113 protein-coding genes, 5 tRNA genes, 1 pseudogene and 1 riboswitch (2 of these 120 cut by a window edge) are annotated in these 115,343 nt (G+C 44.5%); of the genes and pseudogenes, 22 read left to right on the top strand and 97 right to left on the bottom strand.

Going from position 1 to position 115,343, the window contains the following annotated elements:
• The 6 genes from MHB64_RS06155 to MHB64_RS06130 form a co-directional block, all read right to left on the bottom strand.
• On the bottom strand, positions 1-594 hold the 5' portion of the coding sequence (locus tag MHB64_RS06155) for an SDR family NAD(P)-dependent oxidoreductase (RefSeq protein ID WP_341133958.1). It extends 228 nt beyond the left edge of the window; 594 of the gene's 822 nt are visible here — the first part of the coding sequence; the start codon lies at positions 592-594; the stop codon falls past the left edge of the window.
• 2 nt (positions 595-596) lie between these two features.
• Positions 597-935 (bottom strand): MaoC family dehydratase, encoded by a 339-nt coding sequence (locus MHB64_RS06150; RefSeq protein ID WP_341133957.1) that lies wholly within the window; start codon positions 933-935, stop codon positions 597-599.
• A complete protein-coding gene (locus tag MHB64_RS06145) occupies positions 913-1,317 on the bottom strand; it encodes an FAS1-like dehydratase domain-containing protein (protein ID WP_341133956.1) in 405 nt (134 codons plus the stop codon). The genes MHB64_RS06150 and MHB64_RS06145 overlap by 23 nt, the downstream gene beginning before the upstream one ends.
• Positions 1,314-2,465, bottom strand: a complete 1,152-nt coding sequence (locus MHB64_RS06140; RefSeq protein ID WP_094870623.1) for a thiolase family protein — start codon at positions 2,463-2,465, stop codon at positions 1,314-1,316. Before MHB64_RS06140 ends, MHB64_RS06145 begins: the two co-directional genes overlap by 4 nt.
• Entirely contained in the window at positions 2,462-3,943 is a 1,482-nt protein-coding gene (locus MHB64_RS06135) for an AMP-binding protein (RefSeq protein ID WP_341133955.1), read from the bottom strand. Before MHB64_RS06135 ends, MHB64_RS06140 begins: the two co-directional genes overlap by 4 nt.
• 210 nt (positions 3,944-4,153) lie before the next feature.
• Positions 4,154-4,867 (bottom strand): queuosine precursor transporter, encoded by a 714-nt coding sequence (locus MHB64_RS06130; protein WP_094870625.1) that lies wholly within the window; start codon positions 4,865-4,867, stop codon positions 4,154-4,156.
• 10 nt (positions 4,868-4,877) lie between these two features.
• Positions 4,878-4,923, bottom strand: a riboswitch (PreQ1 riboswitch).
• Positions 4,924-5,266: 343 nt separating this feature from the next.
• On the opposite strand from MHB64_RS06130, the gene MHB64_RS06125 reads away from it, so the two are divergent.
• A complete protein-coding gene (locus MHB64_RS06125) occupies positions 5,267-6,955 on the top strand; it encodes a methyl-accepting chemotaxis protein (protein WP_094876746.1) in 1,689 nt (562 codons plus the stop codon).
• A 56-nt stretch (positions 6,956-7,011) separates the two neighbouring features.
• On the opposite strand, the gene MHB64_RS06120 is transcribed toward MHB64_RS06125, so the two are convergent.
• The 7 genes from MHB64_RS06120 to pdxR form a co-directional block, all read right to left on the bottom strand.
• Positions 7,012-7,338, bottom strand: coding sequence for a YnfA family protein (locus MHB64_RS06120; RefSeq protein WP_042185628.1), 327 nt, complete (start codon positions 7,336-7,338; stop codon positions 7,012-7,014).
• Positions 7,339-7,416: 78 nt separating this feature from the next.
• Positions 7,417-8,232, bottom strand: a complete 816-nt coding sequence (cobS, locus tag MHB64_RS06115) for an adenosylcobinamide-GDP ribazoletransferase (protein ID WP_341133954.1) — start codon at positions 8,230-8,232, stop codon at positions 7,417-7,419.
• Positions 8,229-8,777, bottom strand: a complete 549-nt coding sequence (gene cobU, locus MHB64_RS06110) for a bifunctional adenosylcobinamide kinase/adenosylcobinamide-phosphate guanylyltransferase (protein ID WP_094876991.1) — start codon at positions 8,775-8,777, stop codon at positions 8,229-8,231. Before cobU ends, cobS begins: the two co-directional genes overlap by 4 nt.
• Entirely contained in the window at positions 8,774-9,835 is a 1,062-nt protein-coding gene (gene cobT, locus MHB64_RS06105) for a nicotinate-nucleotide--dimethylbenzimidazole phosphoribosyltransferase (RefSeq protein ID WP_280788754.1), read from the bottom strand. Before cobT ends, cobU begins: the two co-directional genes overlap by 4 nt.
• A 91-nt stretch (positions 9,836-9,926) precedes the next feature.
• Complete coding sequence (locus tag MHB64_RS06100; RefSeq protein WP_094870630.1) at positions 9,927-11,090, bottom strand: aminotransferase class I/II-fold pyridoxal phosphate-dependent enzyme; 1,164 nt, start codon at positions 11,088-11,090, stop codon at positions 9,927-9,929.
• On the bottom strand, positions 11,083-12,015 hold the full coding sequence (locus MHB64_RS06095; protein WP_280788768.1) for a D-alanine--D-alanine ligase: 933 nt from the start codon (positions 12,013-12,015) through the stop codon (positions 11,083-11,085). The genes MHB64_RS06100 and MHB64_RS06095 overlap by 8 nt, the downstream gene beginning before the upstream one ends.
• A gap of 19 nt (positions 12,016-12,034) precedes the next feature.
• Positions 12,035-13,486 (bottom strand): MocR-like pyridoxine biosynthesis transcription factor PdxR, encoded by a 1,452-nt coding sequence (gene pdxR / locus MHB64_RS06090; protein ID WP_094870631.1) that lies wholly within the window; start codon positions 13,484-13,486, stop codon positions 12,035-12,037.
• Between the two features lie 362 nt (positions 13,487-13,848).
• On the opposite strand from pdxR, the gene catA reads away from it, so the two are divergent.
• The gene (gene catA / locus MHB64_RS06085) at positions 13,849-14,541 is read left to right on the top strand and encodes a type A chloramphenicol O-acetyltransferase (RefSeq protein ID WP_094870632.1); all 693 of its coding nucleotides are present in this window, start codon (positions 13,849-13,851) and stop codon (positions 14,539-14,541) included.
• A 69-nt stretch (positions 14,542-14,610) separates the two neighbouring features.
• On the opposite strand, the gene MHB64_RS06080 is transcribed toward catA, so the two are convergent.
• From MHB64_RS06080 to MHB64_RS06055, 6 genes are all read right to left on the bottom strand, one after another.
• Positions 14,611-15,291, bottom strand: a complete 681-nt coding sequence (locus tag MHB64_RS06080; RefSeq protein ID WP_341133953.1) for a histidine phosphatase family protein — start codon at positions 15,289-15,291, stop codon at positions 14,611-14,613.
• Positions 15,292-15,299: 8 nt separating this feature from the next.
• Entirely contained in the window at positions 15,300-16,259 is a 960-nt protein-coding gene (gene cbiB, locus MHB64_RS06075) for an adenosylcobinamide-phosphate synthase CbiB (protein ID WP_094870634.1), read from the bottom strand.
• A gap of 49 nt (positions 16,260-16,308) precedes the next feature.
• Entirely contained in the window at positions 16,309-17,046 is a 738-nt protein-coding gene (locus MHB64_RS06070; protein WP_094876985.1) for an adenosylcobinamide amidohydrolase, read from the bottom strand.
• A 583-nt stretch (positions 17,047-17,629) separates the two neighbouring features.
• A complete protein-coding gene (locus MHB64_RS06065) occupies positions 17,630-18,718 on the bottom strand; it encodes a pyridoxal phosphate-dependent aminotransferase (protein ID WP_341133952.1) in 1,089 nt (362 codons plus the stop codon).
• 336 nt (positions 18,719-19,054) lie between these two features.
• Positions 19,055-19,801 (bottom strand): type I methionyl aminopeptidase, encoded by a 747-nt coding sequence (gene map, locus MHB64_RS06060; protein WP_341133951.1) that lies wholly within the window; start codon positions 19,799-19,801, stop codon positions 19,055-19,057.
• A 7-nt stretch (positions 19,802-19,808) separates the two neighbouring features.
• Positions 19,809-20,393: a TetR/AcrR family transcriptional regulator gene (locus tag MHB64_RS06055; RefSeq protein ID WP_341133950.1), complete on the bottom strand. Its 585-nt coding sequence runs from the start codon at positions 20,391-20,393 to the stop codon at positions 19,809-19,811.
• Positions 20,394-20,674: 281 nt separating this feature from the next.
• On the opposite strand from MHB64_RS06055, the gene MHB64_RS06050 reads away from it, so the two are divergent.
• Positions 20,675-21,676 carry a lipoate--protein ligase gene (locus MHB64_RS06050; RefSeq protein ID WP_094870639.1) on the top strand — a complete coding sequence of 334 codons (1,002 nt, stop codon included), beginning with the start codon at positions 20,675-20,677 and terminating at the stop codon, positions 21,674-21,676.
• A gap of 84 nt (positions 21,677-21,760) precedes the next feature.
• Here the strand turns inward: MHB64_RS06050 and MHB64_RS06045 are convergent, their stop codons facing one another.
• A complete protein-coding gene (locus MHB64_RS06045; RefSeq protein WP_094870640.1) occupies positions 21,761-22,474 on the bottom strand; it encodes a metal-dependent hydrolase in 714 nt (237 codons plus the stop codon).
• Between the two features lie 229 nt (positions 22,475-22,703).
• Here MHB64_RS06045 and MHB64_RS06040 point away from each other — a divergent pair, with 229 nt between their 5' ends.
• Together MHB64_RS06040 and MHB64_RS06035 are read left to right on the top strand one after the other, a co-directional pair.
• On the top strand, positions 22,704-23,651 hold the full coding sequence (locus tag MHB64_RS06040; protein ID WP_341133949.1) for a DMT family transporter: 948 nt from the start codon (positions 22,704-22,706) through the stop codon (positions 23,649-23,651).
• Between the two features lie 12 nt (positions 23,652-23,663).
• Positions 23,664-24,467 carry a Cof-type HAD-IIB family hydrolase gene (locus MHB64_RS06035; RefSeq protein ID WP_060624902.1) on the top strand — a complete coding sequence of 268 codons (804 nt, stop codon included), beginning with the start codon at positions 23,664-23,666 and terminating at the stop codon, positions 24,465-24,467.
• Between the two features lie 249 nt (positions 24,468-24,716).
• Here the strand turns inward: MHB64_RS06035 and MHB64_RS06030 are convergent, their stop codons facing one another.
• Positions 24,717-26,477 (bottom strand): ABC transporter ATP-binding protein, encoded by a 1,761-nt coding sequence (locus MHB64_RS06030; protein WP_341133948.1) that lies wholly within the window; start codon positions 26,475-26,477, stop codon positions 24,717-24,719.
• A 73-nt stretch (positions 26,478-26,550) separates the two neighbouring features.
• On the bottom strand, positions 26,551-26,700 hold the full coding sequence (locus MHB64_RS06025) for a hypothetical protein (RefSeq protein ID WP_341133947.1): 150 nt from the start codon (positions 26,698-26,700) through the stop codon (positions 26,551-26,553).
• Between the two features lie 300 nt (positions 26,701-27,000).
• On the opposite strand from MHB64_RS06025, the gene MHB64_RS06020 reads away from it, so the two are divergent.
• Positions 27,001-28,212 carry a sugar efflux transporter gene (locus MHB64_RS06020; RefSeq protein ID WP_094870643.1) on the top strand — a complete coding sequence of 404 codons (1,212 nt, stop codon included), beginning with the start codon at positions 27,001-27,003 and terminating at the stop codon, positions 28,210-28,212.
• Positions 28,213-28,241: 29 nt separating this feature from the next.
• Here MHB64_RS06020 and MHB64_RS06015 read toward each other — a convergent pair whose 3' ends face one another.
• The 5 genes from MHB64_RS06015 to cysT form a co-directional block, all read right to left on the bottom strand.
• Positions 28,242-29,033, bottom strand: coding sequence for an MBL fold metallo-hydrolase (locus MHB64_RS06015; RefSeq protein ID WP_341133946.1), 792 nt, complete (start codon positions 29,031-29,033; stop codon positions 28,242-28,244).
• A gap of 209 nt (positions 29,034-29,242) precedes the next feature.
• The gene (locus tag MHB64_RS06010; RefSeq protein ID WP_341133945.1) at positions 29,243-30,310 is read right to left on the bottom strand and encodes a sulfate ABC transporter substrate-binding protein; all 1,068 of its coding nucleotides are present in this window, start codon (positions 30,308-30,310) and stop codon (positions 29,243-29,245) included.
• A 190-nt stretch (positions 30,311-30,500) separates the two neighbouring features.
• Entirely contained in the window at positions 30,501-31,565 is a 1,065-nt protein-coding gene (locus tag MHB64_RS06005) for a sulfate/molybdate ABC transporter ATP-binding protein (protein ID WP_042124940.1), read from the bottom strand.
• 1 nt (position 31,566) lies between these two features.
• Positions 31,567-32,364 (bottom strand): sulfate ABC transporter permease subunit, encoded by a 798-nt coding sequence (locus MHB64_RS06000; protein ID WP_094870645.1) that lies wholly within the window; start codon positions 32,362-32,364, stop codon positions 31,567-31,569.
• Positions 32,361-33,176 (bottom strand): sulfate ABC transporter permease subunit CysT, encoded by an 816-nt coding sequence (gene cysT / locus MHB64_RS05995; protein WP_042185592.1) that lies wholly within the window; start codon positions 33,174-33,176, stop codon positions 32,361-32,363. The genes MHB64_RS06000 and cysT overlap by 4 nt, the downstream gene beginning before the upstream one ends.
• 206 nt (positions 33,177-33,382) lie before the next feature.
• Between cysT and MHB64_RS05990 the strand changes: the two genes are divergently transcribed.
• Positions 33,383-33,784 carry a secondary thiamine-phosphate synthase enzyme YjbQ gene (locus MHB64_RS05990; protein ID WP_094870646.1) on the top strand — a complete coding sequence of 134 codons (402 nt, stop codon included), beginning with the start codon at positions 33,383-33,385 and terminating at the stop codon, positions 33,782-33,784.
• Positions 33,785-33,924: 140 nt separating this feature from the next.
• Here the strand turns inward: MHB64_RS05990 and MHB64_RS05985 are convergent, their stop codons facing one another.
• The 3 genes from MHB64_RS05985 to MHB64_RS05975 all read right to left on the bottom strand — a co-directional run bounded on the left by MHB64_RS05985 (position 33,925) and on the right by MHB64_RS05975 (position 36,631).
• A complete protein-coding gene (locus MHB64_RS05985; protein ID WP_094870647.1) occupies positions 33,925-34,506 on the bottom strand; it encodes a TetR/AcrR family transcriptional regulator in 582 nt (193 codons plus the stop codon).
• A gap of 4 nt (positions 34,507-34,510) precedes the next feature.
• Complete coding sequence (locus tag MHB64_RS05980; RefSeq protein WP_076284084.1) at positions 34,511-35,143, bottom strand: YigZ family protein; 633 nt, start codon at positions 35,141-35,143, stop codon at positions 34,511-34,513.
• A gap of 132 nt (positions 35,144-35,275) precedes the next feature.
• Positions 35,276-36,631, bottom strand: coding sequence for a glucose-6-phosphate isomerase (locus MHB64_RS05975; RefSeq protein WP_341133944.1), 1,356 nt, complete (start codon positions 36,629-36,631; stop codon positions 35,276-35,278).
• Between the two features lie 234 nt (positions 36,632-36,865).
• Here MHB64_RS05975 and MHB64_RS05970 point away from each other — a divergent pair, with 234 nt between their 5' ends.
• A complete protein-coding gene (locus MHB64_RS05970) occupies positions 36,866-37,768 on the top strand; it encodes an NAD(P)-dependent oxidoreductase (RefSeq protein WP_094870649.1) in 903 nt (300 codons plus the stop codon).
• Between the two features lie 257 nt (positions 37,769-38,025).
• On the opposite strand, the gene ppnP is transcribed toward MHB64_RS05970, so the two are convergent.
• Positions 38,026-38,343 (bottom strand): pyrimidine/purine nucleoside phosphorylase, encoded by a 318-nt coding sequence (gene ppnP / locus MHB64_RS05965; protein ID WP_094870650.1) that lies wholly within the window; start codon positions 38,341-38,343, stop codon positions 38,026-38,028.
• Between the two features lie 33 nt (positions 38,344-38,376).
• A complete protein-coding gene (tkt, locus tag MHB64_RS05960) occupies positions 38,377-40,419 on the bottom strand; it encodes a transketolase (RefSeq protein WP_094870651.1) in 2,043 nt (680 codons plus the stop codon).
• A gap of 302 nt (positions 40,420-40,721) precedes the next feature.
• Between tkt and MHB64_RS05955 the strand changes: the two genes are divergently transcribed.
• Positions 40,722-41,354, top strand: coding sequence for a hypothetical protein (locus MHB64_RS05955; RefSeq protein ID WP_179281616.1), 633 nt, complete (start codon positions 40,722-40,724; stop codon positions 41,352-41,354).
• Positions 41,355-41,417: 63 nt separating this feature from the next.
• Here the strand turns inward: MHB64_RS05955 and MHB64_RS05950 are convergent, their stop codons facing one another.
• The 15 genes from MHB64_RS05950 to MHB64_RS05880 form a co-directional block, all read right to left on the bottom strand.
• Positions 41,418-41,957: a GNAT family N-acetyltransferase gene (locus MHB64_RS05950; protein WP_341133943.1), complete on the bottom strand. Its 540-nt coding sequence runs from the start codon at positions 41,955-41,957 to the stop codon at positions 41,418-41,420.
• 340 nt (positions 41,958-42,297) lie between these two features.
• Positions 42,298-46,128, bottom strand: coding sequence for a hypothetical protein (locus MHB64_RS05945; RefSeq protein ID WP_341133942.1), 3,831 nt, complete (start codon positions 46,126-46,128; stop codon positions 42,298-42,300).
• A 13-nt stretch (positions 46,129-46,141) separates the two neighbouring features.
• Positions 46,142-48,406, bottom strand: coding sequence for a hypothetical protein (locus tag MHB64_RS05940; RefSeq protein ID WP_341133941.1), 2,265 nt, complete (start codon positions 48,404-48,406; stop codon positions 46,142-46,144).
• A 5-nt stretch (positions 48,407-48,411) separates the two neighbouring features.
• Positions 48,412-49,077, bottom strand: a complete 666-nt coding sequence (locus MHB64_RS05935; protein ID WP_341133940.1) for a hypothetical protein — start codon at positions 49,075-49,077, stop codon at positions 48,412-48,414.
• 35 nt (positions 49,078-49,112) lie between these two features.
• A complete protein-coding gene (locus MHB64_RS05930; protein ID WP_094876971.1) occupies positions 49,113-49,610 on the bottom strand; it encodes a hypothetical protein in 498 nt (165 codons plus the stop codon).
• A 20-nt stretch (positions 49,611-49,630) separates the two neighbouring features.
• Positions 49,631-50,011: a hypothetical protein gene (locus MHB64_RS05925; protein ID WP_341133939.1), complete on the bottom strand. Its 381-nt coding sequence runs from the start codon at positions 50,009-50,011 to the stop codon at positions 49,631-49,633.
• Positions 50,012-50,026: 15 nt separating this feature from the next.
• Positions 50,027-50,170 carry a hypothetical protein gene (locus MHB64_RS05920; protein WP_341133938.1) on the bottom strand — a complete coding sequence of 48 codons (144 nt, stop codon included), beginning with the start codon at positions 50,168-50,170 and terminating at the stop codon, positions 50,027-50,029.
• A 7-nt stretch (positions 50,171-50,177) separates the two neighbouring features.
• Positions 50,178-50,369, bottom strand: coding sequence for a hypothetical protein (locus MHB64_RS05915; RefSeq protein WP_341133937.1), 192 nt, complete (start codon positions 50,367-50,369; stop codon positions 50,178-50,180).
• Positions 50,370-50,425: 56 nt separating this feature from the next.
• The gene (locus tag MHB64_RS05910) at positions 50,426-51,295 is read right to left on the bottom strand and encodes a hypothetical protein (protein WP_094870658.1); all 870 of its coding nucleotides are present in this window, start codon (positions 51,293-51,295) and stop codon (positions 50,426-50,428) included.
• Between the two features lie 11 nt (positions 51,296-51,306).
• Positions 51,307-52,356 carry a hypothetical protein gene (locus MHB64_RS05905; protein WP_341133936.1) on the bottom strand — a complete coding sequence of 350 codons (1,050 nt, stop codon included), beginning with the start codon at positions 52,354-52,356 and terminating at the stop codon, positions 51,307-51,309.
• 12 nt (positions 52,357-52,368) lie between these two features.
• Positions 52,369-53,814 carry an ATPase, T2SS/T4P/T4SS family gene (locus tag MHB64_RS05900; RefSeq protein ID WP_341133935.1) on the bottom strand — a complete coding sequence of 482 codons (1,446 nt, stop codon included), beginning with the start codon at positions 53,812-53,814 and terminating at the stop codon, positions 52,369-52,371.
• Complete coding sequence (locus tag MHB64_RS05895; RefSeq protein ID WP_341133934.1) at positions 53,811-54,875, bottom strand: hypothetical protein; 1,065 nt, start codon at positions 54,873-54,875, stop codon at positions 53,811-53,813. The genes MHB64_RS05900 and MHB64_RS05895 overlap by 4 nt, the downstream gene beginning before the upstream one ends.
• Positions 54,876-54,887: 12 nt before the next feature.
• Entirely contained in the window at positions 54,888-55,628 is a 741-nt protein-coding gene (locus tag MHB64_RS05890) for an SAF domain-containing protein (protein WP_341133933.1), read from the bottom strand.
• Positions 55,629-55,807: 179 nt separating this feature from the next.
• Positions 55,808-56,707, bottom strand: a complete 900-nt coding sequence (purU, locus tag MHB64_RS05885; RefSeq protein ID WP_094870663.1) for a formyltetrahydrofolate deformylase — start codon at positions 56,705-56,707, stop codon at positions 55,808-55,810.
• A gap of 65 nt (positions 56,708-56,772) precedes the next feature.
• Positions 56,773-57,882, bottom strand: coding sequence for a deoxyribonuclease IV (locus MHB64_RS05880; protein WP_076284067.1), 1,110 nt, complete (start codon positions 57,880-57,882; stop codon positions 56,773-56,775).
• 172 nt (positions 57,883-58,054) lie between these two features.
• Here MHB64_RS05880 and MHB64_RS05875 point away from each other — a divergent pair, with 172 nt between their 5' ends.
• Entirely contained in the window at positions 58,055-58,519 is a 465-nt protein-coding gene (locus MHB64_RS05875; RefSeq protein WP_094870664.1) for a DUF2621 domain-containing protein, read from the top strand.
• Between the two features lie 40 nt (positions 58,520-58,559).
• Complete coding sequence (locus MHB64_RS05870) at positions 58,560-59,465, top strand: TIGR01777 family oxidoreductase (protein WP_341133932.1); 906 nt, start codon at positions 58,560-58,562, stop codon at positions 59,463-59,465.
• A 28-nt stretch (positions 59,466-59,493) separates the two neighbouring features.
• Here MHB64_RS05870 and MHB64_RS05865 read toward each other — a convergent pair whose 3' ends face one another.
• The 14 genes from MHB64_RS05865 to MHB64_RS05800 all read right to left on the bottom strand — a co-directional run bounded on the left by MHB64_RS05865 (position 59,494) and on the right by MHB64_RS05800 (position 72,445).
• Entirely contained in the window at positions 59,494-61,149 is a 1,656-nt protein-coding gene (locus MHB64_RS05865) for a DUF6382 domain-containing protein (protein ID WP_094876963.1), read from the bottom strand.
• An 18-nt stretch (positions 61,150-61,167) separates the two neighbouring features.
• Positions 61,168-61,677: an A24 family peptidase gene (locus MHB64_RS05860; protein ID WP_341133931.1), complete on the bottom strand. Its 510-nt coding sequence runs from the start codon at positions 61,675-61,677 to the stop codon at positions 61,168-61,170.
• A gap of 23 nt (positions 61,678-61,700) precedes the next feature.
• Positions 61,701-62,693: a TadE/TadG family type IV pilus assembly protein gene (locus MHB64_RS05855; RefSeq protein WP_341133930.1), complete on the bottom strand. Its 993-nt coding sequence runs from the start codon at positions 62,691-62,693 to the stop codon at positions 61,701-61,703.
• An 18-nt stretch (positions 62,694-62,711) separates the two neighbouring features.
• A complete protein-coding gene (locus tag MHB64_RS05850) occupies positions 62,712-64,970 on the bottom strand; it encodes a hypothetical protein (RefSeq protein WP_341133929.1) in 2,259 nt (752 codons plus the stop codon).
• A gap of 60 nt (positions 64,971-65,030) precedes the next feature.
• Positions 65,031-65,705 (bottom strand): TadE family protein, encoded by a 675-nt coding sequence (locus MHB64_RS05845; protein ID WP_341133928.1) that lies wholly within the window; start codon positions 65,703-65,705, stop codon positions 65,031-65,033.
• A complete protein-coding gene (locus MHB64_RS05840; protein WP_094870671.1) occupies positions 65,702-65,890 on the bottom strand; it encodes a Flp1 family type IVb pilin in 189 nt (62 codons plus the stop codon). Before MHB64_RS05840 ends, MHB64_RS05845 begins: the two co-directional genes overlap by 4 nt.
• Positions 65,891-65,902: 12 nt before the next feature.
• Complete coding sequence (locus tag MHB64_RS05835) at positions 65,903-66,778, bottom strand: type II secretion system F family protein (protein WP_373455828.1); 876 nt, start codon at positions 66,776-66,778, stop codon at positions 65,903-65,905.
• Between the two features lie 10 nt (positions 66,779-66,788).
• On the bottom strand, positions 66,789-67,583 hold the full coding sequence (locus MHB64_RS05830) for a type II secretion system F family protein (protein ID WP_256989837.1): 795 nt from the start codon (positions 67,581-67,583) through the stop codon (positions 66,789-66,791).
• Positions 67,584-67,614: 31 nt separating this feature from the next.
• Entirely contained in the window at positions 67,615-68,856 is a 1,242-nt protein-coding gene (locus MHB64_RS05825; protein WP_341133927.1) for a CpaF family protein, read from the bottom strand.
• The gene (locus MHB64_RS05820) at positions 68,849-70,012 is read right to left on the bottom strand and encodes a hypothetical protein (RefSeq protein WP_341133926.1); all 1,164 of its coding nucleotides are present in this window, start codon (positions 70,010-70,012) and stop codon (positions 68,849-68,851) included. The genes MHB64_RS05825 and MHB64_RS05820 overlap by 8 nt, the downstream gene beginning before the upstream one ends.
• Positions 70,013-70,199: 187 nt before the next feature.
• The gene (locus tag MHB64_RS05815) at positions 70,200-70,634 is read right to left on the bottom strand and encodes a DUF6526 family protein (RefSeq protein ID WP_094876957.1); all 435 of its coding nucleotides are present in this window, start codon (positions 70,632-70,634) and stop codon (positions 70,200-70,202) included.
• 36 nt (positions 70,635-70,670) lie between these two features.
• Positions 70,671-71,579 (bottom strand): copper amine oxidase N-terminal domain-containing protein, encoded by a 909-nt coding sequence (locus MHB64_RS05810; protein ID WP_094870677.1) that lies wholly within the window; start codon positions 71,577-71,579, stop codon positions 70,671-70,673.
• A 74-nt stretch (positions 71,580-71,653) separates the two neighbouring features.
• A complete protein-coding gene (locus tag MHB64_RS05805) occupies positions 71,654-72,073 on the bottom strand; it encodes a thiol-disulfide oxidoreductase DCC family protein (protein WP_094870678.1) in 420 nt (139 codons plus the stop codon).
• 93 nt (positions 72,074-72,166) lie between these two features.
• Positions 72,167-72,445, bottom strand: coding sequence for a hypothetical protein (locus MHB64_RS05800; protein WP_042124803.1), 279 nt, complete (start codon positions 72,443-72,445; stop codon positions 72,167-72,169).
• A 339-nt stretch (positions 72,446-72,784) separates the two neighbouring features.
• On the opposite strand from MHB64_RS05800, the gene MHB64_RS05795 reads away from it, so the two are divergent.
• Positions 72,785-73,264, top strand: a complete 480-nt coding sequence (locus MHB64_RS05795; protein ID WP_341133925.1) for a glutathione peroxidase — start codon at positions 72,785-72,787, stop codon at positions 73,262-73,264.
• Between the two features lie 176 nt (positions 73,265-73,440).
• Here the strand turns inward: MHB64_RS05795 and MHB64_RS05790 are convergent.
• Positions 73,441-73,523, bottom strand: a tRNA-Leu gene (locus tag MHB64_RS05790).
• Positions 73,524-73,606: 83 nt separating this feature from the next.
• Positions 73,607-73,972 (bottom strand): helix-turn-helix domain-containing protein, encoded by a 366-nt coding sequence (locus MHB64_RS05785; protein ID WP_094874825.1) that lies wholly within the window; start codon positions 73,970-73,972, stop codon positions 73,607-73,609.
• A gap of 231 nt (positions 73,973-74,203) precedes the next feature.
• Between MHB64_RS05785 and MHB64_RS05780 the strand changes: the two genes are divergently transcribed.
• Complete coding sequence (locus MHB64_RS05780) at positions 74,204-74,827, top strand: hypothetical protein (protein ID WP_341133924.1); 624 nt, start codon at positions 74,204-74,206, stop codon at positions 74,825-74,827.
• Between the two features lie 81 nt (positions 74,828-74,908).
• On the opposite strand, the gene MHB64_RS05775 is transcribed toward MHB64_RS05780, so the two are convergent.
• The 23 genes and pseudogenes from MHB64_RS05775 to MHB64_RS05665 form a co-directional block, all read right to left on the bottom strand.
• A tRNA-Leu gene (locus MHB64_RS05775) sits at positions 74,909-74,991 on the bottom strand.
• A gap of 6 nt (positions 74,992-74,997) precedes the next feature.
• Positions 74,998-75,069: transfer RNA gene (locus MHB64_RS05770), tRNA-Glu, on the bottom strand.
• An 82-nt stretch (positions 75,070-75,151) separates the two neighbouring features.
• Positions 75,152-75,325 carry a hypothetical protein gene (locus tag MHB64_RS05765; protein ID WP_280788724.1) on the bottom strand — a complete coding sequence of 58 codons (174 nt, stop codon included), beginning with the start codon at positions 75,323-75,325 and terminating at the stop codon, positions 75,152-75,154.
• A gap of 248 nt (positions 75,326-75,573) precedes the next feature.
• Complete coding sequence (locus tag MHB64_RS05760; protein ID WP_341133923.1) at positions 75,574-76,443, bottom strand: PhnE/PtxC family ABC transporter permease; 870 nt, start codon at positions 76,441-76,443, stop codon at positions 75,574-75,576.
• Between the two features lies 1 nt (position 76,444).
• Positions 76,445-77,230 (bottom strand): ABC transporter permease subunit, encoded by a 786-nt coding sequence (locus MHB64_RS05755; RefSeq protein WP_341133922.1) that lies wholly within the window; start codon positions 77,228-77,230, stop codon positions 76,445-76,447.
• Complete coding sequence (gene phnC, locus MHB64_RS05750; protein ID WP_094874579.1) at positions 77,220-78,008, bottom strand: phosphonate ABC transporter ATP-binding protein; 789 nt, start codon at positions 78,006-78,008, stop codon at positions 77,220-77,222. The genes MHB64_RS05755 and phnC overlap by 11 nt, the downstream gene beginning before the upstream one ends.
• 41 nt (positions 78,009-78,049) lie before the next feature.
• The gene (locus tag MHB64_RS05745; RefSeq protein WP_256990054.1) at positions 78,050-79,111 is read right to left on the bottom strand and encodes a phosphate/phosphite/phosphonate ABC transporter substrate-binding protein; all 1,062 of its coding nucleotides are present in this window, start codon (positions 79,109-79,111) and stop codon (positions 78,050-78,052) included.
• A 97-nt stretch (positions 79,112-79,208) separates the two neighbouring features.
• Positions 79,209-79,934, bottom strand: coding sequence for a phosphonate C-P lyase system protein PhnL (locus MHB64_RS05740; protein WP_341133921.1), 726 nt, complete (start codon positions 79,932-79,934; stop codon positions 79,209-79,211).
• A gap of 17 nt (positions 79,935-79,951) precedes the next feature.
• Positions 79,952-81,133 (bottom strand): phosphonate metabolism protein PhnM, encoded by a 1,182-nt coding sequence (gene phnM / locus MHB64_RS05735; RefSeq protein ID WP_341133920.1) that lies wholly within the window; start codon positions 81,131-81,133, stop codon positions 79,952-79,954.
• A gap of 25 nt (positions 81,134-81,158) precedes the next feature.
• Positions 81,159-82,013, bottom strand: a complete 855-nt coding sequence (locus tag MHB64_RS05730; RefSeq protein WP_341133919.1) for an ATP-binding cassette domain-containing protein — start codon at positions 82,011-82,013, stop codon at positions 81,159-81,161.
• On the bottom strand, positions 82,010-82,879 hold the full coding sequence (locus tag MHB64_RS05725; RefSeq protein ID WP_341133918.1) for an alpha-D-ribose 1-methylphosphonate 5-phosphate C-P-lyase PhnJ: 870 nt from the start codon (positions 82,877-82,879) through the stop codon (positions 82,010-82,012). The genes MHB64_RS05730 and MHB64_RS05725 overlap by 4 nt, the downstream gene beginning before the upstream one ends.
• 3 nt (positions 82,880-82,882) lie before the next feature.
• Complete coding sequence (locus tag MHB64_RS05720; protein WP_341133917.1) at positions 82,883-83,992, bottom strand: carbon-phosphorus lyase complex subunit PhnI; 1,110 nt, start codon at positions 83,990-83,992, stop codon at positions 82,883-82,885.
• A 4-nt stretch (positions 83,993-83,996) separates the two neighbouring features.
• Positions 83,997-84,587: a phosphonate C-P lyase system protein PhnH gene (gene phnH, locus MHB64_RS05715; protein WP_341133916.1), complete on the bottom strand. Its 591-nt coding sequence runs from the start codon at positions 84,585-84,587 to the stop codon at positions 83,997-83,999.
• 20 nt (positions 84,588-84,607) lie between these two features.
• A complete protein-coding gene (gene phnG, locus MHB64_RS05710) occupies positions 84,608-85,039 on the bottom strand; it encodes a phosphonate C-P lyase system protein PhnG (RefSeq protein WP_094878695.1) in 432 nt (143 codons plus the stop codon).
• A 19-nt stretch (positions 85,040-85,058) separates the two neighbouring features.
• On the bottom strand, positions 85,059-85,760 hold the full coding sequence (locus tag MHB64_RS05705) for a GntR family transcriptional regulator (protein WP_094874587.1): 702 nt from the start codon (positions 85,758-85,760) through the stop codon (positions 85,059-85,061).
• Positions 85,761-85,765: 5 nt separating this feature from the next.
• Complete coding sequence (locus MHB64_RS05700; protein WP_341133915.1) at positions 85,766-86,626, bottom strand: PHP domain-containing protein; 861 nt, start codon at positions 86,624-86,626, stop codon at positions 85,766-85,768.
• Positions 86,627-86,799: 173 nt separating this feature from the next.
• Positions 86,800-87,405, bottom strand: coding sequence for a class I SAM-dependent methyltransferase (locus MHB64_RS05695; protein ID WP_341133914.1), 606 nt, complete (start codon positions 87,403-87,405; stop codon positions 86,800-86,802).
• 52 nt (positions 87,406-87,457) lie between these two features.
• Positions 87,458-87,592, bottom strand: a pseudogene (locus MHB64_RS05690) (GNAT family N-acetyltransferase); the annotation flags it as partial.
• A 41-nt stretch (positions 87,593-87,633) separates the two neighbouring features.
• Complete coding sequence (locus tag MHB64_RS05685) at positions 87,634-87,825, bottom strand: hypothetical protein (protein ID WP_341133913.1); 192 nt, start codon at positions 87,823-87,825, stop codon at positions 87,634-87,636.
• Positions 87,826-88,010: 185 nt separating this feature from the next.
• Entirely contained in the window at positions 88,011-88,412 is a 402-nt protein-coding gene (locus MHB64_RS05680) for a CDI toxin immunity protein (protein ID WP_341133912.1), read from the bottom strand.
• Positions 88,413-88,654: 242 nt separating this feature from the next.
• Positions 88,655-88,743 (bottom strand) — tRNA-Ser (locus MHB64_RS05675).
• Between the two features lie 7 nt (positions 88,744-88,750).
• A tRNA-Asn gene (locus tag MHB64_RS05670) sits at positions 88,751-88,826 on the bottom strand.
• 151 nt (positions 88,827-88,977) lie between these two features.
• Entirely contained in the window at positions 88,978-89,730 is a 753-nt protein-coding gene (locus tag MHB64_RS05665) for an MBL fold metallo-hydrolase (RefSeq protein WP_341133911.1), read from the bottom strand.
• A gap of 126 nt (positions 89,731-89,856) precedes the next feature.
• On the opposite strand from MHB64_RS05665, the gene MHB64_RS05660 reads away from it, so the two are divergent.
• The gene (locus MHB64_RS05660) at positions 89,857-90,288 is read left to right on the top strand and encodes an Lrp/AsnC family transcriptional regulator (RefSeq protein ID WP_341133910.1); all 432 of its coding nucleotides are present in this window, start codon (positions 89,857-89,859) and stop codon (positions 90,286-90,288) included.
• Between the two features lie 208 nt (positions 90,289-90,496).
• Here MHB64_RS05660 and MHB64_RS05655 read toward each other — a convergent pair whose 3' ends face one another.
• Complete coding sequence (locus MHB64_RS05655) at positions 90,497-97,318, bottom strand: S-layer homology domain-containing protein (protein WP_341133909.1); 6,822 nt, start codon at positions 97,316-97,318, stop codon at positions 90,497-90,499.
• A gap of 204 nt (positions 97,319-97,522) precedes the next feature.
• Here MHB64_RS05655 and MHB64_RS05650 point away from each other — a divergent pair, with 204 nt between their 5' ends.
• Positions 97,523-98,161 carry a pentapeptide repeat-containing protein gene (locus MHB64_RS05650; RefSeq protein ID WP_094874034.1) on the top strand — a complete coding sequence of 213 codons (639 nt, stop codon included), beginning with the start codon at positions 97,523-97,525 and terminating at the stop codon, positions 98,159-98,161.
• A 13-nt stretch (positions 98,162-98,174) separates the two neighbouring features.
• On the opposite strand, the gene MHB64_RS05645 is transcribed toward MHB64_RS05650, so the two are convergent.
• Entirely contained in the window at positions 98,175-98,645 is a 471-nt protein-coding gene (locus MHB64_RS05645) for a SprT family protein (protein WP_081382729.1), read from the bottom strand.
• Between the two features lie 120 nt (positions 98,646-98,765).
• Between MHB64_RS05645 and MHB64_RS05640 the strand changes: the two genes are divergently transcribed.
• Complete coding sequence (locus MHB64_RS05640; RefSeq protein ID WP_094874035.1) at positions 98,766-99,128, top strand: hydrolase/acyltransferase; 363 nt, start codon at positions 98,766-98,768, stop codon at positions 99,126-99,128.
• Between the two features lie 65 nt (positions 99,129-99,193).
• Entirely contained in the window at positions 99,194-99,331 is a 138-nt protein-coding gene (cmpA, locus tag MHB64_RS05635) for a cortex morphogenetic protein CmpA (protein WP_094874036.1), read from the top strand.
• A gap of 75 nt (positions 99,332-99,406) precedes the next feature.
• Here cmpA and MHB64_RS05630 read toward each other — a convergent pair whose 3' ends face one another.
• Both MHB64_RS05630 and MHB64_RS05625 read right to left on the bottom strand, forming a co-directional pair.
• The gene (locus tag MHB64_RS05630; RefSeq protein ID WP_223178934.1) at positions 99,407-99,574 is read right to left on the bottom strand and encodes a hypothetical protein; all 168 of its coding nucleotides are present in this window, start codon (positions 99,572-99,574) and stop codon (positions 99,407-99,409) included.
• 125 nt (positions 99,575-99,699) lie between these two features.
• Positions 99,700-103,062 (bottom strand): DUF5107 domain-containing protein, encoded by a 3,363-nt coding sequence (locus MHB64_RS05625; protein WP_341133908.1) that lies wholly within the window; start codon positions 103,060-103,062, stop codon positions 99,700-99,702.
• A gap of 174 nt (positions 103,063-103,236) precedes the next feature.
• Between MHB64_RS05625 and MHB64_RS05620 the strand changes: the two genes are divergently transcribed.
• Positions 103,237-104,130, top strand: a complete 894-nt coding sequence (locus MHB64_RS05620; protein WP_341133907.1) for an AraC family transcriptional regulator — start codon at positions 103,237-103,239, stop codon at positions 104,128-104,130.
• Between the two features lie 79 nt (positions 104,131-104,209).
• Here MHB64_RS05620 and MHB64_RS05615 read toward each other — a convergent pair whose 3' ends face one another.
• Positions 104,210-104,704, bottom strand: coding sequence for a DinB family protein (locus MHB64_RS05615; protein ID WP_179281735.1), 495 nt, complete (start codon positions 104,702-104,704; stop codon positions 104,210-104,212).
• 168 nt (positions 104,705-104,872) lie between these two features.
• Here MHB64_RS05615 and MHB64_RS05610 point away from each other — a divergent pair, with 168 nt between their 5' ends.
• The gene (locus MHB64_RS05610) at positions 104,873-105,436 is read left to right on the top strand and encodes a CGNR zinc finger domain-containing protein (RefSeq protein ID WP_341133906.1); all 564 of its coding nucleotides are present in this window, start codon (positions 104,873-104,875) and stop codon (positions 105,434-105,436) included.
• A gap of 463 nt (positions 105,437-105,899) precedes the next feature.
• On the opposite strand, the gene MHB64_RS05605 is transcribed toward MHB64_RS05610, so the two are convergent.
• Positions 105,900-106,418, bottom strand: a complete 519-nt coding sequence (locus tag MHB64_RS05605; protein WP_341133905.1) for a GNAT family N-acetyltransferase — start codon at positions 106,416-106,418, stop codon at positions 105,900-105,902.
• Between the two features lie 111 nt (positions 106,419-106,529).
• Positions 106,530-108,509 (bottom strand): translation factor GTPase family protein, encoded by a 1,980-nt coding sequence (locus MHB64_RS05600; RefSeq protein WP_341133904.1) that lies wholly within the window; start codon positions 108,507-108,509, stop codon positions 106,530-106,532.
• 175 nt (positions 108,510-108,684) lie between these two features.
• On the opposite strand from MHB64_RS05600, the gene MHB64_RS05595 reads away from it, so the two are divergent.
• Together MHB64_RS05595 and MHB64_RS05590 are read left to right on the top strand one after the other, a co-directional pair.
• Complete coding sequence (locus MHB64_RS05595; protein WP_341133903.1) at positions 108,685-109,476, top strand: SDR family oxidoreductase; 792 nt, start codon at positions 108,685-108,687, stop codon at positions 109,474-109,476.
• Positions 109,477-109,562: 86 nt separating this feature from the next.
• Positions 109,563-110,531 carry an S-layer homology domain-containing protein gene (locus MHB64_RS05590; protein WP_341133902.1) on the top strand — a complete coding sequence of 323 codons (969 nt, stop codon included), beginning with the start codon at positions 109,563-109,565 and terminating at the stop codon, positions 110,529-110,531.
• A gap of 386 nt (positions 110,532-110,917) precedes the next feature.
• On the opposite strand, the gene MHB64_RS05585 is transcribed toward MHB64_RS05590, so the two are convergent.
• On the bottom strand, positions 110,918-111,664 hold the full coding sequence (locus MHB64_RS05585; protein WP_341133901.1) for a hypothetical protein: 747 nt from the start codon (positions 111,662-111,664) through the stop codon (positions 110,918-110,920).
• A gap of 165 nt (positions 111,665-111,829) precedes the next feature.
• Between MHB64_RS05585 and MHB64_RS05580 the strand changes: the two genes are divergently transcribed.
• A complete protein-coding gene (locus tag MHB64_RS05580; RefSeq protein ID WP_341133900.1) occupies positions 111,830-112,888 on the top strand; it encodes a UvrB/UvrC motif-containing protein in 1,059 nt (352 codons plus the stop codon).
• 116 nt (positions 112,889-113,004) lie between these two features.
• On the opposite strand, the gene pbfA is transcribed toward MHB64_RS05580, so the two are convergent.
• The 3 genes in view from pbfA to phnW are tightly spaced (each overlapping or abutting the next) and all read right to left on the bottom strand, a layout consistent with a single transcriptional unit that may run on beyond the window.
• Complete coding sequence (gene pbfA, locus MHB64_RS05575) at positions 113,005-114,360, bottom strand: (R)-1-hydroxy-2-aminoethylphosphonate ammonia-lyase (RefSeq protein WP_341133899.1); 1,356 nt, start codon at positions 114,358-114,360, stop codon at positions 113,005-113,007.
• Complete coding sequence (gene phnX / locus MHB64_RS05570) at positions 114,350-115,165, bottom strand: phosphonoacetaldehyde hydrolase (RefSeq protein ID WP_094874047.1); 816 nt, start codon at positions 115,163-115,165, stop codon at positions 114,350-114,352. Before phnX ends, pbfA begins: the two co-directional genes overlap by 11 nt.
• Positions 115,162-115,343: the 3' portion of a 2-aminoethylphosphonate--pyruvate transaminase gene (gene phnW / locus MHB64_RS05565; protein WP_094874048.1), read on the bottom strand. It continues 913 nt past the right edge of the window; 182 of the gene's 1,095 nt are visible here — the last part of the coding sequence; the start codon falls outside the window, past its right edge — the gene reads right to left on this strand; the stop codon is at positions 115,162-115,164. Before phnW ends, phnX begins: the two co-directional genes overlap by 4 nt.

Here is a 115,343-nt window from a genome sequence, read left to right as displayed (position 1 = left end):
ATGTTTCACTTTCAAGTGATCAATGACAGGTCTGGTCATATCCGTTAACGCGGCTGGTGAAATCGCATTGACCCTAATTCCATCACATTTCAGCTCCGCTGCGAGCGTCCACATCATTCCGAGTATTCCAGCTTTGGCTGCACTATAATTCACCTGACCCACAGAACCTGTTAGTCCAGCCGTAGAGGTCATCAACAGGATATCGCCACCTGTCTGGCGCATATATGGGAGTACGCGTTGAATGCTGTAGTAGGTGCCATTTAGATGCACATCCAGCACAGCCTTCCACTCTTCATCCGTCATCCATAGACATTTCTGATCCTGCAAATTCCCAGCGTTAGCTATCAATACCTCAATACGGCCATATCGTATAATAACCTCATCCACCATTGCAGTGACCGCAACTGGATCTGATACATTAGCAGAGTATCCTGACGCCTCACCACCCGCCTGACGAATCTCGTGGACAACCTTATCGATTAAGATTTGTTTTGTACCATTTACAACCACTATATAACCGGACTTGCCGAGCTGCACGGCAATACTACGCCCGATCCCTCTGGTTGCTCCAGTAATTAAGGCTACTTTATTCATCACTACACCTCTTTCACTGAAAAAGCTCCCGTAGCAATAACATCGCCAGCTTCTGTTGTAAGGGTCACTTTCACAAGAGCATCATCATCTGCATAATCAAACATCACGACATTATCGACCTCTATAGGCTTATGAAATTTCATATCATATTGAGTGATCCACTGTGCCTGATGCTCCTCGATATATAAGGATTGGGCTAATCCCATTAGATACATCCCCTGCGCAATGGGCCGCTTAAATCCAGCCTCAGCTGCAGCATCCTCATCTAGATGAATAGCGGCCAGATCTTGGGAAGCTGCTGCATATTGCCGGATGGCCTCAGCCGTTATGCATTTTCTCATCATCATGATTATCACCTACCCGAATTAACACCGTTTCTGCGGTGACTATAAGCTCGCCTTCACATTTACAAACCAGCGTATGTGTGTAAAAGGTCAGTTGGCCCTGCCGGCCATCTTTTTGCACCTTGCTCGTTAATGCTAATTCACAATCTAACGTTATCCCTGCCGTAATCGGAGCTTGATATGAGAATTTCTGAGTACCGTGAAGCAAAGGCTCTCCCTTGCTAAGCCAAGGAATATCGAAGGCCTGCCAAAAAATAATAGGCATCGTAGAAGGAGCAATCAGATTGCCCTTATACGTCTGCACGGGTGCCTCAATACTATGTGCATAATCCGATATCCACTCCGCAGTCACATAAATCTGATGATGAATGCTGTTCATTCTACCGCCTCCACAAGAGTAGCCAAACCGATACCTCCGCCAATGCCCAAAGTGGCAAGTCCCCTTTTATAAGCCGTACGCTGCATTTCAGCACATAAGCGAGTCATTAAAATAGCTCCGGACGCCCCATATGGATGACCGATAGCTAATGCGCCTCCTCCACGATTGACCTTTTCCTGTGGGATCTGAAGCTCATTCAGTGAGGCAAGAACTTGCGAAGCAAAGGCTTCATTAAACTCTACGATATCTAAATCGGCTATGGTCAGCTGTTGACGATGTAATACCTTTTGTACAGCTGGAACGGGCCCCATACCTAAATAATTCGGATCTACACCTGCCGCTTGCGCATCCACGATACGCAGAATCGGTTTAAGCTTGAGTTCCCTACATTTCTCACGGGACATCATTAATACAAGCGCCGCACCATCATTAATTGGACAGGCATTTCCAGCGGTGACAGTGCCTTTTTCTTCAAAAATTGAAGGGAGCATTCGCAGCTTATCCAAGCTCGTATTGGCCCTTGGACATTCGTCGGTGTTCACCCACTCCCCCTCAACCAGAAGAGGTACAATCTCCTGCTGAAACCGGCCGCTTTGCTGAGCATGAACAGCCTTTTGGTGGCTTTTTAAGGCATATTGATCCTGCTCTTCTCGTGAAATCCCGTACTTCCGCGCTACATTTTCCGCAGCAATCCCCATATCCGGATCACCGTAAGCGCTTGGTGTAAAATGAGCACGGGTATATAGCTGTGGAACCCCCATCAAGGTTTGGGGCTTATTCATTTTCCAAGGGGCACGACTCGTGCTCTCAACGCCGCCAGCTAAATAAATCTCACCTGCACCGCTTTGAATAAGCCTTGCTGCTATATTAATAGCCTCTAGCCCAGAACCGCACTGCCGATCCACAGTAACGCCCGGAACCGAAACAGGAAGCCCAGCTTCAAGCGCAGCGACCCGGGCAATATTTCCACCCGGACCAACCACATTTCCAATAATGACATCATCGATCATCTCTTTAGCTAGGCTCGTCTCTGCCACAATATGCTGAATAAGCGGCGCCAGTAATGCTTCCGGCTCAAATGTACTTAATAAGCCGCCCATCCTGCCAATCGGTGTACGTTTTGCCATAACAATTACTGCTTCTATCATACCATCGCTCTTTTCACATAGTCTTTCATCGCTTGCCGGGCAATTTTGCCACTGCTTGTATAAATAAACTCTTCAACTGTCAGCAGCTGCTTCGGCGATTTGTAGCTTGCTAAATACTGGCGACAATAATTCTTTATTTCGTCTATAGATAAGTGCTTTTCACCATTCCATTTCACGAGCACGGCCAACTGTTCTCCCCAATAATCGTCAGGGACGCCAAGCACCATTACTTCTTCTATTTCGGGAAGATGCTCTAACACTCGCTCTATTTCCTCTGGATAAACGTTCAGCCCACCGGTGATAATTCTATTTTTCAAACGACCTGCCAGATATAAGTACCCCGCTTCATCCTGATAAACATTATCTTCCAAAATAAGCCATCCGTCTCGAAAAGCTGCTGCAGTCTCGTTCGGCAATTGATGATAGCCTAGAAATATCATATCACTTCGCACATATAACTGCCCAATCTCCCCCGCAGGGACTTCATGGAACTCTTCATCACGAATGGAAATTTGTACTCCGGGATAGGGCTTGCCTACAGAGCTCGGATTATGCTCTTCCAGAACATCCAAATAACTAATATAACTCGCTTCTGAGGAACCATAGGATTCATAGAGACGCGCTCCAGCGAACACTTCTATGCCCCTTTTTTTGGACAACTCCGACCACTTTGCACCTGAGCTAATAATCGCATCAATCTGCGTCTGCCCAGGAACAGCCTGCCGCATCATGGATTCAAGCATTGTCGGTACAACAAACAACACCACACCCGGAATCTGCTTGCACAGCTCTAACACCTGTGTGGCGCTAAATTTTTGCGTAATATGAAAGTTTGCTCCGCCATACAGACTCTGCATTACAGCGAACAAGGACAGCGAATGCACAAACGGACCCGGTGCTAAAACATCCTTCATAGCGTCCAATTCAAAGGCAGCACTCGATACCTCAAAGCTCTTTAACCACGATAAATGGGTACGCATATATCCTTTGGGCAGTCCAGTTGTGCCTGAAGTGAAGCCGATAAATAATAATTCATTCGTCTCATCCAATTCAGCTTCTGGCTTCAGCGCATCCAGCCACTGATCATAGGAGCCAGTCCGATCTTTTGAGAAAATCATTGTTGGGATCGCTTGCTCCTTGAAGACCAAATTCTTTGCAGCTTCCGGCTCGGCAAAAATCATTGTCGGCTGGCACTGCTCTATAATAACCTGCAGTTCGTTTGCACTCCACTTGGGATCTAAAGGGATGGGAACACAGCCTGCATAAATAGCCCCCAAGAAAACCTCAACAAATTCAATGCGATTCGTAGATAAAATAGCGATTTTGTCATGTCTCAGACCCTTTTGCTGTAGACCATTCGCAATTCTCCGCATCGCTTGTACTAATGTTGCATAAGTATGACCCGCTTGGTTATGGGTTAAGGCAATACTGTCGGGCTGCTGTGCTGCATGACGCAGTATAGGAACTACTAGATTCATCCTTCATCACACCTGTTCGTAATTTCTGTGTCTACCGATTATGTACACTTCCGAATTGCATGGGATACAATTGGAATGGCTACGATAGCTTATTTTAGCTTTATATTAATTTTATGTACATATTTATATGGAACGATTAAGCCCTCTTACGACTGGAAAAATCAAACAGCGCGCATCGATTATGATCGGTACGCGCTGGCTGTATTGTGTTTAATTTTTCTTTTGAGCGGATGATAATGCCCCATCTTCAGCAAAAGTAAAAGTTCGGGCGATATATAAGATAGGTGTGCCGACTGCGGTTAGTAAGAATTTCGCCAGATACGTTGTAAGCAAAATTTCAAACCACACACTCCAGTTATACAACCCAGCAAATGCAATGGTGCAGAAGATTAGTGTATCCACAAAAGAGCTAACCATCGTACTACCGTTCGAACGGATCCACAGCTGACTTGAGGTGCTGTAATATTTGCGAATCCAGGAATACAACCGAACATCTAGGAACTGACTAATGAAATAAGCAGTTAAACTACCCAACGCTAGTCGAGGCATCAGCCCAAAAATGGTCTCCAAAGAAGACTGAGCAATATCGGTCTCTTGTGGCTTAAATACTAGTACCATCTGCATAATGACTGTCGTCATAAGCAAGGTGAAGAAACCAAACCAAACCGCTTTACGTGCTTCTGCTCTTCCATACTTCTCATTAAGCAAATCGCTGGTCATATACAAAGTGACATACATCGTATTTCCGAGTGTCATCACGATATCAAATGGCATAGCAATCGTCTTAGCTACCTGAATATTAGCAATTACAGTAGCGATACCTACCCAGGCATACATTCCACTTTTGCCGAACAGGCGGTAACAGAGCAGAAAAAAAGCAAAATTGACAATAACAAATAAAACTCCCCACAACAAATTAAACATATTACTTAAACTCCTCCTAGTTTTGTTTACGCGGGATGGTTACGAACCGCGGCTTACATTAAGTTTTGGAACAAAACATTAATACTCTATCACACTGTCGTCAAACAATCCATAAAAATAAACAATTTATGAAATGGGTATTTATACCCATTTTTATTAACTAAAAATAAAAGTGTCAGTAATAATTCATCTTTTTCAGAAAAATATGCTCTATAAACTAAAACTTTCACTATTCATCCAGAGGTTAATTCTATAGAATAGTATCAAACACTTCATTCCCGATCCATTTAGTTGATATATTACATAACTATGGAATATATTGCAGGTTGCCAGTCACTAGCAGTCGGTAGGGATATAAAGAAATGGGGCTTCACTGCCCATAAAAAGGGGGAGAACAATATGTTTCGTTTCAAGCAGTCGATCAGTCGCAGATTTACGCGTTTATTATTTGTAGTTCTATTACTCACGTCTCTTTTGTTAAGTACCAGCTTCTACTTTATATCCACCAGTATTTTCAACAGCTATGTCATGCCACAAATCAATCAAATTCTAACTGCAGCTGCTCAGGACGTATATAAGAACATAAATACAATGCATGCTCAGCAAGCACTAAAGAAGAACGAACAAGCAGCCACCAATCTTGAATTCTATTTTCAGGATAAGAGAAAGCAGCATGGGGTTGAGACTATTTTTCTACTCAATCTAAAAGGCAAGGAAGCTGAGGTTCTGTCCGTAGATCATGATGCAAAATTAAAGCCCGAGGAAATTGTTAAGGTATCCTCTGCAATGCAGCAAGCTCTTAAAGGAAAGAGTGGACTAAGCGATACATACAAGGACTCGCATGGTGTACATAAGTCAGCTTATATCGGAATTCCCGGAAGTACGATGGTTATCGGAATCAGCAGTGATGTAAGCTTTATTCAAGAAAAAACAGACAGTATCCTGTGGACCAGCGCGGGGATCACTCTGCTAACGCTGATCATAGGGTCAACTGGCGCCTGGTTTATGAGCATGCGGATTACCCGTCCTATCTCAAAGCTTGCAGCTTACAGTGCCCGTCTTGCAGAGGGAGATTTCACAGAGGAATTAACGGTTCAAGGCAGTGATGAGGTAGCTCAGCTATCCAGAAGCTTCCAAGCGATGACCCTACGCCTAAAAGAAATGATCGGACATGTACTCGTCACCTCAAACACCGTGGTCACCGATTCCAATTCTTTAAGAGAACGTGTTGAGGTCTTAAATGAAATGGCAGACCACTCTAGTACTTCTGTTGTAGAAATTGGAAGAGGTAGTACCACCATCGCGAGCAGCGCTCTAGATAATTCAAAAGCTATGGAAGAAATCAATTTCGGCATTCAGCATATTGCTTCAGCAGCCACCGAAGTCACTGAGCAAATTAGTGAAGCTTCCGCTGAAGCGATTGGCGGTAATGAGATTGCCCAAAGCGCCGTTCTGCAAATGCGCCATGTTGAACGCGCCTCCCTGCAGTCGCTGGAGCAATTACAGGTTATGAACGAACGTTCAGTAATGATCGGAGAAGTCGTTCATAGTATTACTGAAATTACGAAGCAAATCCAAATGCTGTCGCTCAATGCTTCGATCGAAGCAGCACGTGCAGGAGAACATGGACGCGGCTTTGCCGTTGTTGCCGGAGAAGTACGCAAGCTTTCCGAACAATCCCGTAATGCGAATGAGCAGATTCGTGATTTCCTACTCGGACTTCAGGAAGATATGAATCGCTCCGTTACTGAGATGAACCATGTGAATTCTGAGGTAGCCTCCGGGGTTGGTAAGGTCTCAGAAGCGGGCGATGCCTTCAATCACCTTCTGATTCTGATCCAAAGCATCAATCAGAATATTCAATCTGTATCTGCGGCGACGCAGCAAATCTCAGCAAGTACAGAAGAAGTTAGTGCTTCCGTTGAGGAAACCGCACAAATTACTTCAAGATCCCAAGAAAATGCGGACACACTATCCGAGAACTCGGAGCGTCAACGTATAGAGCTTGAAGGACATGCAGTAACCGTGCAGCATCTATATGAGCAGGCTAAGAAGCTTCAGGAAGCTGTGCAACAATTTAAGATCTAAAGCTTAGGCTTATATAACCCCCCCGTTCACACGAAAGTGTTGAACGGGGGGTTTTGTTAGTGTCTCGGCGCCCAAAGAATGACCGAAACGCCGATCACACAAATAACAGCACCAACCCAGTCATATACATCGGGTGTTTTCTTGTCTACTAGCCAGCCCCACAACACAGCGAGCACGATAAATACCCCGCCGTAAGCTGCATACACTCTACCGAAGGATGGAAACTTCTGCAACGTAGGAATAATACCATAGCTTATCAGAATCAAAGAACCTACCAAACCGTACCATAGAGGTCTTGATTCTCTTAGCCATAACCATACTAAGTACCCGCCTCCGATCTCAGCAAGGCCGGCAATTACAAATAGTAGAATGGCAGCAACCATGTCATCCCTCTTTCCTATTGAACTCTAAAAAATCAAAATGATTGGCGAAATATGATACAACGTCATCATAGGAGCCAGTCACATGAAATTGTGCTGAAGCAACACTAACACTAGTAGCAGCACCGCCTCTAGCAGCTCATTCAGCGCGCCGTACACATCGCCGGTGAGCCCGCCGAGCCGGCTGCTAATCCGCCGCGCAGCCACGGTGCCGCTGGCCAAGGCAGCTGCCGGCAGCAGGAACGCTGCCGCCAGATGCAGCGGCCACGCGGCGAAGCCAGCGCCAAGCGCCAGAGGCGCAGCGGCTGCGGCTAGCGAGAGCAGCGCGGCTATCGCCAGCGTGCGCCGCTCATGCGAGGGAGCGAGGCCGGCGAAGCTCGCGGCCAGCCCCTCGTTCCCGCGGGCAATGGGATAACGCACCATTGCCCGCACCATATACCAGCGGCTCCAGATCGCTGGCAGCAAGAGCAGTGGCAGCTCGTAATAGGCGTAGCCTTCGATTAATGCTGCCACTAATGAAGCCTTTAACAGCAAGAGCAGCACGCAGGCGAGCACACCCATCGCACCCACACGGCTATCCTTCATAATCTCCAAGATCCGTTCCCTCGGTCGGTAGCTTAGCAGACCATCCGCACTGTCCATCCAGCCATCGAGGTGCAGACCTCCGGTGAGTCCTACCCATAGAATGAGGGTAATGACAGCGGCTGGCCAAGCTGGTAAAATCAATCCCGTCAAAGCTGCCCCAGCAGCTACACACAGTCCGATAGCTGCACCCACCACGGGATAGAACAACACACTTCGGCGCAGCAGCTCAGGAGAAAATCCGGGATCACTCTTTATAGGAAACCGGGACAAAAACTGAAAGGCAGCCGCGGCAGCATCCCTGCGCTCCCTCATAAACGATACTCCCTGCTCTTAAGTTCAATTGGAATGCCTGCAGTCACTAAAAAAACCTGCTCGCATTGCCGAGCAAGCAGCGCGTTCATACGTCCTGCCAGATCACGGTACAATCGGCCAAGCTCATACTCCGGAACAATACCGTCTCCAACCTCATTAGTGACCAAAATGAGGTTTCCTTGAAATGTGCGTACACTGTCTTCAAGTCTTGTAATCTCGCTCTCTATCAACTCTTGCCTATCCGTAAATCCTTCCATGGCTAGCAGTACATTCGATAACCACAACGTTAGACAATCTACGAGAACCGCCTTTTCACCAGATAAACGCTTAAGAAGATCTGGCAAATCATAAGGCTCCTCTAACGTCTCCCAAGCATATCCGCTTTGCGAGCGCTGTTGCTGATGCAGTGCAATCCGTTCATTCATTTCATCATCAAACGCTTGTCCGGTTGCAACATAGAAGGCCTGATCTGCCAGTGACGACATCAATTTTTCTGCAAAACCACTTTTCCCGCTACGCGCGCCTCCCGTTACAAGAATACTCATTGTTTTCCAGCTCCAGAGATGCCTGCACTTTCAAAGGTGGCCATTTCGCTTAAAATACGGCATATCGCCTCAATTAAATGAAGGGACAATACGCCTCCAGTTCCTTCACCCAGACGAAGACCCAGGTTAAACAACGGTTCAAGACCAAGCTGCTCAAGCATCAGCTTATGTCCTTGTTCTCCTGATAGATGAGAGCCAATCATATAAGCAATGGATTCTGGTGCAAGTGCCTTCGCCACAAGAGCCGCCGCGCCCGAAATAAAACCATCCAGAATGACAGGTACCCTAGCAGCGGCTGCGCCAAGAATCAGACCAGTCAAACCGGCAATTTCCAATCCCCCTACTTTGGACAATACATCCAGCGGATCTGCCGGATTCGGCTGATTCACCTTTAAAGCGCGTTCCACAACAGCAATCTTATGTAGTAAACGTTCATCATCAATTCCCGTTCCTCTTCCGACGGCTTCTTCAGGTGCTATCCCTTTTAGAGCACACAGAATGGCAGCGCTAGCCGTTGTATTTCCTATGCCCATTTCACCTGTAATAAAAATCTCCGTCCCGTTCTCAATCGCTTCTTGTGCGATACTTATTCCTACAAGCATAGCACTCATCGCTTCTTCACGACTCATCGCAGGTCCCACGGCTATATTATCCGTTCCACGGCGCACTTTACGATCAATCAGATCCTCATGACTAAGATCACCGTTAACACCGATATCTACGAACTTCACCTCTGCCCTAGCTTGACGTGCCAGTACATTCACCGCCGCTCCCCCGCTGAGAAAATTATAGGCCATCTGCATGGTGACTTCCTGTGGAAATGCACTAACTCCCTCGCAGCATACACCGTGATCGGCAGCCATCACAACTACCGTTCGTCTGGTGAAACTAGGCTGCTCCGTACCCGAAATTCCAGCGAGCTTAACGGCCAGCGTCTCCAATTGTCCCAGGCTGCCCGGTGGTTTGGTTAGAATGTTCAAGCGGTGCTCCGCCTTGAGGAAAGACTGTTCATCCGCTGGTGTGATTCGTTTAATTACTTCTTGAATAGTTGAAATCATATTTTAACCTCCAATTAAGATATCCATATTATATATTCTATCTTATCTACATAGAAAAGCCCCCATCTATGATAGATGGGGACCACTTGAATTACAACTTCACTTTCATAAAACCTTCGATTCTCTCTAACGCTTCCGTCAATTTTTGTAGAGAAGCTGCATAGGAGCAGCGAATATGCCCCTCTCCACCTGCTCCAAACACATGGCCCGGGACCGCAGCAACACCAACCTCCTTGAGCAGCTGCAAAGCGAAATCCTCTGACTTCATTCCGGTATTAGCGACGGAAGGAAAGACATAAAATGCACCCTCCGGCTCGTGGCAAGGTAAACCAATAGATCGAAATCCATTAACCAGCAGCTTTCTTCGCTCATCGAAGCATCGTTTCATATGTTCCTTATGTTCCATACCGTTCCGTAGTGATTCAATGGCAGCGATTTGACCTAGTATTGGAGCACACATCGCAGTGTACTGATGGATTTTGAGCATCGCAGCAATTAATTCCTGATCACCACAAGCATAACCTACTCTCCAGCCAGTCATCGCAAAAGCTTTGGAGAAGCCGCTAATAACAATTGTTCGTTCCAACATCCCGGGAAGTGCAGCAATGCTGACATGCTGACGATCATAGGTTAGCTCGGCATAGATTTCATCTGATATGACAAGTAAGTTATTCTCTTTTACAATCTGTGCAATGGGCAGCCAATCCTCGTAAGTCATTACTGCCCCTGTAGGATTAGTCGGAAAATTAACCATAAGAATCTTGGAACGCGGGGTAATTACCTGCCGCAACGCTTCAGGAGTAAGCTTAAACCCCTGCTCGGCTGAAGATTCAACCTCTACTGTAACCCCACCGTTCAAATGAGTAATCGGCGAATACGCAATATAGCTCGGAGAAGGGACGATAATCTCATCCCCGGGTGTAATAAAGGCCCGCAGAGCCAAATCCACGGCTTCACTGCTTCCCACTGTAACCATAATCTCGTTAGTTGGCTCATAGCGGAGATTGAAGCTTGTATGCAGATAAGAGGCGATCTCTTCTCTAAGCTCCAACAAGCCGGAATTTGGTGTATACATCGTCTCCCCATTATTCAAAGCACGAATACAGGCAGCTCTTACATGCTCCGGTGTAACGAAATCAGGCTCGCCTACACCAAGCGATATAATATCCTGATTCCCTGTACTTAGGTCAAAAAAAGCCCGAATCCCCGAGGGAGCAATCTCCCGTACACGCGGAGTAATCCATTCATTATGCATGACTGAGCACCTCTTCTTTCGGACTCTTTTCTGTTAGGGAAAGGGAAATAATCTCGTCCAGCAGTCCGCTAAAGGTGTAGCCTGCCGCTTGCGCGCTTTTTGGTAAAAGACTCGCCTTCGTCATGCCCGGTAATGTATTCACCTCCAGCACATACGGAATACCATCCTTGATTAGCATATCCACCCTTGCATACACACTGCATTTTAGTGCTTTGTAGCAAGTTAAGGCTGCATTACGTACTCGCTCATACACCTCAGCTGGTAGGTCAATGACCCGTTCGTCTGCCCCGCCATCATCGTATTTCGCGCTGTAATCGAACCACTCCGCATGTGACGAGGTGATTCCCAAAACGGGCAGCATCTCCCCATTTAGAATAGAGCAAGTGATTTCCTGACCTTGAATATAGCTCTCGATCAGAATTGACTGATCACAGGCAAAAGCCTTCTGTACTGCGCTCAACAGCTCCTCGCTACAGCTCACCTTTTCCATACCGATACTCGAACCACCTGAACATGGCTTCACCATAACAGGATATCCAATTCGCTCTACGGCTTCTTCAGAATAATCCTTCATACTATCCCAGCACAGCCAATCCGCTGTATGGACGCCTGAGCAGCGCATAAGCTTTTTGGAAAGATCTTTATCCATACAAATGCTGCTAGACAAAACGCCACTACCCGTATAAGGAATCCCCATCGTCTCCAGCGTCCCCTGAACCGTACCGTCCTCTCCGTAAGCTCCGTGGAGCGCAAGCAGCGCGATATCGATTCCTTTCACCTGCTCAATAAGCTCTTCACGCTTGGTGATCTCTATTGGAGTAACTTCATATTTATTGGGATCTAGATTCTTCAAAATCTCTCTACCGCTATTCATGGATACCTCATATTCTGAGGACACCCCGCCCATAATCACGCCTACCTTCATCTTCATCTCAAGCACCTCTTTATCCCATTAGTTGTCGTGCTGTTGTACCAATAATCTCGATCCCCTTGCGGATATCCGCATCTGTCACTCTAGAGAAACCGATCCGTATCGTATTTTGACCTTTACCGTCTGTGAAGAATATATCTCCTGCTGTAAAAATAACCCCTTGCTCATGACAGGCCGCCAGCAGCGCCCTTGTATTAAACCCCTCCGCGAAAGTTACAAAAAGATGCAGTCCGCCATCCCCTGATAACGCCGTATAAGGAATAAACTCCTTACAGCATTGCAGGGTTAATTCATATTTCCGTTTATATTCCGCTCTGGCTTTTTTCAAATACTTCTCTAAATGTCCACCCAATAAGTATTGATACAAAATGGATTGATCTAGTGTAGAGGTATGAATGGTACGTGCGCGCTTGACGCTTTCAAGGGAATAGATCAGCTCCTGATCTGCCAGCACCCAACCTACGCGTAGTCCCGGAAAAAGTACTTTTGAGAAGCTACCTAGATAGATTACGCTGTTGCCGCTACCTGCTGCTGCGATAAGTGGAGCCACATGTGAGCCCGAATAGCGTAATTCCTCGTTAAAACCATCCTCGATCACGGGGATTTGGTACCGATTCATCAGCTTCATTAGCCGCTGTCTTTTCTCAGGAGACATTACAATACCGGTCGGATTATGATAAGAAGGGACAAAGTAAGCACAGTCAAAAGCTTGCTCCAGCAATGCCTTCTCCAGCTCAACCAGATCAATCCCATCACGCTCCATAGGAATCCCGGTGATCTCAAAGCCGTTCAGCTTGAGATTTTTGATCGCCGTATGATGCGTCGGATTCTCACAGATGACCGAACCATTCTTTTTGCTAAGTGCAGACAATACAATATCGAATCCCTCTGTAAAGCCGTTGGTAATCAATATGTCCTTGCCCTTCATTTCAACGCCTTTGTGCTCCATGTACTGCTTCAAATAGTCTATTAAAGGCTTATACCCTTTGGCATATCCATAATTTAGTAAGACGTTGCCTTCCACCGACATACGATCCATAAAGGAGCGTTTCACATTATCTAGATCAAAAAGACTCTCATCAGGCGCGATGCTCGTAAAGGAGATCGTCCCCTTTTCCGCTCGTATGCCGCGCTTCATGATATCCAGATCCTCCGCCAGCCGCGCATGATCATTGATACGCGACTTCCAGTCCATCGTCCAGGAAGAGATTGTTTCACTGCCAGGAGGTGTAGGTGCCACATAACTTCCCTGACCCTGCACGGCATACGCAAATCCATCATCCTCAAGCTCTGCATAAGCAGAGATTACTGAGTTACGGCTAACCTTGAGCAGTGTACTGAGCTCTCTTGTAGAGGGCAGCTTTTGATTCCCTTGCAGACCGCCTTTTATGATTAAGTGCTTCATATAGTCTTTAATTTGTATATACACCGGCCGTCCGGCTATGAGCTTAAAATCCTTAAACATCTCTTTGGTCGCCTCCATAGCTATCATGGCACAATCACTCGCTTAAAAAAAGAACCACAGCCAAGGGATTTTTCTCCGGCTGTGGTTCTATGCGCGATGTTCTTCAATTAATTGCTTATAATCGATCCGTCTTTGACGCAGCCAAGAGCTGAAATCGACGATAACATGCTTTTCACTCAGCACAATAAAGCCTCTCCCTTTTACATTTAAACATCGAAAATATCGTTTAAGATGTATATAATGTAAGGGTAACTCATCGTTACAAAATAATTTCTCGAGAGATTGGGATGAGGATATGGTGAAATCAGTCCAGCAAACCTCCTAAAATTAAAAATGAAATAATTTTTAGGAGGTCATTATAAATGATTTTTAACCCGATTGTCATTGATAACTGGAATAGAAAACCCTATTTCGAACACTATTTAAACAATGTCAAATGCACCTATAGCATGACCGTAAATATTGACATTACCCTTCTACTGTCAGAGCTTAAAAATATGGAAATTAAACTGTACCCAGCAATAATCCACATGATAACTACGGTTGTAAACCGCCACAGTGAATATCGCACATGTTTTGATTCCGAAGGCAGATTAGGTTATTGGGATAGCTTGTCGCCTAGTTTTACAATTTTCCATGATGATGATAAAACTTTTTCAAGCATTTGGACTTTATACGGTGAAGAATTTAATGTTTTCTACAGCCGTTATCTGGATGATATGAAAATGTACGGAAATGTTAAACAATTATTCGCTAAAGCAAACGAACCACCTAACACCTTCCCTATTTCTAGCATTCCGTGGGTCAGCTTCACATCCTTTAACCTGAACGTGTATAACGAGGGAAACTATTTACTACCCATATTTACTATGGGGAAATATACTCAACATGACGAAAAAATACTATTGCCAATATCAGGACAATTCCATCATGCCGTTTGCGACGGCTACCACGCCAGTTTGCTGTATAATGAACTGCAATCACGAGCAGACACGTGTAAGGAATGGTTGCCCCCAAGTAATAAGCCACAATACTCCGCTGACGGAGAACAATAGATAAACATAAGGGTTCTATATATTAGGCATGCCTAATATATAGAACCCTTTTTTCATTTGATTTACTCATCAATTTCCCGAAATATCTGCCGACCATTGCCCGTTCTGCCAAAATAATTTGAGTACCATTGCTGTTCCCGGAGTAGGTGCAACTGCGCTGTAGAATGTGACCTCTGGAACTACCTGTGCAAGGATATTCCGGATTACACCACCATGCGTCACTACCAATACCCTGTTTGTTATTATCTCATCCTTGCTCTCCGTAATTGCAGCCTGCACAAATGTATCCTTAGCCGCTCGTCCCAGATCTGACAGGAAGCTACGCAACCGTTCGTCAAACTGCGCCCACGTCTCTCCATCTGGTGGTGTAACCGTTGAAGGATTATCAATCCAGCTTCTATAGAGTGAGTTATCCTTCAACTCCTCATAAGTACAGCCTTCAAAGGACCCAAAATTCATTTCACGCAGACGCTGATCGTAGACAGTTACCTTCTCTAGCGAAGGGGAAATGTAAGCTAAGGTCTCTCGACATCTAAGCAAATCGCTACAAAACACTCGCCAGAAACCATTTGTTACCTCAGACCCCCGTTCAGTCAGCCCATCAAGCTGCTGCTTAAGCTGAGATAGCTGCTCTACTGCATCAGTAAGCAATGGGAGATCCGTATGTCCTAAGTAACGATGCTCAGCATTCCACTGAGTATGCCCGTGGCGAATAAGTACTAATTCTAGCTCTATACAAGGAAACGCCATGTCTAGCATCAGCCTCCAATCCATATCCAAGCTAGGGCTGCGCAGATAGTAACGAATATTGAAGAGCAGAGCATCATCATCCGCGAGGTCTGAATAATATCGTCCGGCTCCATCGGTCGTACCGGATCACCCATATAAGCTCGGAATGAAGCGACACCGTGATATACATTCTCTCCTCCGAGACGGATACCAAGTGCGCCCGCAACAGCGGATTCCGGATAACCGCTGTTAGGGCTTGGATGAAGGTGCGCATCCCGCTTGACCATTTGCAGACAATTGCGCCAATCCAGACGAAGCAGCCATGCACACAGTGCCAAGAGCAATGCCGTAATCCGTGCCGGAATGAAGTTGGCGACATCATCGAGCCGAGCGGATGCCCAGCCGAGATCACGGTATTTATCGTTCTTATAGCCAACCATGGAATCAAGCGTATTTACCGCCCGATAGGCCATAGCTAGCGGCGCACCGCCGATGAGCGCGTAGAACAATGGGGAAATAATCGCATCGACGATGTTCTCTGCTACGGTCTCTACCGTGCCGCGCACAATTTCCGGGGAATCTAACGAAGTCGTATCACGCCCCACGATCATTCCCAGTGCCTTGCGAGCAGCAGGAATATCTCCTTTACGGAGTTCCACGTACACCGCCATGCCTGCATCCTTCAGTCCCTTGGAGGCAATCGTCGTCGAAATCAACCAAGCCTCGGCTATCCAGACGAGCCAAGGTGAAATATATGACAGCAGCCATAGCAGAATGGCTGTAAGTCCCCAAGCACCGCCGGCTACACATAGCGGCAATAACACCCCGGCTCTGCGCAGGCCTTGCGGGCTTGACCATATAAGGCGGATCACCCGCTCCAGAGCCGTGATTGCTTTGCCCATACCAATTACGGGATGGGGCAGGCTGCGCGGATCACCTACAATCCGGTCAATCACATAAGCCGCAAGCAGTACCAACGCGATTGTCATAGACGGTCACCTTTGAACACTCTTCTACACCTCCAGCTATCTCTTCTCATTAGCTGTCCTTCCTTGCCTGCACCGACAGCAAGCTGCCCTTCACTGCGCTATATACAAGGCGTCCGATTGCGCCCCCAAGGTCGGTAGCGGTTCCGGCATAGACATGCTCTGCGCTGTATCGCCCGCTTTGGCTCACAGCGAGCACGATGGCATCCGTTGTTGTTCCGGTTGCGATCAGCCCATTCTCGGGATCAGTAATCCCGAGATCGGCCAGAGCAGCAGCTTTCGCTTCGACAGCTGTCTGCACAGCATTGACCATGGCCGCCGGTGTCAGGCGGCCATCAATACCTAACATGATGTTAATCGTACCTGGTCGATAAACAGCCAGCACATTGCGTTCCACACCCGCGCGCGCAGCATTTCCTGCGGCAGCAGTAACGCAGACAAAAATACCCGCTGAGCCTGTGTCTTCCTCAGCTACCGCTGCATGCTCTAACGGTACAGCCGTCATCAGACCGGCACAGCCAGATAATGAATAACCCCACTCGCGGAGCTTATTCTCCATATCTTGAACAGGATCACTACATTCATAATTACGGTCAACATATAAATTAACGGCCCGCTCTAACCGATTCATTCCTCCACCATAGAACGCACTCGATAATCCATCTGCTTCAGCAGGCAGCTCAAGCAGCAGATGGTTTCCCTTCCACTGCAAAACAAGCCCCGGCCATATGGCCGAATGGTACTCTTTAACACCTCCTGCGAGGTCAAATGGAATCTTTATTTGCACCATATCTCGATCTGCTCCTTCCACAGCTCATTACTTTCATCTATTCATCCAACAAGCTTGGCTGTCGCTTCTTCTCTTTCCCAGAAACCTCACCCAAAAGCCGCCTAATCTTCTATCTCAGCAAATGACTATCTGCTCTAAAATCCACTACAACACATACCTCTAATATCCACCTATAAATCCGTCCCTCACCCATCTATTGCACTTTATACAACAGATTCAGCTAGAAACACTAGCTAAAGCCATTCTGCTGTATTTCTTGCAATAGAATGTCACGAAAAAATCTAATTAACATCATTCTCCAAATTTCTATTGTACAAAGTGCTATAGAATCGAATTCCTGCGCCAGCAAAACGAATTCTTTTGTACGATATACAACGAATGCACTTTGGAGGATGTCCATCAGAAGCTACCTCACCAAACTTTGTCACAACCTAATGATGCGAGCTGAACCCTGACATCTGGTATCAAATCCCAACTTCTGCGCGCTTGAGTCACTTAGGCAATAGAATTTCAGCCTTCTCTATGCCACCTGAGTCACTTACGCTACAACAGTCACTTAACGCAGCCCTCTAAGCTACATGGGTCACTTATCCGCCAGCATTTCCTTCATCTGTTTGAGCAGCCGGACATTATCCTCATAACCCTTAACAGCTACTCGGATATGCTCGTCTCCTAGACCGGGGTACATAGCACAGCTGCGCACCAGTATACCGACACGCCCAAGACGGGTCTGCATCTCAGCCGCACTCCACGGCGAAGGCAGGCCACAGAGCAGAAAGTTGGCTTCGCCTGGCGGCACATCGCAGCCTAGCTGCATAAGGCCTTGCCGCAGCAGGTCCCGTTCCGTGGCGATCAGTTCGCGTGTGCGACGTCCATATTCGTGTCCACACTCCAGGCAGGCTTCGCCCGCCAGCAGCGCCAAACCATTCACGCTCCAGGTAACCTGCTTTCCGGTCATCGCCTTTGCCAGCTCCGGATGCGAAATGGCAAACCCGAGACGCAATCCGGGAATTGCATAAAATTTCGTCATCGACCGCACCAAAATCGTATGCGGAAACTGATCCAGATCCGGCAAAAGCGTATTTCGTTCTGCTTCTGGAATAAAATCAATAAAGGCTTCATCTACAGCCAAATACGTCCCGGAGCTTTCAGCCTTCTGCGCTAACCAGCGCAGCTCATCCACAGTATACTGAACGCCATTAGGGTTGTTCGGCTGTCCAAGGAACAGCAGCTCAACCTTCTCCAGCAGCCCGGCAATCTCGTTCACTCCAGCTCGGAAGTGCTGTTCCCTTGTCCCTTGAACAGATAATACTTCTGCGCCGAATTGCACAGATAGCTGCCGGTACTCAGAGAAACAAGGTTCTACGATACCTACCTTTTGCGGAGCAATCGCAAGCAGCAACAATGCCATAGATTCTGCGGCTCCGTTGCCTACTGTCAACCAACTACTATGTATACCAAGGTCCTCTGCTAGCAGACTTTTGAAGCGTCGATGTCCAGGGTCAGGGTAGGCAACCACCGTAGATAACGCTGTTCTAAGTAGCTCTAAGACGGCTGGCGGAGGCCCAAGAGGATTGATGTTTGCACTGAAATCAAGAAATATGCCACCAGCCTCCTCATAAAGTTCCGCAGCTGTTAGCAAATCACCGCCGTGGCCGTATTTTTCAAGCATATTTACACTCCCTCTATCCACTTTCGTTTGTTCGATATGTATCTCATTGCCACCATTATTGCGTCTTTGCCGGGAATACGTCAATGCTCACTAAAGGAATCACCTGAATAACCGCTTGCCTCAAATCGACATTAAAATCTACGAGATGTCAAAAGATAATAAAGTTCTAGACTGGCAGTCTCATCAGATCTATGGACACGCTGTCCCAGAACCCGCTTCAGCTTGAAGATGGAAACGGGATATCGTTTACATGATCGCCTGTACGAATAAAGAAAGCTGCTATGCCGAATACAAAAAAAAGAAGTCGACCATTTCGTTGGTCGACCTCTAATTTTTCTATTGCGCGGTCAAAATTTGTGGACCTTCAGCCGTGATGGCGATCGTATGCTCGTATTGGGCGGCGAGCTTGTTGTCCATCGTCCGTGCGGTCCAGCCGTCCGGATCGATGGTCATGAAGTAGGTACCTTCGGTGATCATGGGCTCAATCGTGAACACCATACCTTCCTTGATACGGGGGCCTTTTCCAGGCTTGCCGACATGCATATAAGTCGGCTCCTCGTGCAGGTCGCGGCCGATGCCATGAGCGAGAAGGTCGCGCACGACGCCGAAACCGTGTGATTCCGCATGCCGCTGAATCGCGCTCGTCACATCGCCGAGTCGATTGCCGGGCTGAGCCTGCCCGATGCCCAGGTCAAGACATTCCTTCGTGACACGCATCAGCTTCTCGGCCATCGGCGAGATCTGTCCGACCGCATAACTCCAGGCCGAATCGCCGAGCCAGCCATCGAGCTCAGCGACCGTGTCGATCGTCACGATATCGCCTTCCTCAAGTGGCTTATTGCTAGGGAAGCCATGCGCGATTACATCGTTTGCGGAGGCACAGGTTGCATATTGATAGCCCCTATAGCCTTTCTGGAATGGCTTTGCGCCGTGCTTCAACATAATGTCCTCGAATATGCGCTCAATATCGTTTGTGGTAATACCCGGTTTGATAAGCGGGGCGATGGTACGATGACATTCAGCCACCACTTGGCATGCCTTGCGGATAGCCTCAATTTCATGCTTGCTTTTTAAAATGACCATGTTCGTATCAGGACCCCTTCGTAATAGCTTGAATAGCGAGCCGGGCGATTCGATCAACGTTCAGATCGGAATTGCCCGCATAGTAGTGCAGCCCACAGCAACCGACCAGCACGGCAAGCATATGGTCGACGCTGTCGTCTTCGCACTGGGCGATCGATTGGAGTGGAACGTACAGGCGTTCCATAAATTTTCTTTTGGAGTGGTGTCGATCCCTTTCAGGCAAACCTACATAATGTTCCGCCGCCATTTTGTAGACGAGATATGCGCGGGCGTCCGACTGCCACAGCTGGAGCAGCGCTTTACAATACATTAACAGCGGCCAATCATCCGGTGGGCTGCCGCTGATGTTCGCCCATTTTGCGATAACTTGCTCACATCGCTCAAAGCCGCTTTCTAACACATCTTCTATTAATAAATGCTTGTTGGGGTAATAATGGTATACTGTGCCGTACCCAAGTCCGGCTTCGCGGGCGACGTCGCGAATATCAAAGCTGCTGCCCGTGCGAAAGTAGGAGCGTGCGGCGACGTCCAGGATCTGTTCTCTACGCTGTATGCGTATGAGCTCATTTTGTTCTTTGGTACGGGGGCACATAGCGTGTAACCTCCTTATTTAGACCTGCAAATTTGTCAATATAAAAATAGTACCGCATGGGCTGGAGAAATGCAAAAGATTTGTTGATGTTCGATAAAATGAAGTACTGAACAAGAAGACTGTGCGCTGGAAATTCTTCAATTTAAAAATCACATTAATTCAACGGATCCAGTCTAATCCTTTATACTCACCGAAACACGAAGCGATCTCTTTTGTTAAAAAACTGCTTTTGGTTTAAAATGAGAACTGTAATCAATTTTGCTGCAACGGAGGAACTCACTATGATTTTTATTGATAACACAGGGATTACTGACGCTTCCATCAATTTGGCAATTGAGGAATATGCGCTGAAACACTTGCCGATGGACGAGAGTTACCTGCTTTTTTATATTAACAGCCCATCTATCATCATCGGTAAACATCAAAATACGATTGAAGAAATCAATCAGGAATATGTTAAAGAGAATGATATTAAGGTTGTGCGGCGTTTGTCTGGCGGTGGAGCAGTCTATCACGATCTCGGAAATCTTAACTTCAGCTTCATTACTAAGGACGACGGCCAATCCTTCCATAATTTCCTGAAATTCACCCAGCCGGTGATCGACTACTTACAAAGCATGGGTGTTAACGCTGAGCTTAGCGGACGAAATGATCTTCAAGTCGGTGAACAAAAAATTTCCGGCAACGCTCAATTCTCCACACGTGGACGCATGTTCAGCCATGGCACACTGATGTTTGATCTCAATTTGGACAATGTACAAGCCTCGCTAAAAGTAAATCCAGAGAAGTTCAAATCGAAGAGCACCAAATCCGTACGTAGTCGCGTAGCCAACATCAAAGAGCTGCTAGGTACAGACATGACCATTGAAGAGTTCCGCTCCGGTCTCCTGCGTTCGATCTTTGGCATGGAGCCATCCGAGGTCCCTCAGTATAAGCTTCAGGAAGCAGACTGGGACAAAATCCACGAAATCTCCAAAGAGCACTACCAGAACTGGGATTGGAACTACGGTCTATCGCCAAAAAGCAATGTCAAACACACACGCAAATTCCCTGCCGGAATTATTGATATTCGTATGGATATTGAGGATTCCCTCATTAAGGACATCAAAATCTATGGTGACTTCTTTGGGGTTGGTGACGTAGTAGATGTTGAAAATGCACTTCGCGGCAAACGTTATAATGAAGCAGAGGTTAGAAAAGCATTAGCTGATCTGGATTTGAAGCATTATTTCGGACGTATTGAGCCGGAGGACTTTATCGGACTGGTTTTCCTAGAAGAATAGCTATACAAAAATAAAGGGGCCTGCTTATCCTATGCGCAATTTGCGTAAAGAATAGACAAGCCCCTCTTTCATATTCATTTTAGTTCAAGGAGAAAGTATAAATACATAGACAACGAACGCTAGAGTCAGCATGATGCAGATGTTCTCTACGGCTCCACCTTTTTTCGTGCCTGTACTCATTAGCTTTAGACGCAGCTTAAAGGGTACTGGCGGCAATGGTGTAATTCCTCTTTGAGTAAGGGAGTCTGCCAGTAGATGAAGTGCGTACGACATACCGCCAGCTATCCACAGACTGCCACCATCATTTATACCCGCTGAGGCAAAATACAATAAGGCGCTCCAGCCCGCAACTCCATACAAGGTATGTGTCAGTCCACGATGAGGAACAAGCGATGAGACTACAAGCACGCACGCTGCAATGTAGTTCCATGGATCATAGGCTTCCCCGAACGCAAAGAGTGCTATGGCAATCAAGATCATGACCAAATGGCGCAGCTTTCGACTGGGAAGGAAAGATACACTTCCGACTAGCAGTGCCAGCACAATATTCCAAGGACGTTCCACGATTCCGGCAAAATAGAGGTAGATCGCCGCGCCTATCAAAGCAATTTGCAGCACTCTTAATAGAAACTCTGGAATCGCTTTGCGCACGAGCAGCGAATTCGGTTCGTCAATATCAGGCAACAAAGAGCTCAATGCTGCGACCGCAATCACTGGAATTGTAATCTCATGTGCCATCAAACTCATTACAGATAGGGTAACCCCAGTGCTGATTATTAAATGGGATCTGCCCATCATGGTGAAACCGCTCCTTTCTAAGATGCGAAAAACAAGAACAAATGTGCGGTTATCGAAGTATATCAAGACCCTGTTTTTTTGTCTAGCCTTATCCCTTAAATCCCTTTAAATATAAGCCTTTGAGCGATTCCTATCTTGTCCTCCCCATGATTATACGATACAATTTGGACAACTTGACCTTGTCGTTCTTACAAGGACGGCATTTGCCGAAGAGAGGATGACCTAAGAAGTGAAGCGTTCCCGTATGGCCGATTTCAGCCTGCTACTTGTGGCGATGATGTGGGGATGCACCTTTCTGATTGTTCAAAATGCTGTCAAAGTGCTCCCTCCACTCGCGTTTAACAGCATCCGCTTTACAGGTGCTGCCCTGTTGCTGGCTCTAATCACTATTATTTTTTACCGCAAGGAGTGGAAACAGCTAAGTTTCCGCATGGTACGCGATTCTCTGCTGCTAGGCCTTTTTTTGTTTATGGGCTATGGCTTCCAGACCATGGGACTTCTATATACAACCACCTCCAATACCGGGTTTATTACCGGTCTGTCGGTCGTATTGGTTCCGTTTCTCTCTCTGGCGCTACTAAAGCATGCCATTTCACGTTACACTTGGTTCAGCGCGGCGCTTGCCGCAGTAGGTCTTTATCTGCTGACCTTCACCGGCTCTGCTTTGTCCCTGAATAAAGGCGATGCTTTGATCCTGCTCTGCGCCATAGCTTTTGCGCTACAAGTCGCATACACTGGCGTTTATGCACCTCATTATCCGGCGTTGCCGCTGGCAACCTTGCAGCTCGCCTTCGTTGGACTGTTCAGCATAGTCGCTTCGCTTATCTTTGAAGGAGCTTCACCGCTTGCCCACAGCGCAGAGCTTATCAAGGACCCGGACGTTCTCTGGGCACTTTTAATCTCTATTGGTCCTACCAGCGCTTTTGCCTTCTGGATTCAAACCGCCTGCCAGAAGTACACTACGCCTTCCCGGGTAGCCATTATTTATGCCACAGAACCTGTATTCGCTGTTCTGACAGGCTTAGCCTTTGGCGGCGAAACGCTTGGGTTGTCCGCTCTGCTCGGTTGTGGTTGTATTCTGGGAGCTATGCTTATGGCAGAGCTGAGTCCGGAACCGGGTCAGAATCAACATAAGAAGAATTATTTTTCCAAATTACATTTATTTAGAAAGAGATAAGGAGAGAGACAAATGTACAAATTGATCGCGATTGATATTGATGACACTCTAATTAACGATGACAAGGAAGTAACACCCGCTACACAGACTGCGCTTGAAGAGGCTGTAGCCGCTGGCGTTGTTGTAACCCTTGCTACAGGCCGAGCTTATGCTTCTGCGCAAGCCATTGCCCGTCAAACTGGACTTAACGTGCCAATCATCACTTACCAAGGCGCACTCGTTAAGAACTTGCTCGATGAAAAGGTACTATATGAGCGTTACGTGCCACAAGATGCGGTACACAAGCTGTTCACTTACTGCGTGGAGCATAATCTGCATTTGCAAACTTACATTGACGACAAGCTGTATGCCCGTGAAGACAACCAGAAGATCAAAGATTATACAGACCTGAACAAAACGCCATATTATATTGAACCAGATTGGGAAAAACTTGTCCCACAAAAAACACCAAAAATGCTGATTATCGACGATCCTGCATTTTTGGATGAGCTGGCTCCAATTCTACGTGAATTGCTCGGCGATTCCGTGCATATTACCAAATCCAAACCACAATTCCTAGAAATCATGCATCATGAAGGAACCAAGGGAATTGCGCTTGAATTCCTAGCCAATCATTTTGGTTGTGATCTCTCCGAGACTATGGCTATGGGTGACTCTTGGAACGACCATGAGATGCTTGAGGCTGCTGGTCTTGGCGTTGCTATGGCGAACGCTATTCCTGCGCTGAAAGAAATTGCTGATTTCATAACCCTAAGCAACAATGAAGATGGCGTAAAATACGCGATTGATAAATTCATTCTCAATAAAGTGAATTAAATCGGCTGAACTTAATAGTTTTATATACGTTAAACTTAAGATTTTTCTATTCAGGTAAGTGCGAGACTGCGGGGAATGTTTGGACTTCCGGCCACTGTTGTCACCAGATTTCCCCTCCTTCACTTTTCCCTTTTTAGAATATTTTAAAGTTCAACTTATATAGAGTTAATGTTCAATCTATATAAATTCACTTTCTTAAGAAAAAGGGTGCTGTAACGTCATGATATATGACGTTGCAACACCCTTTTGTTATTTCAGCAAGCTCGGTACTCCTGTAGATGCAAGCTCCAATGACTCTTGCTCACCCTCCCCAGCCTCTTCCTCTTCCAGCTGAGAATAGTACAAATCATGATATCTTCCTTCTGCCGCAAGTAGCTCCTGGTGGGTACCACTCTCTACAATTTCACTGTTCTCCATCACTAGAATGACATCAGCGTTCTGAATCGTTGATAGACGGTGAGCGATAACGAGTGTGGTTTTGTCTCCCATTAATTTACGAATCGCTTGCTGCACCAGCTTCTCCGATTCATTATCAAGCGCAGCAGTAGCTTCATCCAGCAACAAAATTGGAGAGTTCCTAAGAATCGCTCTCGCAATCGATAGTCGCTGGCGTTGTCCACCGGACAGGCGCGAGCCTTCCTCACCAATATCTGTATCGAGACCCTCCGGTAACTCCATTACAAAATCATAAGCGTTCGCTTGCCGCAAAGCTTCCAGAATTTCATGCTCATCTGCATCTGGATTTCCATTTCGGATATTATCACGGATACTTCCTGTATAAAGCCCTGACTCTTGCGGCACATAAGAGAAGTGGCTCCTAAGTTTAGCTAAACTCATCTCGCTTGTCTTCTCATTATTTATAAATACATCACCCTCATCAGGTTCATACAACCCAAGGAGTACCTTAAAAAGCGTAGATTTCCCTCCACCGCTCGGTCCCACAATTGCCATTTGAGCCCCTTTTTGAAGCTCTAAACTGATTTTGTACAAACTACGTCTCTCCGCTCCCGGATAAGAGAAGGATACCGAGGACATGACCATACGCTCAAATTCAGGCTGCTTCGTAGCTGCTTCGGGTAAAGCCTCCACTTCTACAGGGCTATCCAACACTTCAAAGATCCGTCCCGCCGCCCCAAGTGATTGCTGCATCGAATTGATCAGTCCTGGCAATGCCGAGAACGGCATCACTAAATAATTCATGAGCTGGATGAAAGCAATCATCGCACCGACCTCAAGGGATCCTTTTGCCACAAAATAACCAGCCACGACCAGCGCCAGAAGAAACGTAAAGTTTCCCAGAAAAGAGGAGAATGAGCCAGTAGCTCCTTCAATTCTTCCCCGTTTTAATTCTTCGGAAGTGATATTCTCACTATGTTCCTGATATTGCTTCATTAGTCTGCGTTCAATGTTAAAGGATTTAAACACCATACTACTGCCTAGAATGTCATGCAAAAAGGAAGTAATCTTGCTCATATTAGTCTGAATCTTCACACTGTTCTCACGCATCGCTGAACCAAAAATTTTTCCCGTAAGGAACATCAAAGGCCCCATTGCAAAACAGATCAATGCCAGTAGCCAGTTAATATAGAGCAAATAACCAAAAGCCGCGAGAGCAAGCAAAGGGTTACGGATTAAATCAATCATTACCTCGCCGGTAGCATTACCCACAGATTGATTATCATTAGTAAAGCGGGACAACAAATCTCCGGAATGATTATGGTCAAAATAAGACTGAGGAAGAGCTAAAGCATGTCGCATCATATCTAGCCGCAGTTCATTTCTGATCTTGGCTGAAATTTTATTTTTGAGATATCGATCGATGTAACCGTTGATTGCACTCACTAATAAGTAGATTAATCCGAATATAACCAGACCCTTAAAAGCTTTCACATCAAGTCTAACCGCCGCATCCGTAATTACTGATAGCAGCCAAGCAATCGTTAAATCCAGAACAATACCAAATAAAGTCGTAAATAATAAAACCGTATATAAGAGCTTGTGCCTTAACATGTATGTACTTAATCTTGAGAAAACACCTTTCTGCTTCAAACTACCAACCCTCTCCCAAAATCCGCATATATAACTAATTACACTTTAAAAACAGTCTGGCCTTTTCAGCTATAGCCACATTCATACTGGCTCCATCCCCCCACAAAGGGGCGCGAATAAGCAGACGCTCGGTTTCAAAGCTCTCTGAAAATTCAATCAGAATCGGATCAACAGGATTATTCATCAGGTATTTCCCTTCCTATCATTGTTAATTATTCTATATTTGTAAATATAAGACGGTTATCTTTTCTGATTATAAAGCATATACCTGTTTCTGAATACAGAATGAAATAGAAATCACAAAAGGGACATCCACAGGCTGGATTTGCCCGAATGATGTCCCCGTTATATCATAGAAAAATCACAGCTGAAGCCATATCGTAGAGGTTTCTAGTCAAATCGCATATATATTGTTGCTGTCTTTTTCATGTATACTAGAACCAGTTTGATTATCTTAACAAAAATAGAGGAGTAACTTCACAACATGATCAAAAGACTTACTGCACTATTTTCAATTCCCTCTTACGCCTTACTCTTTTTATGTATGTTACTGCAGGGAATGGGGATTTCACTCAGCGCACCCTTCTTATCCATTTATTTCACGAAACAGCTTGGCGTATCTGTCGGATTGTTTGGTATTTTTCTAGCCACCACGTTAATTGCCGGAATATGGATCAGTACGCTAATCGGGAGACGCTCGGACCTTGGTTTGAATCGAAAGCACATTTACCTTGTTGCCACGCTCTGTAATGCGCTGGCTTATAGCGGGTACTTGCTCATTCAGGATTTCACGATCTTGTTCATCTACATGATTGTGTTCACCGCCCTCGGTGCACCAGGGATGCCTCAATTGTTCGCCATTGCTAGAGAAGCAGTGAATAAGAGCAATTTTACGGATACTGCGTTTGCTAATTCTACCTTGCGTTCTGCTTTCTCTCTCGGCTTTATTACAGGTCCTTTAATCGGCACCCTGCTAATCGCTGCTGTTGGGTTTAAGGGGATTTTCACGGGTACGATCGGAGTATTCCTACTTGTTGCCTTACTCGTTTTCTTATTTCTCAAATCAAATACAGAGCTGAGCAGCAACAAGGCTGAAGTAAAAGTGAATTCTTTCCGGCTCAGTCAGAACCGCAATATTCTGTTGCCTTTTCTGATTCTGATACTCATGTATGTAGCTCACTGGACGAGCAGCATCAATACGGCCCTCTTTATCACAAACAATCTGGGGGGATCAACAAGTGATGTCGGTCTAGTCAGCAGTATATGTGCTGCGCTGGAAATTCCATTTATGATTATGCTCGGTCTACTCAGTGCGAAGTACAGCAACCGAGCCTTGATGATGTGCGGGGCCATTTTAGGAGGAGCATATTATCTCGTTGTCATTTTCTCAGGATCGATGTGGCAGATGCTTGCAGCCCAAGTTCTACTCGCCGTTTTCGTAGCTGTTATTTCAGCGATTGGCATTAGCTACATCCAGGATCTGCTGCCAACCATGCCTGGGTATGCATCCACGCTTTACTCTAATTCATCCACAATTGGCAGACTGATTGGTAGTCTTGTTGGCGGGGGATTAGCCAGTATTGTTGGTTACCGGTATTCATTTGTACTCTGTTTTATACTCATCAGTATTTCCTTAATCATGCTTGCAGTAAGCGGACGTCACCCTTTAAATGAACCAGAACAATTAACTGTTTAATCCGTTTATTTCTACTTGCCCATTCTCTTCTAAAGTGAAGAGAATGGGCTTTTGTTTATTGGAATTCTCATACCTGTCTGGGCTAGAGTAACGTTCTCCGGTAAAATATATGCTTCTCTCATATCTACATCATGCGACATATGGGTGTAAACTGCCTTTTTAGGCTTCACGATTTGCAGCAGCTCTGCTGCCTCGGTCATGTCGTACACAGAGCGAGTGGATAGCTCCGCCGCTTCGTAATAGAAGCTTGTACCTAGAACCAGCAAATCGGCACCATGCATCAGGCGTGTCTCCTCAGCCCCTAAAGAAATGGAATCAGGACAATACACCCATGTATAATCCTCCTTCTCTAGCCGAAAGGCATACGAATATCCATTCTTACCATGGTTTACTTTCCAGGTATCTATCTTCCAGCCGTCCAGTTCTATTCCTTCATCACAGGGAATCATCTCGATGTGATTTCGCAGCCAAGGGTATTGCCGTTCGATAATAGGAATAACTTCTGCTGGAGTATACAGTTCACCCTTAATGCCAGTCCATCGGCAAGCATCTGCCCATTCCGGTAGCCCACCAATATGATCAAAGTGAGCATGTGTCACCAGCAGTCTTCGCATATACCGTACTCCCTGCGCCTCCATCTGACGTCGCCAGTCTGGCCCGCAATCAATCACTAGAAAGTCACTGCCATTATCTATAAGTACAGAGGAACGCAGCCTTGTATTGCTCCCTTGCTCCCTTGCTTCTGTGCAGGTCTCGCAGCTGCAATATATCCGTGGAACACCCATGGCATCCCCAGTACCCAAAAATACCAACGTATCCATAATCCATCTCTCCTTCAGTTCCCATCAAGGAAGTCTTAAATTATCATATGTCTATCTTAAAGATGCTCACCAAAATATCCCCACAAAGTGGAGCTTTGCTTCGATGCGTACTCAGGTACTTTGCGGGGGTCCCAAATATATACTCTCGTCAAAAAAGTCATCCCTTAAGCAGGAGCCCTGCTAGGATGACTCTATTTTTACACGTCTACCTATATTCCGGCAAGTACCTGATACCAAATCCCCCGCTTGGAATAAAGCGTGCTTCGCACCTCATCCCAGCCCCCTAAATAATTGATATCGAAGAGACCCGCTGGATCCGGGTAGCGGCTTTTGTTCTCCGCATAGACCTGTTTATCTACGGGACGAAAGCCATATTTTGCAAAGATCTCTTGTGCCTGTGGGGTCACCAAGAATTCAACTAATGCTTCTGCTGCCGCGCGTGTCCCATGCTTATCCGCATACTTTTCTACGACAGCCGCTGGGTTCTCAATCAGCATTGTATTTTTAGGAATAATCACTTCATATTTAACACCCTGAGCAATCCGGGCCAGCAGTTCATTCTCATAGGTGACAATGACATCACCCACTCCATACTCGAAGGCAGCCATAGATGCACGTCCGCTCTTATCCAGTGACTCCACATTGGCATGTACACTTTCTAAAAAAGCTTTGGCTGCTGCTGGATCCTTAACGCCCTCTTGCTCCTCTGACAGCTTCAGACCAGCCCCGTAGATCGCGTTGATATCCCACTGCGCACCACCGGATGTTTTGGGATTTGGGTACAACACTTTAACCCCTGGCTTGGCTAAGTCCGCAAAATCGTGAATTCCTTTGGGGTTTCCCTCACGGGTACCAAGTGCGACTACCGAACGTGTCACCATGCCTTGTTCACCCTGCTCTTTCCACGTTGGCGCTACGAGTCCAGCCTTAACCAGCTTCTCGACATCACCTTCCATGGCTAGCAGTGTAACATCCGCTTCGAACCCGCCTACGATAGCACGTGCCTGTGTTCCTGAAGCTTCATAGGACTGTTGAAAATGAATCTCCTGTCCAGTATCCGCCTTCCACTGCGCTGCAAATAACGGCAAAATATCTTCCATCGCATCCTTAGCCACACTGTATGCGCCAACGACCAGCGTGACATCTCCTTGCTTCGAAGGATCTGCCATCGTCGTAATCGCCTTCCCGTTCCCGCAACCTACTGCTGCCAGCGTGAGTATGGCCAGCATTAGGGCAGCAAAACATCCGTGCAGTTGTCTGCTCCTTTTGAAATTCATTGCGGCCCACATCCTTCGAGATAATGATTTTAAATATTTCCTTGAAAGTAGCTCTACGGCTGAATCTGAAAATCAAGTAACTACCGCTTCCACTCCATTACTTCATACCTTCACATCAGTTCCTCTAATCCTTCCTCATCACATTCGCTACTTTTCAAAAAAATTGAAAATCATTTTATTTATTTTTATTTTAAATAAATATCGGCATCGGATCTTCTTTCAGGTTGTTCTCCTGAATCCAGCTTCGCTCATCATTAAACAGGTAAGCGCGGTGCACAAGGACTGAGATGTCCTGTCCCGGCTGCAAGGTTTCTTTCTCCAAGGAACGGTAAGTAACCAGCTTATGACCATTAACTTCAACCTCAACGAGCCATTCGCTTCCACGGAAATGCAGATGCTTTACGACGCCTTTTTCCGTAGCTGAAGCCATCTTGAACTCATGCAGGTTACCAACTTCAATATACTCAGGACGAATAAGTGCTTTGGTAGGCTTACCGTCTCCAGCGCCTTTAAAGCCTTTCACCTCAGAAGCATCTTCAATCAGTGTCGACTCCCCGATAAAAGTTGCCACGAACGGTGTTTTAGGCTCCTTATAAATATCCCAAGGTGTACCCTTTTGTTCCAACTGCCCTTGGTTGATGATCATAATCTCGTCCGCAACTTCAATCGCTTCGTCTTGGTCATGCGTTACGAAGATGGAAGTGATGCCAACACGCTCAATCAGCTCACGCAGCCAAGCGCGCAGCTCCTGCCGGATCTTCGCATCAATAGCTGCAAACGGCTCATCTAAGAGCAGTAGCTGTGGTTCAGGCGCAAGTGCACGGGCAAAGGCCACACGTTGACGTTGTCCACCAGATAGCTGATGCGGATAACGCTTCTCGAAGCCTTTTAACCCCGTAAGCTCCACCAGTTCCATAACACGGTCACGAATGGCAGTTTTGCTGGCCTTTTTAACTTTTAATCCAAAAGCAATATTATCAAAAACAGTCATATGCTTAAATAATGCGTAGTTCTGAAAGACAAAGCCGATCCCGCGCTCTTGAGGAGGAAGATTATTAACCGTCTGACCATGAAAAATAATCTCGCCATTATCCGGTGTCTCCAGCCCTGCGAGCATACGAAGAATCGAGGTTTTACCGCCACCACTCGGGCCAAGCAGTCCGATCAGATGACCTTTTGTAATGGTGAAATTGACATCCTTGACCGCATGAAAATCTCCAAAATGCTTATTTAATCCCCGCACTTCAACATGCATATTACTGCACTTCCTTTCTTCTCTTGGTCCATTCCATCAATAACAGTAGACCTGCGGAAAATGCAGCCAGAACTAGCGCTATTCCTCCAGCAGCCGTTACATTAAAATTCTCAACATCCTGATAGACTAGCGTCGTCGCCGTCTGGGTTTTGTTCATAATGTTACCCGAGACCACGAGCACCGCCCCGAACTCACCTAGTGAACGAGCCACCGTAAGGATGACCCCGTACACAACCGCCCAACGAATCGAAGGCCATGTCACCTTCCAAAATATTGTCCAGCTACGAGCGCCCAGTGTAGAAGCAGCTTCTTCCTGCTGTGAACCAATCTCCTGAAGCACCGGCATTACCTCACGCACCATTAAAGGAAAGGTTACGAACAAGGTGGCGATGATCATTCCAGGAATGGCATAGACGATCTTCAGCCCAATCCCTTCAAAAATCGCACCCAAGGTGCTATCCGGACCCAGCAACAGGACAATCATCAGCCCGCCAATAACAGGGGACACAGCATAAGGCAAATCAACAACACTGTTAAGCAAGCCCTTTAGACGTCTATTTATCCAGTTCGCCCGGACAAGATACAGCGCCATCATAATTCCGAACAACGTATTTAATAACGTAACTACGATCACAACAAGTCCAGTCATCATAAGCGCATGCAGCGCTTCAGGCCTAGTCAGGGCATTCCAGAAACCACCAAATCCTTCACTAAAAGCACCTATAGCCATTTTCCCTAGTGGCGCAGCGATTAGCAGAAAAAACACCAAGTAAGTGAGACCGATCCACAATTTTCTCATGAGCGTCTCCCCCGCATCTGCAGCATATTAATGAGCCAAAGAATGAGAAAAGATAAGGTCAAGAGAATGACAGAAACCGCTGCTGCGGAAACTGGATTATCACTTTCAACTTCACCAAAAATAAAAACAGAAGATACGAGTGTACGACCTGGAATATTGCCTGCTACGAGGACTACAGCGCCGAATTCAGCAAGTGCCCGCGAGAAGGCGAGCATTCCACCGCTGATCATCCCAGGAGCCATAGAGGGGAGAATAACATGCCAGAAGACTCTAGTTCCCTTGGCACCCATTGTATATGCCGCTTCCTCTTCGGAAGGATCAAGTTCCTCCAGCAAGGGCTGAACCGCTCGAATCACGAAAGGAAAGGTTACGAAGACCATAGCAATTACGATAGCCGGTTGATGAAAAACTATTTCAAAACCAAGCGCTTCTGCAGCCTTGCCGATAAGACTACCAGGTCCAAGCAAGAGTAAAATCATCAAACCACCAACTGCCGTCGGCAGTGCAAAAGGTAAATCCACAAGACTATTAAGCAATGCTTTACCAATGAATTGATAACGAATAAGAACCCAGGCAATCATTGTTCCTAAAAAGACATTAATTAAAGTAGCGATGATCGCCAGCTTTAAGGTTAACAGCACCGACTTCCAGGCAATCGGGTCGCTTATGCTTTCCACAAAATTACCGAAACCCAGTGAAAAAGAGTTGTAATAGACCCCAAGTATAGGCAGCACGATCAATACAACAAAATAGAGCAAAATTGTAGTTCGAAAACCCCAAGTCCAACCTTTGTGTCTAAGCAGCGAATTCAATGATTTTGCCCTCCCACCTCCGGATAACCGGTCGGTATACTAACCAACGTCTCCATTAATTATTCCTATTTATATACTTGGTTTTATAATATTACTACTTTACCAAATCCTTCTCGTTGTCGTCAATTACTTTCAAGTGAATTTGGGGTAAAATATATATAACACAGATTAGGAAAAAGTGGCACATCACAGGAAGGGGAATGATTATGCTGCATACACTGGAGATTACTACAACGAAACGGGATGAATTACGGGATATTACGCGTGAAGTCATTTCTTTTGTGAAAAAAAACGGGGTGCGTAGCGGGGTGATCGTAGTTTATTGTCCACATACCACCGCAGGAATTGCAATCAATGAGAATGCAGATCCTGATGTGAGGCATGATGTTCTGATGCGTTTGGATGAAGTCTACCCTTGGGAGCATCCGAACTATCGACATGCTGAAGGCAATACTGCCTCCCACCTTAAGTCTATTACATCCGGACCTTCCCAGAGCATAATCATCCATGATGGCGAACTATTACTTGGTCGTTGGCAGGGTATTTATTTTTGTGAGTTTGATGGACCAAGACGTAGACAATGTTTCTTAAAGATTATTGAAGGATAACAATGAATGACCGCTTCCGTTATTGCTACGGAGCGGCCATTAAAATATAACTAGAATCAAATATTACTTTGACCAAGCAGAGAAGTAGTGTTATACCAATGCACAGCTTTAAAGTGTAAACTCATAAAAAAAACAGCATGTTAAAGGCTGCGACATAAAACCTTGATATGAGCTGATGCTGCCTCTTTTACATCCTCAAACAATACTTTATCTTGGATATAATAAGATATAAATCCGTGAGCGGATAAGAACAAGGTTAGCGGAACGTTCTGCCAATCCTCGGATACATATCCCTCTTCCTTCATATGACGGCGTACAATACTTGAGAATAAATCAAAACATCGTCCCTGCTCTGCTCTACAATAAGCCAGCAGCTCTTCATCACGAATCATGAACATAATTTCATACTGATAAGGATGATCTAATCCAAACCTTATAAACTCCATAATCAGCTGCTCTACTCGAGTCATGCCTTCTTCAGGTGGCTTATTCATTACTTGGCTCAGCAAAGCAGCCACATGATTAAAATCTTCGACAACAATGGCGTAGAACAACTCTGCCTTCTCTTTGAAATGATAATAGAGAGAGCCGTGGCTGTATCCCAAATGCTGACCGATGCTTCGCATTGAAATCGCTCGATACCCTTTGGTAATAAACAGATGCCTAGCGGCCTCTAGTATTCTTTCCCTCGACAACTCCTGCTCCACTGCTCTCCTTGCCATATACCTAATCCCCTTCGCTGTAGTAAATCCGCCGCCCTTCTGTTACCAAGGCTTGCCCTTGGGTTAGATCTGTTATCCATGCCATAAATGCGTCTCCCTCATCATTTCGCGGTAAACATAACAACGTTACTTTATCGGTGAATAAAGTCTCGCCGGTCTGAATACCCCTTCCCCGAAGTTCGTTCTCCACCTTGCCTAGCCAAGTGTAATCAATTTCTACGAATACCTCTCGTCTTAGCACACGGGTGATTACTTCTCCTGCTTCAAGCGCAAGCACTGCCCCATCCGTATAAGCTCTAATCAGCCCTCCGGCACCCAGCATAATGCCTCCGAAATAACGGGTAACAACAATTGCGACATTTTTAACTCCCTGGTTGCGAATTACTTCCAAAATCGGTTTGCCGGCTGTACCACTCGGCTCCCCGTCGTCCGATTGCCTCTGGATTTCGTCTCTCTCCCCAATCACATAAGCAGAACAGTTATGCGTTGCGTCCCGATGTTTCTTCTTGATGTCTTCGATAAACAACAATGCTTCTTCTTCATTCTCAACTGGCATTACATGACCAATGAAGCGAGATTTGCGGATTACGACTTCCTTGGAACCGGAAGAACGCACCGTTCGATATTGTTCTAACATAATTATTCCAGTCCTTATATACATATGATGTCTTCATATAATGTCAGGAGCAGCCCCCGGTATTGGATTACCTATGGACTGCTCCTGGTGACTTACACTAGTATGAATGGTCTCTAAAATACTGCTGCAATACTATTCAGTAAGTCTTGCTTCCAGCTCTGTCTTTTCTTTTTCGTAACCCGGTTTGCCAAGTAGCGCAAACATATTCTTCTTGTATGCTTCAACGCCTGGTTGGTCGAATGGGTTAACACCGAGCAGGTAACCGCTGATGCCGCAAGCTTTTTCAAAGAAGTAAACCAAATAACCAAATGTGTATGGTGTTTGATCAGGAATAGTAACGATAAGGTTAGGTACTTGACCATCTGTATGCGCAAGCATCGTACCTTGGAAAGCCTTCTTATTTACGAAATCCATAGTCTTTCCTGTTAAGAAGTTCAAGCCATCCAGATCATCCGGATCGTTCTCAATGGTCACATGATGAGCCACTTGATCTACTTGGATTACCGTTTCAAAAATATTACGGTTACCTTCTTGGATAAATTGACCCATGGAGTGTAGATCCGTAGAGAAATCAACGGAAGAAGGATAAATTCCCTTGAAATCCTTACCTTCACTCTCGCCAAACAATTGTTTCCACCACTCCGATACAAAGTGTAAGGAAGGCTCATAGTTAACGAGGATTTCAGTTGTCTTACCTTTGCGATACAGCGCATTACGAACTGCAGCATATTGATAAGCTTGGTTAGTAGCTACATCTGGATTATTGAACTCATCCGCAGCGGCAGCAGCACCTTGCATCATCTCTTCAATGTTAATACCTGCTACAGCGATTGGAAGCAAGCCTACAGGTGTCAATACGGAGTAACGTCCGCCTACATCGTCTGGAATGATGAAGGATTCATAACCTTCTTCAGTAGCCAATTTCTTAAGGGCACCTTTTTCCTTGTCTGTAGTAGCGTAAATACGTTTGCGAGCTTCTTCTTTACCATATTTCTTCTCCAGAGCTGCGCGGAAAATGCGGAAAGCAATGGCTGGCTCAGTCGTAGTTCCTGATTTGGAGATTACGTTCACGGAGAAGTCTTTGCCTTCTACTAAATCAAGCAAATGCGTGATGTATGTAGAACTGATGTTATTACCAGCGAAATAAACTTCTGGAGTTTTGCGCTTATCTTTAGAAAGGTTATTGTAAAAAGAATGCGAGAGCGCTTCAATCGCTGCACGTGCTCCCAGATAAGAACCACCAATACCAATTACAATCAGTACTTCGGAATCGCTCTGGATCTTCTTTGCGGCTTGCTGAATGCGTGCGAATTCTTCCTTATCATAAGCTGATGGAAGATCAATCCATCCAAGATAGTCGGAACCTACACCAGTCTTATTATGCAACTGTTCGTGCGCTAACTTAACTGGAGCGGCAAGGTTGTCAATTTCTTGTTGGTTAAAGAAAGAAAGGGCTTTGGTGTAGTCAAAATTAATCTTCTTAGACATCGGTAATGGAAACCTCCTGTTTATCTCTTTAAATTTGAAACCGCTTGTTACAACTTTATAATTAGGATACTTTAATTTGCCTTGACTGGCAAGGTCTTAGGGCACATCCCGGGCTTTAGAACCAAGTTTTCGAAAGTTTCATGGAAGCGTTTCCCGCATCATTAGGCAAGGCTGAGCTGTGGTGCTGGCCTAAGTGCCGTGATAGAATGAAGAAAACGGAAGGTGGCTATACAAATGAAACAAATCGGTTTTATCGGACTTGGAACAATGGGAGCACCAATGGCTTCCAACTTGCTTCGTGGCGGCTTTCAGGTGACAGTGTACAACCGTACGGCAGCTAAATGTAAACCTCTTGAAGCAGAAGGTGCCCTGACCGCTCTTACGCCACGTGCTGCCGCTGAAGGTAAGGATGTTATTATTACCATGATCAGTAATGATGATTCGGTTCGTGAAGTGTTTTATGGTCAGGATGGTATTCTAGATGCGCTTAAGCCAGGCGGCTTAATTATTGATTCCAGCACAATTTCTCCAGGACTAGTTCACGAAATTGCCACTGCTGTAGAAGCCCGGGGCGGACATTTCCTTGACGCTCCAGTGACTGGAAGCAAGCCGGCAGCTATTGAAGGAACCTTGGTGTTCATGGTTGGCGGCAGTGCTGAAGTCATAGAACAGCATCGCGATATCTTCGATACTTTGGGCAAAAAGCTGATACATATGGGTGAGAACGGCAGTGGTGCTGTAGCCAAACTGGCTCATAATGCTATGGTCGGCATTCATAATGTTGCCCTGGCTGAAGGGTTCGCTATCGCTGTAAAATCAGGTGTTCCAGCTGACAAGTTCCTCGAACTAGTGCAGCTTGGTTCTGCGGGTAGCAAACAAGCAGAGCTTAAAGGCCGTAAAATCATAGAAAATGATTTCAGCAATCAGTTCTCCCTTGCATTAATGTTAAAGGATTTGAAGTTAGCCTCCGCCCACAGCGATTTCACAGGCGTCCCTTCTCCAATGCTGGGACTAGCCAAAAGTATGTTCCAAGCCGGGTTTACCCAAGGCTATGGCGACGAAGACCTCTCCGCTGTAGTGAAATGCTATGAAGAGTGGATCGGACAAAAAATGGGTTCTACTGTATCCGATAAATAAATTCAAAAACTAAAACCTACTCTAGTTAGAAACATTTACGACCGCTTCACACATGACTATTCAAATGTGTGAGGCGGTCTTTCTATATGGGAATTTTGTTTGTTAATGGAAATATGCTAGAGTAACTTTTGCAGCAACAAGCCACAGCCATTGCTATCGGTCACAGCTGACTCTGCATCGCCACTAAAAATCAAAAGCAGCGGTTCTCCATTAACAGGAGAATCGCTGCGTTGCTGTCTTTATGATTTTCAAAACACTTATAGAACCGGGTAAGAACAGCAATAATCAGTTACTTCAAATACTTCCAACGCAAATTTTGAGTTGCCAGGGACATTGAACGTTGCCGCTCCCTTAATCTCCTGCCAACCCTCAGTGCCGGGAAGCAGCACTTTAAGATCGCCGGACAGAATCTCCATAATTTCAGGACCATCCGTACCAAATTCATATACACCAGGCAACATGATACCAAGCGTCACCTTAGTTCCATCCTGCAAGATTACCGTACGGCTGGTTACTTGTCCGCCATAATATACATTGGCTGCTTTTTCAATCGTTGCGTTGTTAAACTGACTCATTACTTGTTCTCCCCCTAATGATTATTCAGTTAATTACAGAAGTGCTTTCACACGGCTAACTACATTCTCAACAGTAAAGCCGTATTCTTTCATTACTCTGTCTCCAGGTGCGGAAGCTCCGAAAGTAGTGATGCCGAGGATATCGCCTTGGTCACCAGTGTAACGTTCCCAGCCAAAGGTTTGTGCCATTTCGATTGCAAGACGAGCCTTAACTCCTGGAAGAATAACGGAATCACGGTATTCTTTATCTTGTTTTTCGAACAGATCCCAGCTTGGCAAGCTGATTACACGAACATCGATACCTTCTTCAGCCAAAGCAGCTTGTGCTTTAACAGCCAGCTGTACTTCAGAACCAGTAGCGATCAGTTGTGCTTGTGGAGTGCCATTCTTGGAATCAGAGACAACATAACCACCACGTTTGATGTTTTCACGAACGCCATCAACTGTTCCAGCAAGAATTGGCAAGTTTTGACGAGTCAGAACCAAAGCGACCGGATTGTTTTTGTTTTCCATAGCATAAGCCCATGCTGCTGAAGTTTCGTTAGCATCAGCCGGACGAATAACAGTCAGACCTGGGATGATACGCAGGGAAGCCAATTGTTCGATTGGTTCATGCGTAGGACCATCTTCACCAACTGCAATACTGTCATGTGTCAGTACATAGGTTACTGGCAATTTCATGATCGAAGCCAAACGAATGGCTGGACGCAGGTAGTCTGTGAACACGAAGAATGTTCCTCCGAATACTTTAAGACCCGTGTGCAGTGCAATACCGTTCATGGCAGCAGCCATACCAAACTCACGTACGCCGAAGTAGATGTTGCGGCCATCATAAGATTCTGGTGTGAACGATGTCAAACCATTCAAATGCGTCATAGTGGAGCTTTCCAAGTCAGCAGAACCGCCCACAAGCTGAGGAACACCAGCAGTCAGACCATTAAGTGCACTACCGGAAGCTACACGAGTAGATACTGCTTTATCTTCAGTAGTGTAAGTTGGAAGGTTAGCATCCCAGCCTTCTGGAAGATCGCCGTTGATTACTGTTTCAAATTGTGCAGCAAGCTCTGGATATGCTTTTTTGTAAGCCGCAAATTTGTCATCCCAAGCTTTGTTAGCTGCGATTCCGTTTTTCTTCACTTCTGCAAAATGAGCACGAACTTCGTCAGGTACATAGAAATCTTCTTCGTATACCCATTTGTAGAAATCTTTGGTAAGCTTAGCTTCTTCTGCTCCAAGTGGGGAACCGTGAGTACCGCCATGGCCGCCTTTACCTTGTTTGTTAGGGCTACCATAACCAATAACAGTTTTCACTTCGATCAATGTCGGTTTGCTAGTCTCAGCTTGAGCTTCAGCAATCGCTTTGGCGATAGCAGGAAGATCATTTCCGTCTTCAACGCGAAGTACTTGCCAGCCATAAGCATCAAAACGTTGAGCCACGTTCTCGGAGAACGAAAGGTTCAATTTACCATCAAGGGAAATATCATTTGAATCATACAATACAACCAATTTGCCCAGTTTCAAATGACCAGCGAGTGAAGCGGACTCGGAAGAGATCCCTTCCATCAGGTCACCATCACCACAAATAGCGTAAGTATAGTGGTCAATCACTTTATGTTCATCTTTGTTGTAAGTAGCACTGAGTTGCGCTTCAGCCATAGCCATACCAACAGCCATACCAATACCTTGTCCAAGTGGACCTGTTGTAGCATCAACACCAGCGGTATGCCCCACTTCCGGGTGACCTGGAGTCAAGCTGCCCCATTGACGGAAATTTTTCAATTCTTCCATAGGAAGATCATAACCACTAAGGTGCAACAAGCTGTATAGAAGCATAGAACCATGTCCTGCGGACAATACAAAACGGTCACGGTTTACCCATGTCGGATGATCAGGGTTGTGTTTCATTGTTTTTGCAAACAATTGATAGCCCATTGGTGCAGAACCCATTGGCATACCTGGATGGCCGGAGTTTGCTTTTTCAATGGCGTCAATCGCCAAAGTACGAATCGTTGTAATGGACAGGTTATCTACAGTTGAGTTTTCTTCCTTTTGAATCGCTTGTTCTTGTTCACTCATTTAATAGTTCCTCCTCTGAAATCTCAAGAATGTCATTTTGACTCTTATTGTATCATTAGTGTGGAAGCAATTCCAATTGTTTTTAAAAACTCTTTATTTGAACAGCTTATCTTTTGCAATATCGACGTATTTATATACACACATGAACTATGAGACAAGCCAGAATTGCACTAGTCTATGGTCTAGTTTTTAATTACGACTAAAGATTGTTTTACAATGCTCAAATATACAGTAAGATGGAGTTAGTTAAGCATAATTTTCATGCATTACCCAACATTTCCTAGTGGAAAGGAATTTTGAACATGAGTTCGAATAAGGACATCTTTATTGTGCTTACCGGTACAGGTACGGCCTTTAGTGGTTTTATAAAGTGGTTTACAAAAGCCGATCTGAATCATGCTTCGATCGCCTTTGACTGTGAACTGCGGGAGGTATACAGCTTCGGAAGAAAAAAAATGCACAATCCATTTGTGGCAGGACTAATCCAGGAGAACTTTATCGACCCTTTTTATAACAGTGCTAATTGTTCCATCTATCAGTTGCGTGTTAGCGCTGAGGAATACGATACGATGTACAATCACGTCCAAGGGATGATGCAAAATCAGGAGCGTTATAAATACCATCTTTTAGGATTAATAGGTGTGCTTCTAAATATTAAAATCGATAGAGAAAATGCTTATTTTTGTTCCCATTTCGTTGCCTCTTTATTTGAAGAAACTGCAGTTCAGCCTGTGAATAAGCCTTCCTGCTTCGTTACACCGGAAGATTTCGCTCTTTCACTCTGTGCACATAAGATTTTTACTGGCAAGCTATCCTATTATTTACGTAGAGCTCAGAGAGCCTCTGCCCGTGCATCTTCTTTACCATTACATAATACTTCGGTTGCCGCACGAATGATGCGAATAAATGAAGACCGGACTGAAGGGGTCGTATAAAAGGCTCAATGCTTGTTAAAAAGGACTAAGCGGAATGTAATTCCGCTTAGTCCTTTTTAACCATCAAATAACGAAATCAACCATGTACTGACTGCACATAAGTTCATAACCGATCGATTGATATAGAGAAATTGCACCTGTATTCTCTTCAAGGACATTCAAATACACGTTGGAGGTAACCCTTCTCCCCGCTCGTGTGAGCTCTGCGCAGATCTTTTTTCCGTAGCCTTGCCTTCTCCATCTTACATCCGTGCCGATGTTCCCCAATTCAACGTAATCCTCGCTATAAATATGGTATCCACCTACCGCAATCAGCTCATGCTGTTCCATCACACCATAGAACGGATACTGCAATTCTTCTTTTGAAAAAGCCATTGTTTCTAAATCGGCCATTTTCGACTCAATAAGCTCAAAATAAGAAGGACCCAAAGGTAAAACGCTTTTATCCACCGGTGGCAACGCTTCTTGATGGATATGCTTCATTAGAAGCAGCTTTTTGGGAGACTTAACAAGCTCAAGCTGTGAAACAAGTACATCCATAACTTCTTCATTAACGATTGCGCTACCGACAGCATTGTCAGGTAAATCCAGTTGTTCTTTCATAAATGAAACCACGGACCGGAGACAAAAAGACTTCTCCACAGGGAATACGGAAAAAGCATAGAATGGGAGCCCCCTTAAAAAGGCAAATACGCCGAGCAGCTCCCCCTGTTCAGTAAAATGTCCATAGTGTACCGAATTATGCTTACGAGCTGTAAGGTATGAATAGTATAAAAAATGTTGTTCCCTATTTATCAAACTCAAGATTGATTTCATTTCCGCTGGTGTTAACTCTCGAATCATATCTCCTACCCCTATCAATGTTTGATACAATGCTTCAACATTAACATGATCCTGTGAAGTCACGCAAAAAAGAAATGGGATAGGTGATATAGGCCCTACTCTACTTTATTCGATGACTTTGGAAATACTCCGCCCAATCTGATGATATAACAACTGTAACGGTATCCGTTTTGGTGTTGTACGCATTCTGAGCCGTAAAGGTAAAAGTAACAGGGCCATCGGGTAGCTTTTCAAAAGAGCTATCGTACATTTCACCTGTCCAGAAGGTTTTATCGTCGTTAGTTGGGCTGAGCTGCGTAGTAAACCCTCCGTTCATAGTCACTTGCACAGTATCTGGGAGACCTGTTGCTGTACCTTGCAGAACAAAACGTTCACCTGCCCAAAATATATTGTATCCTCTTGGACTCTCCTCATTGCCGCTCTTTTTCAGATTATAACCTTTACGGTTGTTGTTCCACTCTTCAGTGTGCTTCACTCCACCTTTTATACTTAATAGATTAACCATGAAATATTTACGTGCAGAAACATTGCCCCAGCTGAACCCGTCAAAAACTTCAACCTCGACTGCATACTTCTCGTTTTCGATCAGTGAACCAACTGGAATCTGCCATTGCTTAGCGCTTGATACTTGCTCACCAGATTGTACCTTGATTACACCTGTGGCCAAGTTAATAATTCGCACCTTATAACGTTGCTGAAGATCTCCGTCTTCATCTTGATAATCCCATTTAATGATCGGGGTAAGTGTGCTTGCGATTGTCGGGTTAGATGCATCAACACTGGTTGGGTACGTTATTGTAGTCGTCGGTATCCGGTTGACTACTGTAATGTTCTGCGAAAGCTCACGTTGCAGACCCAATGAATCTGTAACGATTTGTCTAAAGGTAAAGACACCATTACTACTAAACTGCTTCGTGAAGTCCTTTTGAGTGCTCGCTAGGGCTTCTGTTCCACTTGATGGTTTTAAGAAATACTTGTGGCTTATTGTATCTCCTTTTGGTTCGTCCAAATCAGAGGCGGCACTCTTAATGTTCAGAACATCCGTCCGGTAAATCGGTACCTTAGTCGCATCTTTACCAGTATCTGTGATCAGAGTGAATCCCGGCTTAGGTGCGTTATCGATGATGAATGTTTTTTCATTTGATACATCTGACCATGAAAATTTGGAGTATGCCCGACCTTGCACTGTAAAGTATTCAAACCGTTCAAATGTATTATTTGGGATTTGATATTGTCTGAGCATTCCTGAAGGATCCGGATTTTCTATGGTGGAGACTAATAGACCATCCTTCGTAAAGAACTCTTGCCTGTATTTCTCTTGTGAATCATTTTCTGGATCCGCGTAAGTCCACTTGATTAATGGATCACCTTGATCCGAGTCAATCACAGATGGGTTTGTTACTGTACCTGAAGGGCTAGTTAAAGTCATAGAAGGTGCCAAATTCTCTTTCACTTGGACTTGCAATCCAGCGATATTCGACTTATCGCCTATTTGATCAATTGCCCAATGTTCTAGCGTATATACCCCCGGATCTGAGAAGGTTAGTGTAATGTCGCGAGTAAGATATGATTTCACTTCACCCGTACTGTTCGTTACTTTCCAGTAGTATTCTAACGAGCCTTGATCTGATGTATCCTCATCAATATCGCCTGACGTAAATTGTTTTGTATCATACTGATTTACGGATGACGGTCCGTTAATCTTAGCAACAGGAACATGATTCTTAACCATAAATGTACGTGTCGCATAAGAGCTTAACCTTCCATCAGAGGCTGTGAGCTGCATTTCCCAACTCTCAGAAATAGCTTTTTTATGTGATATACCGTTACGGTTAATAAGATCACGAATGGTTATAGATTGATAACGGTTGTTTCCTGCCCAGTAGTAAGGAGAGTCATTAAACTTTGCATTCCAGGCATAAGATAAAACATCTCCATCTTCATCCGGATCTGGTGTTAAGTTATCCATTGTGATAATCGTATCGCGGTAAATTTCGTTAGGCATTGTAAATGCTGCAGCCGGTGGATGATTGACTACCTGTACATTTTGACTGTACCCATCCGACCACAAGCCACGATTATCATGTACTTGTAGATTGAGTTGATAAATCCCTTCACCGAATGATGCGATGTTCGGCGGTGTTGTAGCTCCACCCCAATGTTCCCATACTTTATTCCATCCGTCTTTGATTACAGTCCAGTAGTATACATCTAAAGGATCATTATCTGGATCAAAAGATTTGTCTATAATGGTCGTAGATTTACGATAGGAAACGATATTCGGATCAACGGTAAATAACGCAACGGGGGGTAGATTAACAGCAGCATTGCCCACAGTACGTTGACACCAATCACTCCAAACACCGATCCCATTATCTCCATCCACATCACGGACTCTTAAACGGATGTCGTAACTGTCCTTTTCAAAAACTCCCCCAGGCGGTTGCCCGTCAATCCACATCTCATCAAGACTCTTTTTATATTGCCATTGCCACTGCACAATCCCTTTATCAGCACTTGTAATATGATCTAAATCGTAGGATGAATCTGTTAATTGAACATTTCCATTGATAAGCCTTGCTGAAAAAAGCGCTATTGGCTTACGGTGAACTTTAAAACTCATCGTAGATGCGGCATCTTTACTCCACATCTGATATTCAGCAAAGCGAGCATCCTGTTTCGGTATATCCTTAGCTTGATAACTCACTACATATTGTCCGGTATACGGAAATGAAGTGTAAAGGCTCGTCCTCCATAGTCCCGAATCCCCTATAATCCCCATTGAGTTATCAAAGTAATTCGGATCATGATCATATCTCACTCGATCAGCGTACTTAGCATCCCACTCATAATCTTCATAGGTGGTGCCGCTATTCTCTATAGGACTATTAACGAGAACAAAAGCGTTTCGCTTCAGCCTGTTTGTAACTTTAAAGGTCATACTCGCGGATTCTGACATATTTGAAGGATCTGCTACTTTTACAGTCATCGTATAATCGCCTGGCGGGATCGAATCCGCTACAGCGTCTACGGGGATAGAGAAATACTGATACCCTTTCGTTTGAGAGACTACCGTCTTCCTATAAAATATATTTGGTATCTCCGCACTTACGATAAGATCATCATTATCTGGATCATGGACATATCCCTCGATGTTAAGTGTGTTTCGTCCAGGCTCGTTCTGCAGGACTTGATTATTGGGTGTATTTAACGAAATGGTAGGTGGACTATTAGGTATCAAAGGAAATACTCTTTGAAAACTCCAACCAATGTACGGCCCTCCATATCCATGTTCTGGACCATATCCACGAAATCCATCCTGTTGACCTGCACCAAAACTGTAATTAATAACTAAACCTATTGGAAGTTCACCATAACTTAAATTCCCTATAACATTTCCATAAGGAACATCTGTCGCAAGATTAAATGTATGATCGAATGTATTCGGGTCAAACGGTCCAGCAAAAAAACTCCTATACAATGGGGTCCAATTGGTATTTGGATTTGACCAGTGGCTCGGACAATTATATTGGTAGACTGGTAAATCTAATGGTGCCCCCTCTGGTATTGCCGCTACACAGAGATCCGCTCGAACAACACGTCTATCTAGAGCACTTTGTGATTTATACAAGTTTACTCCTACAGTCAATGTTGCATCTGAACTAATATCAAATGTAATTTGCTTAGTGGTACGATTATATTTAATATTCGTTAGTTTTTGGTTATTTATTGTCCCACGCATAGTACCATAATTCCAACCAGCGTCATAAAAATCACCATCAGCAGGTATATTTATATCTTTATAAGTAATGAAATTAGGATCACCCGTCGCAGCCTCTGCTGTTTGAAGATACACTCCCTGACTAGGAAAAACTCCGAATAAGATAGTGATTATAATTACTAGTGAAAGTATTTCTTTTGTTTTTTTCATTTAAGCACCTCTCCTACCAGGACCAATCAACTTCTGGCGCTCGATTTTTCACTTCTACAATCCGTGAGCTTAACTTTTGTCCATCTGAATTTGTAGATTTCCGATCAGCTTCTGTCACAAACTCATCAATGGTGGGTTGACCAAACTCTTCAAACACAGTAAGTCGGATTTCATATTTCCCTACCTCGCTCAGCTCTAAATTTAAGCGATCTTTGTTCTCATTACTGAAGATCACCCATGCTTCTCCGCTGAAACTCCCGTCATTATTTGAATCATAGCGATACTCCCAGAGTCTCCGACCCACTACATCTTTATCAGGCGAATAGGAGATATCATCCAATGAAACCACCGCTTTATTACCGTAATCAGGACTTCGATATACCACTCCAGGCAGAGTAAAATAGTTGTACGGCGCTTCATCTGGCACAATATCAAAAGTGATCTCATTACTTGAAGAATATCCAAGCGTGTTTTCCACATAGATCGTAGCCTTATATTTTCCAGGTTTCTTAAATAAGACGTCTTTGCTTTCGAAATCAGACAATGTGCCACTGTACTTAATATCTTCATTCGTCCCAACAGAAACCGCAGTGATGGTAACTCGTGTTTTCGATGGTATTAACGGAAAGCGTGTCGGACTCTGGCTTCTATTGGTCAATGTCGTTTTACGATTCTGTTTAAGTGTTCCTTCTATCGATATATCCGCATTGGGGGTAGGTACAGTAACCGTTATTACTGTACTCGTACTCCCAAATTGATTAGTGTTGTCTACAACTGTGAGCGCTATTGGAAATGTCTCACCGATCTGATCTACCGTATACCACACGTTCCCTCTTGAGGTATTTCCTATCTCCCCTTGGGCCCCTGAAGTATCCCACCAGTAGTCTTGTATGTATCCATCTGGGTCATAGGATGCTGCTCCGCTAATGAGCGTATCATTTCCTGCTTTGACGTATCTCGGTGCTGAAATTCTTGCTATAGGCGGCTTTCCTTCCGGTTCTGTTGGCTTGGTTGGAGGTGGAGGAAAAGTAACCAGAGGTTTGTTTTTATAAACACCTGCTGAAATCTGTAGAGGTTGTTCCAGAGAGGTGATGGTTCCATTCTTTGTGACGATCGGCTTTTTAAAACGGACGAGAACGGTTAAAGCATATTCCTGAGTAAAATGTTCGCCCGTTACACTCGACTTTTTGATCTCAAAGTCAAATAAAGCGCTTACGTTAAATGTCTTTGCAGATTCCTTTTTCGTTTTGAGTGTGTTGTTCTTATCTTTCTCTTTAGCATAGAACACCCACTCGTCAATATTTGAAGCATCATTGTAGCCTTGCAGCTGCCCTATTAACGATATTTGAACGGGTTCGTCTTTATCTCCCAATTTTGTTGGATTGGGATTAGGTTTGTTTAGAGTTACCGTACCGGTAAGTGTTGGTTCTGTAGGGAGAGTGTAATCAAAGGAGACATTGCCGCTGTATTTGTACGTAGTTACATTAGCCGAACCCGTAAAGTAGTAGTTTAATTTTGTTTTATAACGTCTACCTAACGCATGACCACTTGGATCAAAATTTTGACTTAATTGTTCTGGATCATAATTTTGCATAGCTGCGTCAGTTTTATAATAAATAATAAATTGATTACCATTTACAACATTATGATTAACATAGGTTGATGGAAGCCACTCTTTAGGTACAACTATTTTGACGGTTGACTCTATGATTTGAGATGAATCTAATACCGAATTCACGTTTTGGTCGTACCATTTAAGTCCCGAACGTGATACTGGTGATTGAGTAACTACTGTCATATCAGGGGGATCATTTCTAGGTGTACCATTTCCTTGTCCATTCCTATCGCTATGTTTCTGAGCATTAATGTATGGGTCCCATTCATTTATCTGCCATCTTACACCATCTGAATATCGCCAAATAGAATTTCCAGGTGTTGTTACAAAAAAGTTGTTAAATGAGGCATAAAACCCGAGTACATCATCTATTCGTTGTTTTGCTTCAACGCCCTTTAAAGTAACCTTTATTTTCCCATTTTCTATTGCAAGAGCAACTTTTTGATTAGTGCCATTATATTTAAGAGAAGAGACATCAATGGCTGAACTGACAACTCCACTTGGAAGATCTAAGTAATAAGATTTTTGAGCATTTGCAGACCCACTAAGAATTTCTGAAGGTATTGACACTGTTTTGCTTTGCGAATTAGCTGCCTTTATGTTCTGTGGAATATAAAGAAAAATAAGTATAACTGTAAGCAGAACAATCCAAATTTTCTTCATATAAATTACTCTCCTGCACGTTTAACAATGTATTTTTCTTTAAAATCCCCCGCGATATTAACATTTATAGAAATATCTACAGGGTCTTTAATACACCCATACATCTGATAGCTAGATAGCTTTTCTCCCGGTTTCAACACCCAATTCCACAATGCTTCTTTATTGTTTAACTCTAACATTTTATTTTTAGGTGCAGGTTCAATAAGATTATTACCATCGATTTTAAAATACCATTTCGAACTCGGATCTTTAGCACTTAATTGAATGATTTTACTACCCTTATTTTCAATGGTGATTTTAGTCCATACCATATATTTAGTAGGTGTTTTATAAATTCGATCTGAATAACCATACAGCTTCATTAGAGATTGTGCTTCTTTAGACTTTACGTCGTAAAACATCAGTTTCTCCAACGTATAACTCAACCCACCCGCCGTAACTGTCACAGGCAACTCCAAGTCTTTCTTCAATCCAAATTTAAACAGATTATCCCTCATGATAGGCGCTGGCGTAACTGCAGGTTTCACCGTTGCTGCGGGTACCTCGGATGTGATTGGCTTAGCCGTAACTACTGGTGTAATCGTTTCCGCTTTTACAGCCACTCCCTGCCCTAAAACCACGCTAAATAACATTGCCGCTGCCAAAGTCGCCTTTACAACTCTCTTCTTCATCCCCGAATCTCTCCCTAGTCTCAATTGGATTTTTCTTACTTATTGAACTTATACTCCTGAACTGCAGGTACTCTGATTGGCTCTTGTGTTTTGGCTCTGGAGATCAGCAACGGATGTTCCGTCTCGATAACGGCAATAACCGAGGGACCCTCTATGTATTTGGTAATGCCATATTCACTATCCTCGTATAAAAGCGGAAAAGTCACTCCATCGGAATCATCAATAATATCAAACTTCACGATCTTTACTTGATTCTTAAAACGACTGCCTACTTGAGGAGAAAGGCCGTTATCAAGCCCAAGATTCGCCTGCAAGGCATGTTGAAAAGTATCGTAAGCAAGCGCGGGATCGATAATTAGACGACCTCGTGTGAGTTCAGTTTCATCTAATTCCTGCGCAGCATCGTGAACAGCGATATTGTTTGCATCTTTTAGCATGCTGCGCAGCATGTCCCACTCCTGATTCTGGATCTGAAAGAACCAGGAGTAGATAAAGATCAGCAGGACAAATGCCAGCTTAATAATGTAATCCATAAATTAGGCTCATCCCTTAATCAATCGAGATATTCACTCATAATTGACCCATGGCCATAATATCGGGTCGGCTGCGAAACTGTGGAAAAGTTATACGGAAACAAATTTATCCGCGGTGCTGTTACATACACATCAATTCGTCGCTTGCGTTCTTGAATGGTATCCGTACTGCTCGTAATTTCTATAGAACCCTCTGAGAACCCAATCGCCTTGAGATTTGAAATCACTTCGTTCCGCATAGACGCTGTGACCATCCCCTCTGTTGCAGCTTTTTGTGTGATGTAGGACGTATTAGCTTTGACCTGTAAATCTAGCAAATAATCAATATAGGTAAATATGGGCTGCAGGATAATAAACAGGACAAGCCACATGAATAATGCCCGGAGGACGGTCTCCTTCAATAGAAACGCCTCCTTCTAATATTTCTCTACTTGCTTAGTATGTGTGATGATATCGTCTTGACTGCTGCCAATGATATGCGTAGCTACTGTGATAAACATCCCTGCGATCACAAAGCCAATAGCCAGAAACATTGCTATGGAGATAGAGTCTTTTTTCATAATCGAATTAAACCCGAGTAGTTGAAGTTTGGCTGGAATCCAGTGGTTGAATAAAAGTCACACCTGGAATCGTCGGTTTATTATCATCCGTAGCATCAATGACCTCCCGAACTACAGGAATCAAAACAGCAATTACGATGGCCACACATAAAAATCCAATAGCAATAAACAAACCTGTAGAAATTGCATCCTTTTTCATTGTTAAAATCTCCCTTTTATTTTATATTTTTAAAATAATATTGAATATACAATTTTTCACTGGAACATGCCGACACCATTAAAATTCCCTTTGATCAGCAAAATGTACTGCATCGCCATCGCGACAATCATCAAAAAAGTAGCAATCGATGGGATCACATTAATGATCGTAGATAAATCACCGATAAAAGACCACTTTTTCAAATACTGATCACTGGAGATTTTGGATATAATCTTACCTTGCTCACGCAAATAATTCGCCGCTTCTGTGTCGTCCTCCATACCCTCAGTAGCCAGCAAAATGGACCGGATGTCATTAATAAAACTGTGATTATCCGGAAACTTGGCACAGAACCATTCAATCGCCCCCTCCACACCCTCATCTACCGCTCGTTCTGACAACTCGTACAAATCCTGACGTATATATTGAAAATGTCCAGCCGTACTCCCGCAAAAAGTGCCAAATTGCGCATATCCGCGCTTGCGCAGCCGATTATTCTCATATAGACGGATGAAAGAGATCAGCTCACCGTCTTTTTTAATAACCGTTTTTTGATGAAGCCATGCAAGCACCCAGCCAAACGGAAGATAGCGCATCGGACTGCTAATTATGAGAATAAGTAGAGCAATTAGAGGGTCATAGATAGAAAAAGAATTTGAACGAATAAAATCACTGATGACTTGAGTTATTAAATAAATCAGCGCTGCCGAGTAACGGAAAAGCGTAATTTTACGGGCCGCAATCGATAAACCTGAATCATCCAATAATTGCTGGAGTCTATCTCCCTGCATCCGTTCCCCAAACTTATTCCACCGCAGTCCTAATCGGACAAGATATCTTTCCTGTTTACTGCTGCTGCTTATAAAGACAAGTAAAGCGACATATACAATCCCGATTACAGTAATTAATAGTAACAATCTGTCCATAGCTCATCACCTTAGTGGTAGTCCAGTTTAGGTCTGGCAAGAATAGTGCTAATCACAAAAGAAATAAAAAGACCGGAGATGATCACCATCAAAAAAGAAAGTCCTACTGTAGTCTCAAACTGCAATTGGAAATAGATATCAGGCTTCAGCATGTACATAAAGGTTCCAACCGTTGATATCAGCACCAAAAGATTTCCGTATAAGCCAAGGCTAATTGCATCTCTACTCCCCGCTTTCACAGTCAAAATCGTTTCCCTCTGCTGTTCCATGGAACGATTTAACAGCATCAATGAGCTTTTTAAATAACGGGTCCCCTCCTTCTCGGCATAGAGCAGATCCGATATAAATTCTAGGGCGAAGGTAGTGCCAATCGCATTCGAAAATCTCCCGGCTTCCTCAACAAGCTCCTTCTCACTACTGTAATTGGAAAATGCAGCCCCTAGCAGCTTCAAAGGACCCTTCAGCACATTCTTATCCGTAAGAAAATCCGTTGTCCGATCGAGAATGGAATCTACCGACAAGTGAGTGAATTTGGTGGAGATTTTGACTACATCGAGTAAATCATAGCTTCCATGCACCTTCCTCTGCGCGTAGATGTATCTCATACGAAAATAAGGAATCGTCGCAGAAATCACAGCCATAAAAAGTGGAAATCTCCAAGCCCCCTGAATCGAACGCCCTTCGTTAAAAGTTATCCCCTCCAGAAAAGGATTGTTAAAACTCAATTGCCCAGGAAGCTCGCTTAGCGTCAGTAGTCCTGATAGAAAAACCGCGATAAACACTATTGCTGTACGCATGACAAATCGCATAACGCTAATGCCCGGCTCATATTTTCGGTGTACAAAATATAAAAGATTATCTAGATGACGGTAGAGCCACAACCTTTTTTTCACCGAGCTAACCCTTTTTCCAAAAATACTCATTTTATGTTTGATCCGATAATCGAACTTCTGACCTACCTGTCGTAAATGCCGTTCGATTAGCGGTTTAATGAGCAGCCAAATTCCCCATACAATTAACAAATGAAGTACAAAACGAAGAATATACAATAATAAATCCACGGTTTCACCTCCTCACTCGTTAAGAATGATCTTAGATTTCAAGCTTTCTTTGATAGGCTGATCCATTGGTTTTTCTGCTGCAAGCTGTCCCAGCTCTTTCTGAAGCAACTGTGTTGCCTGCTCATTTTTCCTAGTCATCTTCATAATCAGATTCTTCGTCAGCTTGTCATTATAGGACCAACGCATCTTCTGGGGTTCCCAGCGCATCAGATCATTCGCAAATACAGAGTTCTTTTCCTCGTCATAAAAGACTTCCGATATTCGCGTTAACCGCTTCTTTCCGTTCGGAACACTTTCCAGAATAAAGACCAGCTCGCATGATTTCAGTGCAGAGATCAAATGCCCCTTAAGGCTCCCGCCAATCCTTGTCGACACGGCAAAAGCGCCTTGATAAGGAATATCCTCCGAATCAACGGTGTGGAAGGTTCCGGTGATGCCGTCATACCCTTTTTCCCCACTCCACAGATAAAATTCCCATTCGTTATAACGCATTTCCGTCATATACAAAATGTTTGGGTCATGCCGCAGTGACTCTACCCCTACCTCCATCAATTCCTCATTCGCAGCCTGGATTGGAATAATTCGGTGCCCTTTAATCTGGTAAGGTAAAATCGATTCCGGATGCTTTTCTATCATCACTACACCCATACAGGATGAAGATCCGAGCAGTTGCTCACCGACGATCGTGTTTGCAAAGGTTGTTTTTCCCGAGCCTACAGCGCCCGCAATAATGCTATTGCGAAAGGTAGATGATAACGCCCGAATCATTTCAACCGCTTCCGCAGGAATACATTCCGTACCCGCCTGATCGTCTAGACTCAGAAACTCTACAACCTGCCGCCGTAACGATATTGTGGTGAAGCCATCCCATACTCTCGGGGATACCCAAATGGCAAGCCTAATAAATCGGCCAGGCCAGAGCGGGTCATCCATTTTAAACTCCACTGAAGGGTTGTCCTTGTTCAGCTTTTTGTTGGGATCACTTTTTAATAAGGAGCGCTTTAACTGTTCGACCCGATCTAGTGAAGGCATCTCATATGGATAAGCTACAAACTCACCTTTCTGGTTATAAAAGATCTGCTTTCCGATCATTTGTAGCCCGGTTGATTCACTGTATGCACGATCCGTAAACCAACGATACGCCGGACCAAAGCCCTTCCACTCATGATAGAGCGCTTCTGCAGCTGTTCTGTATGCTTCTGGAAGCTTGCCCGTAAAGGGTGTCTTCCGCAAGTATTTCTCTATCTCATTCATAAAAAAGCTAACCGCCTGCGGATCCCCAATTAGCGCCTTCGCATTTAACTCGAAATAAGCATCATCCTCACGTTCCAGCCCTTCGTTCATATCGTTTTTCATTTTTTGCAAAAATACATAAAAGTCTTCCTTGCCCGGTTTGCTCATACGTAGGATACTTTCTTTTAGAGAGAACAATGGACGGTTCGGTTGATTTCCATTCATAGGAATATACCTTTCTTTTTAACTTCTGGCGCCAGGCTCATGGACACGAGCAGAGAATGTACCTTATCATCCACATGCTGCAGCTCTTTTTTGCCTAGGGGTAAGCTCTCCTGCAAGGGCTGGTAATACGGCAGCTCCAGCAAGATTTCAGTCCCAAAGCGAAGCGCTAGATTTTTAGGAGAAGATATTTCTTCCACATTACTGCGGTTAATAATTAGTTGAAAATCATGTGGACGTAGATCCATATGCCCAGCAAGCTCTAGCATAGGTTCGAGTCTGTATTCATGCTTTGGATGAGTGACGATCATACGCAGTGCCGATTTGTGCATTCCGACATACCATGCAGCACTTTCCGGAATAGAGCCGAAGTCAGCAATAACCACATCTGCATTTGCCCCAGCCCTAGCCAAAAAATATTCAATCTCATCCTCCTGATAATCTTGTGCACTCAAGTAATCGTAATTGCCTGGGAGATACGAGTAACCGTCTTGCTTAATCAATTGCTCAAAATCCTCATCATAAATCATCTTCCCAGTGAGCCTTGATCGAAGCCTATCCAGACTAATGGTAGCTTTGCGGTCATATCCGGGATCATATAAATCAAGTCCAAGGACAATAACACGAAGGCCCGCCGCGGCAATTCGCCTTGCAAACAGTTTAGCTACACTAGTGCAGCCGATCCCCGGACCAGATCCAAAAAAACCAACCAAATTACCTCGTTCCTCGCCATCCTCGTCTAGAATAAAGCGAATCTTCTCTATCACCGCTAACGAGGTAGAACGAGGAGGTATAAAATAGATCCCTAAGCTTTCACACAGCATATGTACAGCTTGGTAACCACTGATTCCCTTTTGCAAATATACATATAAGATCGTTGAGCCCGGATAATTCCGGCGCAGTTCGCTAAGTGACTGAGCTTGAATCCGGTCACTGGTAACCATTAGCATATGGCCCTCTGTATGAGATGGATCAGGAAGTACACTTTGTGTAATTACAATAAACCCTGCATTTTTGATATCATTAATGGTTAACTGATCTATGCCTAGACTAAATATTTTCAAGACTCTTCCCTCCTACTCGACCCGTACGATCCACAGCTTCTTTCCCTGCTCCAAAAATTGTCCAAGCCGCTCACCATCACTTTTCTTCAGCTTCAATTCTGGTGTCGCCACCTTGCCAGTCGAAGTAAAACGATTATTGTTGTTTCCCTTTTCTGAATCCAGCACATCATTATTGTCTTCTGTTCGCACATAATTCACGGTGACTCCCGATATAAACACCTCCTTTGCAGGTTCACTAAATGGGCTCTGCACGATCAGTTCTTCCTCTTCCTTCTTGTCTGGGCTAAGCGATTCACTCCGCCTTTCTCGGTCTCCATCAACAAGATAAATATCTACCTTATCCCGGCTGCGCAGTGAACCATTGATGGCATAGATAGCCTCCTTCGGTATAGGAAAAATCCCTTCATCCTTTAGGGGTTCTAAATCACTAACATCCACTAAGGATGCCGTCAAAATGCTTCCATTGGTCAGATTTACATTCGTAATTTTGTGCTCCACTTGTGCGATTTCTGTAATTACACCCGAAGGTATATCCTTGGTCTGAACAGAATCCAGATATAAATCACTTGCTTTCAGCTCATAGTTTTTTGGAAGAAGCTCCCCGCTTTCCACCTTGATTTTGACCACAGTTCGGGATAGTACGTAGGGCTTGAAGTAGAGATCATAGCCTAATAATCCGCCGACTCCAGTAATCAAAATGAGACTTGCGAAGAAATAATTGCGTTTCAACAGTTGCCTACGCTGTAAAGCCAAGCCTTCCACCTCCTCAAAAGCACAGTTTTGAAAAACGACAAAAAGCAACTTGGCGTAAATAGCCAAGCTGCTGGTAAAATGCTTTTTTTACCTGTAGAGATTTAAAGAGCTATTAGATTATAGGGTTCCGATAAAAGCGCTCAGGTTCATACCATAGGCTCTCACCGGAAAATAACCTTTTATTTAAACACTACGGTCTTATTTTGATGGACGAGGATCCGGTCTTCGATATGCCACTTCACCGCACGAGCCAGAACAACCCGCTCAATGGTGCGTCCAATCCGCTTCAGCTCGATGACATCATCACCGTGACTAACCCGCTGTACATCCTGTTCAATAATTGGGCCACCATCAAGCTCTTCTGTAACATAGTGAGCAGTTGCTCCGATAATCTTCACCCCGCGTTGGTACGCTTGAGCGTAAGGATTGCCGCCAATAAAGGCTGGCAGGAAGGAGTGATGAATATTAATAATTTGGTGGCGATAGTGTTCAATAAACGACGGCGAGATAATCTGCATATACCGAGCCAGAATTATAACATCAATGTCGTCTCCGATGACCTCAAGCTGACGTACTTCCGCCTCAGCCTTAGTATCAGCTGTAACTGGAATATGGTGAAAAGGAATGCCGAAGGACTCAACATACGATTTCATATCCAAATGGTTGCTCACGACGAGAGCGATGTCGGCTTCTAGATCACCAGCTTGCCACTGCCAGAGCAGCTCCACAAGACAATGGTCTTCTTTAGAGACAAATATGGCTAATCTTTTCTTATGACGAACATTGAAAATTTTCCAGTTCATCTTGAAACGTTCAGCCACCCCGCCGAACAAAGAACGTATCTCTTCCAGACGATCTCCTAATTCGGGAAGGTCAAACTCAACTCTCATGAAGAACATTCCGCCATCTGGATCCATTGTGTACTGATCCGATTGCACAATATTCGCGCCATGCTGATACAGAAAGTGTGATACAGCCGCCACGATTCCTGGTCCGTCAGGACAAGAAATGAGCATACGCGCGCGGTTGGAATAAGACTCAACACCTGACGAATTGTTTCTTTTTACGTGTAATTCCATGATCCTCATCCCATCCTCTCATCTACATGTGCAATCTGAAGTCTAACTTATGCATGAACGAGCACTTACTTGCCTGCTAACCATGCAATCAAGCGATGATTAATGGCTTCTTCGCTCAATTGCGGGAATAGCTCGGCAGCGATGACTTCATCATATAGACGTTCCAGTGGTTCACGTGGATCAGCTTTTTTAGCCTTGGCATCGTTCTTCAGCATCTCCCAGACATTAAGCACAAATTGACGGGAGTCGATCTCCTTATTCGCAAAAAACTCACGCAGTTTTTCAACATCCTCTATAAACTCCGGTCCAAATCGTTCCGCTACGTTACCACGGAGCAAAGCAATCTCAACCTCATACATCGGACGCTGTTTCTTCGCATCTTTACCAACCCATGGCGTCTCAAGAATGAATGGCAGGCCTGTCAATTTCTCATGATGGACGATTTTGTTAATCGTATCAAAACCGATCCAACCCGAACCAATTGGAGTGTGACGGTCTTTACCTGCTCCACATGGATTTTTGCTGTCATTGATATGGATAACCCCAAGACGATTCAAGCCGATAATCTCATCAAACTTGTTAAGAACGCCATCCAAATCATTAACGATATCATAGCCGGCATCATGAATGTGACAAGTATCAAGACATACGGATAAACGCTCGTTATGTTCAACCTTATCAATAATAGAAGCAATCTCCTCGAAGCTGCGCCCGATTTCTGTTCCCTTACCAGCCATAGTTTCTAGGGCGATATGAACTTCCGTTTCATTGGTTCCTCCAAGAACCTCGTTAAGTCCATCTGCAATCCGCTGAATACCGTATTCTGCATCCTTATCAGTGAATGCACCTGGATGTAATACGATATGCTTGACCTCAAGCGCATGCGTACGGCGGATTTCCTCTTGTAAGAAATCAACAGCCAACTGATACGTGTTCTCTTTATAGGAAGCGAGATTAATAATATAAGGTGCGTGGACGACAATTTCCTCCACACCGTTTTCTTTCATTGCTTGCTTTCCTTCAACCGGATACATGGCATCAATCGGCTTGCGGCGCGTGTTCTGTGGCGCTCCTGTATATATCATAAATGAGCTGGAACCATACTCATTTGCTTCATTTGCTGCGGTCAAAAGACCCTTGTCCGAGCAAGACACGTGTGAACCTATTTTCAGCATACTTCTTCCCTCTTTCCTTCACGAATTACCCCCTATTCTACCGTGATCAGAAAAATAAATCTAGACAAGGTCAATATGCTGGGTTCTGCTTCGCAAAACTTTGGAAATAAGCTATACTTTAATATGAGATTAAATTATGTGAGAATACTCATTGCCAAAAGGTGGTGTATGCATGTCTATCCAATCAGGACTTGGTTTATTATCCGCAACACCGAGCAATTGGTTCATGAACTCTATCGCTTTCTGGACATTTATGCTGCTGGGTTCCATGTGTATCGGCGGTTTTTTTATGTTCCGGAAATTCCTAAAGGTATTGCCGAAAGCCGATGGAAAATCAAAGCTGGACTGGCAAAATTACTGGGTAGAACGCAGTCGTTCACTCTGGAGTGATGAATCAAAAGCTTTCTTAGACCAGCTTGTTCAGCCTGTGCCTAGCCCTTTTCGCGATATCGCCAAACATTCCATTGCTGCCGAGATCGGTAAGATCGCTGTGGAAAGTAATGCGAAAGAGGTTACTCGTGATCACTGCATTAAAGGTTACATAGTCGCCACACCACGGCGTGACAATCGTTTCCTCGTCAATTTTCTTGAAAAGAATAAAATCGACTACACTGCTTATCAGCATTTGTTCAAGTGATTGATAATCTGATGTTGCATTCAGAACGGAGGCCAACCTTATGAAATATGTAATATGTGGCGGCACCGGTTTCATTGGCAGTGAACTAACAAAATACTGGCTACAGGCAGGAAATGAAATTGCAATCGTCGGTCGCAATCTACCTAAAGCTGCGCCATATCATCCTAAGCTGAGTTACCACACATGGGACAGCCTACACGCTGATTCAACACCCGTCGAAAATGCGGATGCTTTGATCAATCTTGCTGGAGCTTCTCTCAGCCAACGTTGGAGTCAGAGCGGCAAAACAGCAATTATGCAATCCCGTCTTTGGGCCGTTTCCGCTGCAGCTAAGCTACTTGCCCGTTTGAAACACAAACCTCCTGTAGTCATTCAGGCATCAGCTGTGGCTATTTACGGAACCTCTTTGCAAGATACCTTTAATGAATCATCACCAGCCCATGTCATGGACTTCCCTTCTGACGTGGTTAAGACATGGGAAGAAGCTTCTGATGAAGCATACAAGAATATCCGTATGATCAAGTTGCGAACTGGGGTTGTTCTTGGTAACCGAAACGGAGCATTCCCCAAGATGAAGCTTCCCTATTTACTAGGATTTGGTGGTAACATCGGAGCGGGAAACCAGTGGGTCTCCTGGATTCACCTGACCGATATCGTTCGTCTAATCGATTTTTGTATTCAAAATCCCACCATCTCCGGACCTGTTAATGCGACTGCTCCACAGCCGGTTACGAACGAAGAGTTCGGTAGAATGATTGGCAAAGTATACAACCGGCCGCATTGGTTCCCACTGCCTGCCATGCTGTTAAAAACAGCAGTAGGTGAATTGTCTGAGATCTTGCTCAAAGGACAACGCGTCCTTCCTTCGGCGGCATCAGAGCAGGGCTTTAACTTTACCTTCCCTACACTTCAAACCGCTTTAGAAAATTTAAAAAGCCAAATATAGCAGAATCAACACTCTTTGCTTGCGCTCTTCATTCCATGTGGAATGTGTAACTTCCTTTTACAATCTTAAATACGGTCCCCTCTGACAGCGGGTACTCTTTGTAAGGGATCATGGCTTCCCCTTGAAAAAACGTTCCGTTTCTGGAGTCGAGATCCTTTAGTACGTATCCGCTTGGGCTTCTAGATATCTCCGCATGTACTCTTGAAGCTCCTTCCGATTTTTCTACATACTGAGCTACTTCCGCCGATCGGCCAATGATAAAGCTAGTTCGGTTTAACGCAATCGTTTCCGACTCTGCCTCTTCCTCATCGCTTCTTTTAAGATAAGGAACATTACGAGCCAGCTTCTCATTTCGTTTGCCTTGCTCAGGTGTTTCCTCCCGTGATAATAAAGCTGTTGGGGCTATTGGACCTGGTGGTATTACGAAACTCTCCTCCTCTTTCCTTGATTCAGATCGTACTGACGGAATGTCAGAAAAAGGGTCGGATGGATGCTGATCACCCTTTGGAATTGACGCTGCTGGACGCACAGTGGTCACAGGATTCCTACCAAAATTCCACTCCAGTTCTCTTCGATTCGGACTCCGGTTTGTATCTTCAGAATCCTCACTCTTATGTTCCTTTTCTTCGTCACTTCCAAACCTTATCCTTTCGCTCCATACCATCCAGCTAAAAGTAGCCAAGACAATCGTTGCGATCCCACACACGGCTAGCCATAAAGGTTTTTGGTTATTTAGATATAGGAATTTCCATAATAATGCATCACCCAATAAGCACCCTAGAATAACATAGGTTCTTGAGCTTGAGGGTTGTGAATTCGTCAACCTGTTATCTTCTGTAGACCGGAGAGACCTCTCCTCTACTTTCCCCCTAAGATTCGGACTGGAATAGCTGTTTAACCACGGAGCTGAGTTCTGCTGAGTAAGCAGACCCTTTTCCTCGTTCCGCTCACTCATTTTTTTCTGGGGAGCAGCTACCTCATTCACAAACAGTTCCCTTACTCTCTCTTGCATTCGTCTTTCAGGCTCTGCCGGACGTACTTCTGTCATCTTAGGTGATGTGTATGCCATTTCTGCGTTACTACTGAATTGTCCTCTACTAGAGTCGCCCTCTGTCAACAGCTCTGAGAGAAGATTCTTTAAGCCGGCTGGTGTAAAATCTTCTTCCCCACAGTATTGCAGTACTCTTTGAACACCACTGCCAGTAAGCTCTGTGATAGATGCCATCATCACCATGATCAGGGACTTGAGGGAATGTCCCAGCCTAGAAGCAGGCTCATTCCCCTGCACAGGGATATAGGTGAGATATACCTTACCACTCTGCAATGATCCTTCAATAAAAATGTAATCTTCATGCAAAGCATACTGATCCGCCCGAAGCATATATAACCTGCCATCTTCCATCCCTTGCGCAATTTGCAGAAGTAATCCAAAAAATGAGGCCATGCTCAGCTTCTCACTTTTGAGTAAATGGCTGAGCATTTTTTTACGCAGAACAGCATATTCCATCGTAACCTTTAAATCAATTTCCCTAAGTAACAACCTTAAATGATGAGGGATGTCAGTGTTCATCAGCATACGAGCTTGAACCATATTAAGCTTCCCCACCGGCATCCCTTCTGGTTCGCCAAGCATCATATATATACCGTCCTGCTGCATAAAGTCACGGGATAATCCGTACAACAAGCATTACCACCTCCTATTTTAAAAATAAAGATAAGCGCAAATGGTACCAGGGACTACAGCCAGCATGAAGGGAAACTTCAACAGCTCATTATCTTTATTTCGTAATAGGAATGAACTCTTCAATAATATAAATCCGGAAATTATGTTAAAGATCTTACGCGTACGCCTGCCTGTCTCCCGTCTCTTTAAGACAATTAGCCAGCCTATCAAAGCACCAAACAGTACGGAGTACATCACGACCTGCAATGTAAATAGCATACCTGTCCACGCTCCAATCCCGGCAAAAAGCTTAACATCCCCCGCACCAACCGCCCCTATAAAATGCAAGATTAGAAGTATTGTAAATCCTGCAGCGGCACCCACACCAGCCTTCAGCAGTCCATCCCAGCCGTTCATCAGCGCTTGAGCCAGCAGACCCGCAAGCAATCCTGAGACAGTGATCCAGTTTGGTATTCTCATCGACTTTATATCCGTAATAAATGCAGCTGCCAGAAACGGCAGACATCCCCAGAAGGCCCACTCCGCCATGGATTACCCTCCTTCCCCTTCATTCATTTCACTACTGTGAACATCACCTCAATAGATCTACCGTCATCGAGCTGAATTACAAATGGCCACGAGCCCGGTGTGGTATTCACACCTATTTTCCACTCCCACTCGATATATCCGTCCGCATCCGCTTGTTTCCAGCCTAAATATCTAGCAGTACTTCCCCCGCTTTTATAAAAAACGGATAAGCTAGCGGAAGCATTCGGCGGAATTTTAGCACGAACTTTGCCTTGCTTATTGGCTACAGCTGGATTCGGCTTCTCCAAAATCTTAATAAAATCCTCTGGTTGACCAGTGCCGTCATTGCCCTTATTTGTACCCTCTCCTGTATCCCCGATCCAAAGACGTTCAACAGCACTTGCTTCAAGTACAATGCGTTGGTTTAGAAAGGGCACCTTCATCGGCAGCTCATAGCTAACAACCATTCCAAAGTAAGGTCGGGTACCCTTCTTTAACTCAGGCACGATAATGTTAGATACATGAATTCGATCATAATCCAATAAGTCTGATGACAGATACGGCTTTAATAGGGGTTTAATCGCTAGATCCAGTACACTTTCAGAGGTCTCAGCCTGTAGCTTCTGCAGAGGTCCCTCGCCCTTCTCTAAAGCTGACATGACCCACTCATTCAGCGGCTTAGGTAATGACATTGCATAACTACTGCCCCAATCTGTAAGTGACAAGCGAGGGATCGTCCAATTCGATTCAGCTTGATTGCCAGCGGGTAGATCCGTACCACCCTTCACTGGATCAGCACCAGCTTCGCTTGTTGCTCCCCATTCCTGCACCGCCAAAGCTGCCGGGTACATATGCGTTGAAATAGATTTCACAGTATCGGATGCTGTGCTTTGTAAGGCTGTCGAATACAAGGTCATCTGTACGATAGAAATTAGGAACAAAACAAACAGTAGGAAGATCGGGAGAACCATCGCCGCTTCTACTACCATACTGCCTTCTTCCTTCGTCTTCCCCCTAATCCGGTACCTGTCCCCCATATCCTTACCAACCTCCTGCTAGTATGAAAAATCAGCCTGCACTGTTCTCATATATGTACTGCCTTGCACTTCTCCAGAATACCCAGCGCTATAATCCAACAGCTTCACAACACCCGGCAGAAACCATAGCCGCATCCCAAGCTTAATATTAGAAGAGACATACGTACTTCTTTCATCTGGATTTATTCCTGTGTTCAATCGGATTAGAGCCAGCATTCGAGATAACTGAACATTTCCGCCTCCATGCAGCATCATGAACAGACGCAAATGATCGCGATAAGTCAGCTGGGCTGGTAAGTATTTAGACAGTGTTATGGAATTTTTCTCACAGAGTAACAACATGTCCTGAATAGCTTGCTGGATGCCATACAACAGTGCTGCGGCCAGAACGGCCAACGGGTTTCCTAAACTTGCCTTCTCAATAAAACCTTCCATCGTTCGAATAGACAGCCTCATGGCAAATATTTCAGCATACGCTGCGGCTACATTTCCAGCAGGATTATGAAATCCATAAAGAATGTATTCCAGCTCTTGCGCTTGAGGATTAAGCTGGTCTGTAAGTTCGGTTGTACCCTCAGAACCTTTTGCTAGAGTGGCTAGCTTGGAAACGTCAAAATGTTGAAAATAGAACGCAGAATACTCTGTTTGGAAAAGTCTATCTCTAGCTCCTCCCATAATGCCACCCATCGCTGCATAGATTCCGTCCATATCCTCCATTGCCGAACTCCCAGCAGTATACGGGTTAGTGCTTACTTCAGATTTAACAAGTGAATCGGATACTAATTCCTTATTAAAAGCGATATTCTCCTCGTAATATTGACGAAGTGTTTGATAGCTTGTCAGAGAATCTGTCACTCCGTTACCCATCATTCGAATCTTATCAAGCAATGCTTTCGCTTCACCCAGCTTAGATTTTGCTTCTCTCTCCAATTGCTTTCGCTCTTTATCTGAGCTACGGTGCTGTTCGATTACAGCCAAATCACTAACGATAATACTTCCCTTCTTACCGTAATTCTGCAGATAGTTATTCACTACGCGTGAAGCTTCTAGAACAGAAGAGATCATTTGATAGGAGTCACCATATTCACTCAAAGCTTCATACAGCACACCCGACATTCCTGTCACAATCGGTTCGATGGCACCGTAAGCACTTTGCTGCGTGGATATACTATTCTCCATCTGACTTAGATCCGTTGAGGAGAGAATCAGTGCATCTTCCTGCTCACGCAGCTTTTTAAGCGGGTCTGAGCTTATCTCTCCTGAGCTTCCCGGAATATCCCAGTCATTAGCAGGATCATTTGATAGATTCACCCCCTCCATTCGCGACTGTTCCAATATATTTCTCATCTCGTCATTCAATTGCTCTGCCTTCTTTATCGCTTCATTCGCTCCCTCCATTGATCTTTCATGATCTTCTCGAAAAGCTGTTAATAAGCCAGGAAACCGCGATAACATCTCAGTAGTTCGACTCCGATAGAGAGACAATTGATAAGTGTACTTTGCAGGCTTTTTACTATCACGATAAAGATCATCGTAATATTTCCCAAGATAGTCACTATACTGTGCGGGAATATCCGCCGCCGATTGTATACTTCCGAGTGAACTGGCAGAAATGGTCTCTGCAAGCGGATCCATAATCGATTGAAGCAACCTTCTCCCACTCTCCGCAGCCTGTCTTCTCCGTTCTAACATAAGATCCAAAGCCTCTTCCCGCTCGTCATATAACGGCTGTAGCTTACTGAGTAATTCAGTAACCCGTGAGGCCTCTGCCATTACTCCTGACATCGGCTTGAATTTACCTGCCAATTCCAAAGCAAAATCCACAGGAGCCTTATACTTCATTTCCTCCAGTATTTGTCGACTCACAACATCATAGCTACCCAGCGGCCTGCTCCATTTCAAAGATGACGTTTCCAACACGAAGGGTACCAGATTGAACACGTCACTCCTACCACTTTTATGCATATTATCATTGAGTACCTGAGACAGCAGCATATCCCCGTCACTCTCTCCAAAGGCGAATAAACCATACTTTTCTCGTAGCTCAACATCGTAAGATGACATTACAGAGCGAACGCTAGCCCTCGCTAAACGTTCCTCCTGAACATTGAAGGCCGCAATCCGCGCATAGTCAATCAGCACAGCGGTAAACAGAAAGACGAAAGCCAGTACCATAATTAAAAAAATGGATACTGAACCTTCCGTTTTGCCCTTACCCTGCCTTTGTTTCTTTCGACTCTTACCGCTAACAAGGCAACTGCTAAAGATACTCCTCATCAAAACCTCCCTCCTTATCCCTACCTTCAATAGATACAAGATCCATTAGCAAGGAAATATTCACTTATCCTGAAGCTTGGTCATCATCGCGGATGCATCCTTCTTCTCCATGTGGACTCCAGACCCACTAGTACCCTCTGAGCCACCCTTGAACTTAGCCCCGAAGTAACGCATCAGGTCTACCGTACGGATAAACTCAACAGGCTCAGCGATGATAGATTGAGTTCTTACAGTTGGCTTTGCCTCATCAGACAAAACTTCATCAAGTACAGGTAAGTGCAGTAGACGATTTAATTCAGCGCTTACTTTCCGCCCCGTAAGCGTGTAGTCGTAGTTCATATTTCCCGGCATATTATTCGGAATCATAGAGGACGAATGTCTGAGTTTAAGATCTGCTAGATCACTTTCATCTGACACTTCACCAGGTAGCTGTATTGTCACGCCACCTTTCCTAGCTTCTCCGCCGAATAATGAGGCCAGCAACGCATCATCTCCAATTCTCCAATAAAGGGAGTCATACTCACCAGCAGCATAGGAGCCAGAAACCTCTTTATGGCTGTTGTCCCAATTGTAAGCCGCACGCTCAGCAGCCCCTGAGGCTACTTGCAGCAGCATGGACTTTTGGTAGCTATACAAACAAAAGAATAGAAGAAGCATTGTAATACACATGACCATAGGTAGTAGAATTGAAGCTTCAATAGTAAAGCTGCCTCGATCGTCCTTAAGCTTATTCACTCAAATACTTCCTGGCTCTTTTCTCCTGCAGTTTTAATCAAAGCCTCTACTACCTCCTGAATTTTGTCCTTAAACAAAAGAACGACCGCAATCAGTACTGCAATAATCAGAATCATTTCCAGTGTCCCCAGGCCTTCCTCGTCCTTCCAGAAATTCTTCACACTACCCGACATTGTCGTCATCATTAGTTCACCCTCCTACATTTTTAACATCATGAATGCTGGTGTTCCCACCAGTACAATTACTATTAAAAAAATAACTACCATCGGAAAGACTAGTTTAGAGGAAGCTTGCTCCCCTCGCGTTCGGCTGATAGCTTTACGTTTATCCCACAGCATCCGCGAGAGATCGCGTAGCGATAACACAAAATCCGCTCCACCTCTGCGGTAATTCAAAAGAACCGTCGTCGTGAACAACGATACTTCCTGCACTGCACATCTCTTGCTAAAATTCTCGAATGCCTGCTGAAATGAATACCCTCCTTCCCATTCACTGGTCATGATCCTAAGCTCCTTGTATAATGGGTGATTAACATCACCTCGGCGGCTCTCCACACAGCGGATAATCGCCCGTTGTACGGTCTCACCTGCTCCTACCAGCAATACAATGCTGTTCAGAAGTTCTGGTAGCTCGAGCATAATATTTTGCTCTCTCACCCTCACCTTTTTATGCAAATCACTCACCATAGCAGCTGGTAGAGCTACCGCCAAGAAAATACCTAGAATCAGACCTGTCTGATCGCCGCTAAACCCTGTGATCAAACTTCCACCCACAAGCAACAACCAACTGTAGCTAAGCATCTCACCCATGAACAGCAGGGTTCGTTCTGCACTGTAACGCATCCCATAACTTCGCTGCAGGGAACGTTGAATCCTGAACATCAATGATGGAAAACGACTGACAATGCCGCTTTTCTCAATGAGCAGCAGCAGCGGTTCACCCAGCTTCCGAAGTCGTAGTCCTTCCATAGGAAGTTCTCTTAATCCGTCATATCTTTTTCCGCATTTAATTCGTAACAGAGCCCAGACAACAAGTAAAAATATAGTGACTACTGCACATAGCCATCGCATGATTACTTCCCCTTCACAGCGGAATGTCCATTATTTTAGTAGTCCAGAGATAACATAAAAACAAAGCTACTAATGCAAGCGTCGATATAGCTATACCCGCTCCTGTGTACATGGGCTGCATATAGTCTCCTGCAGTCAAACTCATAAAGATCACCATGATTAGTGGAGATATTAACAGCGCTTTCGCTTCGAATTTCTTCTGTGAAATGCTTACAGCAATATCTTGCTGAATATCCAGCTTCTCCCCAATAATCGTAGACGTACGGCGCACTACTTCTACCAGATCGCCGCCTGTACGTTTACATACAGTGAACACGTCAGCGAACCGCTCAATATCTTCCATTCCTGCTCTTGCACTGAAATCCCGAAGCGCTTCCTCCACTGGCTGACCGTATTCCATGCGCGTACAGATAATATTTAGCTCCGAGATCATATCGCCGCCCCCCTCCGGGTCCAGCATACGTAAGTCCTGGACCGCTTCCCGGAAAGCATTCTCGACCGATCGCCCTGCTGAGAGTGAGGAAGACAATGAAAACAACGTCTGTTTAAACTGTAAATTAAGCATACTCCGGCGTCTTTTCAGCAAATAATTACGCAGCATACGAGGTGCATACAGCCCACCAGGCATAAGTAGTAACGATAGTATCCAATGATGATAAAAAAGATAGCCCACTCCAAACAGCAGCATACCACCTACTGCAATAGCCAGAGTTTTCTGTACCAAGGTCAATTCGTATACCGTATAATTCGGCAATAATGAATGGTCTCTGGCATCAGCTTCCTTAGATTTTTCAGCAGCAAACTTAATCTTAAGCACTACTTCTTGCCCCCTTTAGAATTTAAAATCCAGCCTGAGATAACGGGTAGGAGGTTACACCAGCCATTCTAAGCTTTGCTGTATGCATAAGCAGGTTTCCAGAGGAAACTAGCCCCCCTTGTACCCGTCCCTCTCGCTCACCGGATTCTTGAAATTCATATAGAGGGTTTAAGAACACTTCTCCATCTTTCAGGCCTGCAACCTCACTAATCTCCATCACTCGCCTAGAACGATCACGGAGCCTGGATAAATGTACGAAAATATCAATCGCCGATGAAATCTGCTGACGAACAACCGTTACCGGCAGATCCGCTGCACTTAACACCATCGTCTCCAATCGACTGACCATATCGTGCGCACTGTTACTATGCCCTGTGGACAAGCTTCCATCGTGCCCAGTGTTCATCGCCTGTAGCATATCAAGACATTCCGCTCCACGCACCTCACCCACAACAATTCGATTGGGTCTCATCCGCAGTGAAGAACGAATCAAATCTCGAATGGAAATCTCACCTCTACCTTCTGTATTCGCGTTCCTAGTCTCCAGGGATACAAGATTTGGCACCGTTACAATCTGTAGCTCAGCAGAATCTTCTATTGTGATGACCCTCTCCTGTGATGGGATAAACTGAGATAATGCATTTAGAAAGGTGGTCTTCCCCGAGCCGGTTCCCCCGCTTATAAAAATGTTGTATTTAGCAGCTACTAAGATTTGCAGTAGCTCTGCTGCGTCCAGGCTTAAAGCTTCACGGCTCACCAATTCATTCATCGTCATCGGCTTCTCCGGGAATTTACGTATGGTCATCGCGGGTCCTTTCAGCGAGACTGGCGGAAGAACAATATTCACGCGAGATCCATCCTTCAACCGGGCATCAACGATAGGAGAGGAATCATTTACTACCCTGTTAACACCGGATACTACCGTTTGGATAATGTCTTCCAGCCTGCTGCTGGACTCAAATTCCAAAGGAAGACGACGAATCTGACCCTCCTCTTCCACAAAAATCTCAGTATGACTGTTGATCATAATCTCCGTGATCGCCGGGTTGTCCACTAATGGCTGAAGCACATCCAATCCCCGGAAAGAATCAAACAATCTCTTCACTAGCTCATGCTTCTCCTGCGCTGTTAAGTAACGGAGTCTTTCACTTTCTAGAATCGTTCGTTCGATAAACCCGGTAAGTTCACGGTTCTCTACTGCAGATGTTACATCAAGTCCTGCACGAATCTCACTACGCAGCGCCCTGAACATCTCTTCATTCATGCAGGTTCTTCCCGGTAAACACCAGTGGGAGCGCTGGTTCTACAATCCGTTTGCATAACTGCAAAATTTCTCGCTGAAATTGCGGAGAGTTCAAAAAAAGCTCCTCACGGTGTTGCAGTGTCCATGACGGGATAAAAGGGCATATGCCTTCAATGGTAATTCCCTCTGGAGGCACCCACTCTTCCAAGCGATCTACTGCAAAATTCACTACAAATTTACTCTTGTCCATCACATGGGGGGACATTCCAGAGTTAGGAGCAGTGCAATGCGACAGCCATCTCATAGCCTTATACATGCTTACATCATCATTTTTCAGGACCCAAAGTAAAATCCCACTCCGCTGTAGCACAGCTTTCGCACGCTCTTCCTCGATGCTTCCGGTGTCCACAATAACAACATCAAAGTTTCTCTCGGCAACCAGCCGCTCTAATAAATCCAGCGTATCTTGCAAAGTCATCTGCAGCATTTCCTTCACATTAATAACTGGCCTGAAAGAAGCAGTTCGGAGGTGATCATATCTAATGAAGTATTGTCCTAATTCGATCGTATCCGCTTCATCCTTATCTCGATGCGCCTTTATTTCATATAGCAGTCGCTCTAGTCCAGGCGTATGACCTGCAGGGATTCTGAGAAAAAACCCACTGCTGTCAACACTCTCAAGGTTCAAATAAAACACCGAAAGGCCCATTTCACCAAGCTGCTTAGCCATATTCAATGCTATCGTCGTTTTGCCCATGTTGCCGCTAGAAGAGACAACCCCCAGCAACAGCGTTTCATCTAGTACAGAAGCTCCTCTACCTCTTTGAACTTCACATAACTGGAGAAATGCTCCTAGAAGGGAAGGAAGCGCCTGATATTTGGCAATCATCACTCCTCCTCCCAGACTCTTAGCACTCTTACCGAGATAACCTCCATCCTCACTCAAAACTGCCCACGGAACCATGCTTTTCCCCTCTACTAGCCAAGCCTCAATAAAAGAAGAGTCCCCCACAACAGCATCCGGGATGTCCTCTCCCCTCATAAATTCGATAAAAGCATCCATTCGGCTAAAAGCCGTAATACGCAGCATTTCTCCGTACTCGCTGTGATGAAGATAGTGCAGTAAGGGTTCGATATATTGACTTTCACGCACTGCGAGCACAATCCTTGCCGCCATGAAACCACGCTCCTTTCGATAAGAAGAAATCCATTATTTTCTCAAAAAAAGACAGCAAAAAAAGCACCGACAATAACCGTGAATACGGTAATTGAACGGTGCTTCCGTTACTATTCCTTTAATTTACAGCTATAGTAGCATATATATAAGAAGGCAGCAATAAGTTTTTTCACACACTAGCTGGATACTATACTCTCATCTTATCTTCGCGCCAGTACTTAATGGCAGACCGAATATCGGCAGGGTTGAGCTTCTCCTTCACCGCCCGCTGACACAGTGCTGGAAACTCATCATCACCCGCATAACGTAGCGCTATAATTTGGGCTATTTCAAGCTCTGGGCTCAAAGCTTCGCCTGTCAGACGGAAATAGCGAAACTGCTCTTCCACTCTCACCACGCGGTCCTGATTTTTTGTCGCATATATACGAATTCTTGTAATCGCAAAAAGTAAGCATAAGGACATCCCAAATAACAGCAATGGCACCGTTAAAGCACCATCATCACGTATCTCTTGAACAGCATAAATCGTCGACCACACAAACGAAATCAGCGCAAGCGGCATCGTCACAAAATGAAAAGGCCAATCAAAACGCATAAATCCCTTGGGCTTCCCTTTATTCATAATTCATCTCCATATTTTATATGACTTGTAGAGCGTTTAAAGCTTCGTCTCGCCGGGAATAGCCACGATAAAGGGCTTGTTGTTCTCCCAGTTCAGCGACTTCCCTGATACTTTAGTTGTTCCATCCACATTAACGATTCCGCAAATAATCTGACTACCCCATACACTCGTATAATAATAGGCATAGGATGGCGCTAAAACAGGGGCTTTGCCATATTCCTTCGCAATGGGGTGTCCGAATATCGCCGTAAAATCTTTTTTATCAGCCTCTTTCGAATTGTCCAAATCGGCTTCCCATACGACTGTTCTAATGTTGTCTTTAATCTCATAATACGATACAAAATGCCCATAGATTATGAAATATCCATCAGATCTGCCTTCAGGAAAATAATACGACATAGACAACGCTTCATTATCACCCGTTAATTGAGACGGTTCTCTTTCATCAACCGGGAATTGTAAAGCAGCAATGCGGGAAACTACTAAGTCGTTACTAGTATAATTCTGCACAAGCTTTGCATTAGCACGTTCCTGAACCCAGACAGTCTTTGTAGCAGCATCTACCGTTACTCTAGCCCCAAGAGCTTCTGCAATAAATCTCAGCGGTACCGTAACTCTTCCATCCATGATTCTAGCAGGTGCTGCCAGTTGCACAGATTCCGAGTTCTTCCACGCCGTTCGAGAACCTACAGCAAGCTTAAGCTTCATAGAGTCTCTAACGATCGTTACTTGCTTTGTACGGGCTTCCCACTGAATAGAAGTATTCTTGAAGCTCTCAAAAGCCTTCAGCGGAACCATCGTCTGTCCGGAAATGATTTGTACACCGTAATTCAGGCTCGAATTATTCACCATAACCCTGAGCTTAGAATCTGCGGATATCGTCCCCATTGTACCTAAAGAAATTAGCATAAGAATTAAAAGATAAAACCCTACCTTTCGCGCCATCCCTTCACCCCTCGCTACATGTCCTTAACTATACCAAATTATGGTTACATTATAACATCTAGCCAAATTGCGGATTACAAAAATCTTTGTTTGATCTCCGGTGTGGGGAGCAGACACTGCTCATCACGCCCGAACCAACGGTAACGATTCCTTGCAACATAGCGGTAAAGGGTATTCCGTATTGGGCGCGGCACTATAATGAAGATATACGCAGCAGGCCAAGGCCATCTCAATCTACGTGCAATTCGCAGTACAGCAGCCGACTCTGTATAATACATACCGTTCTCCAGCAATACAACTGTGTTCAACTGCCCAGGTTGAAGTCCAGCCTCACTCATTAGCTTAGCGGCAATTTCACTTTGTAAAGGCGCGAATAGAAATTTAGCCTTGGGATCACGCGGGATGATGAAACGAATCAAACCTTGGCATAGATGACACACCCCATCGATCAACACAATGGATTTATTTTGCATAATGTTCAGCTCCTCGTTCATAGCTCCCCCTCCCTATAAAGATAAGTGTATCGTATATTTTGGGTAAACAAAAACGCGGGATAGAATCCCGCGCCAACATGTACCGTTCTTTAATTATTCAGCAATTGCCTTTTCAATCCATTGATCACCGATCATTTGTCCTTCGAAATCAGCAGTGAATGCCTCCATGCATTTACAGATGAAATCTTTGCGGCAAATTGGACATGGAGTTTTAAGCAGGCGGCTGATGTTCGTCATTTTCCATTCCGGAAACCGATTATAAAACGCACGGCACTCCGTTCCATCAGCAAGCTTGATAATGAACTCGTACAATCCTTCCTTATCGTTGCTGCTGGCTTTGGTCACATTCGTAATATTCGGTCTGTAAGACATCTTCATCACCCATTATTTAAATTTTTGGTTGTAAATTGCACACGCAACATATTCTCAGATACTTAGACATATTAAAGAATTTTAAGGGTGATGTCAACCAAAGACGGCTAACACGGAGGCTATTTATTGCTCTTTTCTGATCAACACCTTTATTCAGTCATTATTTCCATAAAATATATACAGATACATTTAATTTATGATCATTCATTTTGCTGTGATTTGATAAACCGAATGGGCGTTAATGGTTCATAGAATTTTCTTATTTGGCTCCCCATCATAAATAGTGTACAATTAAATTGCGATAAATTAAAAATAGGAATTCCAAAGGAGGTGGCATCCATGAGTATTTATGATTTTGAGGTCAACACTCTTCGGGGTGCAGAAGAATCATTGTCCAAGTACAAAGGTAAAGTACTCCTTGTTGTAAATACAGCTAGCAAATGCGGGTTTACGCCTCAGTATAAAGGGCTTCAGGAAGTGTATGATAAATTTAAGGATCGCGGATTCGAAGTGCTTGGTTTCCCAAGCAATCAGTTTGCCGGCCAAGAGCCTGGCGAAAGTGATGAAATTGCAGAATACTGCGAGATTAACTATGGGGTAACTTTCCCCATGTTCGAGAAGATTGATGTAAAAGGCGACGAAGCACATCCATTATTCAAATACTTATCTAAGGAAGCTCCTGGTGTTCTAGGCTCAAAAAAAGTGAAATGGAACTTCACCAAGTTCCTGGTGGATCAAGAAGGCCGTGTCCTTAAGCGTTTTGCTCCTAAAACTACTCCTCAGCAGATCGAATCCTATATCTCCAAGCTTCTGAAATAATCCATTCAATAAGAAATTTTGAAAAAGGGTACTGGCCACATCCCTCAGACCACCAGGTGATATGCGGTCAGTGTCCTTTTTGTCATTATCCATTATACGAAAATACAGCTTTCCGATTGCTCGTTAAGCACAAAAAAAGAATCCTTGCATCGCAAGGATTCTTTCATCATTCTATATGCGGTAGAGAGGACTCGAACCTCCACGGGTATACACCCACTACCCCCTCAAGATAGCGTGTCTGCCATTCCACCACTACCGCGCGGTGAGATAAAACTTAAAACTTTGTTTGAGGTCAACATTCATTATTATAAATGTACTTCCCCAAAATGTAAAGGCGTTGATTCAAGAATTTTCGTCGGCCCATTTCTGCTTACGATATTCAGTGAATGCTAAGTATTCTTCAATGAATTTCCTTTCCTCTGGAAGCAATTCATTCGTTCGATCTTCATTCAACTTCACTTCTCCGAAATCATAGTCCTCATTGCTCTCTTTCAATATTTCAGATGTATTTCTACCTAAAATAAGCCAGTCTAGACTTACATGAAAAAAAGCGCTAATCTCAATCAATTTGTGTGTTCCCGGAGTAGACTTGCCCCGCTTCCAATCTCCCATATTACCTGTGCTTATATTTAACTGCTCACAGAATGATTTCTTAGTGAGACCTTTTTGCTTAATCAAATACTCTATACGTTCATATATGGTCTGCATCCATAATCCACCCTTCACAAAAAAATAAAAAAAGACTTATTTAAGTGATTTACCTATTGCAAAATAACGTAAAAAAGTATATAATTGGTGTTACTATGTATTATCCGATTATATCATATGGTTAGAGTGACGATAAGAGGCGACTCAGGTGACAAGTGTCTGATGTAATGCCGTCTGACCCCCTTTATTAGCTTATCATCCTGAAGGATCTCTAGGAGGGAGCGGTGACTTTTGTCAAAGTGCTTATCATCTTCCATTATCCATTCACTTGAATATCTGCCGCACAATGCGGTGGTCATCAACAGCCAAGGCGTTATCCAGTTCACCAACAGGAAGTGGAAGGCATTTAATCATGAATACGGCCTCTCCCCTCAGAAACAATGGATTGGAGCTTATTATTCAGAGCTTATGCAGGATGTGATCCTCGATTCCGATCAATGGGCCAAGCTTTATGATTCGGTGAAAATTATACTCCGCAGAGAGTATCAGATTTATACCTCTGAGTTCTCCATACAAACCACCAATAAAGGAAGCCGTATCTTTCGTTTAGAGATCTATCCTCTTCTGTCAGATGATCACTTAGACAATGCTTTTATAATTTCTCTATATGATTTGGGCGCATTTAAAGAAGGAGCTCAGTTGTCAGGGATCACAAGCATCTGTTTGACCTGTAAGCCAACACAAGACTTAATTCCCATCTGTGCTTCCTGCAAATCCATTCGAAATTCTAAGGATGAATGGATCAACATTGAACATTTTTTAAAACATCAGCTTTCTCTGCAATTCACCCATGATATTTGCCCAGACTGTGTCAGACAGCTCTATCCCCAATATGCAAGAGCCTTTAAGAACTAAGAGCTAATCAACTTGTCTAATCCTATAAAAAAAAGTAAGAAAACCTCTGCGAAGCAAAGGATTTCTTACTTTTTATTTGTATGCGGTAGAGAGGACTCGAACCTCCACGGGTATACACCCACTACCCCCTCAAGATAGCGTGTCTGCCATTCCACCACTACCGCATAATATGACCCGTATGGGATTCGAACCCATGTTACCTCCGTGAAAGGGAGGTGTCTTAACCCCTTGACCAACGGGCCTTAGCAAGGTTGTCTTAACGTGACAACAAAAATTATGATACCAGAAATATAAGGACATGGCAAGCATTTTTTTCATACCACTTCAGCCTGTAGCATTCTTCGATGCTTCAATCCTCTCTATAGCCCAATCACGTCTAATCCTTGCCTTGATCTCCTCATATTGTTCCCTGGAGTCGCCGTGTATCTCATGAACATAAAGAAGCTTCCTTCTAGGACCATGATCCTCGTAACGAACAAGTTCAATAGTATGATTCACGCAGCAAGCCCACCAAAGATCAGTCCCGCAAGACCGTTATAATAAGACATATCCCCTTGATGTGACTTTTGCATAGGTGATTGAACGTTCTATTTTCCTAATATCCATGTTCCTCACTCCCGCTAACTAACAAAAAAAGAGCCCTTATAGGCTCTAACTTGTGTGTTCTGTTAAACAGATTTATAACTTAACATACTATTTTGAACCAAAACAAATGCTTTTTCTTACAACTAGATTAAAAGAAAGCTTTACACTTTAACCTTCAATGTCTTCTTTAAACGGGTTGCGAGCAGCTCCATCAGAACGGCTAGGACTAAAATGAAATACGTTATAGCTCCAATCTCTCTCACATCATAGTAAAATGCACTCGCCATAAACATATCATATCCAATACCACCTGCTCCTGCCGCGGCTCCCATAGCTACTGCTACAGCGAAGTTAATCTCCAGTCGCATAAAGGTCCAAGAAATTAAGTATGTTATGGACGAAGGAATCACGGCTTGAAAGACAATCTGCCACCAGCCCGCTCCACTTGCTTTCAACGCCTCAATCACTCCGTTATCCAGCTCTTCAAATGATTCTGAGTACGCTTTTACTAGATAGCTAATGGAATGAAAGGTCATACCGATGACAGCTGCAACACTGCCCAGACCAGCGGCAACAGCGAAGATAAGTACCCATAGTACGGTAGGAACTGCGCGGATAAAAGCAACGACACTTCTTACGATGGTCGACAACAGTGGGGAGGATAAATTACGTGATGCTAATAGTCCCAGAAACAAAGCGATCACAGCGCCAAATAATGTTGTTAGAAATGCAAGCCCTAACGTGATTAGCACCTGGTATAACGCATGACTAAAATTGAAATGATTAATAGAAGGTGAAAAGAACATGGTTCGAAGTGTCTGAAGTGTCGAATCAATGGCTGCTCCGAAGTCCAAATCTTTATAATCAAAGGAGAAAAATCCATACACGGTTAGAAAAGCGAGCACGAGCAATGTCATTATAATCGCAAACGAGCCTTTGTTGAACGGCTTTCTCGGGATCAACTCATCTGGGGAGCGATCATTGTAGTGCTCTCGTTCATAGGGGGCTCGAACAACTTCTTGAAGTTCCATACTACAAAATCACCCTCCTGACATAGTTGGAGACTGCTTCAATAATAAATATTACGGCTATAATTGCGATCACTACTAGAGAAGCAGAGCTGTAGTTCAAGCTTTTATAATATAAGCTGAATAAAAAGCCAACACCTGTCCCTGTTAATATCCCGATGAGTGTAGCCTGTCTAATATTTGTTTCTATCATAAATAGAATCCAACTAATAAGCTGCGGAATACTGGATGGAATCACCGAATGTACGATAATTGAGAAATAGCTGGCACCTGTCGCTCGTAAAGCTTCCACAGAGCTATTACTAACCTCATCAATAGATTCCATAAAAGCACGGGTTAGAAATCCAAAGGAGCCAAAGAAAAGGGCAAAATACCCTGTCATCACGCTCTGCCCAAAAGAAATCAGTAGGATCATCGACCATGCAGCGACATCAATGTTCCGAAACAAGGTGGCGATCCAGCGGCTCAATAAACTAAATACACCGCCTACACCAGTCGTAGTGGAGCCAAGTATAGCAAAAAAGAAAGCGAATATAGCCGCTACCGTTGTTGCAGCGATCGACACCAGCAAGGTCTCCATTAAGGAATCCAGAATATTAGGTAGCCGCGTCATTGCTCTTGCATTCGGATAAAAGTTGCTAACGGCCCACTCCGCCGCCTTCGGTATAGACGTAAAGCCCTTAACCATATCATATTGTGTAATGATGATTGCAGCCATCGTGATAAGAAAAAGCAATGCACAATAGAGTGACGTGTTTAAACGTTTACGAAGAAAGAACCTATCCTGCATACGTATCCCTTTCTTCCGTCATATATTCATCCAGCTCTGCTCCATAAATGGTTCTCAGCAGTTCATTTGTGATTTCAGATGGAGGGCCATCGTAAACAATCGATCCCTCGTTCACGCCAATAATGCGGTCAGAAAACTTCATAGCTACATCCACCTGATGCAAATTAATAATTACAGTAATCCCCATATCAGAACAAATCCTCCGCAAATACTCCATAATTGTCTTGGAAGCATTTGGATCCAGCGAGGCGATCGGCTCATCACAGAGAAGCAGTTTAGGATTTTGCACTAGTGCCCGTGCAATGCCGACACGTTGCTTTTGTCCTCCGCTCAATTGATCACAGCGCTTATGAACTTGCTCCTGCAGACCAAGAAGGTTCAAGATATGATAGGCCTGCTTCTTCTCTTCCTTCGAATAGAGACCAAGTATGCCTGCCATGGTCGACTTGTAACCCAGTCGGCCATGCAAGACATTCTCAATGACACTTAAACGATTTACGAGATTATAATGTTGAAAGATCATTCCGATTTGAGTTCGAAGCTTCTTTAACTCACTTTTTTTATAATTCATAATATTATCGGTTTCAAACATGATTTCTCCGCTGCTAGCATCGATCATACGGTTAATACAACGAAGGAGAGTGGATTTACCTGCTCCCGAAGGTCCAATAATGGACAGGAACTCTCCTTCTTTCACAGCGAAGTTGACATCAGATAACGCTCTTGTATCCTTGCTGTATTGTTTTGATACGTGCTTGAATTCCAATAACGTTGTCATAGTTAACTCCCTCGTTAGATCAATGTCTTCTTGCTGCCCAATTATTGCGTCAATTCTCTGATCGGATTGAACCATGCATCATCAACGGTTAAGAATTTTTCATTTCCTGATTTTTGCTTGAAAATGCCTGTTTCCTTTGAATCTTTTGGAAGGAAAATTTTCGTATTCTTAGTCACAGCATCAGAGGTAAATAACGTCTCAAGCTTCTTTTGATCTTCTGCGCTTACCGTTTCCGTATTAATTGTAATCGGTGAGTTCAATACCGCTGTTGTAGAAATTAACGAGAATTCCTTACCAATCAAGGTATTGAATGGCTCTGCAGCGCCTTCCTTCACTTTATAAACTGCACCTGGCTTACTGTCTGTTCCGGACTCCAGATCCACATAGTTGGCTACACATGTATCACAAAATGCCGCAACGTCAGCTTTACCAGTCAGCAGGTTAACCGCGGAACCTTGGTGAGAGCCCCCATAAAGTACTTCACTAAAAAATTCATCCTTGCCGCCTTGTAAAAGATCATCGCTCGTAAGGCTCTTGTACTTATCCTGTGTACCAAAATAACCCAAGATACCCGCTACTGGAACTTTAAATCCTGAAGTAGAAGAGTTCGAGACAAATGAGAATTTCTTACCCACAATATTATCGATAGCAAATTTGTCACCAGTCTTGTAAGCTTCTTCTTCCCCTTTTTTCACGCTTAGCCAGCTGTAATACAAAGCATCATCGAGCGTCCCAGACTCCCCACTAGGTACCACCAGCGGAAGTACTTTATCGTTCTTGGCATGTGCTTCAACGTATCCTTGTGGTCCCATAAAAGACATATCCGCATTGCCATTTGCGATAGCTTCGATCGCGATTATATAGTCGGTTGTTGTTTGATTAATTACTTTTTTCCCTGTAGCATCGCCAATAAGTTTGGAAAATTCATCGCGAGTAGCTTGCAGATCCGCCCCTGATTCATTTGGATACCATACCATGGTGATTGTATCCTTTGATTTCGTTGTTGAATCTGCTGCTCCAGATGCCTCACTATCATTTGAACTGCAACCTGCTACCGTGATGAGTGATAGTGTAAGAATTGTTGATAGTAACATCTTTTTCACTTGAATTTACCCCTCTCAAATCCTAATTTATCTTTCTTAACTCCATTGTATATCTGGAATATTTTCGTGATATATTCTTAATGTTTACTTTATTTAATTAATTTGTAATTTTTTCGTTATTACTTGAAAGACTCATATGCCCACCCTCGATGTGGTACTCTCGATTACAGAGATCATGCATAAATTCAAGATCATGAAAAATCCCCAGCATGGTCGTACCTTCCTTCATTAGCTGTTCAATCAATATCTTCACCTTAAGTTTAGAAGCTTGATCAAGGCTTGCTGTAGGCTCATCCAATAAGAGAAGTCTTGGCCGCTTCACCATCGCTCTAGCAATATTCAAACGAAGCTTTTCACCACCAGAAAATGTAGCTGGATAGCTGTCCCATAAGCTGTGATCCAGTTCAAAGTGCTCCAGCATACGTACGGTTTCAGCTTCAGCGATCTCCTGCTCATGTCCCATTTCCATGATCGCTTCACGAACAAGCTCTCTTGCTGTTGTCCGCGGCATCACATTCAAAAATTGCGAGACATAACCTATCTCAAATTTTCGCAATTCAATGATCATTCGCTCAGAAGCCGTTGTCAGATCAATGACGCCATATTTCGACGAATGGTACCATATGTTGCCCGTATGAGGCAGATATGTACGGTAAATACATTTCAGAATCGTCGACTTGCCGCTTCCGCTCTTGCCAGTAATCCCAACAAACTCTCCTGCTTGTAAATGCAAGTTCACATCCTGTGCAGCCGGAATATGTTTATTCAGATTATGCAATGTAAATGATTTGGACAGATGTTTGATCGATAACAGATGATCCACGTCATCACCACCTTGGATTAAATTCTGTAATTCGTTTTCTGAATCAGCCTGCCATCTACAATTACACCTGTAACTACTGGGAAGTGATCTGGCTCCAGTCGTTCGATAATCAGTAAATCGGCCTTTTTGCCTACCGTTATGGAGCCGTAATCCTCTGCGATATTCACCGCTTGAGCTGGATGCAAAGTTACTAGCTTAAACATCTCTACTAAATCCAGTGGAAAAGAGCCTGCGAGCTGGAACACAGCATGGAGCATAGAAGCTGGATAATAGTCACTACATAGAATATCGATGCAACCATCCTGCACGGCTTCCGTTGCAGATAAATTACCGGTATGTGAGCCGCCAAGGATGACGTTCGGCGCACCTGCTACCGTGAATAACCCCATTTCTTTAGCCTTGCGAGCAATCTCCAACGTGATTGGAAACTCACTGATCGCCGTCCCGAAGCTCTTCACAAGATCTAACTTTTCCAGTGAATCATCATCATGCGAGGCGATTGCTATGTTTCTCGCACTTGCGAGCTCTGCAATTTCCCGAATCACATCAACAGTCATTTTCTCCTTCGTCTGATGATTCTCGATCAGTACCGCAATCCGATCATCTGATAGGGTATCGTAGCCAAGAACCGTTGTCTTGTACACTTCCAGATCACGATATTGACCTTGACCAGGGGTATGATCCATGAAGGAAACAAGATGCACTTTTTCTTCTTCAATGTAGCTTTTCAAATTATCAACTTGGTCGATATTATCAATCTCAAAACGAGCATGGAACCGATGACGAACCAAGTGCTTACGGGTATGTGTGCTATCAATTAAATCAATCAGCTTGCGTACATTTTCCGGCTCTCGAATTGGGCGATATTTGTAATCGGCAGATTTAAATATCGACAAGGAATGGTACATTGTCGTAATCCCATGGCCGATGAGTTCTTTTTCTGTCTCCCGTAGCCCAATCTGGAAATCTATCAGTGAAGTAGGTCTAGGTGCTGTCATATGTTCGATATAATCGGAATGAATGTCGATCATGCCAGGTGTTATATAACCTCCGTTTGCATCGACAACTTCCATATCCACATCTGGTGTCACCTCTCCGCGAGGGATAATCTGAGCAATCCGATCTTCATGGATGAGCAAATCATAATCAACTAGTAGGGCTTCATCCGTAATAATTGTTCCGTTTGTTATTAATAACATCAGATGACCTCCTCCTGAGAAATCTCTATAATAATGAATGGACAAGCTGTTGCGTATAGGCGTGCTGCGGATCTTCAAGTATTTGATCCGTTAAGCCTTGTTCCACGATTCTGCCATCTAACATCACCATCGTTCGATCTGCTAGCATACGGATAACACCAAGATCATGCGATACGAGAAGTATGCTGATCTTCAGTTCACGCTGCAGATGCTTTATCAAGTCCAGCACATTCGCTTGGACAGATAAATCCAGTCCCGTTGTTACTTCATCTAACAGCAGAATGGGAGGATTATTGGATAGCGCCTTGGCGATTTGTACCCGCTGCTGCATACCTCCGGAGAAATTCTTGGGTGCTTCCTTCATCCTTGCAAGGGGAATATGAACACGTTCCAGCAGCTCGCCACCACGATTCTCCATCATCGCAACGTTGCGATTGCCCGCTGCAATCATCTTCTCGGCAATATTGCCGATAGACGAGAACTTCATCCGAAGCCCTAGTACGGGATTCTGATAGACTTTTCCCATCAGATGATTACGTATAAATTTCTTCTGCTGAGAGGACTCCATGAAAATATTTCGCAGCCCCTCCTTATATTGTTGAATCTGCCCTTCGCCTGATGTAACCTCTTCATCGAAGTATAAACAACGCATCAATGTCGACTTTCCACTTCCACTCTCCCCTACAATCCCTAACACTTCTCCAGGGTATAAATCGAAGGAAATATCCTGACAGCCATACACCGTGCCACAAGTGCGGCAGAAGTTTTTTTCCAATTGACGATGCTCCGGTTGACTGCACTGCTTACAGCCTGGGCCAAATTGCTTATTGAGATTCTTCACGGTCATGATAGGTTTATCTTGCTGACGCTGAGCAATCATGAGATCACCTCTTTTAACACTTTGTTCTCAGCCTGCTGATTCAAGCGATCTAGGCAGTAGCTCGTATCATTGCATTGATAGTAGGTTTCGTCCGCTTCCTGGTCATACAGCTCATCCATGAATGTATCCTCGGCTCCGCATATTTTGCAGCTATGCCCATTGAACGTCTCAGGCTCAAACGGAACATCGTCAAAAGCCATCGAAACCACCTTTGTATAGGGTGGGACTGCATAAATCTTCTTCTCACGACCTGCTCCAAGCAGGATCAGTGCATCCGAATAATGCAGCTTCGAATTATCAAATTTAGGAATGGGACTTGGTGCCATGACATAACGATCTTGCACGCTAACGGGATGATCTGCACCTGTAGAAACGGACCGGTACTTCATAATTTGCTCGAACAACATTAACCAAGCACCGCTGTAGTCATTCTCCCCATGCAGACGCTTCGTCTTTAGCTCACTGGATTCATACATCCGCAGCGGCTCCGGCATCGGAACCTGAAGCACCAGAATTTGATTTGATTTGAGGGGAATCTCTGGAATACGATGGCGAGATTGAATGAGTGTAGCTGCTTCTGTATCCTCTACGGATGGGACTCCTGTCGTTCGGTCGATCAGCTTCTTGATACTAACGGCATTCACAGATTCATCCGAGCCTTGGTCAATAACCTTCAGAACATCGTTTTTTCCAATTAACGACAGTGTGAGCTGCAATCCTCCCGTTCCCCAACCCCGACCGACAGGCAGCTCCCGCGAAGCAAACGGCACCTGGTATCCAGGAATCGCTATGGCTTTTAATGTCGCTCTACGAATTTCGCGCTTTGACCCTTCATCAAGAAATGCAAAGTTATATTGGATTCGCATGGCCTATCCCTCCCTACGCGTCTTGCGCACATCGTTCAGCTTTGCCTGGAATGTAACATAGTGCGGCATTTTCAAATGCGAGATAAAGCCCGTTGATTCTACAGAATCGATATGAAATAGAACGAACTCCTCGTTCTGCGTTGGTATGGTTTTATCACCTTGCTCAAGACTTTTGTCCAAGATGCTCATCGCGATCGCTTTTGTTTCATTCTGTCCATAACACAATCCATAGCCGAACTCTAAATTTAATTCCTTCTTCCCGTTTTCCCGTTCGACCATGGCAGGAACAAGCATCTCCACTTCAGTCACCTTGATATCCCCGATAAAATAACTATCATCCTCATTATCTGAAGGATACAGCGGGCTATCGATGTATACCGGAAGTAACCCAACGCGGAGCTCTCCGACAGTGGGATGCACCATACCGTAGCCTCGAATGACAGCATAAGCGAGTGACGTAAGAGCCCCTGTCTGCCCACGGGTCAAGATTTGGAGCTTCTCACTGCGGCTTGCAGGAAATGTTAAGCTCGTTCGGGTAACATCGTCTGGTTCACTGAAGTCGGTGGGACAGTCGGCAATCAGACCTTCTTGGCGCAGGTAATCCAGCACTTTCGGGACAGAACCGACTTGTGAAGTGATTTCCTGCTCGTCGCCATTCACCTGATCTTGGTTGAATTCCTGGAGCCAATGTTCAACCGTTATCTCCGTCTCATCCATCAGGTCGAAATCCAATAAGCGATGAGAGTAATCTGTGGATGCGCCTAAAATCTGCCCGCCAGGGATATCCTTAAACGAAGCCGAAATTCGTCTTTCGACACGCATCTCATCTGAACTTACATCTTTTGAATAATGCTTACGAGGCAAGGTCGAGCGATAGGCTCGCAGTAGGAAAACAGCTTCCTCCGGGCTACCTTCCGCTTGCTTAATGGCAAGCGCTGCAAGCTCCTCGCTATATAAGCTACTCTCCGACATCACTTGGTCAACAAGACCACGCATGCCTGCTTTTATGGCTTCAACCTTTAGTACCTTGCCACTACGTAATCGCTCATACTGCAGTCGTAGTAACGATTGTTCAATGGCCTCCGTACCACCTTTCACTGCTACGTAACCCATATGGCTATACCTCCTCTTTCACGACCTGTGTCGTTCTTGGTAAGGCAAGAACTCTATGGTCTACATCTGTAAACAGAAGATCTACACCTAACGGAAACTCACTGTTACGATCAGCACGAAGTTCAACCCAATCTTCTCTCATATTCATAGCTATGGAAGCTGTAGTCAGGATTCCAGGACCTGATAGACGCAATGTTGTACCACCGAATAAATCCTCTACTTCAACAATGATCGTGGCTGCCGCATGAGGATCAATCAACTCACCGACTTTCGCCGCTTGTATCGTTTCAAGCCAGGCACCAGAAACAGCATCCTCCAGCACAAAAATATAATCTGCCGCTTCAATGGCCGCTTCCTTTGCATAGGTCATTTGGCTAAATAAGCTAGTTATCTCTGCTGCTCGCGAAGAAACAATACTGAAGGTAACTTCTGTATCTAGCAGGGTGCGAGCGATCAATTGAGTACTGGGAAACACGCCTTGATTATCCAGCTTCTCAGCCTCTTGCGAGAGATCTGTGATCGTACCTGGTCTTGACATGCTGTGAACTAATTTGCGGTATACTGATTGAATATCATGAACCATATCGAGCATCATATATGTTCTCCCTTCGGATCTCATTCTGAGTCGGTGTCCATCGTCTCAAAATCTACTTTCGTTCGCATTACTTTAGCGTGTTCTGCTAGATAGGCTTGTTCAAGAAGGGCATGTTCCATATATAGCTTGGCAGACCATGCCGCTGTCTCCACTAATTCAGCCGCATAAGCCGCGTCAATTACAGCAAGGTCATACGATTTTTCAGGCTCGTCACCCTTAATAAGTCCTACACCCATTTTCCCGGCAATCTGGACCTTACACTCCGTAACTAGCACCTCACCCAAATAAAACAGGCTTTTCTTAGCTGTTTCTCTGACCTTTACCATTACTAGACCATGATTAGGTTCCTCTATTAGGTCAATTTCGTAACGGCCTTTGATCTCATCAGCCAGAACAGTTGCTAGATTAGATGAGCTATTAATTAATGTTTCAGTTCGTTGTCTACGGTTCATTTACGTACCTCCTTCTTTGCTACAGCTCATACGTGAACATATCTCCGCGATACATAATTCTGCTGCATTCAATCATCCGGCCCGTTTCCTTATCCCTGCACTCTGAATTCAGGACTAGCAAGGGAATCAAGCTAGAGCAGGCTAGAAGCTCACGTTCATACTTGATCGGATATGTGATACTTAATATGGATTCTGATAATTGGAAATCTGTATATCCATGTCGTTCATAAAATTCGAACATGGAAGATATCTCCCGACCTACATGTTCAATGTTCGGAAATAGCGATTCCGCCACATAAGAGATATGAAGCGCGACGGGGCAACCATCGATCTTGCGCAATCGCCCTATTTTGAATACACGATCTCCATCACCAATGCCAAGTGTTGCTTCGATCTTATGATTCGACTCCACAGGTTCACAGAATATGTTCATGGATTCATAATTGAATCCGAGCTCGATCATCTTCTTACTGAAGCTTTTGCCACCTGAGAGAGCGAGGGGAATGCGCAGTTTTCTATCCCGAACAAAACTTCCCTTCCCCTGCATGGAATAAATAAGCCCCAGCTCCTGCAATCGTTCGTACGCTTTCCGAGCAGTCATACGTGGAACCTTGAACTGTTCTGCAAGTTCATGCTCAGATGGCAATTTATCGCCAGACACATACTCGCCTGATTGAATAGAAGCTACCAAATAATCAACAATATCCATTTCTTCAGACATTCTGATCACCCCCACAGCAGTAATGACTTGCGTTCCTTCAGTGCAATCACAACTGCAGCGTCAGGACTTTTACTGCCAAGTGTGATAGGATTTTCACCATAGAAGCCATGAAAATCTGTCCCTCCGGTCATGATCAGGTTATATTTCAATGCCAGTGCCTGTGCCTGAAGCTCATCTTCCTCTCCATGCAGTGGATGCCATACCTCAATCCCTTGTAAACCAGCCTGCACAAGCTCATCTACAGCTTCAAAGCTCTGGTATTGACCCGGATGCGCTAGTACAGGAACACCACCTGCCTGAATAATGGTTCCAACTGCATCTCTCGCATCGACATATTCTGTTGGAATATAGGCAATGCCAGGCTGCTCCCCTCGCTGCCCTCGTGAGAAAAGCTTTTTATATAAGTCGCCATAAATCCGGTCCGTATATCCTTGATCAATCAGCGCATGCATAATATGCTGCTTATACACTCCCGTTCCACCCGCGGCATAGCTCAGCACATCCTCCCAGCAGATGTTATACCCTGCTTCGATTAACCGCTCAGTTGCCAAACGACAGCCTTCATGGCGTCGTAAAAGTAGAGGACTACATAAGACATCAATAGCATCGTGATCCTGTTCAATAAAATAGCCAAGAATATGAACTCGACGTTGACGTTCAGCATCATAGCCTGATATTTCAATGCCTGGGATAAATTCGATGCCATGTGCTCTGCACATCTCGTCCATCTCAGCTAGTCCCTGTGTTGTATCATGGTTGGTAACAGCCAGATGTCCAATTCCCTCTTGAACAGCAAGCTCCAGCAGCTCTGCAAAATGAAGTGAACCATCCGACATTCTCGTGTGACAGTGCAGCTCAACTTTCATAGCTTCCTCCTTCAATTTACTTCTTGAGCCCATTCTAACTTGATGCCAAGTAGCAAGGGTCATGGCAGTGTAAGCGGGACGTTAAGATTTGTAATCATTTAGACATAAAAAAAGAGCAAGCCCAGGATGATACCACTCTGGACTTGCTCTACTCTTCATTTATTACCAACCTGCTATTTTTTATATATATAATCAATAAATCCTTGGCGTATCCATTCACCTTCGAACTTTCTTTCCAGCACTCGATCTTCCTTATATATTAATTGCATATCATCAAACATAGAATCTGCCTCATGATAATCATAATAAGAGTGTATTACTAATTCATCATCTTCCATTTGTTCATACTGATGTTCTCCTAAATCAACGCCATCACCCACTCGAAAATCTTTAAGGGTAAGAAAATTAACAAATAATAATCCCCCTGGTTTTAGCACCCGTTTCATTTCATTTATCGCTTCTTTTACATCTTGTTTTCTCATATGAAAAATAGAGTTATAAGAATATACAAAACTTATTGACTCATCGTTTATTGCCAACTCTCTCATATCTCCTTGTTGTATGTTTAATGTCTGTCCTCTTTCTGCTGCGAACTGATTCGCTCTTTTGAGTTGTTCGCCATTCATCTCTATTCCATATGTAGCGTATCCATAATTCACAAACAAACTTAGTGGAGGAGTATCCCCTCCTGCCCCACAATCTAATATAGTCTTTTTCATGCCACTTTCATTACATAATGCCAAAAATCTGTACAAGGGTATTTGCTTAAAAAGCTCCATGTCTTTCTGCTCCTTTGATTATTGATGCTGATAATACTTTCATTAACTGATCTTACTCAGGGTTAAGATCCTTCTTGTAGTAAAAGTGCTTACTCCCAAGTGGAGCATCTTCGATCGTTGCAATTACTTTATATCCATATTTCTTATAAAATTCGGGCACTTGAAAACTGAATGTATCTAAATTGATAAAAGCAATCTTATCGGAAGTTTTCGCTTCAAAGAAACACCCTAAACCTTCTTATCAATTATATGTTTGTTGTTCTTAATTTCTATTCTAAGCATTCTAATTTCATCAATTAAAACATCCATCTTCTTTGCCGTATTTGATCTATCGATTGCACTTCGAATTATTAATATAAAAACAGAAAAAATAAATACTAACAAAATAATTCCAAATATTATCAATAATATATTATCCACTAATTACCCTCCTTCAAATGTTTTTCCCCTTACTACAACAGGTGGTTTCCGCAGGTATGAATCTAAGAAGCTGAAGGCACCCAACGAGGGTCCGTATACCCAAACTCGAAAGGCTGTCTGCCTGTCGTACCTTCTTCGACTTTCCTTCTGACCGATCTAGAACTGAATAGCCCGAAGCGTGAATGTTATGCACTGGGAGGTTGAGGCGAATATTTTTTATGTCCTCTTATAACTCCATCATGAAAGATCTCAATTACAAATTCATTGGGTCGATAAAGCCATACATCTGGTGAGACAGCAGTTACATCATTTAAATTCTTTAATGCTGATTCTAATGTGTTTTGTATGACTGGATCTTCGCTATGACTCCACAATACATACATTTCGTTTGAGCAATCAATATATGTTTTGATGTTTTCTATTATTTCTGCCGTTAGTTCTATAAAATCATAATTTGACCATTCAATTCGACCATAAAATGTGATTTTATACTCTGTACTAAAGCCTTTATATATTTCCTTGGATTTCTCTGAACTAAATATAATAGTCTCTGGATGCCAATGATGCATTTGATACTCAAATGCCATTTCTCGAATGTCTTCTATTTGCGTTTACTTCAGTAAACATTCGCCTTTCTCACTCTATTCACCTTCCAAAATATAGAATATAATCATTGATAATTCAGATTAAAAAAGACAAATCACTACTTAAAGTGATCTGCCCCAGGTACTTCCTCCATTCCAGATAATTCGTATTTAGCCACCGCAAAATAATTTCACACAACAAAAAAGAGCCCCCAAAATGGAAGCTCTTCTTATGTAATTCAGAACGGAGAGAGTGGGATTCGAACCCACGCACCGCTTACGCAGTCTAACCCCTTAGCAGAGGGTCCCCTTATAGCCACTTGGGTATCTCTCCAGAAAAATGGCTCCCCGAACAGGACTCGAACCTGTGACAACTCGATTAACAGTCGAGTGCTCTACCAACTGAGCTATCAGGGAACATTAGAAGTAAATTAGAAGTGAACATGAATTAATTTATCATGATTTCAAGGTCTAGTCAAGCAAGTAAAATAATTTTTGTGATCGTTTTCAAATTCATACATTATTTCTGCCTGTAGGTAGATTTAAGAGGGGATTACTCCCCCTTTGTTTATACGTAACACCATTCTCCATCATCCGGAAGCTGTACTCGATCCTGTAGTTCCTCCTTCTCCAAGAGAGCTTTTAGCTTATCCCGGGTAACAAGGCAATGATTGATGGCGTTCATGTGTATTGCAAACACTTTAGTAGAAGGAGCATATTCACATAAGTCTACGACATCCTGCTCATTCATTGTAATATGGCATCCGCTTAAAAACTGTGCGCCACCAGCATTAACAATTGTCACCTCAGGATTAAAAGCATCCAATGCTATCTTTACCTTATCACACCAAATCGTATCACCTGCCACATATAGAACAGGTTCGCCTTCGGCCTGAAACACAAACCCGGATACCTTACCCATAAGTTTACCAGTCACTCCAGTGCCATGCCGTCCATCAGTACGTGTTATAGTTATTCCATTGAATGTCAGAGAATCGCTAATTTCCGTGGTATGCTCAAACCCCTGCTTCGATAATTTATCCCCATCTCCTTCCTGACATAATAGTGGCAGATCATGCGACAACAAAGAAATGGCAGCGGCATCCCAATGATCTGGATGAAGATGCGTGACAAGAATTGCATTAGGACTCAACCATTGTTCTACTGCTCCCGGCAAAGGAACGAGTGGATTGCGACGATCATTTTCCGTATTAAAAATGGGAGGATTAACACCCTCCTCACTCAGCATAGGATCAATCAAAAATGTACTTCCCCCATACTCCAGCCATAAAGTTGCGTTGCGAATATGCTGTATTTTCATCATAAGCCCTTCTTTCTTTCAGATATCTTCTGCTACAATTAATTATAGTTGGACCTTGAATTAGAATACATTGAGATTGAAAAGAGATTGGCCTGTTCTACTTTCACGCAGAAAGGATTTTTGATAATGAGGAGTTCTTATTCTATAGATGATGTGGATTTTCGCATCCTGCAGCTTCTAATTGAAGATTCCACGATCAGTCACAGAGACATTGGGCAGCTAGTACATATGACTGGCCAAGCCGTGGGCGCGCGTATTCGCAAAATGCAGGATACTGGAGTGATTGAAGGCTACACCGTCCGCTGGAATCCAGATAAGGTTGGGGAAGCGATCCATGCCTTTATTACTGTTTTTTTGAGTTCAAATATGGTCCATCCAGCCTTTCAGACATTCGCACAACAACATGCCAGTGTAAAAGAAATGCATCGGGTCAGTGGAGAAGGCTGCTATTGGATACGTGTCCGTACTGGAAGCCAAAAGGATTTGAATCTCTTTCTCGACGAGTTGCTGAAGTTCGGAAATTACAGAGTTAATCTATCGATGGGAAAGCTGAAGTAAAACTACATCGTATATGAGGTCGCTTTCGGACCCAGTTAACCTTATAAGCAGCATAATCGAATATTTGGTTACTAACGGACCCTCTAGTCGCGATTGGCATGAAAATCACCAAATATGTTCGTCCAAAAAAAAACGTAGAGCAGCGATTCTCCAATTACTCGAGAATCGCTGCTCTTTTAGTAGAATATTGTAGCTTTTATAACGAAAACTAATTTAATAATCCAGCAGTTTTAAGTAATCTCGCTAAGATCACAGCGGCCTCTGCACGGCTAGTATCACTGTCAGGTGCAAAGCTGTCTGCGGATTGGCCTTTCATGATTCCTTTTGCGGTTAAGGCATCCACCGCCTCTTTAGCCCAAGAAGAAATCGATGAAGCATCTGTGAAAACATTTGTAGCCGAATTTGCTCCAGATTCTTCACCTCCAAGGTTCAACAGCTTCAGTGCTCTAGCTGCCATAACAGCCATTTGCTCTCGTGTAATAGGAGCATTCGGACGGAAGGTTCCATCCTCATAGCCTTGAACCAGTCCTAAGGCTGCAGCGCCTCTGGCATCTGCTGCATACCATGATAAATCGGACACATCGCTGAAAGTCTTCGTTGTGTTCGCAGCGACTAGCCCTAGTGAACGAATCAGCATGGCTGCGAACTCGGCACGACTGACAGATTTCTGAGGTGCAAACATATCTGTGGATTGTCCGGTCAAGATCAATCGACTGGCAAGCATCTCGATCTCATTCTTCGCCCAGTGTGAAGAAAGATCTCCAAAGGTCACAGGGTGCAGCGCAGCGACGAATATACCGCTCGCACTACTGCTCTTAACAGTAACCTTGGTCATCCCACCTACGAGCTCGAACAATGCAGGTACATAACGGAAGGAACCCGTCAGTTCATCGTAAATAAGGACTACTCCATTCTTAGCGTCTATGGACTCCTTAATGATAAATGTACGTTCCACATATGTGGTACCGAACCCATTTGCAGGTACAATGGTTTTACCATCTGTGACCTTTAAGGTGACACTTGCCGGAGTTCCTTGCACCATAAAGCCTTGTTGCTTAGCCTTGGCAAGCAGTTGTTCCAGTCCTTTTCCGCTTAGCGGACTTAGTTGGAACTCCAGTGTGCCCGCTGGCATCTGCGCAGCTTTCAGTACACTCTCTACAAGTCCCAATGGGAAGCGATAGCTCATATCGCCACTTCCAATGACAAGCACCGCATTCGGGCTGAGTGCTGCCGCATTGCGTAAAGCTTCTGCACTAAAGCGGGCTATACCGTCGCCGTTAGCTGAAATCTCGATAACCGTCTGCCCAGCAGTCGCCTTAGCTTTTAGCTGCACATCATGATTAGCAGCTGGTGTAGGCGTTGGAGTAGCAACAGGTGCAACAGGATTTACTGACCCCGTAGAGTCTGTCGGACTAGGAGTACTTGTTGGTTCCACCGGATCTGTTCCACCATTTGGTCCTACCACCTCAAGTGTATACATTCTCATCTCGTTGCCAAAAGTTACCGTGAAATCTGTACTTCCCACTTTAGTTCCACTAAGACTGCCGTTTGTAAATGTAGCAATATCACTGTTCATAAGCTTAAAGGTAGCTTGTGTAGTAATATCCGTTCCTTCTTTGTCCAGTACCTGAAGGGTAGCAGACTTACCCTGCTCTAATACTACAGGTCCGCTCTGTCCATCTGCTAGCTTGATGGAGAAAGGTTTAACAGCTGTGGCTATTCCTTGGTTTTGTTCTATAATGCTTAATTCAGGAGATGCATTAGTCAGGAGATTCATCCGTTCGCCACGAATAATCAAGTTGTCGACGAGCAGGTTACCTTTCAGATTTTTCGTAACTTCTATACCACTTGTGCCTGCCCCGTCTAAGACATTATTCGTCAGCACAACTCCATCAATCGTCGTGAGCGCTTCTCCCTCAAGATTACCGTGGGCAATCAGGCCAGAATAGGTGCTGTCGAGCGCCGTATTGTTACGGATGAACACTTTTCCTTTCAGTTCACTCTCACCAGCGTACAGCCATAACGCACCGAGATTCACCCCATAACCGGAATCATAACTACCTGTGCGAAGCAATGTATTCCGCTCAACGATAGTTGTTCCTTGGAACGGCTCTGCGGAGAAACGGGTAGATACAGCGATCCCGGCTCCGTTAGTCACAGTGTCTTTTACCACGTTATCTTGAATTCTGTTATCTTTACCACCGAAGACCACAATGTTATCGGCCAACCACGGTAATGAGACGTTATTAAAGCGTGCCGTATTGTTATAACTCAGTGTACGTTCCGTACCATTCATATCATTCAATTTGGCATCTGTGAACGACCACATCGCAATTCCATCATCCCCTGGATAGCGGATGTCACTTTGTTCCATCATGCTGTTGCCCGTGCCTACGGCAAAGTTAATTCCGTCCGCCATCAGATTGCGGATTCGAAGACCTGCCATATACAGACCATTCGTGCGAGCCTTCTCACCAATCGGTTGTGTTAACCACAAGCCTGCTTTGGTATGTTCAATCCATACATTCTGAATGACCGAGCCTTGACCAAAAGCACCATGGAAAGCGTTCGTGAACGCCTCATCATCCCGTACATTAATGCCGCCTTCAATCAGTAGATCGTATACGCCAATCTTGCCGCCGTGACCGTAGAATTTGGCTCCATTCAGCACGGTATACCACATGCCAGCTCCACGGATTTCAGCCATATGAAGATCGAGCAGACTCGCTCCGACATTAAAGGTACCCGCTGGGAACCACACCCCTTTTCCTGTCGCCTTCGCTTCGGCAAGGGCTGCCTTGAAGGCTGCGGTATCATCACCCTCATCATTCGCAACCGCTCCAAAATCCGTTACCGAAATAAAGCCGTCAGGACGAGTTAACTCAGGAGCTACCTGCTCCATATCCACCAGATCGATGACATAAGAAGCTGCATGGTCTCCTGTTCCCTTTTCTAAACGAATAGTCGCTCCAGCAGGAGCATCGCCAATCAGAGCATGGATTTCGTCAAAGAAGCGATGTCCACTACCTTGGCGTGGATCATTTGACCATGGGTAGCTGCCATATTCCCAAGCGTATTTAGAAGTTAGATTCAGCTGTTTCTTAACTCCATCTACAAATAGGGTCAACGTATCCTCCCCACCAGCACCATCCGGACTATCCGGAATGGAATAGCGAAGAACAATAGAATTTGCTGCTTCTGCAAGCTTGAACTCTATATAGTCCCCAGTATTCTTCAAGGCGACGGCTTGTCGTCCAGAAGCCTCAGAAGCCATAGTGCGATATTTCCGCGAAGGACCGATTAGTGTTCCGTTAGTCACTGCATCCTCAGCTTCATAGCTAATATAAGGAACTGTTGCCCCGCGGTAAACTTTGTTCACGCTATTTTTTACTGTCAGGCTATCAATGTTTACTTTATTCCAATCGATATTGTCGTTGCTTAGAGAAACGGTGTTGATTCCTGCACGCAGCTTCAGTTTCACCTGTTCAGTCTTCCAAGAGGAAGAATTGACCACATTCACTTTAGCCGCTTCCTTCAGGCCGTTCACCTCAAGCAGCAGATCCGTTACATTACTGGAATTATTCTTGTAACGAACAACGGCATCATATTGTCCAGCCTGCTGAGCATTGACTGCAAACCGTATAACATGATCGCCTTGGAATGCTTCTCCTCCTGCATAAATTGCATCTGTAGGGATAGGCAAGAAGCTCCAAAGAACGCTGTCAGTACCCACAGCAGAACCCAGTTGAACAGCCGATGCGTCATGAGTAAGGAAGCCCCTTTTATCCGCACTTCTCAGGAGATTGTAGCCTAACTTCTCTTCCAGGGTCCACTGGGAACGTTCCGTTTCCCCAGAAGCTAACAAGACGGCTTGGTCTGCTTCATTTAAAGAAAGATATTGTTTGGTCTGAACATTCATTATGCGTTTACGTCCATTTACATCTTGGACGATCCATTGGGAGTGAGCCGCCGTGTTGGAGGCTTCTGCATATACGAGTGCCCCTTCTTGTTCAGCCAATACTTTGCCAGTCAGCCCTTTTGGCACGATCGTTATCATGTTGGTATCATTCTGAACTGGAGTTGTTGTATCGTTATTGCGCAGTTCTCCAGACGGAGTAGTAAACTCCTGCTGAGCCGCTTCAAGTGTCCATTGCGCTAAGCCGTCACTCTCTAGTAGGAGCGCACGTTCTGCATATCCCGTCTTATTCGCAATGTTTATTAATTCATCGTCGTATTCTCCATAGAGACTACGAATAGTGTAGTGCGTATAATCGGAAGCCAAGCTTACTTCCCAAGCAGATGCTCCGTCTATAGCCGGTTCCGCGATACTGCTCTCCAAGTATGAATAATCTCCATTCAATGTTAAATAATGTCCTGTTGCTCGATTGATAATCGTCTGTTTACCATCCTCCAAAGATATATTCCAATGTGAGAATCCATTGTCTGCTGACGGCTGTCCGTACAGAACAACGCCGCGCTCATTCTCGTATAAATACTCCCCACTGCTTGCATTCTTAAATCTTACAGGGTAAGCAGGGAGCGGTGGCGCAATCGCTTCAACGGCTTCAGCGGTAAAGTGTGCACTTTTCCGATCCACTGCATCTGCTGCTTTACTGATTCGTAGAATAGGATTGCCATTGTCATCCGGAGCACCGTAGATATAATGACCCGCCCACGAGCTCATAATGGTAGTCACACCGGATGCCTGCGTATCCACCTTCCACTTAATGCTGGCCCATACATCGTATACAGTTTGTAATGTCTGAACGCTTACGTTAGGCTCAATTTCATCTACAGCCCCACCTATATGCTCCAGGGAGAGATAACGTCCTGTAGCTTTATTTTTAATCTTCACAGATCCATTGCTGCCAGCTATTTCTTGCAGCTGCCAGACAAAAGAATCGTCGTTCATATCAAGTGAACCATAAGTAGCCTGACCTACTGTTATATCCTCGTTCGCAGGAGTTAAAGCTACAGGATTTGGATCAGCAGTTACAGATTCCGGCTTATCCTGCGGCACCACTACTTCAGTAGCCTGCGAATCATAGACAGCTTCGGTGACAGTCTTAGATGCTAGCAATTTCTCTAGTACATCTGGAGAAGTCAACAAAGGACCATCCTTAAGATATTGATCCTCACCATTTACAGCGTCTAGCTTGAAGCGGAACAAGTCCGGCTTTTTCTCAGTAACGGTAACAAATCGCCACTGTGGGCTGCCCCAGCCTGGATTGATCACACCATACTCAGCGTATTTCGTAAGATTCTGGAGGGAGATAAACTTTTCAGGGAATTTATTAGGCTCCTTATCGAGAACACTGCTGATTACGTATGTGTTGTCGCCAATATTTTTGCCTGTCCAGATATATTCTCGTTCCACATTATTCCTGTCTGGAAGCTCAGTGACCTGGATATGGCCATCTGGCATATTCATCGTGTTAATGTAGTGGCCTGTTTTCTTGTTCTTGAATAACTTACGGCCATTATATTTCTCAATCAGCCATTGATCTGAGCCATCCTTCTGCATATTTCCATATTTCAAGAGGCCGTCAGCAGACTCATACCAATAAAAAGACTTCCAGCCATTCTGAATACGATAATATGGAATGGTGCCATCCGTTGGTGTATTAGGGTCTAGAAGCTGCCACTGGGCGCTCAATGAAGACGCATCCCCGATTGCTCCAGCACTGTCTCCACCCAAGGTAGATAGATAGATGCCTTTGCTCTCTACATTTTCTAGTGTCAGATAATCATCATAATCATCAGAATCTTTAAAATTCCATTGATCCGATGGTTGGCTTCCACTGATCTGCTCAGCCTTGGCTGTGCCATCACTATATGAAAGATAATGATTAGTAGCTGCATTACGGATACGTTTATTGCCGTCATAATCCTCTATATACCATAGATAATCGGATGAATCAGCAGGATCTGGAGCAATTAATCCGTGCTTAAGCACGCCGTTTGCGGATTCATACAAGAAATCTGTAGCTACTTGTGCATCTGTATAAGTGGCCAAGCGTATAGGCTGCAACTCGGAAATAGGTAGGATTTTCCACTGAGCATTATGACTGGTTGCTTCACCCGGCCAACTGTTAGAGCGCACGTTATTGTCTTCATCAAACTGAGGATTCAGCCATAAAGGTGTAGCTCCGTCGGTTAATCCTTTATTACTTAGGGTAATGAAACCCGCTCCATCCGCGCCTGGTGCATCTTCTTTCACCCATTCACTTAGCTTTACGTTCTCCGCATCGATTTCTTGCGAAAAAACGCCTGCCCAAGTCACTTCATTTTGCTTAATATAATGACCGGTCTCACGGTTTCGAATCATCATTGTTCTGTCGTCTGTTCCCGGCTCAAGAAACCACTGGGCAGCCTCATTCTTCAAAGGCTGTTTCCCGTAAAGTACATTTCCTTTTTCCTCATACATCACCTGACCGGGACGCATCCGGCTTTCCAACCGTACAGGCACTGTTCCTGAATTAGGGTCGATAAAAGCCCACTGTGGACTCTCAAACGTAACATTGATGTCCGAGCTTACTTGCGCATAACCGAGCTGATTCTCCTCGTGGATCACCAGCTTCCCCTCCGGTACCGTCGCGCTTCGGATGATCATATATCCGTTTCTATTGGAAGTATCAATCAACCACTCATCCTTAACACTTCCCGCTCCTTGGAGATCTGCCGCCTTAAGCGTATCCTCTTTGCCGTTATTACCAGCCAGTGTAATGTAGTGACCGGTCTTCACATTCTTAATGCGTGACAGACCATTCACCGTCTCCACTGTCCAATGCGATGATGTGTCCGCTGGATTGGTCATGCCATAACGCACGATACCGTCAGACGTTTCATATAAGAAATTATTTTTCCACTTATTCTTGATGAGTACTGTCCCTGATGGAATTAGCCCTGCGCCTGTTCCGTTGGCCCCTTCTGCTCCTACGGAACCGCTACCGATTCCCCTCACAGGCAAGCTTGAGAAAATCAGCAGCATCGCGAGCAGACCCGCCATCGCGGACCTGAATCGTTTCATAAATGTGCCCCCTCTTCCTAATATGGACTTCCCTTCCATCTTAGTTTGACAACGCTTACAAAACGATGTGCGATTTTATCCAGAAAAAGGTGTATTTGTACGTATCTACCGCAAGACCTTAGCGCATATGAAAATTGACAAATCTGCTAAACCCTATGATAGTTAATTTAATTAGAAACAAGCATTCATTAAATGGAGGTACATATGAAATTCAAAATGGATTCACCTAAAATAACCGATCCAGAAGCTCTACTCCCTGAGCAAATATACTCACTACAAACTAAAGATGAATTCAGTCGTTGCAGCATAAGCGATACTGTTATTGATAATCAAGAGGCTAATAAGGTCAGCTTTGATCAGGTAATTTTTAAAAATGTAACGATTATCGAGTCCTCCTTAACGGGGATTGAGCTGATGGATGTGATTTTTGAGCGATGCGATCTATCCAATGTGGATTTTACGAATGCGATTATTCATCGAACCGAGTTTAGAAACTGTAAGCTCATCGGTACGGACTTTACAAGAGGCAGATTCCAGAATGTTCGCGTGGTAGATTGTATCGGGGATTTCGCGACCTTTCGATTGGCGAATCTGAAGCAGGTTACTTTTGAGAATAGTTCATTGATGAGCTCTGATTACTACCAATCGAATTTTCAGAAGGTCAGCTTCAGCGAATGTAATATTGATCAAGCCACAATGTCAGGATCAAAGCTTAACGGGATCGATCTTAGTGACTGCGAGTTCAGTGGCTTGATCGTGGATATACAAGATTTAGAGGGATGCATCATTTCGCCTCAGCAAGCTGTTTCCTTTGTAGGATTGATGGGATTGGTTATAAAATAACACCCTTGCCTGCTTACTGGACTTCCAGTGCCAGCAGCTTCAGCTTACCCGAACATTTGCCGCATCGGTAGCGCTTTGGGTCTACTTTTCGCTTACGCGGATACTCCATGGCACACGCTGTACAGATCAGCTTGTACCGATAAGGCAGTGACTTCCGTGCTTTGGCACCCGGCAATGTCTGACAATAGCGACTCCCGCCGACTTGTGCCAGCAGTCTTTTGAAATCCGTGTCACGATGCATATACCCTCGCTTCGCCAAATGCAGATGATAATGGCAAAGCTCGTGTTTTATAATTTTCTCCGTCTCTTCTCTACCGAACATAGCAAGCTGATGGGGATTAATCTCTATATTATGGCTCTTGGTAAAATATCGACCACCTGTTGAAGATAATCGGCTGTTAAAGCTTGCCTTGTGCCTAAAGGGTACGCCAAAGCTGTCCCGTGATACCTGTTCAATCCACAGCTGCAGCTCTTCGTTGCTCATCGTTTCCATAGCGTTCTATCACAAGTCCTTTCCACGGGAATTAAGATCTCTACTTGAATTGTAACTTGTGCATAGGCTAAACTGTCAAGAAGGAAGACAAGTACGGAGGGAGAATGACCAATGCCGAAAATGCGGTATGTAATTTTGCAGCAACATCAACAATTGCAATTCGTGGAAATGCCCGAGGAATATGCGTACCAGCTAAGTGCGCTCAATTTACGTCTAAACAAAGAAATCGACAAGCTGACAGCCGATAATGTACCGGATCTGCCCTTAGCCATTGCTGAGTGCGATTCCCTGGATCTGCTGCGTGAGGACTACTCCCTGGAGTCTGGCCTGGATTATATCAATAGATTGGAACAGGCCTTTGCCTCTGTTCAGGAGCAGAAGAACTATCCGCTCATTTCCCTGCTGACCGAGATTCGGGCGCTGCAAGCTCAATTAGAGCAGTGGTATGAAGAGGAAGCAGAAAGCATTCTGTAAATCGTCACCTTTAGGCTCATTTCTCCATATGCTAACTTACGTAAGCAGTTAGAGGAGTGATACCCTTGCCACAGTGGCTCTGCCATCAACTGATGAAAGCCTATTACAAAAAAGACCGCCGTCAGATCAAGCTGCTGAACGAGTGCTGGTTCTTTTATCGTAATTCTGCGGAATCACCGGATTCCATCCAGAGAAATTTATAGGATTCGTTACATTCAAAAATCCATCCCGCTTCTTACAGGGGATGGATTTTTGTATAGGATTCGTGGTGTTCCCAATTAGAACATAGGGAATACATATCTGACCAAGAAGAAAAGTGCTCCGAAAAAAATAATAATATAAGCAGCATATTTAATAAAGGTAGATGCGACAACACTGGAATCCGATTTCCTTTGCACCTCTGTATGCTCCACTTCAACGCTTCTATCTTTATAGCCCGGTTCCATCATCAATCTCTCCTTTCGAATATAGGCTGGTAGATAGTCTCCATTAACCCGGGGCTTTCAGAGTTGAAACAAAATTCCAAATCGAACCAGTTATTATCCGGCATCATGAAACTGCTCTATTTCTTTTACACTTTCAAGCACATCGCCTTGTGAATACGAGCTCCCTGATGGTTCGGCTCCAAGTGCAACGCTTCCTCAAATCGTTCTTTCGCTTCTGCCATTTTCCCTAAGCCTAATAAGCCTAAACCCATCATAAACAAGCAATGTATTTGATTACGTCTATTCAGATCATCCTCGAATACGAGGAAATCAGGTAAGGATACGGCAAAATAATCAATCTTCACCTCATCAAAGAGATGTCTTTCTGCGAAATCGATCAGCTTATTAAAACGCCGGTTCGCTTCCTTCGGATGATTCAGCTGTACCCATGCTAAGCCCTGATAGAAGATCATTTCTGGCGGCTGATCGTTGTAGTACATCGCGCTGGCTGGTTCTTCCAAGCCTTGAGACGCAATCGCCCAGTGTCGAGCAGCTTCTTGCATCTTGCCTAATCCGTTATAAGCCACACCAAGCTCATAATACACATTATTCTCTTGCGCCCCATCGAGCTTACCTTCACCTAAATTCTCTGGATAATGAAGTGCACATGTTAATAATGAGATAGCCTCTTCATATTGGCCTTCCTGATTCGCCTGCTTACTCCGTTCAACAAGCGCCAAAACATATTGTCCCGTAGCTTTCCCTTCGCCACCTTCCCATGGATGGAATTGACGTCGTAATAGAACGGACAAGGCTTCTTCATGCTTGCTAAGCAAATTCAGTAGCGTCACATATTCTAGGTATAGATCATCCCGCTTCTCCACAAGTGCCATATGCTGTTCCAGTCTCGCCATACGCTCCTGAGCAGAAACGCCCATCTTCTTATACAGTTGATCCAGCTCGTAGAATACTCTCGCATCATTCGTATTGCACTGGAAAGCTTGTTTAAGTGACTGCAAGGAAGCCTCAGCATCATTACGCTTATTGTAATAAGCAAGCGCAAGGTTACGATGAACCGTCGGAAAACGATCATCAAGTGCGACGGATTGCTCCCAATGGCGAATGGCATCGTCGGCACGTTTTTTGTCATAGCATAGATTTCCTAGATAATAATAAGCCTTACTACCTAGCGGATTGCAGGCAATCGCACTTTCTAATACCTGTAGCTCAAACAAGCTATTCGGGAAGCAATAATCAGAAGATGCGGATTGGGCAAGCTGACGCTGCGCTGTCGCCTCTTCCTTACGGCTCAACTTCTCGTAAACATAAGCTAATGTGTAATGCACCATCGGATACATGGGTTCATTCGATGTCATAGAAATCTGCTCTAACACCTGTGCAGCTTCCGCGAACAATCCGCTGCCTGCATAATCGGAAGCCAGATTTAAATAGTTATGCGCATCGTTTCGCATGAACTGTGCAAGCTTCATCTGAGCCTCAGCTGCTTCTTTTTGTCGCCCGAGCAATGTAAGCGTAAGCACTCTCTCGTACGCTGCCCCGAAGTCCGCGATATCTAGTTTCAATGTCTCCTCTGCGAATGTAATCGCCTCAGAATAACGTCCAAGCTTGCGTAAAAGTGCTGTTTTTACATGTCTTGCTTTATAGTTTCTTGTGTTACGTCCCAAAGCTCTAGTTCCAAGCTCCAGCGCTTCTTCATACGCCCCACGTTTACAAGCAATTTGACTCAATGCATTGTATCCACTGTCTTGGAATGCTGCAGACCATACTGCCTTATAGAAGGCAGCAAATGCTTCTTCATTGCGATCCTGCAGTCGAAGTGCTACACCTAGCTGATAATAGGCTTCACTATCGTATGGGTTTGGATTCCGCCAAGTCAGCGATTGAATAGCTGTACGGAAATGATTCTCCGCTTGCTTGAACAATCCCCGACGAAGCTGCAGCGTTCCATAGGCCACATTCAGACGAATATCGGATGCATCTCTTTTTAAGCCTTCTTCATAGTATTGCTCTGGCTCGAACGTGGCATGGCGGTATTGCTCTAGGTGAACACCAGCCAAATACAATTGCTCTGTGCTTTTTAATTCTTCCGGCAACGGAAGTGGCTTTGCTGCATCGGGGACCTTCTCAATGCTAGGCATCGCTGGGCGATATGAGATAAGGCTGTTTCCATTCGCATCATATACCGTTACGATTAACTGATGGGGTTGATCTTCATCATCTAACGTAATAACTGATTTGTAGGTCAGTTCTGGAGAGAGCGTAACCGTCTCCTTCACATATGTTCTATGCTGACCTTTTAGCTCAATAACCGCTCCTTCGAATACCGAAGTTCCGTAGGCCATCACCGTTGCAGTCCGGGAAGCCTCATCCACCTCAAGATTGACAGCTGCATCCATTGAGGCATTTTTCACTATACCGATGTTCTTATAAGGCATGAAATATTGTGTAAATGACTTCTCTTCATACGGCTGGAGCCAAGTGAAATCGGGCTGATTATCTGTAAATACCCCTGTCATTAATTCAATATAGGGTCCATCCTCATCGGTTAAATTACGATCCCATGCTTGACCAAATTCGCCGTTCCCCCAAGTCCACTGCTTTTTACCCGGAGATACATGGTGATTCGCTACGTGAAGCAGACCCGCTTCAACCCCATGATCATAGCCGCCCACGAAATTATAATCGGATTTGAACGCCATGTATGACGTAGGAACCGGGATATTTGCATAGCGCGAAATATCTACACCTTCGGAATAGTCCATCTTGTAATACGTTCCTGTTGCAATAGGGAATCTGGACACATCACGCTTACCATGATCGAATACGGCTGTGACATCCGGTGGAAACACCGATTGCGTATGGTCATTGACCGCAACCGCAGGGTTTGCCCACCATAAGAAGGTTTGTGGCTCCGAAGTGCGGTTATATAGCTGTGCAGTAACTTCGAGATAGGCTTTTCCTGGATGCAGCGTGAGGCCCGTTGTGACCTTCGTTCCATACATCCGGTCAATTTCACTCACCCATACGGTTGCACTGCCATCTTCATTCTCCGTCATCACATGCTCCACAGGGCCAAACGTGTTCGGACGATGATGCTGCGGCCAGTTAAATTCAATCCCGCCCGAAATCCATGGCCCGGCCAGACCCACAAGTGCAGGTTTAATCACGCGATTGTAATAAACAAAATCATAATTGTTCGTCTTGTCCAGAGCACGATAGATACGGCCACCAATTTCAGGCATGATCTCGATGCGTACATATTCATTTTCGAGCATGACCATCTGATACGATTTCATTTCTTTCTCATCCATAATTTTATCAACCACAGGATGTGGATATACTCGCCCCGAGCTGCCTTGATAGACACGCTTCTCTAGGAACATTGGATTTTTATCGGGTTCTCCTGTTTCATAGGTAGGAATTTCAACCATTTCCCCCCAGATGTGGACGCTGTTCGTTAAGATTCTAGAAGGCTCTTTCATACTCATTTCGTTCTCTCCTCCTTCGTGATATAGCTCTAATTTATCGTTGAATACGCTTTTAAACAATTGACGATAATCTGTAACTGATGGACAATATTCTTATCCTAAAAATAATATTCTCCTTATGAATAGGTTGTTATTTTAAATAAATAAATTATGTTCTTAAAAAGGAGGGTTATCATGACAGATATCTCATTAAAGCCGGATGGCTTCGATGAGCAGAAGCTTTTTGTGCTGCCCGATTTCATGATGAATGAATTACATGAGAATCCGTTAACAAATTCCTTCTATGTAAGTGACATTGGCTGCTTCCCAAGAGCGAAGTTTCATTATCGAGAGCGTCCACAAGGATGTGAATCGCATATTCTTATGTATTGCGTAGAGGGTGAAGGGTGGATGGAGAGCCCTCTCAATAAGCTGATTCAACTAAAAGCAAGACAATTAGCTGTCATTCCTGCCGGAACGCCCCATCGATATGGCGCTTCAAATGAGAACCCCTGGACGATCTACTGGATGCATCTAAAAGGAACACATGCTGCTGCGTTGATTGAAACCTATGCCTTGGATAAAGAACCGCTAACCTTTACCCTGAACCTTCATACCCAATGGATCGACGATTTCGAGCAATGTTATGCCCTGCTATCGGATAAGCCGTATGCTATGAGTAATCATATTTATGTGTCTCAGTGCATTCGCCATCTGATCAGCCATGTGGGATTGAGTACCATGAACTCTGAGCAAGATAAAAAAAACGAACGTTATCTTGAGCAAGCCATTCGCTACATGACGGATCGAATCAACAGCTCCATTTCACTCCCGGATGTAGCGAAGCATATGGGGTTATCGAAGCAGCATCTAATTTATTTATTTAATCAAGAAACCGGGGTTCCCCCGATTGAATTCTATCTGCGCCTCAAAATGCAGCGTGCCAGTCAAATGCTGGCATTAACCGATCTACATATTAAAGAAATCTCTAGTGCTATCGGGATGCAGGACCCCTACTACTTTTCTAGATTGTTCAAAAAAATAATGGGATGCTCGCCGACTCAATATCGAAGCACCCCAAAAGGTTAAAATAAAGAAAAGCCACACGACCGCTGCACCAGGTAAACCAGTATAGAGGAGTGTGGCTTATATTTTTGTTGTAGAGGTTCTAATTAAAACTACGGTTGGAAACCCAGGAGCCTTGCAGTTTACGAAGCATAATAATTTGTCCGGTGTGGTATGAATCATGCAGGATAAGACTCATTACCTCTTCCCCTGGGGCATGACCCGAACCACCCCAATCATATGCGCCTTCTTCCAACGCTTCAATGATTTCTCTAAGTGAAGCGTGCACCTCCTTCAGGTCTGCAACGGCCTTCGCCCATGCTTCTTCCCCTTCCGTTGTTACAGTGAAGGTATCATCGTTGCTTTCAGCATCAGGATGTTTGGGTAACCCTTTTAACTTTCGCAGCAAACGCACCTTATAATATGTTAGATGGTTGACCGTCTCCCAGATAGAATTGATTGCATTCCCCTCTGGCTTCCAAAGTGCCTGTTTACTGTCCACACCTTCCAGTGCATCACTTAACGGCGGGGCCCAATCCTCGACATCCATGCAATAATCCCAATTTTGCAGCAAAACCTCACTGATTTTATTTTGCATGTTCAACCTCCTAATCCTAACTGAATTATGTAACTACTTAAACCATAATATAGTGGTTACAAAAGAAATGTAGCATAATTCCACCATCCTTTCAAGTAACTAGCTAATCTTATTTTTAACTGTTACAATTAATGTTATCGAGGGTTGTGCGGAAAGGATGAACCGAACGTGTTGTGGGAGGATTTCATTAACAGTTACTGGCGGGATTGGCGAACAGGGAATAAGAATAAGGACCGGGATAAGCTCGAAGATCCGGAGTGGCTAGCAGAACAGTTGAAGAAGTATACTCTACTAGAAACAGAAATGCCAAATACTATAGAACTGAAGAAGCTCAAAGCGCTTCGTTCCCTACTATGGGGATGGGTACAGGCTATTGTACAAGGAAAATCGATGGATGGAGAAATGCTGAAGCAGCTCAATGTCTATATGGACAAGGGTCCTGTTACGCGACGAATTGTATGGAATAGCGACGATCAAGCGGAGATTTCATTATTACCACTATATAGCGGCTGGGAGCAGGTAATGGCGGAGATAGCGGCGTCTTTTGCGGAGGCATTGCTTGAAAAAGAGCCCTCTCGATTCCGCATCTGCGATAATCCTGATTGCCTTTGGGTGTATTACGATGATACACGTAACCGTTCTAAGCGTTACTGCGATGACAAGGCCTGCGGCAATCTCATGAAGGTAAGACGGTTCCGGGCGCGAAAGAAGGCTGAGTCTGAGGGGGAATAAAAAGTCGCTTTGATGAGGGGTCCGATATATGACCTAGCTGAGCTGTTGTCCTCTAGCAGCATTTTCTAGCTATTGAACGATCCCTGTTACTAAAACAACCAGGCAACGCTTCTTCGATTATTTATCTGTGGAATAGCTGTATTTCATACACTTATTCCGTATGTAAATGGGATCATCGTGACTTTAGCTGTATTCTATACACTTAAAACCTAGAGAATTCACCCATAACGTGATAAATCACGAAAATAGGTGTATGAAATACAGCTATTTCCTTTGGAGAGTTATTCGCGGGGAGAATAGTTGCACAAAATACATCTACAAGCTCCTACACCTTGCTCCGGGCTTTCTATGCCTATATTCCAGTTAATATGGGGAGCTCCATCGGCTTTCTTTGCCTATATTCCAGATGATGCGGAGGAATGGAAGCTCCATCCGAGCTAAAAATCCCGCCTATTAGTTTGGCTTATCTACCTATAACCCTAATATCTCTCCACCCGATCATGATCTCTTCAACCATCTCATTTCCAATCTTCACTTCCTTCGTCGCAACAGATTCACCACCCACTTTGTGGTAAAAATCAATCGCCGGATTGCCCACTAGCACCCAAGTCATGAACGAGCTATAACTTTTTTCCATCAAATGCTGTGCTACACTTCTTATGAGCAGCTTCCCTAGACCTTGTCCTTGGTATTCCTTAAGCAAATAAAGTGCGTATAGCTCTGCATCGTACATATCTGCCTCTCTTCGGGCTCCTCCATTTCCAAATCCAATAATCGTCCCCGCCTCATTTTCAGCTACATACATGACCTCGTCTTTATGGGGATTTTCAAAATTCAGAATCCAACGCTTCTTTCTAGCTTCCACGGTAATACTATCCAGAAACTCGTCCGATATTAGCCCTTTATACGTAGTTTTCCAACTCGAAGCGTGAACGAAAGCGATCCCGTCTATATCCCTAGATGTTGCTTCTCTGATCTTCAATTCATAATCCCCCTTTAGATTTCGGATAAAAGCTTTAGCTAGTCCAGCATTGACATTACTTCCTTATGAGTAATAACTGCTTATGGATTCTCTGGTTAATTCTTTCTTAACTTACCCCTGCAATGCCTTACGCACGCTTAATATATATTTCGCCTGATCCAGCGGATTCACACCCCGGCGGGTGCGCTCAGCAGATACGTCAGGTGGACATTCTTCATAGCCGGCAAAAAAAGAAGTGAATGTGCTGCGCCCCTTCGTGTAGGAGCTTAAAGTAACGGGATAATCAAGCGACGTTGCCAGCGGCAAACGCCCTTCGATGATCATCCGCTCGCCTTGCAGCACAGGTGGCTCGAAGGTGCCGCGCATCTGAACCAAGTCGTTCATCACTCGGCCGCCATTCTCCTCAGGGACAACGATACGAACCTGAAGAATCGGCTCCAGCAGCTTAGTGCCTACCCGTGCGAGTCCATCCATAATCCCCATTGGAGTCGCTACGGCAAAATCCAGCGGATGGGTATGCCATACATGATGCTGTCCCTCAATCAAGGTCACTTTAAGATCGGTAACCTCCCACCCGTACAAGCCCTGCTGCAACGCTTCCGGCACACGACGTGCGGTCTCGCTCTGATATTGCGGCAGTAGATCGGAGCTCCGCACTATCGAATCATAGACTAAACCGCTGCCAGGAGGTCCAGGCTCAATCTGAAACCTCAGAATCGCCCAGCATGGCTTAGGCATCGTATATGCTATAAAACCTTCCCCAACAGAGGCTGGCGTTTCTTTATAAATGACAGAGGGCTGGCCAAAGGTGACCTTGAGGCCATATCGCTCCTCCAGAACACTGTTCAGAATCTCCAGCTGGATAGGCCCCATTACTTTGATATGCAGCTCCCGCTCATCCTGCAGCCACTGCGTATCCAAGAGCGGATCTTCATCCGCCAGCTCCTGCAATGCTCCGATAACCTTATGGTCATCCATATCGGTTCCCCAGAATACGCGCACCGTTAGCAGCGGTACAGCGAGCTTCGCTTCCGCCGGTATCGCCTCCGGATGACCAAGCACATCTCCGATCCGCACCCCCGATAGACCATAGAGTACAGCGATATCGCCCGCTTCAAGCGCTCCGACATCCTCAGTACGGCCGCCCTCGACCTTGCGGATCTGGGTCACTTTTCCCTGAATATCCTGTGTGTAGTTCATCACCGTATCGCGGTTACGGATCATCCCTTCATAAAGGCGGACAAACGCCATTCGCCCCATGCTTTTATCACGTTGAATGTTGTAAACGATACCTGACACCGCACCCTCAACATTCCCACCAGCCCGCGGAAAATACTCAACCATCGCGTCCAGCAATGCAGTAATGCCAAGCCCCTTGGCGGCAACACCATAAACCATTGGGAAGAAGCGTCCTGAAGCGGAAGCTGTCTTCATATATTTTTTCCAGGCTGCAAGATCAATCGGACTGCCTGACATATACGTCTCCAGCAGGTCTTCATCCCGCTCAGCCAATGCCTCTAATAATTCTGTCTGTATAGCAGGATCAGCATCCCTTCCCCATAAATCAATAGCTTCTATGTACTCCTGCTCTTTGCCTATCGGTTGCTGAACAGGAATGATATCACTAGATAAATAATTTCTCGCTTGTGCCAGCACAGCCTCAGGGTCTGCACCTACACGATCCATTTTGTTCATAAAAATAAGCGTCGGTATTCCCAGCTTCCTCAGCGCGTTCCAGATCATCTCACTTTGAGCCTGCACACCCTCTACCGACGACAAAATTAACACCGCACAATCCATCACTCGCAAAGACCGTTCAACCTCTGACAAAAAATCGACGTGTCCCGGTGTATCAACGAGGTTGATCTGCACGCCTTTCCATTCAAAAGAAGCTAATGCCGCCCGAACGGATATTCCTCGTTGCCGCTCCACATCCATAGAATCTGTCAATGCTGTCCCAGTGTCTACGCTGCCAAGCGCCCGAATGCGACCGCTTTCATATAAAATATGCTCCGTTGTTGTCGTCTTACCGGCATCCACATGAGCAAAAATCCCCACATTAATCCGTTCTGCCCCTTGCTGCTGAATCATCTATAGTTCCCCTATCATGAGCTAGATTGATCTAAATTTATATTGTACAAGTCCTTATGTCTCATAGTAATACATCGCTCCTTGTTGTTCCACCCTCATGCTAAATTGGTTAGATTCAGCTATGCCGGGTATGTAATTACTATTAAGAGATCTAACGTCAAGGAGGAAATTCATCATGACAGAGAAACGTTTGCAAAATAAAGTTGCAGTAGTCACAGGCGCAGGTTCTGGTATCGGAAAAGCTACCGCCATACGGTTCGCCCAGCACGGAGCTACGGTGTATATGCTTGATCGGACCCCGGAGGAATCCTACGAAACTAAACGTGAAATTGAATCCATTGGGGGTACAGCTGCAGTTATCGAATGCGATGTTTCCAATCCAGGTCTTGTCGAAGAAAGTATTCGTAAGGTTGCGGATGATACTCAAAAGATTGATATTATTTTTGCGAATGCCGGCATTAATGGTACATGGGCTCCAATCGAAACACTAGAAATCGAAGATTGGGACCAGACGTTAGATACCAACCTACGCAGTACCTTTGCCACAGTAAAATATGCTATCCCCCATATGAAAGAAAATGGCGGCAGCATCATTATCACTAGCTCTATTAACGGAAATCGAGTGTTCTCGAACATTGGTGCTGCTGCGTACTCCTCTTCCAAGGCTGGACAAGTCGCTTTTATGAAAATGGCTGCGTTAGAGCTGGCGCAATACGGTATCCGCGTAAATGCGGTTTGTCCTGGATCGATCGACACTCAAATTGGAGATAATACGGATAAGAGCGATGATCTTCAAGAAGTGAAGATTCCTGTGGAATATCCGAAAGGCAATCATCCTCTGGAAGATGCGCCCGGTAAACCTGAACAAGTAGCCAATCTAGTATTATTTCTCGCCTCGGATGAGTCTTTCCATGTCACAGGAACTGAGATCTATGTAGATGGTGCCGAGTCACTCCTTCGCGGATAACATTTTACTTGAATCTTCATAATATTTTAAATGACCTGCAACATTTTGGTCTAATCTACCATCTAAGGGTATGGAGGTGACGCATAATGAAGAAATCATTATTCATAAGTAATGTCAAAACAATGACGATAGCCTGCGGTATTCTAGCAGCAAGCCTGTCATTTGGAGCATCCGCTTTTGCTTTTTCGGATTTGAAAGGTGATCCTGCGGAAGCAAAAATTAACTCCCTGCATAAAGAGGGAATTATAAATGGAGTAGACAGAGATAAGTTCGCGCCTAAATCTAAAGTAAGCTTTGCCCAAGGCATTCAGTTCATCGTTGGTGGTCTGAATCTGTCTCCGAAGCCAGAGGCGGGTAACAGCTCATCCAAAGCCAGTGATTATTTTGATAAGGTGAACGACAAATCCTGGTATGCTTCAGCCTTCCTGACTGCTAAGCAAAATGGTCTTTCACTTGATCGAACAGTAGATCCTAACGGAACCATCACCCGTGCTCAGTTCGCTCACTTATTGACGCAAGCACTGCAAAGTAAAGGTAACTTCCCGGTTACACTGATGTATGTAGACATTAAGGATGGCGATAAACTTTCTACAGAGGTTATAAATAGTCTCCAGATCCTGCTGAATACGCATATCGCCACACTCGATAAGAACGGTAATTTCCGGCCAAATGATGCCATTACCCGCTCGGAAGCAGCCGCTCTAACCTACGATGCAGCTGCTTTTGCCAAACGCGTAATTGTGTCTAATGGCAGCCCTACTACTCCAACCTATGAGACTGAGGTTACATTAACCAAAGCGGGTGAAGGAGTAAATAAGGCTACGCTGACCGTTAACAACTTACCGCATCCAGGATATGGACTAGTGATTGAGCGAATCGAATTTGGCAAAGACAAGACCGCTGTCATTTATTTTAATGTGACTGCTCCTGAACCAGGAAAAATGTACGCACAGGTGATCTCAAAAGCATCTGTTGTCACTTATCTGCCAGAGGGATATAAAGCGATCGCTAAATCGGTATCCGGATCTACATCTTCTTCTAGCGCTACGCAATAAAAGGTATATATAGATTGAACTTGAGATTTTTAGAATTAAGGGTCAGTCGCAGCTACAGTGAATATTTGGACTTCCAGCCGCTGTTGTCTCCAGATTTTCTTGATTTGTACCGCTTATAGTGGTTGAAATCCGGAGACAAAGGCGGACGCTATCACTCCTACAGTTCCAAAATTCCCTTCCCTACTCCATTCCCTTTCCTCAGGTTTCTAAGTTCATTTTATAAACAAACAAGGGGGTGCTTCAAAAGCCATAAAATGGCTGCTGAGACACCCCTTGTTTGTTATTTATTTTCCTCCATACACTTAACCCAAGCTCTGTTTTATTTATCACATATTTGGACTTCTAAAGGACTCATAGTCGCTATTGGCATAAAAAACCTCTACTTCTCAGGGTGTCCATTGATCATGAATAATGCCTACTAGAGCATGATCCTCTCCAATCTTCTCAAAAACTAGGCGCAAGCTGCGCCAGTCCATCCCCTCCACTGAAGGATCGATGCCAGCAATATGATACTCGACGAAATCGTATTGATCCTTGGGATACACTTCGTTTAGGTTATTGATTGTCGCCCCTTGCCCAAGTCCCTTATTCACAGCAGTCTCAGCCATCTGCATAAAGTCCGCATCGTAGACAAATCGCTTGTAGTAATCTGCAAATGTCATCTCAATTAAATCACCCGTGCCAGCAAATGTCCGCCACACCCTTTTGGTGGAATCATTCATTAATCCTTCTACTTCATCCCTCGTGAATACAAGATCCTTCTTCGTATCCACATGTGCGTATGGAGAAAAGCGTAATCCTTTCTCCCCATGAACCCAGGCCGCCAACTGCTTCATATCCTTATTTTTAATTGACCTTATGACTGTCGTCGCAGCTTCCTCTACAGTTGGCGGAAGTCCCTCCTGATCCAGTGGCTGATCCGTGCTTGATGGCTCCGTCTCCTGTAGTGGCTCCATAGTAGCCGCTGGTTGTGCAGTTTGCGTCTGCTCTGGCGTTTGCTCTGGCATCTGCATTTGCGTCTGCTCGGGGGTCACCTTCGGTTCCGTTCCCGCTTCCGGCGTTCCACTGCATGCTGCAAGCCATAGCATAGCTGCTATCAGCGCGAGCCCACCTATATTTCTTGCGAAGTACATTAGATCCCTCCTTATCATTGATCCTCTATTCTTCAGACTGATTTGAACAAATGAAGGTTGCAAGCTTATACTAAAACTATTAATAAGATCTGGATTGACGGAGGCGTTACTATCGATTTATCAGAGAAACTAAAGAGCCTTCCCCTGACTCCCGGCGTGTACCTCATGAAGGATGGCCTCGGCCATATTATATATGTGGGTAAGGCGAAACAGCTGAAACGAAGAGTAAAATCCTATTTTCAAAACTCGAAGTCTCATTCCCCAAAGGTAAAACAGCTCGTTCGCCATATTAAAGATTTGGATATTATCCTTACAGACACCGAATTTGAGGCTTTTATGCTGGAGTGCAAATTAATTAAAGAAATAAAGCCCATGTACAATAGAAAAATGAAAAATCCACAGGCCTATACGTATATTGTAATAGGAACGGATGATAAAATGCCTTCGTTAGATATAACCTATGATCCTGCTGTCCATAAAGGTAACCATATTTGGGGTCCCTACACAAGTAGAAGTACCGTGGAAAGAGCCGTGCAAGGCATCAAGGAAAGCTCAAAAATTCTTTGCAGCAATCCAAGCTTCAAAAATTCTTTATGCCTAAATCATTCGCTTGGCTTATGTATAGGGATGTGTGCAGGCGGCGATGCTGCCGTTCAATATAATACAATCATTGATAAAGTCATTGCCCTACTAAACGGAACAGATTCCAGCCTCCTTGTGGAGATGGAGCAGCAGATGACTGAAGCTGCAGAGCAATTTGACTTCGAAACCGCCGCCAAATATAGGGATTACATCGGAGCCATCAGCTTCCTGAATCACAAAGAGAAGGTTATTGAATTCGCTGCAGAGAATCAGAATATCGCGATCCTTGAAGCCATGGATGAACAAACGCTTAAACTCATATTGCTCAAAGGCAATCGCATCCTGGCGCATACTAAGCTTGAATACGATCAACCCGATATTACTCACCTGCAAGCCGTTATAACATCAGCGATTGTAGATACTTTCCGCGGTGAACTTAACCAGTCCCCGGCAGCAATTACTCGCCATGAAATTGACGAAGCACAAATTATATACAGCTATTTAAAAAGCAGCTCCTGCAGCTATATCATCGTGCAAGAGAATTGGCTTGCAGCCGAAAGTCCTCCCCGTCTAGACATTGCGGTGGACGAGCTGTTGCGTATCTTTTTAAATGCTGCTCCAGCCCATTTGTATAATTTTTAATTCTAGATATGGGTCTTGACTGCGACAAAGGCGGGCGTTAACGCCTTAAACGACAAAACAGGTTTCTCCCCCCATGTACGGAGCGGAAGAAACCTGTTTTGAAGCTTGCCTATCTCTCAGCTATATTTACTTAATCCTTCATCCAGAAGATTAATTGCAAAAGTTAATTGCTCTTCAGACACAATAAGCGGAGGATGCCAAGTGATGCAGTTCCCTCCAGCTAATTTAAAAGAAAGCCCATTCTCCAAGCAATAATACAGGACCCGCTCAGCTAATTCCTCATTTTTCTCTTTAGTGTCTCTGGACCTCACAAGTTCAATAGAAATCAGTAGTCCGGCAATACGGACATCTCCTATGCAAAGATGTTTAGCTGACAGAGCCACAAGCTTGCCTCTTACAAATTCAGACCTGCTGATACATTGTTCCTGCAGATTTAAGTCATCGATATAATCGATGGTGGCACAGATCGCCGCACTTCCTAACGCGGGTTTCTCATGGGTATAGTGACCCAAAGAAATATCCGCCGCACAATCATATTGCGTTCTGGTAAGCACCGCCGCTTGTGGGATCACCCCTCCGCCTAACCCTTTTCCGAGCACGAGAATATCCGGTTCGATCTCGAAATTCTGATGGACGTAGAACCTTCCGCTTCGCATTAGCGCTGTTGGAATTTCATCAAAAATCAATAGGATTCCATATTCATCACATATTTTTCTTAATCTTGTGAAATAAGATATAGGCGGGATATGCGTATCCGTCGCCCGAATAGGCTCAAGTAAGATCGCTCCAATCTCTCCTTCATGCTGAATCATATACTCCAGATAGTCGAGGCAGAAGGTAGAAACTATTTCATGAGAATGACTTCCCAGCAGGTTGCGGTATGCATTAAAAGGAATGGCTTTCAGCATTCCCGGCATTTGCGGGCCCATGTCCTTTTTAAACACGTATTCTCCTCCGGCAGCGATCGTGTCCAGCCCCGCGCCATGAAAGGACTCCCACATGGAGATGACCTTATGCTTCCCTGTCCATTTGCGAGCAATCTTAAGGGCCAGACCTACAGCAGCACTTCCGGAAGGCGTAAATAATACTTTATAGTCCTTTGAGGTCGTTTTGTTGATTAAAGCTTCCGCAGCTTTCACCGCAATATCTGCCGTAAATCTTCTTGGAATGAACGGTAGATCGTCGAGCTGTTTTTTCACAGCTTCAGTTACGTAAGGATTCTTATAGCCAATCTGATGAATGCTATTTCCATGAAAATCAAGATATTTGCGTCCATTCACATCTGTGATATAACATCCCTCAGCATCTACGATACTGTTCAAGCACGGCGTTGACATGGATTGACGCATATATGCACGCTCGTCCGCTTCGATCCTGTCTACACTCACAGCGCTTAACTGGTTCATCCACTCTTTCCGCAAGGGGCTAAAGTTAATGTCACCTTCTCTTTGTAGCTCATGATTATCTCGCATAAGGTCTGATTCCTTGAGAAATCAGGACATTGATTCGCCCAATCAGCTGAGGCAGCTCACTCATCGATTGAATCGTAAAGTCTGCCCCGTTTTGTATAAAAGAGGTCTGTGTCGCAGAGATCACCGTCTCCTTCTCCACATCTGAAAGTGCATTAAATTCATCCTCGCTTAACCCCATTTCAGAGCTTCCAATGATTACACCTACGGACCAGACGCCTGCATTAACACCTTCTTGAATATCTGAAATCGTATCGCCTACCTTAACAACCTTCCATGCTGCCGATAACTTTAAAGCTTCCATATTATGATAAATCATATACGGGTAAGGTCTTCCCAGTGAATGTGTTCCATCCGGAGTGATTACATAATCAGGCTGATAGCCCTTTCGAGCGGCATTCGGAATCACAACATCCATCATGGACTCTGTATATCCAGTGGTCGAGCCAATCTTCAGCCCTTGATTTCTCAAGACTTGAATAGTTTCAATGACCTCCGGAATCGGATCAGTATATTCGGATAAGGATGCCATCAGGGCCGGTTCGAATTCAGCATACAGGTTCTCTACATCCTGTTCAGTAAAAGCTCTGCCATACTTTTCTTCCCACATGGCACCTACTCTTGGCATGGATAACATCGCACGTATATGATCTATTTTCAGCATCCCCATAGGGGCTCTAGCTTCCTGCATCGTAACTTCAATCCCAGCTTCCCGAAAAATATCAAGGAACACATTCACCGGTGCAAAGCAGCCAAAATCTACCGCTGTTCCTGCCCAGTCCAGAATTACGCCTTCGACTTGATTCATTGTGTCATTCCTCCCATGTATGCTTCGATAATATTACATAAGTTCTGAATATCTTCTTCGTAAATCTCACCAATATTCCCAATCCGGAAGGTGTCGTGCTCCGTTAATTTGCCTGGGTAGAGGACGTAGCCTTTTTCTTTCACATATTCATAGAAATCTTCAAAGCTGAATGTCTCAT

Source organism: Paenibacillus sp. FSL K6-2859 (genome assembly GCF_038008265.1).
Classification (GTDB): Bacteria; Bacillota; Bacilli; order Paenibacillales; family Paenibacillaceae; genus Paenibacillus_AQ; species Paenibacillus_AQ nitricinens.
The sequence above is the reverse complement of the archived record's forward strand: the minus strand, read 5'-3'. Positions and strand labels throughout refer to the sequence as shown.

Excerpts from the sequence above, each read along its gene's own strand:
- MHB64_RS06055 (WP_341133950.1), bottom strand. The coding sequence starts at position 20,393 with ATGTGCCCCCGTACCAAAGAACAAAATGAGCTCATACGCATACAGCGT.
- MHB64_RS05630 (WP_223178934.1), bottom strand. The coding sequence starts at position 99,574 with ATGGAACCGGGCTATAAAGATAGAAGCGTTGAAGTGGAGCATACAGAG.
- MHB64_RS05945 (WP_341133942.1), bottom strand. The coding sequence starts at position 46,128 with ATGAAAAAAACAAAAGAAATACTTTCACTAGTAATTATAATCACTATC.
- MHB64_RS05795 (WP_341133925.1), top strand. The coding sequence starts at position 72,785 with ATGAGTATTTATGATTTTGAGGTCAACACTCTTCGGGGTGCAGAAGAA.
- MHB64_RS06140 (WP_094870623.1), bottom strand. The coding sequence starts at position 2,465 with ATGATAGAAGCAGTAATTGTTATGGCAAAACGTACACCGATTGGCAGG.
- tkt (WP_094870651.1), bottom strand. The coding sequence starts at position 40,419 with ATGAGTGAACAAGAACAAGCGATTCAAAAGGAAGAAAACTCAACTGTA.
- MHB64_RS06080 (WP_341133953.1), bottom strand. The coding sequence starts at position 15,291 with ATGGCGTTTCCTTGTATAGAGCTAGAATTAGTACTTATTCGCCACGGG.
- phnM (WP_341133920.1), bottom strand. The coding sequence starts at position 81,133 with ATGTTATTAATAACAAACGGAACAATTATTACGGATGAAGCCCTACTA.
- MHB64_RS06015 (WP_341133946.1), bottom strand. The coding sequence starts at position 29,033 with ATGGATACGTTGGTATTTTTGGGTACTGGGGATGCCATGGGTGTTCCA.
- MHB64_RS05840 (WP_094870671.1), bottom strand. The coding sequence starts at position 65,890 with ATGATGACGACAATGTCGGGTAGTGTGAAGAATTTCTGGAAGGACGAG.
- map (WP_341133951.1), bottom strand. The coding sequence starts at position 19,801 with ATGGTCATTTTAAAAAGCAAGCATGAAATTGAGGCTATCCGCAAGGCA.
- MHB64_RS05810 (WP_094870677.1), bottom strand. The coding sequence starts at position 71,579 with ATGGCGCGAAAGGTAGGGTTTTATCTTTTAATTCTTATGCTAATTTCT.
- MHB64_RS06050 (WP_094870639.1), top strand. The coding sequence starts at position 20,675 with ATGATTTTTATTGATAACACAGGGATTACTGACGCTTCCATCAATTTG.
- MHB64_RS06065 (WP_341133952.1), bottom strand. The coding sequence starts at position 18,718 with ATGCTTGAAAAATACGGCCACGGCGGTGATTTGCTAACAGCTGCGGAA.
- MHB64_RS05900 (WP_341133935.1), bottom strand. The coding sequence starts at position 53,814 with ATGAATGGAAATCAACCGAACCGTCCATTGTTCTCTCTAAAAGAAAGT.
- MHB64_RS05590 (WP_341133902.1), top strand. The coding sequence starts at position 109,563 with ATGAAGAAATCATTATTCATAAGTAATGTCAAAACAATGACGATAGCC.
- MHB64_RS05985 (WP_094870647.1), bottom strand. The coding sequence starts at position 34,506 with ATGGCAAGGAGAGCAGTGGAGCAGGAGTTGTCGAGGGAAAGAATACTA.
- MHB64_RS05720 (WP_341133917.1), bottom strand. The coding sequence starts at position 83,992 with ATGGGTTACGTAGCAGTGAAAGGTGGTACGGAGGCCATTGAACAATCG.
- MHB64_RS05935 (WP_341133940.1), bottom strand. The coding sequence starts at position 49,077 with ATGAAGAAGAGAGTTGTAAAGGCGACTTTGGCAGCGGCAATGTTATTT.
- MHB64_RS05940 (WP_341133941.1), bottom strand. The coding sequence starts at position 48,406 with ATGAAGAAAATTTGGATTGTTCTGCTTACAGTTATACTTATTTTTCTT.
- MHB64_RS05800 (WP_042124803.1), bottom strand. The coding sequence starts at position 72,445 with ATGTCTTACAGACCGAATATTACGAATGTGACCAAAGCCAGCAGCAAC.
- MHB64_RS05645 (WP_081382729.1), bottom strand. The coding sequence starts at position 98,645 with ATGAGCAACGAAGAGCTGCAGCTGTGGATTGAACAGGTATCACGGGAC.
- MHB64_RS06030 (WP_341133948.1), bottom strand. The coding sequence starts at position 26,477 with ATGTTAAGGCACAAGCTCTTATATACGGTTTTATTATTTACGACTTTA.
- MHB64_RS05860 (WP_341133931.1), bottom strand. The coding sequence starts at position 61,677 with ATGGCGGAGTGGGCCTTCTGGGGATGTCTGCCGTTTCTGGCAGCTGCA.
- cobU (WP_094876991.1), bottom strand. The coding sequence starts at position 8,777 with ATGAGTATTCTTGTAACGGGAGGCGCGCGTAGCGGGAAAAGTGGTTTT.
- MHB64_RS05760 (WP_341133923.1), bottom strand. The coding sequence starts at position 76,443 with ATGGAACTTCAAGAAGTTGTTCGAGCCCCCTATGAACGAGAGCACTAC.
- MHB64_RS05730 (WP_341133919.1), bottom strand. The coding sequence starts at position 82,013 with ATGATTGCTCAGCGTCAGCAAGATAAACCTATCATGACCGTGAAGAAT.
- MHB64_RS05825 (WP_341133927.1), bottom strand. The coding sequence starts at position 68,856 with ATGAATGAAGAGATGTTCAGGGCGCTGCGTAGTGAGATTCGTGCAGGA.
- MHB64_RS05880 (WP_076284067.1), bottom strand. The coding sequence starts at position 57,882 with ATGCTGAAAATAGGTTCACACGTGTCTTGCTCGGACAAGGGTCTTTTG.
- MHB64_RS06145 (WP_341133956.1), bottom strand. The coding sequence starts at position 1,317 with ATGAACAGCATTCATCATCAGATTTATGTGACTGCGGAGTGGATATCG.
- MHB64_RS06125 (WP_094876746.1), top strand. The coding sequence starts at position 5,267 with ATGTTTCGTTTCAAGCAGTCGATCAGTCGCAGATTTACGCGTTTATTA.
- MHB64_RS05655 (WP_341133909.1), bottom strand. The coding sequence starts at position 97,318 with ATGAAACGATTCAGGTCCGCGATGGCGGGTCTGCTCGCGATGCTGCTG.
- MHB64_RS05930 (WP_094876971.1), bottom strand. The coding sequence starts at position 49,610 with ATGGATTACATTATTAAGCTGGCATTTGTCCTGCTGATCTTTATCTAC.
- MHB64_RS05580 (WP_341133900.1), top strand. The coding sequence starts at position 111,830 with ATGAAGGATGGCCTCGGCCATATTATATATGTGGGTAAGGCGAAACAG.
- purU (WP_094870663.1), bottom strand. The coding sequence starts at position 56,707 with ATGGAATTACACGTAAAAAGAAACAATTCGTCAGGTGTTGAGTCTTAT.
- MHB64_RS05625 (WP_341133908.1), bottom strand. The coding sequence starts at position 103,062 with ATGAGTATGAAAGAGCCTTCTAGAATCTTAACGAACAGCGTCCACATC.
- catA (WP_094870632.1), top strand. The coding sequence starts at position 13,849 with ATGATTTTTAACCCGATTGTCATTGATAACTGGAATAGAAAACCCTAT.
- MHB64_RS05600 (WP_341133904.1), bottom strand. The coding sequence starts at position 108,509 with ATGATTCAGCAGCAAGGGGCAGAACGGATTAATGTGGGGATTTTTGCT.
- phnH (WP_341133916.1), bottom strand. The coding sequence starts at position 84,587 with ATGATGCTCGATATGGTTCATGATATTCAATCAGTATACCGCAAATTA.
- MHB64_RS05870 (WP_341133932.1), top strand. The coding sequence starts at position 58,560 with ATGAAATATGTAATATGTGGCGGCACCGGTTTCATTGGCAGTGAACTA.
- MHB64_RS05585 (WP_341133901.1), bottom strand. The coding sequence starts at position 111,664 with ATGTACTTCGCAAGAAATATAGGTGGGCTCGCGCTGATAGCAGCTATG.
- MHB64_RS05705 (WP_094874587.1), bottom strand. The coding sequence starts at position 85,760 with ATGTCTGAAGAAATGGATATTGTTGATTATTTGGTAGCTTCTATTCAA.
- MHB64_RS05700 (WP_341133915.1), bottom strand. The coding sequence starts at position 86,626 with ATGAAAGTTGAGCTGCACTGTCACACGAGAATGTCGGATGGTTCACTT.
- MHB64_RS05955 (WP_179281616.1), top strand. The coding sequence starts at position 40,722 with ATGAGTTCGAATAAGGACATCTTTATTGTGCTTACCGGTACAGGTACG.
- MHB64_RS05910 (WP_094870658.1), bottom strand. The coding sequence starts at position 51,295 with ATGGACAGATTGTTACTATTAATTACTGTAATCGGGATTGTATATGTC.
- MHB64_RS05855 (WP_341133930.1), bottom strand. The coding sequence starts at position 62,693 with ATGGGGGACAGGTACCGGATTAGGGGGAAGACGAAGGAAGAAGGCAGT.
- MHB64_RS05695 (WP_341133914.1), bottom strand. The coding sequence starts at position 87,405 with ATGGAGCTTTTTAAGCAAATACCCTTGTACAGATTTTTGGCATTATGT.
- MHB64_RS05615 (WP_179281735.1), bottom strand. The coding sequence starts at position 104,704 with ATGCAAAATAAAATCAGTGAGGTTTTGCTGCAAAATTGGGATTATTGC.
- phnG (WP_094878695.1), bottom strand. The coding sequence starts at position 85,039 with ATGAACCGTAGACAACGAACTGAAACATTAATTAATAGCTCATCTAAT.
- MHB64_RS06010 (WP_341133945.1), bottom strand. The coding sequence starts at position 30,310 with ATGAATTTCAAAAGGAGCAGACAACTGCACGGATGTTTTGCTGCCCTA.
- MHB64_RS05650 (WP_094874034.1), top strand. The coding sequence starts at position 97,523 with ATGAAATTCAAAATGGATTCACCTAAAATAACCGATCCAGAAGCTCTA.
- MHB64_RS05785 (WP_094874825.1), bottom strand. The coding sequence starts at position 73,972 with ATGCAGACCATATATGAACGTATAGAGTATTTGATTAAGCAAAAAGGT.
- MHB64_RS05620 (WP_341133907.1), top strand. The coding sequence starts at position 103,237 with ATGACAGATATCTCATTAAAGCCGGATGGCTTCGATGAGCAGAAGCTT.
- MHB64_RS05915 (WP_341133937.1), bottom strand. The coding sequence starts at position 50,369 with ATGAAAAAGGATGCAATTTCTACAGGTTTGTTTATTGCTATTGGATTT.
- MHB64_RS05640 (WP_094874035.1), top strand. The coding sequence starts at position 98,766 with ATGCCGAAAATGCGGTATGTAATTTTGCAGCAACATCAACAATTGCAA.
- MHB64_RS05920 (WP_341133938.1), bottom strand. The coding sequence starts at position 50,170 with ATGAAAAAAGACTCTATCTCCATAGCAATGTTTCTGGCTATTGGCTTT.
- MHB64_RS05725 (WP_341133918.1), bottom strand. The coding sequence starts at position 82,879 with ATGCGAATCCAATATAACTTTGCATTTCTTGATGAAGGGTCAAAGCGC.
- MHB64_RS06005 (WP_042124940.1), bottom strand. The coding sequence starts at position 31,565 with ATGCATGTTGAAGTGCGGGGATTAAATAAGCATTTTGGAGATTTTCAT.
- MHB64_RS05980 (WP_076284084.1), bottom strand. The coding sequence starts at position 35,143 with ATGTTAGAACAATATCGAACGGTGCGTTCTTCCGGTTCCAAGGAAGTC.
- MHB64_RS05875 (WP_094870664.1), top strand. The coding sequence starts at position 58,055 with ATGTCTATCCAATCAGGACTTGGTTTATTATCCGCAACACCGAGCAAT.
- MHB64_RS06000 (WP_094870645.1), bottom strand. The coding sequence starts at position 32,364 with ATGAGAAAATTGTGGATCGGTCTCACTTACTTGGTGTTTTTTCTGCTA.
- phnX (WP_094874047.1), bottom strand. The coding sequence starts at position 115,165 with ATGAATCAAGTCGAAGGCGTAATTCTGGACTGGGCAGGAACAGCGGTA.
- MHB64_RS05990 (WP_094870646.1), top strand. The coding sequence starts at position 33,383 with ATGCTGCATACACTGGAGATTACTACAACGAAACGGGATGAATTACGG.
- MHB64_RS05970 (WP_094870649.1), top strand. The coding sequence starts at position 36,866 with ATGAAACAAATCGGTTTTATCGGACTTGGAACAATGGGAGCACCAATG.
- MHB64_RS06035 (WP_060624902.1), top strand. The coding sequence starts at position 23,664 with ATGTACAAATTGATCGCGATTGATATTGATGACACTCTAATTAACGAT.
- MHB64_RS06100 (WP_094870630.1), bottom strand. The coding sequence starts at position 11,090 with ATGCATAATGAATGGATTACTCCGCGTGTACGGGAGATTGCTCCCTCG.
- MHB64_RS05755 (WP_341133922.1), bottom strand. The coding sequence starts at position 77,230 with ATGCAGGATAGGTTCTTTCTTCGTAAACGTTTAAACACGTCACTCTAT.
- MHB64_RS05660 (WP_341133910.1), top strand. The coding sequence starts at position 89,857 with ATGAGGAGTTCTTATTCTATAGATGATGTGGATTTTCGCATCCTGCAG.
- MHB64_RS06150 (WP_341133957.1), bottom strand. The coding sequence starts at position 935 with ATGAGAAAATGCATAACGGCTGAGGCCATCCGGCAATATGCAGCAGCT.
- MHB64_RS05805 (WP_094870678.1), bottom strand. The coding sequence starts at position 72,073 with ATGAACGAGGAGCTGAACATTATGCAAAATAAATCCATTGTGTTGATC.
- ppnP (WP_094870650.1), bottom strand. The coding sequence starts at position 38,343 with ATGAGTCAGTTTAACAACGCAACGATTGAAAAAGCAGCCAATGTATAT.
- phnC (WP_094874579.1), bottom strand. The coding sequence starts at position 78,008 with ATGACAACGTTATTGGAATTCAAGCACGTATCAAAACAATACAGCAAG.
- MHB64_RS06020 (WP_094870643.1), top strand. The coding sequence starts at position 27,001 with ATGATCAAAAGACTTACTGCACTATTTTCAATTCCCTCTTACGCCTTA.
- MHB64_RS06120 (WP_042185628.1), bottom strand. The coding sequence starts at position 7,338 with ATGGTTGCTGCCATTCTACTATTTGTAATTGCCGGCCTTGCTGAGATC.
- MHB64_RS05975 (WP_341133944.1), bottom strand. The coding sequence starts at position 36,631 with ATGTCTAAGAAGATTAATTTTGACTACACCAAAGCCCTTTCTTTCTTT.
- MHB64_RS05820 (WP_341133926.1), bottom strand. The coding sequence starts at position 70,012 with ATGGCGGCAAGGATTGTGCTCGCAGTGCGTGAAAGTCAATATATCGAA.
- MHB64_RS05595 (WP_341133903.1), top strand. The coding sequence starts at position 108,685 with ATGACAGAGAAACGTTTGCAAAATAAAGTTGCAGTAGTCACAGGCGCA.
- MHB64_RS06045 (WP_094870640.1), bottom strand. The coding sequence starts at position 22,474 with ATGATGGGCAGATCCCATTTAATAATCAGCACTGGGGTTACCCTATCT.
- pbfA (WP_341133899.1), bottom strand. The coding sequence starts at position 114,360 with ATGCGAGATAATCATGAGCTACAAAGAGAAGGTGACATTAACTTTAGC.
- cobT (WP_280788754.1), bottom strand. The coding sequence starts at position 9,835 with ATGATTTCAACTATTCAAGAAGTAATTAAACGAATCACACCAGCGGAT.
- MHB64_RS06135 (WP_341133955.1), bottom strand. The coding sequence starts at position 3,943 with ATGAATCTAGTAGTTCCTATACTGCGTCATGCAGCACAGCAGCCCGAC.
- MHB64_RS05665 (WP_341133911.1), bottom strand. The coding sequence starts at position 89,730 with ATGAAAATACAGCATATTCGCAACGCAACTTTATGGCTGGAGTATGGG.
- cbiB (WP_094870634.1), bottom strand. The coding sequence starts at position 16,259 with ATGACAATCGCGTTGGTACTGCTTGCGGCTTATGTGATTGACCGGATT.
- pdxR (WP_094870631.1), bottom strand. The coding sequence starts at position 13,486 with ATGTTTAAGGATTTTAAGCTCATAGCCGGACGGCCGGTGTATATACAA.
- MHB64_RS06095 (WP_280788768.1), bottom strand. The coding sequence starts at position 12,015 with ATGAAGGTAGGCGTGATTATGGGCGGGGTGTCCTCAGAATATGAGGTA.
- MHB64_RS05950 (WP_341133943.1), bottom strand. The coding sequence starts at position 41,957 with ATGAAAGAACAACTGGATTTACCTGACAATGCTGTCGGTAGCGCAATC.
- MHB64_RS06070 (WP_094876985.1), bottom strand. The coding sequence starts at position 17,046 with ATGGTGCAAATAAAGATTCCATTTGACCTCGCAGGAGGTGTTAAAGAG.
- MHB64_RS05680 (WP_341133912.1), bottom strand. The coding sequence starts at position 88,412 with ATGGCATTTGAGTATCAAATGCATCATTGGCATCCAGAGACTATTATA.
- MHB64_RS05815 (WP_094876957.1), bottom strand. The coding sequence starts at position 70,634 with ATGAATAAAGGGAAGCCCAAGGGATTTATGCGTTTTGATTGGCCTTTT.
- MHB64_RS06025 (WP_341133947.1), bottom strand. The coding sequence starts at position 26,700 with ATGAATAATCCTGTTGATCCGATTCTGATTGAATTTTCAGAGAGCTTT.
- MHB64_RS06130 (WP_094870625.1), bottom strand. The coding sequence starts at position 4,867 with ATGTTTAATTTGTTGTGGGGAGTTTTATTTGTTATTGTCAATTTTGCT.
- MHB64_RS05850 (WP_341133929.1), bottom strand. The coding sequence starts at position 64,970 with ATGAGGAGTATCTTTAGCAGTTGCCTTGTTAGCGGTAAGAGTCGAAAG.
- cobS (WP_341133954.1), bottom strand. The coding sequence starts at position 8,232 with ATGAGGGAGCGCAGGGATGCTGCCGCGGCTGCCTTTCAGTTTTTGTCC.